Origin of the sequence: Burkholderia sp. Bp9090 (assembly GCF_003857985.1) — a bacterium.
Classification (GTDB): Bacteria; Pseudomonadota; Gammaproteobacteria; order Burkholderiales; family Burkholderiaceae; genus Burkholderia.
In genome coordinates this window covers 1-94,580 of record NZ_QTPV01000028.1, presented here as the reverse complement: position 1 = coordinate 94,580, position 94,580 = coordinate 1, and the positions used below count along the sequence as shown (strand labels likewise).

Below are 94,580 nucleotides of genomic sequence, written 5' to 3'. Positions count from 1 at the left end.
GCGCGTCCGACCACATCACCAATGTCGGCACGTTGAACCTCACCGGCATCGAAACCGGCGCCACCGTGCAGTACAGCGTCGATAACGGTGCGCACTGGAGCACCAGCTTCGGTGCCCTGGAAGGCGCGAACAACGTGCAGGTCCGGCAGATCGACGTCGCGGGCAACACCTCGGCGGCGACGTCGTTCGGCTTCACGCTCGACACGTCGGCCGCCGCGCCGGGCGTTGCCCTCACCACCGATTCCGGCAGCAGCGCGTCCGATCACGTCACCAATGTCGGCACGTTGAACCTGACCGGTGTCGAGACCGGTGCCACCGTCGAATATTCGACCGATGGCGGCCATACCTGGAACACCAGCTTCAATGCCGTCGAAGGCCTGAACGATGTGCAGGTCCGCCAAATCGACGTGGCGGGCAATACGTCGGCCGCGACGTCGTTCGGCTTCACGCTCGACACGTCGGCCGCCGCGCCGGGCGTTGCCCTGACCACCGATTCCGGCAGCAGCGCGTCCGACCACATCACCAATGTCGGCACACTGAACCTGACCGGCATCGAAACCGGGGCCACCGTGCAGTACAGCGTCGACAACGGGGCGCACTGGAGCACCAGTTTCGGTGCCCTGGAAGGCACGAACAACGTGCAGGTTCGCCAGATTGACGTCGCAGGCAATACGTCGGCCGCGACGTCGTTCAGCTTCACGCTCGACACGTCGGCGGCTGCACCCGGTGTTGCCCTGACCACCGACTCCGGCAGCAGCGCGTCCGACCACATCACCAATGTCGGCACGTTGAACCTCACCGGCATCGAAACCGGCGCCACCGTGCAGTACAGCGTCGACAACGGCGCGCACTGGAACACCAGCTTCAACGCCATCGAAGGCACGAATAACGTGCAGGTCCGGCAGGTCGACGTCGCGGGCAATACTTCGTCGGCGACGTCGTTCGGCTTCACGCTCGACACGTCGGCTGCCGCGCCGGGCGTGGCCCTCACCACCGACTCGGGCAGCAGCGCCTCCGACCACATCACCAACGTCGGCACGTTGAACCTGTCCGGTGTCGAATCCGGCGCCACCGTGCAATACAGCGTCGACAACGGTGCGCACTGGAACACCAGCTTCAACGCCATCGAAGGCACGAACAACGTGCAGGTCCGCCAGATCGACGTCGCGGGCAACACCTCGTCGGCGACGTCCTTCAGCTTCACGCTCGACACATCGGCCGCAGCGCCCGGCGTGGCCCTGACCACCGATTCCGGCAGCAGCCCATCCGACCACATCACCAACGTCGGCACGCTGAACCTCACCGGCATCGAAACCGGTGCCACCGTGCAGTACAGCATCGACAACGGCGCGCACTGGAACACCAGCTTCAGCGCCGTCGAAGGCACGAACAACGTGCAGGTCCGCCAGATCGACGTGGCAGGCAACATCTCGAACGCGACCAGCTTCAATTTCACGCTCGACACCACCGCCCCGTCCACGCTGTCGTGGCAATACAGCGGGAACACGCTCACAGCCAACACCGACACGTCGAACGTCTGGAAAGTGACGGTCCACGACAACACCACCAACGCCGACTACAGCGCAACGCAACAAAGCGCCGGTACCTGGGCCTTCACGCAACAGAGCCTCAACCTCAACAAGGACTCCCTCACCGTGACCGAGTGGGACACGGCAGGCAACACGCGATCCTCGACGCACACGGCGCCCGCCGGCGTCGCCGGATCCGAGATCAATCTGGCGCTGGCCGATCCGTCCGGCCATGCGTCCGACCTCGCGGTGACGATCGCCGGCATCCCGTCCGGCTGGACGCTGAACGCCGGCACCAACCTCGGCAACGGCGCATGGCTCGTCCCGACGAACGATCTCGGCGCACTCACCGTCACGCCGCCCGCGTCCTTCACGGGCGCCACGGTGCTCACCGTGACCGAAACCTGGACCGCCGCGGACGGCAGCCACCAGGCCGTCACGGTCGCCGACAACGTCGAAGCGTTCGCGGCCAACGCGCCGATCTTCGCGTGGTCCGGCGACGATCAGCTCACGGGATCCGCCGGCCACGACCTGTTCGTGTTCGCGCAGCCGATCGGCAACGACACGCTGCACAATCTCGACCTCGCCGCCGACAAGATCGACCTCGTCGGATTCACCGGCATCACGAGCTTCAGCGACGTCCAGGCCCACATGACGGACGACGCCAACGGCAACGCGGTGATTGCACTGGGCGACGGCGCGACCATCACGGTGGCGGGCGTTCACGCCACCGACCTCACCAGCGACAATTTCGTGTTCGACCAAGAGGCGGTCACGACCAACGCCGGCGTCATGACGGTCAACGACGGCGCGATGCTTCCCGTCGGCGGCACGATCGACAACACGGGCACGATCGCGCTCGGATCGACGGGCGACCTGACCCGGTTCGAGGTGCTGGTCAGGAGCGCGACGCTGGAAGGCGGCGGTCACGTGACGCTGTCGGACGACAGCCACAACGTCATCTTCGGCAGCACGCCGGACGCGACGCTCGTCAACGTCGACAACACGATCGCCGGGGCCGGCCAGCTCGGCGCCGGCCAGCTGACGCTCGTCAACGAAGGGACGATCGTCGCCAGCGGCGCCAACGCGCTCGTGATCGACACGGGCGCCCACGCCGTCGTCAATACGGGCACGCTCGAGGCAACCGGCAGCGGCGGCCTCGTGCTCGACAGCGCCGTAGCGAACACGGGCAACCTGTGGGCCAACAACGGCAACCTGACGATCCACGGCGACGTGACGGGCGCCGGCAGCGCGACGATCAGCGGCACCGCGACCCTGGAGTTCGGCGGCGCGTCCGCGGAAAACACGACGTTCGCCGACGGCGCCGCCGGTACGCTCAAGCTGGACCAGTCCGCCGGCTTCACCGGCACGGTCAGCGGCTTCGGCGCGGCCGATACGCTCGATCTCGCGGATGTCCTGTTCAACGACCACACGACGCTCAGCTTCACGGCCAACGACACCGGAACGGGCGGCACGCTGACCGTCAGCGACGGCGCCCACACGGCGCAGGTTGCGCTGCAGGGCAACCTGTCGGCCGGCGGCTTCCAGCTTTCGCACGATCAAGGCAGCGGCACCGTCGTCACTTACACCCCGCCGCCGCTGCCCCACGTCCAGGAGGTCTAGCCGGCCGGAACGCCCCGCGAGCGACGCGTGCACGCGCGATCGAATGCAGCACGCCGTCGCTCGCGGCGGCAGGTCCGACGCATCCTGCGCAGCGCACCGACGCGAATATCCTCACGGGAATTCCGTCGAATGGACTAAGCTGCCAGAAGGCGCAACGTGATTCCGGCGAGCTGCGCCGGCCGCATGATTCCGAGCATCGCGAAATATCCGATCGTGCCTGAGCCGTGCTGCTTGCTGGCAGCCGTCAGGCGACAGGCGACAGGAAACCGAGTCGATGAACCGAAACTACCCGCTGCTAGCCGTGCTCGCACTCGCGTCGGCGCTTGCCGCCGCCTCGTCGCTCGCCGCCGCGCAAAGTCTCCAGGAAGCAGTCGAGCAAGCGATCAGAACCAACCCCGAAGTCCGCGCCACCACGTATAACCGCGAAGCGGCCGATCAGGGCCTGAAGCAGGCGCGGGCCGGCTACTGGCCGCGCGTGGACGTCGACGCGTCGATCGGCAAGGAGCAGCGCGACGATGTGGAGACCCGCCTGCTCGGCCTGAACCGGACCACGTTCACGCATCGCAATGCCAACGTGACGTTGTCGCAGATGCTGTTCGACGGCTTCGCGGTCAGGAGCGAAGTGGCGCGTCAGCAGGCGCGCATCGACTCGTCCGCCAATCGCGTCGCCTCCACGTCCGAGGACGTGGCGCTGCGCGTGGTGGGCGCCTATCTCGAGGTGCTGCGCCGCCGGGAGACGACGGCCGCCGCTGAGGACAACCTCGAATCCCATCGCCGGATCCACGACCAGATCAAGCTGCGCAGCGACCGCGGCGTCGGGCGCCGCGCCGACCTTTACCAGGCGGAAAGCCGGCTGGCGCTGGCCCAGGACAACTTGCGCACCGAGCAAAGCAGCCTGAAGGATGCAGAAGTGGCTTACGCCCGTCTCGTAGGCTCGGCCCCGGATGCGCTCGTCAAGCCGGTGGCGCCGGAAGGCGCGCTGCCGCCGACCGAACGCCTCGCGCTGGACGCGGCGCTGGCGAACCACCCGTCGCTCGCCGGCGCCGAGGCGGACGTGGCCCAGGCACGCGCCCGGTACGACGGCGCCAAGGCCGCGCTGTGGCCGCGCCTCGACCTGGAGCTCAGCGCGAGCCACGACCGCGACGGCGTGCTCGGCCCGACCAACGACCGCCGCGTGATGCTGCGTCTTCGCTACAACCTGTTCCAAGGGGGCGCCGACAAGGCGCGCATCGGCGAAGCGCACGCGCAGATCCGCGAAGCGGAAGAGGAACGCAATCGCACGCGCCTCGAGATCCAGGAAAGCGTTTCGCATGCGTACAACGCGTACCTCACCGCGCGCGACCGGATGGTCGTGCTCAAGCAGTACGTCGATTCCAGTGCGGCGACGCGCGAAGCGTACATGCTGCAGTTCGGCATCGGACAGCGCTCGCTGCTCGATCTGCTCAATGCCGAGAACGAGTATTACAGCGCGCGCATCGATTACATCGGCGGCCAGTATGCGGAAGCCGCGAGCGCCTACCGGGTGTTCGCCGGCATGGGACAGTTGCTCGAGACGCTGCACGTCGGGCGGCCGGCCGAGGCGTGGGGAGCCGGCAGCGCGCGGCCGGCGGTCGCCTTCAATCGCGGCGCCCAGGACACCGGGAAATGACACTCGCCCGGGCGGCGCGGCTGACTGGACCCGGCGCGCTCATGGGGGATGAACACGGGAAGCGCAATTTTCTATCATAAGCCTTGAAGTTATGAAATCTATTGTGCTTATGCTTAAGGTGCCATAAGCAGACCTACTGCTTGAAATCCCGAGAACGAAACGCCTGATCGAATTGCCGGGCTCGCTGCACCTCGTCGCTGTGCAGGTAGGTGGACGTCGTCGAGATCGAGGCGTGCCGCAGGTTGTCGCGCACCATGATCAGCTCAGCACCACGCGCCAGCGCGTGCGACGCGTGGGTGTGCCGCATCCAGTGCGGGCTCGCGCGGCGCAGCTTTTCGGCGGTCGCCGGCCGATCGTCCTGGATTGCATCGGCCACCAGCATGAAGAACCGTCGCAGCACGCGCCAGAGCCGTCTGGGTTCGATGCCCGCGCCATCCTCGTCAAGGCTCGCAACGAGCGGCGTCGCCGGGTCCCAGCGTGCGAGCGTGATCGGCAGCCCGCGCTGCACGAGATATTGATCCAGCGCGGTTCGAGCGAGTGACGGTAGCGCCATCTTGCCGAGCTTGCCATCCTTGCCAAGCACGTGCAGCCAGTGATCGCCGTGCTCGTCCCGGCGGATGTCGCCGAGCGTCGCGCCGACCAGCTCGCTCGCGCGCAGGCCGGTCGCATAGCCGAAGTCCAGCAGGAAGCGGAGGCGCTGCACGGCCGGCAGGCTCCAGCCGTACGACCATTCGAGGCCCTCGGCAAGTGCGCGGATCAACAACCACTCGCCCTCGGAGAATCCCCGTGACCACGATGACGATGCGCGAGCTGGACCGATTCAAGGTGATTCAGGATGTATCCCATCGCCATAGACTATTTGAAATTTTTATTCAAATTAATGCAATTGCACCTCCGAATATAATTGACTCCATAAGCGATAAAAGCGTGACTGCGCCAGATATGCCGGCATCTCCGAATAGACGAAGAACGGAGTCAGCCCATAGCGTACGCCCTGTCGATCACATTGCCGCAGAAAAGTCGGCCCCACCTGTGTCGCCGCCTCCAGCAAGCTGCGTAGCGGCATGCCCGCGGTCTCATTGAGCACGACGTGAAGAATCGGATAGAGTGCGTCACGCTCACGGCACTCGGTTTGGCGACATGCTTCGCAATACGCCTCCCAGCCTTCGTCGGTGCGGTCGATCGGTGCTGGGACGGCCGCGCGGACGTGCGCGGAGACGACGTCATCGAGACATTTCCGATTGCCCTCCAGCACCGCGAGATTCTTACGCCGAAACGCATCTTCGATCAGCGCGCGTTCGGCGTCGTCGATTGTCCGGAAGCCCGCGTAATCTTTATCGCCCCAGGCTTCAGCGTAGTCCCAGTCATACAGTGACCGGATATCGTTCAGTCTCTGCCCTTCGACGACATAGCGCACGAGCGTCGGACACATGTCCATGACGAACAGCCTCTGATTCAACGCGTCCATGGTCCTTGCCGGCATTCTGTCGACGAGGTACTCCAGCGACTCCGCGTTTGCGCGCCGGTGGACGCGCACCGCCCGGCTCGCCACGTCCGGTGCGGCGGCCCGGTCATTTAACGGTCCTGCCACGGTCAACAGTTTGTCCAGTGACCAGGTCGTCACGGCGGCATAACCCGGATGAAAAGCCACGATTGAAGCGCGATCGCCATAGCCAAATCGCGCGAGCACGTCGAGGTACTGTTCGAGCCGCTCCAGGTGCGCACGCACGCATCAAGCGATTGATTCAATACTGGTTTATCCGGTGTTCAAGCGAAAGGCGATCCCGTTCGCGCGCCCGGGCATGCTTATTTCCGTCGACCCAAGTTGTCGGATTTGATCAAGAATCCGGCGCAGATTGCGCTTCCGGTTTCCACTAGACTTACTCGCATATAGGTAACGATCGGTAATACAGCAGCGAGACATGCGAACCCATGGGAAGCGCACGTCTGAATGAAACGATTGCCCGCGGACGTGTACCGCACGGCGTCGGCCCGATCGCCGGACGCATGAGCATGGGGTGAAAGTCGGTCTAATTATAAGTTATACGAATGAAATGATATTGACGACACCCGGTGCCGATTGCGGTCGCCGGGCTTGATTGCGCGAGCGAGTCGCTTCGGGGAACGGTCCACGCGGCAGGACGCGGTGGGCGCGCCAAATCGCTAACGGGCGCGCGATGTTGGGGGGGGCGTTGCCATGTGTCGATCACGGTGCCATGTGTCGATCACGGTCCCATGTGATCGGCGCGCGACAGCGATCGGAGTTATGCATACCGGTGCGTCGCGGGTGATGCGGGCACTTCGCCGTTCCGCGGGACGGGGTTGGGTAGAGGATCGAGAGGGATCTTCGATCGCATCGTCGCCGCATGAGCGTTCACGGCCACGAGCGATGCCAGTGCCGCGGCGGTGCATGTCGACGTTCGGCGATGTCGGATGCCACACACGATACGAACAACCAAGTACACGACCGATGACGATCAAGCTACGTGCGAACGCGACCACGAACAAGCCGGCGGCCATTGCCCTGGGGGCAGCGGTGGCATTTTCCCTGCCGGCTGGTGCGGCGGGCACGCCCGTGCTGACATCGCTGGGGCAGTCCGGCGGGCTATTGATTCCATACGGATTCACGCTGCCTGAAGGAACATTCGAGGGGCAATACAACAACTACATCGATCCACGGTTCGGGAAGCAGACGACGAGTTCGGACATCGTCTGGGGCGCGATCGGCCTGTTTCCGCACGTGGAGATATCCGGCGGTCTGGCGAACTACCCAGGCGACGTACGCACGACGGTGCCGGGCTACGACCACATCGTGCTTCGACATCTGATGGCGAACGCAAAGGTCTCGATTCCGAAGTTCTTCACATACCAGCCGGACATCGCGATCGGCATCAATGACGTTGGCGGGCAAACGCATTACTTCCGGTCCACCTACGGTGTCGTATCGCAAGTGCTTGGGCCCGCGACGCTGACGGTCGGCTACGGGCACGGCGACCGGCTCGACGGGGTGTTCGGCGGCGCCGAGCTTCGGCTGTGGCACACGGGCCTGTCGCTGCTGGCGGAGCACGATTCGAAAACGCCCTATGCGGGCATCCGCTTCCAATCGCCGCCGATCAAGTGGCTGGCCGACGCGAGCCTCGTGGGCACCGTGATGCGCTCGCTCAGGCATACGGACGGGATCGCGCCGCGCACGTCGTTCTCGATCGGCGTGCAGATTCCGCTCGGCAGGCGGTTCGATGCCGCGCGCTGCGGCGACGGCTTGTGTAGCGACGCGCCGGTTGTCGCGGCAGGCACATCGGCGCCGGACGACACGCTGCGCCCTGCGGCCGCGCTCGCGCCGCTCAGCGCATTCACGCGAATCGAGCCTGCCACGCCTGCGGCGGCGGATGCTTCACGCGACGATCGAGTCATGCCGTCGCTTCACACGCCGCCGGATCTCGTTCGGACCGCCGCGCCGGCAGTCGACGCGGCGCCGGACCCGGCGGCGCTCGACAGGATCGTGCGCGCGCTGACGGACGCCGGACTCGAGCGCGTGCGCGCCGGCATGGCGGGCGCGGATCTCGTCGTCGAATATGAAAACCACCGCTACAACCAGAACGAGGCGGACGCGCTGGGCATCGCGCTCGGCGCGGCGGCGGAGTACGCGCCGAAGGGCGTCGAGACCGTGCGCATCGTAATCAAGAAAGCGAACGAGCCGGTGGGCGAGTTGAGCGTCGATCGGGCGGACTACGCGCGCTTCGTCGCGGGTGGCGCGTCGACCGCCGCCGGCGCGTCGCTGTCGATGCGCACGCGGCCGACGCACGATGCTGATTCGATTGCGTGGGTAGGCAACGCCCGCGCGCACGGGCTCGTACGGATCCAGATCGCGCCGGTCACGCACTACCTCTACGGCACTGAGTACGGCAACTTCGACTACTCCGTGGGCGCGAAAATCCAGGGCTTCGTGCCGCTGTGGCGCGGCGCGGAACTGTATTCGAGCGTGATCGTGCCAATTGCGAACAGCAAGAACATGGACAACGGCCGCGTCTACGACCAATACCGCTTGCGCGGCGGGCTGTCGACCGTTGCGCTCGTGCAGAGCTTCTGGATTGCGCCGCGCGTTTTCAACGTGACCGCGCTCGGCAAGTTCGACCTCCAGTACCTGGGCGTCGAGAACGAGACGACCGCGTTCGTACCGGGCCGTCCCGACGTGGTGCGGCTGAAGCTCGCCTATCTGCATCACGAGCCGGGCAAGGATGCGCTGCCGGCGGAGAAGAACGCGCTGCTCACGTACCGGTGGGTCGAGCCCGCATGGAAGATGTGGATCGAGGCAGGCGTCGCGCGCTATGTCGGTGGCGACAAGGGCCCGCTGATCACGTTGACGCGCTGGTTCGACGACGTGTCGTTCAGCGTGCAGGGATGGCATAGCGGCCACGGCTCGTTCGTCGGCGCGTCGGTCAGTTTCCCGTTGACGCCGCGCCAGGGCATGAAGCCGGGGATCGTGCAGATCAACGGGCCCGAGCAGTTCTCGCTCAATTTCCGCACGCGTGTCGGATCGTCGAACTATCTCGCGCAAGACGGCGCCGAGAATCTCGACTTTGCCTACAACGCGCAACAGTTCCTGCTCAATCAGGGGCGCTTCAGCGCCGAGTACTTCGCGACGCAGCTTTACCGGATGCGCGATGCCTACAAGCGCTACGCGCATTCCGCCGGCGTGGCGCCGCCCGCGACGGAGGCGGCGCTGCCGGCTGACGGCGTGCAGCCGTCGACCGCGCGCGAGGCAAGCATTCAATGATCGAGGGACCGGAGAGTCCTCGGGAAAATCGGGTTGATCTAACGGAGAAAATCAATGAAGACCATGAAGAAAGCGGCACTGAGGGCATTGCAAGTCGGCACGTTTGCGCTCGCGGGTACGCTCGCGGCCTGTGGCGGAGGTGACGACAGTCCGAGCACGACGCCTTCGAATGCGTCGTCGGCCACGATCAACGGCACGGCCGCGACCGGCGCAGCGATGGCGAACGCGGCGATCACGATCGTGTGCGCGACCGGCAACGGTTCGGGCACGGCCGACGCGAACGGCGCTTTCTCGGTCACGTTTGTGCTCGCGGGGCCGTGCGCGATCACCGGCACGAACGGGACGACCACGCTGCACTCGTTCGCGAGCGGCGGCGGCACGTTCAACGTGACGCCGTTGACCGAACTGCTGCTGACCTATCTGGCGGGGCAACTGGGCACGGACCTGAACGGGCTGCTGTCGGGCCTCGCGTCCAATCCGACGTATCAAAGCGCGTTGACGAACCCCGCTGTCGTTGCGGCTGCGGCGAATGGGGTTGCCCAGACCATCAAGAACGAAACCGGCGTCACGCTGTCGACGTCCGCGTTCCTGACGACGCCGTTCAAGCCAGGCCAGGCCGGCCAGGATTCGGACCTCGAAGCGCTGAAATCCAAGGGCGCGCTCGGAGGAAACGGCCAGCCGTCTGAGACGTTGCTCGGCAAGGTGGGTAACGCCGGCAAGGCAGCTGGCAAGCCCACCGGCGGCACCGGCGGCAGCGGCAACCCGGCGTAACGGCGAGCGAAGCCGCGCGCGGCGCCGTGCGCGCGGATTCACACCCGGCGCGTTGCCCGCCACGCGGTTCGATCTCGAACGCGCGCGCCCGGGCAACCGTGCCTTGGCGGCTGATATGACGCCCCGTGTCAATCGGGTTCGTTTTTTCAGTTTTCGAAGGCACGTTGCCTGAATTTCCCGAGGGCGACGTAGCAGCAAATCTCGCCGGGCATGCCACCTGCCGACTTGTTCCGGCCAGCGAAGTGAGTTCGAGGGTGAAAGACGAAATTGCCTCAGCGCTCAAGAAAGGGCCTGAGCTTGTCTGCACGGCTGGGATGCATCAGCTTGCGCATCGCCTTGCTCTCAATCTGACGGATCCGCTCGCGGGTCACGTCGAACTGCTTGCCGACTTCTTCAAGCGTGTGATCGGAGTTTGTGTCGAGCCCGAATCGCATCCGCAGAACCTTGGCCTCGCGCGGCGACAACCCGGCGAGTGCTTCGTCGATCGCCGCGCGCATGTTCGCGTGAATCGCCGCCTCGGCCGGTGAACTCGCCGAGACATCCTCGATCATGTCGCCGAGCGTTGCATCGGCGTCGTCACCCACCGGGGTTTCGAGCGAGACAGGTTGCTTGGCGATCTTGAGGATACCGAGCACTTTCTCCTCGGACATCTCCATGCGCTTTGCCAGCACTGCGGGATGCGCTTCCTGCCCTGTCTGTTGCAAGATTTCGCGCGATATCCGATTCAGCTTGTTGATCGTCTCGATCATGTGGACCGGCACGCGAATGGTCCGCGCCTGATCGGCGAGCGCACGCGTGACAGCCTGCCGGACCCACCAGGTCGCGTAGGTCGAGAACTTCCAGCCGCGCCGGTATTCGAACTTGTCCACGGCCTTCATCAGGCCGATATTGCCCTCCTGGATCAAATCCAGGAACTGCATGCCGCGGTTCACGTATTTCTTGGCGATTGAAATGACAAGACGAAGGTTCGCCTCGATCATCTCGCGCTTGGCCTGCCGCATTTTCAGTTCCGCGGCACTCATCTGGCGGTTGATCTGCTTGAGCTGCTGGAGCGGCAACGAGACCCGGGACTCGATGTCGACGAGTTTCTGCTGCGCCGCCTGAATCGCCGGCTGATGCCGCTCGAGCGCCGCGCCAAACTGCTGCGAGGTCGCCGCCGCTCGGGTCGTCCATTCAAGATCGGTCTCGTGGCCCGGGAACGAGTCGACAAACGCGTCGCGCGGCATGCCGCAACGGTCGACAGCAATCGCCAGGATACTGCGCTCGATCGCGCGAACCTCAGTCACTTGCCCATGGACAATTGCGCACAGGCGGTCGATGGTCTTGGCGGTAAAGCGGATCGGCGCAAGCTCACACTGGATCGCCATGCGCACTTGCGCAGCGGCTGCGGAACAGGCACCGCCAGTGACAGGCACATCCGGCAACTGCTCGAACAGTGCACGCACGCGTGCGAAAATCGCAAGACTGTCGTTCGTGAGTTCTTCGAGGCGCGCCGCGTTCGCCTTCTCCGAATCCCCGGCATCCGTTTCGACGTCGTCTTCGTCCGAATCATCGTCGGCGGCGAGTGCTTCCGCATCCTCTTCTTGGGACTCCGGCGTCATTTCGCTTTCATCGGCGTCGACACTGATGCCATCGACCAGTTCGTCGATGCGGAGTTCGCCTGCCACGATGCGGTCGACATCGGCAAGAATCGTGGACACGATCGACGGACACGCGGCAATCGCTTGAATCATGTCCTGTAGACCATCTTCGATCCGTTTCGCGACCTCGATTTCACCGGCGCGGGTCAGCAGTTCGCTGGCCCCCATCTCACGCATGTACATCCGAACCGGATCCGTGGTGCGGCCGAATTCGGAATCGACGGTCGATAGCGCAGCTTCCGCCTCCTCGTCCGCCTGATCGTCGGATGCCACGGCCGGCGCAGCGTCGGTGAGCAGGAGCGCTTCGGCGTCCGGCGCTTGTTCGTATACGGCCACGCCCATGTCGCTGAACGTGCTGACGATGGTGTCCATCGCCGCCGTTTGAGCAAAGTTGTCGGGCAGGTGATCGTTGATGTCCGCGTGGGTGAGATAGCCGCGCTCGCGACCGAGCGCGATCAACGCGCGCATCTGGTGCTGGCGCTCCTCATTCTGGCGTGCCAGTGACGCGATGTCCGTCGGCGTCAGGGCCTGGGGCTTTCCCTTTGACACACGGCGGCCGGCTTTTGCCGTGGCCGTGATTTCAGGGGATGTGGAATCGTTCCGATCAGAAATTGCCAATACATGCTCCTCGACAGATGAGCCGACGATCGTCGCGAGCATGACGCCAGAATGGGTTGCCTGCCGGGATGCGAACGGAATCGTGATACGCAAAGATGGTCGAGGCCGGGACGCCTCGCTCGAAATCCGTATGCGCAGCTTGTGGGGGGCGTGAATGATACCGGAAAGTATTGTGCGGCACAAGCACTTATGATTGGCCAACTGGCGGTATGGCAAAAAGTCGCTCGTCCCACACGACCGGTTGTGGATCCGTCACGATGATCCGCGCGGTGTCAGGATGCGCCAGATTCACGAGCACGTTGGACTCTGCACGGACGACGACGGAAGGGACGATCAGGAGTGCTGTACGCGATTCTGCCATCCATTCGTCGCCGAACTGCCGTGCTGCCTGCAGTGCCGCCGCATCCCATCCTCTCGGCAACGTTTCTGCCGTATGGCGTTCGACGCTGACGTCGTCGGGAACGATTGCTTCGACCCATCCGTGGGTTTTCGGCACCTTGCCGATGCGTGCATGCACGAGCACCTCAAGCATCGCGCCCGCGAAGGTCGACGCCGCGTAGATGACAGGCCGGCCCGGACTATTAAAGCGGCCACCGACCAGCATCGCGCCGGTGCCGCTCCAGATCGTGTGTCGCGTGTCACCGATGCGAAACAACTTCATGCCGGTAGCCCGTAGAACAGTTTCCAGAGCAACTCTTCAACCCTGCGCGCACCGAGCTCGGTCAGCGCGACGTCGAGCGGCGCCCGTCCCTCAAGTTCAGGATGTGGCGTCGACAAAAATTCCCGCGCGTCCTCTTCGTCGTTCCAGACGTAGGTGGTCGTTGCAACGATCCGGGCCAGACGCTCCGTCTTCTCCGATTCGTCTTGCGTTAGTCGATCGCGGCGGCGCTTGTAGGTCGCTTCGGGGATGATGCGGGCGAGCAGCGCGCGCCGAGCATCGGCGCCTTGCGTCGCGTGTTCGACGCCCGCGCGCAGCGCGGACTTCGGCAGACCGCCGCGCACAAGCGCTTCCAGCTCCGCCAGCGTATGCGGGAGCGGCCGCAGCCCCATGACCGCAGCCACGGCCTCAGGGGTAACGAGTAACATGGCGACCCCCATTCAGTATCATTTGATACTTCATTGTAGCGCAAATGATACCGCCCGCAAGGCGTTCTTGAAAGTTGAGACGCGGAGACGCCTCGCAAGCCGACTGTCGATGTTTGGTAGATCTTGCGCAGCGTTAGAATAGCGCCCCTTCTCATGGGAGACGACAATGTCCTGGTTCGTTTATGAAGTGCCCGAATACCACGAAGACGCTGCGCGCATCGAACCCTTCAGCGAGCTGCGTAGCCGTGTGCTGAAAGTCGGTGGCCCGGCCATGGCTGACGACCTGGAAAGCGTTCGCGAGAACGCCGCAGCGACAGCGGACACGCCCGAGCGGCCCCTGCGGACGCCGGAGAATCCGCAGGTCTTTCCGATTCCCTACGCCGACTCCATGATCCTGGTCGGGTTCATCTTCGATCTGAAGCGAGAATTCCGGCAACTGGTTGTGTCACCGGTGGAAATGCCCTGGTTGAACGACGCGTAAACGGTGGTGCGACCGGAAGTCGACGGGAGAGTGACTGCTGTTCCGGGGCCGGGTCCGACTATTCACTGCACGCTTTCGGATACACATGCGTGGAGTGGGACCCGCGCCAACGCTTATGCGCCCTCCTTCACCGCTGCTTACCACACAGGCTTCGCGAAGCCGCCGAAGAACGATTTCAATGCGCATCGGCCGTTGCGGGATGACGAGCATCTGGACACAGTGTTGACCTGGCGTGAAATACGCCGGGTATCAAAATCGCCGGCAGTGCTGCGCGATCGAGTGCTTTACTTGCTGGATGGCACACCGGTAAACCGGAAGCTGATTCACCGCACCGGCTGCCGTCGCTCTTCCTCGCGCGCGTCGGATGCATGATGAAACTCCCGGGAAAGACTCGATGAGGGCGCACCGAAGGTGCGCCGCCGGCACGCCCGTGCGTGCGATGTACTGCCCGACACGTTCATTCTCACGATCGCGGCGCGCACGGCGCCGACCGGTAGATGACGCATTCGAAATCCGCGGCCGCTTCCTTCGGGCCGCGGATGGCAGTTGAAAATCGGGCTCAGTGATGCTCGTACGGCTGCTCCGTATCGAGCGACGCGAGCGATTGCGCGGTCGTCTCTGCGGCGACGCTCGGCCGTGCAGCCACCGATTGCGATGGCTGCGCGGCGATCTTCGCTTCCGCGGCCTGGATGTCGGCGGGATAGTAAGGATCGCTACCGACCGGCTTATAGCCGGCCTTCTCGACCCGCACGAGATCGGCGCGCACGTCGGCCCGCGTGACCGCATGGTCGGTGGTTTGCGCAAATGCGAAGACCGGCGCGCTCAGCGCACAGGACAGCAGGACCGCACGAATCAGGTTGTTCATGATGTTCACCTCTCAAGATGGCATGTTCGCGTCCGCAGATCAGGCCGGACATCCGCTCCGCATCGATCTGATGAAGAGTTGTGTCCATTCTGCGATTCGCGCGCTTTCCGGAAGGTGAGGCTTCGATTACGGTCTTGTCATCTGGTCGCGACCGCATGTCGGTCACGGGCCGGCCCGTCCGGTCGGACACTGCGCACCTGCGCGCCAGCACAGATAACGGTTTCGTAATCCTCGGGTCAGGGTCGGGTCAACGCCGCGCCGGCAGACTGCACGCTCGCCGCATCGCACGCGGCATCCATGCCCTGCTTCGAGGAGCACCATCATGTGGATCGTCCGGCTGGCGTTACGCAGGCCCTACACGTTCGTCGTACTCGCACTGCTGATCTTCATCGCGGGACCGCTTGCGCTGCTGCGCACGCCAACCGACATCTTCCCGAGCATCGACATTCCGGTCGTCAGCATCGTCTGGTCATACAACGGCTTCTCCGCGGAGGACATGGCCAAGCGGATCACGTCGAACTACGAGCGCGCGCTCACGTCCGACGTCGACGACATCGAGCACATCGAGTCGCAGTCGCTGAACGGCGTGTCGGTCGTGAAGATCTTCTTCCACCCGGGCGCCGACATCAATCGCGCGATCGCGGAAGCCGCGAGCAATGCCGCGTCGATCCTGCGCATCCTGCCGCCCGGCACGTTGCCGCCGAACATCATCACGTACAACGCGTCGACGGTGCCGATCCTGCAGCTCGGGCTGTCGAGCGACACGCTCGCCGAGCAGCAGCTGTACGACCTCGGCAACAGCTTCATCCGCACGCAGCTCGCGACCGTCCAGGGCGCGGCGGTGCCGCTGCCGTTCGGCGGCAAGATCCGCCAGATCGTCGTCGACCTCGATACGCGCGCGCTGCAGGCGAAGGGGCTCGCGCCGATCGACGTCGTGAACGCGATCAACGCGCAGAACCTGATCCTGCCCGGCGGCACCGCGAAGATCGGCACGCACGAATACAACGTGCAGATGAACGGCAGCACGCAGACGGTCGCCGCGCTGAACGATCTGCCGGTGAAGACGATCGGCGGCAATGTCGTGTACGTGCGCGACGTCGCGCACGTTCGCGACGGCTACGCACCGCAGACCAACATCGTGCGGGTGGACGGCAAGCGCGCGGCGCTGCTGACGGTCGAGAAGACCGGCAGCGCGTCGACGCTGACGATCATCGACCAGGTGAAGGCGATGTTGCCGAAGATCGCGGCCGGGCTGCCGAAGGCGCTGCACATTTCGCCGCTCGACGATCAGTCGGTGTTCGTGAAGGCGGCGGTCCAGGGCGTCGTGCGCGAGGCGCTGATCGCCGCGTGCCTGACCGCGCTGATGATCCTGCTGTTCCTCGGCAGCTGGCGCGCGACGCTGATCATCGCGATCACGATCCCGCTCGCGGTGCTCACGTCGCTGCTCGCGCTGTCCGCGCTCGGCCAGACCATCAACATCATGACGCTCGGCGGGCTCGCGCTCGCGGTCGGGATCCTCGTGGACGACGCGACCGTCGCGATCGAGAACATCACGCATCATCTCGAGCTCGGCGCGCCGCTCGAGGACGCGATCCTGACCGGTTCGGGAGAAATCGCGGTGCCGACCTTCGTGTCGACGCTGTCGATCTGCATCGTGTTCGTGCCGATGTTCCTGCTCACGGGCGTCGCGCGCTATCTGTTCGTGCCGCTGGCCGAGGCCGTGATCTTCGCGATGATCGCGTCGTACTTCTTCTCGCGCACGCTGGTGCCGACCCTCGCGATGGCGCTGATGCGCGCAAAAGGAAACGGCCGGCCGCCGCGCGGCGTATTCGCGCCGCTCGTGCATTTGGCGCGTTTCCAGGCTGCGTTCGAGCATCGCTTCGAGGCCGTGCGGCTGCGCTATCGCGCGCTGCTCGCGGCGGCGATCGCGCGGCGCCGCCGCTTCGCGGCCGCGTTCCTGCTCGCATGCGTCGCGTCGACGGGCCTCTACGCGTTCGCCGGGCAGGACTTCTTCCCGTCGGTCGACACGGGCGAGATCCGCCTGCACCTGCGCGCGCCGACCGGCACGCGGATCGAGGAAACCGCGCGGCTGACCGACGAGGTCGAAGCGAAGATCCGCAGCGTGATTCCGGCGGGCGAACTCGCCGGCGTGCTCGACAACATCGGCGTGCCGGTGAGCGGGATCAACCTCACGTACGATTCATCGGATCCGATCGGCACCGAGGATGCCGACGTGCTGGTGACGCTGAAGCCGAACCACGCGTCGACCGCCGCATACGTCGCCAGGCTGCGCAACGTGCTCGCTCAGTCGTTCCCCGGCGTGACGTTCGCGTTCCTGCCGGCCGACATCGTCAGCCAGATCCTCAACTTCGGGCTGCCCGCACCAATCGACATCCAGATCGTCGGCAACAAGCTCGACCAGAACCGCGCGGTCGCGAATACGCTGCTCGCGAAGCTGCGCGGCGTGCGCGGGCTCGTCGACGCGCGTATCCAGCAACCCGGCGACGAACCGGCGATCGACGTAAACGTCGACCGCACGAAGGCGATCCAGGCCGGCCTCGAACAGCGTGACGTCGCGCAAAATCTGCTGATCGCGCTGTCCGGCAGTTCGCAGACGACGCCGAACTTCTGGCTCGATCCGCGCAACGGCGTCAGCTACCCGGTGCTCGTGCAGACGCCGCAATACACGGTGAATTCGCTGCAGTCGCTCGCGAACGTGCCGCTGCCCGCCGGCACCGCGCGCCCGCCGCAGACGCCGGCCGGCGGCCCGGCCGCGGGCACGCCCGCGCAGAACCTGCTCGGCGCGCTCGGCACGTTCTCGCGCTCGACGCAGCAGGCCGTGGTGTCGCACTACAACGTGCAGCCGGTGCTCGACATCTTCGCGTCGGTGCAGGGGCGCGATCTCGGCGGCGTCACGGCCGACGTGACGAAGCTCGTCGACGCCGCGCGCGCGCAGCTGCCGCCCGGCTCGTCGATCGTGCTGCGCGGCCAGGTGCAGGCGATGCACGAGTCGTTCGCGGGCCTGCTCGGCGGCCTGGTGCTCGCGATCTCGCTGGTCTACCTGCTGATGGTCGTCAATTTCCAATCGTGGCTCGATCCGCTCGTGATCGTCGGCGGGCTGCCGGCATCGCTCGCCGGCATCGCGTGGATGCTGTTCGTCACGCGCACCACGCTGTCGGTGCCCGCGCTGACCGGCACGATCCTGTGCATCGGCATCGCGACCGCGAACAGCATTCTCGTCGTGAACGCGGCGCGCGAGCTGCTCGCGGGCGGCGCGTCGCCGTGGCAGGCGGCGCTCGACGCCGGCTTCAGCCGCTTCCGGCCCGTCGTGATGACCGCGCTCGCGATGCTGATCGGCATGTTGCCGATGGCGCTCGGCCTCGGCGACGGCGGCGAGCAGAACGCGCCGCTCGGCCGCGCGGTGATCGGCGGCCTCGCGTTCGGCACGTGCTCGACGCTGCTGTTCGTCCCGGTGCTGTTCGGCTTCGTCCACGCATGGCTCGCGCGGCGCCGCGACGCCTCGGCCACGCGGCGCACGCAGCACGCGCCCGACACGCCGGCGCTGCGTTGAGCTCGGACGGCCGCCCCTTCTCATCATCCTTCGATTCGCCCGACCCCGGACCCATCATGAACGACTCGATCGAACCCGTCGCCCCGCCGCCCGCCGCCGAGGCGGCCACAGCAGCCACCGCCGTGACGTCCGCCGCGCGCGGCGCCGCGCCCGACACCCCGCCGGCCCGCCGCGGCCGCAAGCTGGCCGTGCCCGTCGCGGCCGTCGCGCTGGCCGCCGCGCTGCTCGCGCTCGGCATCGTGCCGCGTATCGATGCACGCGCCGCGCAGCGTGCACAGGTTGCCGCGCAACAGGCGCTGCCGGTGTCGGTCATCGTGCCCGGCACGGCGCCGGCCGACCAGACGCTGACGTTGCCCGGTTCGGTGGCGCCCTATGCGGACGCATCGATCTACGCGCGCACGAGCGGCTACATCGCGCACTGGAGCGTCGATCTCGGCACGCACGTGAAGGCCGGCCAGACGCTCGCGCAGATCTCGGCGCCCGATCTCGACGCGCAATTGCGCCAGGCGCGCGCCGACGAAGCGAGCGCGCAGGCGAACTACGACTACGCGAAATCGACCGCGCAGCGCTGGCAGGACATGCTGAAAACGCAGTCGGTCTCGCAGCAGGACACCGACACGAAGGTCGCGGACATGAACGCGAAGCGCGCGATGCTCGCGTCCGCGCAGGCGAACGTCGCGCACCTTGCCGAACTCGTGTCGTACGAGTCCGTCACCGCGCCGTTCGACGGCGTGATCACCGCGCGCAGCGTCGACGTCGGCACGCTGGTCACCGCGGGCGGCACGCCGGGCAGCCCGGGCCTGTCCGGGGAACTGTTCCATCTCGAACAGACGGACACGCTGCGCGTGTTCGTCGACGTGCCGCAGGACAGCGCGACCGGCGTATCGACCGGCACCTCCGTCTACCTGACGACGCAGCAGTATCCGGGGCGACGCTTTGCCGCGCGTGTCGCGCGCACCGCGGGCGCGATCGATCCCGTCACGCGCACGCTGCGCGTCGAGATCGACGTCGACAACCGCGACGGCGCGCTGATGCCCGGTGCGTATGCGCAGGCGCATCTCGTCGTGCCGAGCGCGGCGCCGGCGCTCGACCTGCCGGTCAGTGCGCTGTTGTTCCGCCCGAACGGCGTGACGGTCGCCACCGTCGGTACGAACGGGCGAACCGTGCTGAAGACCGTGCAGATCGGGCGCGATTTCGGCACGCGCGTGGAGATCGTCGCGGGGCTCGCGGCGACCGATCGCGTGATCGACAACCCGGGCGATGCGATCACGGCCGGCGAAGCCGTGAAGATCGTGTCGACCGTGCGCGCCGCGGCTCCGGTGGCCGCTTCGTCCGCTTCGTCCGCTTCGTCCGCTTCGTCCGCTTCGTCCGCTTCGTCCACTTCGTCCGCGCAGGCCGCGCAGGCCGCGCAGGTCGCGCAAACAGGGGTGGCGGCCATTGCCAGCGACGCGCCGCCGCTGCGCGCGGCCGGCACCGCGCCGGCCGCGTCGACGCCCGCTCCGGCGCCCGCCCGCGGCTGACCCATCGATGACGACTCACGAGATACCTGCCATGCGCCTTCCTCACCCGCTCCCGTTCGCCCGCCACGCCGTCGCGCTCGGCGCCGTCGCGGCATTGGCCACGTTGACCGCGTGCTCGACGTTGCCACCCTATTCACCGCCCGCCGTCGCGGTCCCCGCGCACTACGCGGGCGCACCGGCCGCGCAGGCCGGCTGGCACGTCGCGATGCCGGCCGATGCGGCCGCGCGCGGTGCGTGGTGGACCGTGTTCGGCGACGCCGACCTGAACGCGCTCGAAGCGCGCGTCGACGTGTCGAACCAGACAGTGAAAAAAGCCGTCGCCGATCTGCAACAGGCACGCGCGATGGTCGACTACCAGCACGCCGGGTTTCTGCCGACGATCACGGCGGGCGCCGCGCAGAGCCGCGCGCGCGTGTCGCAGAACCGGCTCGGCTCGTCGCTCGCCGGCAAGACGACGCCCGACTATCAGGCCGGCGTGGCCGCGAGCTGGGAACCCGACGTGTTCGGCCGCGTGCGCGATGCGGTGACGGGCGCGCAGGCGAACGCCGCCGCGAGCACGGCCGACCTGCAGGCCGTGAAGCTGTCGGTCACGGCCGAACTCGCGACCGATTATTTCGCGCTGCGCTCGCTCGATACGCAGAAGCAGTTGCTCGATGACACGGTGCGTGCATACGAGAACGCGCTGACGCTGCTCAGGCAGCAGCTCGCGGCCGGCGCGATCGATGCGTCGGCGGTCGCACAAGCCGAGACGCAACTCGAATCGACGCGCACGCAGGACACCGACATCGACTCGTCGCGCTCGCAGTTGCAGCACGCGATCGCGACGCTCGTCGGCGAAAGCGCGTCGACGTTCGCGCTGCCGCCGCGCGTGCAGGCGTTCCGTGTGCCGGCCATTCCGGCCGGCGTGCCGTCGGAACTGCTCGAACGGCGGCCCGACATCGCGGCCGCCGAGCGCCGTGTGGCGGCCGCGAACGCGCAGATCGGCGAGGCGCGCGCCGCGTTCTTTCCCGATCTCGTGCTGTCGGCGAGCGCAGGGCTCGAGAGTTCGTTCTTCGCGCCGTGGCTCGCCGCGCCGAGCCTGTTCTGGTCGCTCGGCCCGCAACTCGCCGGCACGCTGTTCGACGGCGGTCGCCGCAGCGCGTCGCTGCGTGGCGCGCATGCGCAGTACGACGGCGCGGTCGCAGATTACCGGCAGACCGTACTCGTCGCGTTCCAGCAGGTCGAGGATCAGTTGTCGACGATCGATGCGCTCGCGTCCGAAGCCGGCAGCCAGCAGCGCGCGACCGACGCGGCCGACCTGTCGCTGCGGCTGACGACGAATCGCTTCAACGCCGGCGCCGTCAGCTATCTGGACGTGGTGACCGCGCAGACGATCGCGCTGACGAACCGGCGCACGGCCGATCAGATCGACGCGCGCCGGATGGAGGCCGCGGTCGGGTTGTTGAAGGCGCTGGGCGGCGGCTGGCAAGCGAGCGCGGATGAGGAATCGAACACCGGCACGCACAAACGCCCGGTCGCCGCGTTACCCGACTCCGCGGTCACGCAGCCGACGGCCGGTTGAACGTGAGCACGAAGCGCGTGCCGCGCGCGTCGCTTTCGACCTGCGCGGTGCCGCCATGCAGCTCCATCACCGAGCGCACGATCGCGAGGCCGAGCCCGGCGGTGCCGCCCGGCACCCCGCCGCTGCGGGCGGGATCGCCGCGCACGAACCGGTCGAAGATCCGCGGCAGCAGCGCGGAATCGATCGGCTCCCCCGGATTCGCGACGACGACGCGCACCGCGTCGGCGGCGTCATCGACACTCAGCGTAATGACGCCGCCGGCGGGCGTGTAACGCAGCGCGTTCGCGAGCAGGTTGCCGACGGCGCGACGAAACAGCTCGACGTCGGCGATCAGATGCCCCCGCCCTTCGACGCGCAACGTCGAGCCCGCTTCGTCGGCGAGCCCCTCGAAATACTCCGCGATGCGCTCGAGTTCGTCGTGCACGTCGAACGCGCGCTGCCGCGTGACGAAGCTCGGATGCTCGGCGCGCGCGAGAAACAGCACGTTCTCGATCATCCGCGCGAGACGATCGTATTCCTCGAGATTCGATTCGAGCAGTGCCTGATACTCGTCGGCCGCACGCGGCCGCGCGAGCGCGACTTCAGTGGCGCCGCGCATGTTGTTCAACGGCGTGCGCAGGTCGTGCGCGAGATCGGCGCTGAATTGCGACAGATGCGCGAACGCTTGCTGCAGGCGGCCGAGCATCGCGTTCTGCGCATCGACGAGCGCGCGCAGCTCGCTCGGTGCACGCGACGCGTCGAGCCGCGTGTCGAGCTTGTCGACGGTGATCCGGCCGGTGTTGTCGACGATCTCGCGCAGCGGCGCGAGCGCCGTGCGGATCAGCCAGTAGCCGAGCAGCAGCGCGAACAGCGCGCCGAGCCCGCCGGCGATCTCGAGCCGGTCGCGGTAGCCGTCGAGCAGGTCGGCGCGGTCGTGCATGTTGCGCGCGATCGCGATGCGGATCGGCGTGCGGTCGCCGAGCGCGGCCTCGATCACGACGCCGCGCATCGGCGTGCCGTTGTCGGCCGTCCACGTGACCAGCCGGTCGGCCGTGATCCGCTCGTCCGCCGGAACCGGCGCCGCATGCGGCGCGAACAGCTGTGCGTCGGCCACCGGAACCGACGCGGCGGCAGGCGCATCGTCGAGCGCGGCGAGCCGCACGTTGTGGCGCGCGAGCACGTCGCCGCGCGCATCGACGGCGGCCATCGACAGCGCCTCGTTGCCGAGCACCTGGCTCGTCAAGCGCTCGGCATGCGTGCGGACTGCATCGAGCGACTCGAGCTCGCCCGCGAGCCGGCGCGTGTGGCGCGCGGCCAGCACGATGTCGAGGTCGTCCTGCGTGTTCACCTGCCGTTCGAGGCCGGCATACACGTATGCGCCGACCAGCGCGAACGCGGCAAGCGTGGTCGCGGCGAACGCGAGCGCGAGCGTCGCGGCGAGCGAGCGTGGCCGCGTCATGCGTCGTCCTTCGGTTCGAGCACGTAGCCGACGCCGCGCACGGTATGGATCAGCTTGACCGGAAACGCGTCGTCGATCTTCGCGCGCAGGCGCCGGATCGCGACCTCGACGACGTTGGTGTCGCTGTCGAAATTCATGTCCCATACGTACGATGCGATCTGCGTGCGGCTCAGCACCTCGCCCTGCCGGCGCGCGAGCAGCTGCAGCAGCGAGAATTCGCGCGGGGTGAGGTCGATGCGCGTGGCGCCGCGCTTCACGCGGCGGCGCACCACGTCGATTTCCAGATCGCCGACCGCCAGGTGTTCGGTCTCGCGCGGCGGCCCGCGACGCGCGAGCGTCCGGATGCGGGCAAGCAGCTCGACGAACGCGAACGGCTTCACGAGGTAGTCGTCGGCGCCGAGTTCGAGGCCGTGCACGCGATCCTGCACGTCGTCGCGCGCGGTCAGGAACAGCACCGGCGTCGTATGCGTGTCGCGCAGCCGCTTGAGCACACCCCAACCGTCGAGCACGGGCAGCATCACGTCGAGCACGATCACGTCGTAACGCTCTTCTTGCGCGAGCGTCAGCCCTTCGCCGCCGTCCTTCGCGAGATCGACGCTGAAGCCCGATTCCTCGAGCCCCTTCTTCAGGTACGCACCCGTCTTCGGTTCGTCTTCGACTATCAGGATACGCATGGCCGGCTCCGTCGCTTTCGTGATGACATCCGGCGATGTTACCGGCAAACGGCGACAAGGGATCGCTGCGTGCGGGCGCAAACGCCTTTGATTACAAAACGGTAATCGGGCGGTCAGCGTAGCGTGCGGTTGCGAAGCCGTGCGCGGCGGAGTGGGTAACCTGCATAAACCCTCCTCCACATCGCCATTCCAGCCGCCAGAGCGTCGCCTTCCTCTGCGTAAATCTAAGGACCAGATAACGGTATGAGAATTTCTTGGTTCTTGGATGCGTTCCACATCCCGAAAATACCAGCTCCCGACAACCGGGCGCGCGATGCGCCGCCCCGCGTCGCTCAAACAACGTTCCTCTTTCCCATGTTCAGCAGATCGTTTCGCACTACGTCGGGCCACGCGCTGTGCGTCGCCGCCCTCCTTTCCGTTTTTTCCGGCGTCGCCCGCGCGGACAGCACGCTCGATCGCATCCATCAACGTCACACGATCACGATCGGCGTGATCCTGTCGGGCCCGCCGTTCGGCTCGCTCGATCCCGCGACGCAAAAGCCGGTCGGCTTCAACGTCGATCTGGCGAACGACGTCGCGAAACGACTCGGTGTCGACGTCGAGCTGACACCGGTTCAGCCGTCGAACCGCGTGCAGTTCCTGCAGCAGGGCAAGGTCGACGCGCTGATCGCCAACATGGAGCTGACGACGGAGCGCGCGGAGATACTGTCGTATGCGCCGACGCCGTTCGAATCCATCGGCGGCGCGCTGATCGCGCGCAAGGACAGCGGTATCAAGTCCTGGGCCGACTTGCGCGGCAAGCCGGTCTGCGTGTCGCAAGGCAGCAACTACACGAAGCCGCTCGCGACGGAATACGGCGCGCAGGTGAAGGCCTTCCGCGGCCAGCCGGAATCGCTGCTCGCACTTCGCGGCAACAACTGCGTGGCCGCCGTGCACGTCGCGCCGACGTTGCGCATGCTCGTCGCGCGCAACCCCGACTGGAAGGACTACACGACGCCGCTGTCGACCGACCTGATTCCGTCGCCGGCGGTGATCTGGGTCCGCAAGGGCGAGACCGACACGCAGGGCGCGCTCGACCGGATCGTTCAGGATTGGCACCGCAGCGGCTGGTTGCTCGACGTCGAGCGCAAGAACGGCATGACGCCGTCGCAAGCCGTGCTCGACCTGCACACGAAGCTCAAGGCGCAGCGCACATGACGGTGGCCGCCGCCGTCGATGCGCTCCGCAAGTTCGGCCTCGATTACAGCTTCGTGCTCGCCGCGGACGAACGCGAGTCGTTCGTGCACGGGATGGGCGTGACGCTCGAACTGTCGATCGCGACCGCGGTCGGCAGCCTCGCCTGCGGCGTCGTGCTCGCCGCGCTGCTGGTGTCGCCGCGCGGGGCGCTCGCGCGCCCCGCGCGCGCATTCGTCGAGGTCACCCGCAACACACCGACGCTCGTGCAATTGTTCTGCGCATTCCTCGTCGTCAACATGCTGATCAGCGCCGCACTGCGCAATCTGGGCGGCAATCCGCTGACGCCGTTCATCTGGAGCGTCATCGTGATCTCGCTGCACAAGGGCGCGTTCCATGCGGAAGCGCTGCGCGCCGGCCTCGAAGCGGTACCGCGCGCAACGCTCGAGGCCGCGCAATCGCTCGGCTACAGCCGCCGCCAGCGGCTCTGGCACGTGCAGCTGCCGCTCGCGATACGCTTCGCGCTGCCCGCGCTCGTCAACAACCTGGTCGACCTCGTGAAGATGACGACGGTCGCCTCGGCGATCGCCGTCGGCGACGTCACCTATGCGTCGATCATGATCTGGACGCAACGCGACAATGTGCTCGAGTTGATGATCCTGATCCTGCTCTTCTTCGGCGCGCTCACGTTCACGGTCAACCTCGCGGGACGTTGGCTGGAACACCGCCTGAGGATACCCGGCTATGGCCATTGACATGCGCGCGCAGCCCGCGCGCCTCGTACGATGGCGCGCCGTCGCGGCAACCCTGGCCGCGCTGGCCGTCGTCGCGCTGGCCGTCGCGGGCCGCCGTCATCCGACCCTCGTCGCGCTCGCCACATGGCTGCCGGCGCTCGGCAAGGCGATGCTGGTCAACATCGGCATCAGCGCGATCGCGATCGCGATCGGCACGCTCGCCGGCCTCGTACTCGGCCCGCTGACGCTGTCGCGGCTCGGCATCGCGCGCGTGCTGGCGCGCGCGTACGTGCAGTTGTTCCGCAACGCGCCGCTGCTCGTGCTGATCTATTTTTCGACCTACGTGTTCCCGTTCGAAATCAGGTTCGGCCATGCGTCGCTGCCGTTTCCGGACTGGTTCAAGGTAACGCTCGGCCTCGCGCTGCCCGCGAGCGCGAACTTCGCGGAAATCTTCCGCGGCGCGATCCAGTCGATTCCGCATGCGCAGTGGGACGCCGCACGCTCGCTCGCGTTCAGCCGCGCGCAAGTGTTCCGCTGGATCATCCTGCCGCAATGCGTACGCCGCATGCTGCCGCCGTGGATGAACCTGTATGCGAGCATCGCGATGGCCACCGCGCTCGCGTCGCTGGTCGGCGTGCACGACCTGCTCGACACCGCGCAGGTCGCGAGCAACACCGTCGCGCGAGCCGACTTCACCGTCGTCGTCTATTTCACGGTACTCGGCCTGTTTTTCGCGTACTGCTACCCGATCGCCCGTTTCACCCGCCTTCTCGAAAGACGTCATGCATTCCACTGAAACTCCGCGCGGCGCGGACGAGCCGCTCGTCCGCCTGCGCGACGTGCACCTGTCCTACGGCACGACGCCCGTGCTGCGCGGCATCGATCTCGACGTGCACCGCGGCCAGGCCGTGTCCATCATCGGCCCGTCCGGCTCCGGCAAATCGACGATCCTGCGTTGCATCACCGGGCTGTTGCGGCCGCAGCGCGGCCTGATCGAGGTCGACGGCACGCGCGTCGACCTGCTCGCATCGGAGCGCGACGAAATCGCGCTGCGCAAGCGGGTCGGCTTCGTGTTCCAGCAATACAACCTGTTTCCGCACCTTAGCGTGCTCGACAACCTCGTCGTCGCCCCGGTCCGGATTCTCGGCCGCGATCGCAACGATGCGGTGCGCACCGCACACGCGCTGCTCGAACGCGTGCGTCTCGCGGACAAGGCGCACGCCTACCCCGGCGAGCTGTCGGGCGGCCAGCAGCAGCGCGTCGCGATCGCCCGCGCGCTCGCGATGCAGCCCGACCTGATCCTGTTCGACGAAGTGACGTCCGCGCTCGATCCGGAAACCGTCGGCGACGTGCTGTCGGTGATTCGCGATCTCGTGCGCGACGGCATGACCTGCGTGCTCGTCACGCACGAGATGCGCTTCGCCGAGGAAATCAGCGACGTCGTCTATTTCACCGAGGCGGGCGTGATCGTCGAGCACGGGTCGGCCACGCAGCTGTTCCGCGCGCCGCAAAGCCCGCGCACGCGGGCCTTCCTCGCGCATACGCTCGGTCCGGCCGGCAGCCCGCACGCAAGCCGCGACAGCGCGCCGGTCGCACTCGACCTGACGCGCTTCGCGGTCTGACTCAACGCGCTGCGTAGCGGCTCGGCGGGCGCGCGAGCCCGAGACGGTCGCGCAGCGTCGTGCCCTCGTATTCGGTGCGGAACAGGCCGCGCCGTTGCAGTTCCGGCACGACATGCGCGACGAAATCGTCGAGTCCGCCCGGGAAATACGGCGGCATGATGTTGAAGCCGTCCGCGGCGCCGCCGTCGAACCATTCCTCGAGCGCGTCGGCGACCTGCGTCGGCGTGCCCCACACGATCCGGTGCCCACGCGCGCCGGCGACGAGATAGTAGAGTTCGCGCAGCGTGAGGTTCTCGCGGCGCGCGAGATCGGTGAGCAGCTTCGCGCGGCTCTTCAGCTGATCGGATTCGGGCAGGTCGGGCAGCGGGCCGTCGAGCGGATACTTCGACACGTCGTGGCCGAGACGGTCGGACAGCAGCGTCAGCGCGCCCGACGTATCCGTCCATTGCTGGAGCTGCGCATACTTGTCCTTGGCCTCCTGCTCGGTGCGGCCGATCACCGGAAATACGCCCGGCATCACGGCAAGCGCGTCCTCGGCACGGCCGTATGCCGCGAGCCGACCCTTCAGGTCGCGATAGAAGGCCTGCGCTTCCTCGAGCGTCTGCTGCGCGGTGAACACGACTTCCGCGGTGCGCGCGGCAAGCTCCTGGCCGGGGCCCGACGAGCCGGCCTGAATCACGACCGGATGGCCCTGCGGCGGGCGCGACGCGTTGAGCGGCCCCCTCACGTTGAAGAAGCGTCCGGCGTGATCGAGCGTGTGCACCTTCGCCGGGTCGAAATACACGCCGCGCGCCTTGTCCCTGACGAGCGCGTCGTCGTCCCAGCTGTCCCACAGCCCCTTCACGACATCGACGAATTCGCCGGCCATCTCGTAGCGCTGCGCGTGATCCGGATGATTGCCGCGCGTGAAATTCGCGGCGGTGCGGTCATACGAAGTCGTCACGACGTTCCAGGCCGCGCGCCCGCCGCTCAGGTGGTCGAGCGATGCGAACACGCGCGCGATATGGTAAGGCTCGCTGTACGTCGTGGACGCGGTCGCCGCAAGGCCGATGTGCCGCGTATGCATCGCGAGCGCCGACAGCAGGCTCAGCGGCTCGAAGCGCATCGCCATCGACGGATGCGCGTCGGGGCCGCTCGTCAAGCCGTCGGCCAGGAAGACCATGTCGAACTTCGCGCGCTCGGCGGTCTGCACGACGCGGCGCAGCAGATCGAAGTTCTCGCTGCCGGATTCGGCATCGGGATGGCGCCAGCCGGCGACGTGGTGTCCTGCGCCCTGGAGGAACAACCCGAGGCGCATCTGGCGGCGGGAAGGTGTGCTGCGTTCGGTGCTCATGATTGAAGCGACGTAAAGGTGTGGAAAAGTCGGGCAAGATCGGCCGTGCTTCGCATCGTATCGATCAGTTCCGGGACGAACGCGAGTGCGGGATCGTGGGCGGTCGCGTCCGCGAACTTCGCGGCAAGGTCGTCGGCACCGACGAGGCGTTCGGTGCGTTGCCGCAGCGTGTCGCCGTTGCGCAGCGCAATCTCGACGACCGAGAAACGCGTCGCGGGATCGGTCGACGCGCGCGGCGCCGCGGCATCGTGGCGCCGCGTCACGCGTGCGGCGAGCGCGATCAGGTCGTCGCGCACGGGCACGTCGGCGAACGTCGCGACGCCGGGCGGCCCGTCCGTCAGTGCGGCGGCCACCGCGTATTCCACGCTGAAGCGCGCTTCGAGGCCGGTGGCCGGCAGTCGGTCCGACAGCGGCGTGTCGCCGCCCGGCGGGAACGTGACCACGATGCCCTCGATGTCCGCCGGCGCGATGCGATGGCGGGTGCGCAGATCGAGCGCGGCCTGCACGGCGTAATGGGTTGCCGTGCAGCACGGCCACGGCTTGAAGTACAGGCCGGGCGACACGATCTGCCACGGCGCGCCCCAGTCGGCCAGCACGCGCGCCGGCTGCGACGCGCCGCCGCCGAACACGGCGAAGAATCCTTCCGGGCCGTCGAGTGCGCCCGGTGCGCCGGTCAATCCGGCCTCGGCGAGCGCCACGGCGAACAGCCCCGCGCGCGCGGCAAGGCCCGCGTGCAACGGCTTGATCTCGCTGCCGAACTGCAGGCGCAGCCCGGCCGATTGCGTCGCGGCGATGCCGAGCGCGTTTTCGGTGGCCGCCGCATCGAGCCCGGCCAGACGCGCCGCGGCGGCGGCCGCGCCGAGCGTGCCGAGCGTCGCCGTGTTGTGGAAACCGAGTTCGTAGTGGCGGCTGCCGAGCGCGAGACCGATCCGCGCCATCGTCTCGACGCCGACGACGTAGGCGTCGAGCAGTTCGAGCGCGCTGCGTGCGCGCACCTGCGCAAGCGCGAGCAACGCCGGCAGCAGCACGGTGCCGGGATGGCCGCGCACGCTGCTGTGCACATCGTCGTAATCGAGCGCATGGCCTGCATAGCCATTGAGCAGCGCGGCATGTTGCGGCGACGCCGGTATCGCGCTGCCGATCACCGCTGCGGCGCCGGCCGAATCCCGTCCGCACGCCGCCAGCAGCTTGCGGTAACCGTTGTCGCGAGCGCCGGCGAACGCGGCGGCAAGGAAGTCGAGCAGGCCGCGCCGCGCGGCAGCGATGGCGGGCGGATTGCGCGCGGGCTCGGCGCACGCGATCGCTGCGGCCAGCCGGCGCGTGACGTCGCCCGCCGTGCCGTCGGGATTCAAGTGGGGAGACATGTCAGCCGTTGGAAAATCGCGAAATGCCGCAACGGGCGGCGCAACCGGGAACCTTCCGGTTCCTGCTCGCATGGGAGCGTTGGATACTAGCGAAGCATCCTTGCGTGCCCAACCAAGTATTCGAGCTTTCGATATCGCGCATTCAGCGTTGCTTGAACGGAGATCGGTGAGTTCGCTCCCATGAGCGGTTCCCGGTAAACACTGCCGTCGTGTGAGCGAGTTTTCGGCGGACTGACCCGGGCCCGGGCCCACAAAACTGCCGCGGTTGAAAGTGAAAAATTCTGGCATGGCGTTTTTATCAACGACTGGACCGCTGCCGAATTGATGCTAAAATTGATGCATAAAGGCATCAACGGAGTCATCATGCGTACTACTGTTACCGTCGACGACGCGCTCTATGCGCGCGCACTCGAACTCGCCGAGCCGGGCACGTCGCCGGCCGACCTGTTCCGGGCTGCACTCGAAACGTTCGTGCGTGTCCAGGCCGGACAACGCCTAGCCGCGCTTGGCGGTCGCGCCCCGGACATGCCGGATGTGCCACGCCGTAACCCGGAGGCGGCTACCCGATGAGCGTTCTGATCGACACATCGGTCTGGGTCGCGCATTTCCGGCGACCGCTACCAGCGCTTATCCAGCTGCTGCGTGTCGATGACGTCTTGACGCATCCATTGGTGATACTCGAGCTGACGTGCGGGACGCCCCCCGAACCGCGGGCCCGAACGCTGGGAGATCTCGCGTTATTGCGCCAAACGCGGCTCGCGACGCCAGCCGAAGTAGCGGACTGGATCGAGCGGGAACGGCTGTATGGGCGCGGATGCGGCGCAGTGGATTGCACGCTGCTGGCGTCGGTGCTGTTGACCCCGAGCACGTGGCTCTGGACGCGCGATCGGCGGCTCGCCCAACTGGCGGAGCAATTCGGGGTTCATTACTTACCGCCTGACCTGCATTGAGCGAAGCCAGTGCCTATGGCTTCCAGTTCGATGTCTCCCACGTCAGGCTCTATTGCCGCTTCTTGAGTCGCTCCTTCGCATCGCCGAATGATGCCTGTGTCTTGCCGACGATCTGTTCGGCCTTGCCCGTCAATCTGTCTGTTGGATTTCCCACGACCTTGCCAACCAGCTCCTTCAGTTTGCCCTTTGCTTCCCTGAGGCGGCCCTTTACCTGATCTTTGTTCATGAGTTGCTCCTTGAGGCTGACGGGTGCGCGAACTGCGAATACCGGTCCGGCACGCTGAGCGAATCGCGATGAAAACGTCGGTGCAGGCACGGCGCTTGCATCGCCTGAAGCGTTCGCGCTTGTGACCAGCGAGTTGACGGTCGAAGGCTGGACGCTCGCCAGGCTCGCGCGTCTGTAACGGGTGCCGGAGGAAAGGCAGGCTGTGGCCACTCGTTGCCAATCTTGCGGAGGAAGCATGAATATCGTCACTAGCGCCGGCCCGCTGGTTTCGCTGATCGCCGGCATTCTCATCCTCGTGGTACCGCGCCTGCTGAATTACATCGTTGCGCTCTACCTGATCATCATCGGGCTGCTCGGTCTGTTCGGCGGACGTATCCATTGAATTGACATGAGCACGAGATAGCCGGTTACGGACGCGCATCAGTCCATCGTGACGCCATGCTTGCGTTCACGGCGGCGGACACCGCCAGCGAAATGAGCAACGCCTATGCCGTCTGCACGTGGATGCGTAACCGAGAAAGACGACGACATGGCGCGTCTTTCCTTGACGCAATGACTCGCCGCCTCTGCGCCGGGCGGCCTGATGCGGAGAACCGTGATCCCGACGAGTGCGCGCCTTGTCGCAACGCGGCGCAGGGCTTTCCCTTCGGATAGAAGCGATATTCGACCCGACATCGGCATGGCAGAAACGGGGGATTTTCACGCCCTCGATCGCAAATTCGATTCCCCCTGGTCAGACTTTTCCCCGTTTCCCTCCATTTCGTTTCAATTCGATGTAAGTGTTCCTTTGTCGGATCGGAACCGAAATGACGAGTGCGTCGTATACCTCGTCCGCAAGGGGTTTCGCTTCGCATCATCATGCTCTGCACTCCTTCCCTTTACGCGTCGCACTGTGCCTCGAAGCGATTGCATGTCAAATCCGCAGCGACGATGACGTCGTGCGTGCGGCCACCGGATCGGTGCTGGCTACGAAGCAACGCGGGGGGCGTGGTTGAAATGGCAACGAAGCGCCGCCGCTCCGTATGGGAACGAATCGTGCGCGTTCTCGGGTATCGAATGGAGGACAGCGCTATGAAGCCCATGACAATTGCAAACCGCCGAATTCTGGCGACACTCGTGGCAGGCGGCGCACTCGTCGCGGCCGGCACGGCCTTCGCGCAAACCTACGTCGTACCGCCACCGAGGTACGAGGAGGCCGCCCCGGCGCCGGGTGTGTCGGTCACGATTGGCATGCACGGCGACCGCTACTGGGACGGCCATCGTTACTGGGAGCACGAGGCGTGGATGCATCGTCATCCGCGTGAACGTGATCCGTGGCGCGAACACGAACACGAGCATGAACACATGCACGAACACGAGTATCGTGAATAGCGACGACGAGCCACCGGAAACTGCGGAGACCTCTCCGGCTTGACACGCTCGTTGCTTGCGCACGGACTTGCCTGATCGCTTCGGACCATTTCAGTCCTGGCTCGTGCGCACGGCGATTCGCCGTCCATCGCGTTCGCTGAACGACCTGCCGAAGGTCGAGCAAGTGGCGCGCGTGGTCGGCATGCACGAAAGCGCCTGTCTCGCGCGTTTCGCGGGCAACCTCGGACCGACAATATTCGAGTGTCCGCGGTACGAGCGCCCGCGAATCGCGCGGTATCAGCCGGATTGGATTCGACGTCGCCCGCCGTTGCGGCACGCACTCACGACAATCGCGTGAAGTAACGCTGTGCCAGGGCGACCCAGTAGCGAACGCCGGCCGGAATGATGTCGTCGTTGAAATCGTACGTCGGGTGATGCAGCGCCGGCGCGGCCGCTCCCGCCGGCGCGTTGCCGATCAGCACGTACGCGCCCGGGCGCTCCTCCAGCATGAAGCCGAAGTCTTCGGACGTCATGTTCGGCGGCACGTCGGGGTGAAGCCGCTCGTCGCCGAACGTGTCGCGAATCACAGCTTCGCAGAGTGCGGTCTCGGCCGGCGTGTTGACCGTCGCCGGATAGTACTGAAAGAACTCGATGTCGACGTGCGCACCATAAGCCGCGGCCAGCCCTTCGCACACGAGCCGGACGTCGCGCTGCAACTGTTGCTGCAGTGCCGACGACAGCGTGCGGATCGTCCCGCGCAACTCGGCGCTGTCCGGAATGACGTTGTCCGTCGTGCCCGCATGGAACATGCAGACGGAAATGACGGCGGGGTCCACCGGATCCTTGTGCCGCGCGGCAATGGTCTGACACTGCAGCACCATCGAACACGCGAGCGGCACGGGGTCGATGCCCAGGTGCGGCTGCGCCGCATGCGCGCCCTTGCCCGTCACCGTGATCCTGAATCGGCAGCCGGCCGCCATGATGGCGCCGGTGCGCAACCCGAACTGCCCGGCCGGCAAACCGGGCCAGTTGTGCATGCCGAACACGGCTTCCGTCGGACATTGCTCGAACAGCCCGTCGTCGATCATCTTGCGCGCGCCCGCGCCGCCCTCTTCCCCGGGCTGAAACACGAAATGCACGGTGCCCGGCAACTGCGGCAGGTCTTTCAGGATGCGCGCGGCGCCGAGCAGCATGACGGTATGCCCGTCATGCCCGCACGCATGCATGATGCCTTGCGCGCCCGATGCGTGCGCGAAGTCGTTGGCCTCCTGGATCGGCAACGCATCCAGATCCGCGCGGAGCACGATTCCGCGGCCCGGGTCCACACCCGGCAGGCTCGCGACGACGCCCGTGCCGCCCAGCCCGCGCGACACCTCATAGCCGAGATCTTCAAGCTCGCGGGCGACGACGTCGGCCGTCCTGTGTTCCTCGAACCGCAACTCGGGATGCGCATGCAGGTCGCGACGCAAGGTCGCCCAGTGTGCGCAATGGGCTTTCAGGGACGTCTCGGGGAAATCGGGATTATCCAATGTCGGCACCTTCGGAAAGTAGACGGCTTCCATTCTGTACTGCCGCCGCGCTCGCGCGCAGCGGCTGCGTCAATCGCCAAAACCCACGATCGACTTGACCTCCATGTACTCCTCCATCCCTTCGATCCCGTACTCGCGGCCGTTGCCCGACTGCTTGTACCCGCCGAACGGTGCCTGAGGATCCCACGCCGGGTAGTTCAGATGGACCTGACCCGAGCGCAGGCGCGCGGCCACCGCGCGCACGCGTTCCTTGTCGGTGCCCTGCACATGTGCGCCGAGCCCATAGACCGTGTCGTTCGCGATGGCGACGGCCTCGTCGACGGTATCGTAAGGCAGGATCGCGAGGACCGGACCGAAGATCTCCTGCTGCGCGATCGTCATGTCGGTGCGGACGTCGGAAAACACGGTCGGCCGCGCATAAAAGCCGCGGTCGAATCCCGCCGGCCGCCCGGGGCCGCCGGCGATCAGTTTCGCCCGTTCGTCGAGGCCCGCGTCGATCATCTGCGCGACCCGGCCGAACTGCGCGCGATTGGCCAGCGGACCATGCGTCGTCGTGTCGGCGAACGGATCGCCGACGACCAGCTGCTGCGTTGCCGCGACGGCCAGCGCCTCGACGCGGCCCAGCACGCTGCGCGGCACGATCATCCGGGTCGGCGCGCTGCACGACTGGCCCATGTTGCGGAACGCGGCGGCGACGCCCGGCGCGATGGCGCGCGACAGGTCCGCATCGGGCAATACGATGTTCGGCGACTTTCCGCCGAGTTCCTGCGCGACGCGCTTGACGGTCGGCGCCGCGGCCTGCGCGACCAGCACGCCGGCACGCGTCGAGCCGGTGATCGACACCATGTCGACCTCCGGGTGCGACGCGAGCGCCGCGCCCACTTCGGCTCCGCTGCCGCTCACCAGGTTGAACACGCCGGCGGGCACGCCCGCATCGGCGATCACTTCGGCAAACAGCAACGCGCTGAGCGGCGACAGCTCGCTGGGTTTCAACACCACCGTGCAGCCTGCCGCGAGCGCCGGGCCGACCTTCGCCGTGATTTGATAGATCGGCCAGTTCCACGGTGTGATCAGCGCGCACACGCCGATCGGCTCGCGCACGATCGCGGTCGTCCCGCGCCGCGTCAGGAACGGGTAACTGGCCAGATTGTCGCGCGCGACGCGGATATGTTCGGCCGCGAGCGGCACATGGGCGCCGCGTGCGTAATTGATCGGCGCGCCCATTTCCATCGCGAGTGCGAGCGCGAAACGTTCGGCACGCTCCAGCATCAACGCGTGAACGCGGTCGAGCAGTGCGGCGCGTTGCTGCGGCGAAGTCGCGGCCCAGCGCTCGAAAGCATTGCGCGCGGCCTGCACCGCGCGGTCGGCGTCGCGTGCATTGCCGAGCGGGATCTCGCACAGCGTGTCTTCGGTGGACGGGCTGACGACCGCGAACCGGTCGCCGCCGTCAGGCAAGACCCAGTCGCCGTCGATGAAGAAGCGCTCCAGCCTGCCGGCTTCCATCAGGTGACGAACCGGTGAATCGATGGGTGAATGCATTGCGGGGTGTCCTTGAATCGATACCATGCGCCGGCGAACGGCGGAAGCCCGGAGGCCGCCATCGTCGTCCGCGAGACGGCCTCACACTAGAAATCGGCAACCTTGCCCCAGGCGGAATCGGCGAACCGGCCCGGCTGATACGGTACCGGGTCCACGATCGGCGGCGCGCCCGTGGCGAGATCCGCGATCAGGTGACCGGCGCCGGGGCCGATGCCGAAACCGTGTCCGGAAAAGCCCGCCGCCAGGATCAATCCCGGCACGCCCGGCACTTCGCCGATACCCGGGACGCCGTCCGGCGTGCTGTCGACGTACCCGGCCCATGCGTGCGTGATCGTGGCTTCGCGCAGTTCGGGCAGCAGTTCGACGGCACGACGATAGGTTTCGGTGACGGTCGGCATGTCGGGCTTCGGATCGAGGATGCGCACCGCCTCCATCGGGGTCGGCGCATCGAGCCGCCACCGCTTGAGCGTTTCGTGGCCGCCGCGCATGCCCTCGAGGCCGCCCGGCAGCAGATTGCGCCAGCGCTTCGCGAACATCGGCACGAACTGCGGGGCGAACCGCAGGAACTGCGGCGTCACGTCCACGCGCGCGCGGCCGCTGATGGCCAGTGCGTAGCGTCCGTCGTCGCGGCGCGTGACGGACACGCCGGAGGTGTACAGCGCATCCGGCAAGCGCTGTTCGACGGGCGACACGCTCAGGATCGACTGACGGATCGACGCCTGCGGAAAGCGGATGCCGAGCTGGCGGCAGAACGACGACGCCCACGCGCCGCCGGCGAGCACGACCGTCTTCGTCCTGATGACGCCGGCCTCGGTGACCACGCCGCCGACGCGCCCGCCCTCGAGTTCGATCCCGCGCGCAGCACAGTGCTGGTGGACGCTGCCGCCCAGCTTCATCAGTGCTGCCGCCACGGCCGGCGCGGCCTTGCCCGGGTCGGCCGTGCCGTCGGTCGGCGAGAACACGCCGCCCTTCCACTGCCGGCCCGTCACGCGCCCGCGCTCGCCGGCCTGCTTGCTGTCGAGCATGTACGTCGTCACGCCCGCGGTCTTCGCGAAGTCGCCCCAGCTGGCCCAGCGGGACAGCTCGGCCTCGTCATTGCTCAGATACAGCAGCCCGCAGCGATGAAAGCCCGTGTCTTCGCCGGATTCGGCGGCGAATCGTTCCCACAGGTCGATGCTCTTGCTCGCCATCGGCAATTCGCGCGCGTCGCGGTTCTGCTGCCGGCACCAGCCCCAGTTGCGGCTCGACTGCTCGGCGCCGATGCGGCCCTTCTCGACCAGCGCGACCGACATGCCGCGCCGGGCGAGGTAGTACGCGGTAAAGACGCCGATGATGCCGCCGCCGATCACGACGACGTCGGCCGAGGCCGGCAGCGTGGGCGAGGTTTCGATAAGGCGCAGCGGAGGGGACATGGTCAGTCTCGTTCGGTGGATACGTGGACGTTCTGCACGACGTAGAATTTCGCCACGCGCTCGCTGCTTTCCCACCCGATCGACGCGCCGCGCGGCACGAACAGCGCGTCGCCGGCGCCGAGCGACAGCACGCTGCCGTCGGGCGCCGCGAACCGGACGCTGCCGGCCAGCAGGAGCATGAACTCGTTCACGCGATGCGGGCGAACGATCCGGTGATACGGCGTCGAATCCCACGTGCCCGCGCAGTACGCGGCGCCGTCGTCGACGAACACGTTGTCGCTGCGGCATTGCGGCGCGGGGCCGATCAGGACCTCCGGCGGCAGCGTCGCGGACGGCTTGAAGTCGGCGTCGGCACGCAGCGCGAACACGCCGCGCTTCGTCGGTGTCGCGCACGCGGCCGCGCAGAACGTGAACAGCACGCGCGATGCCGCGGTGACGCGCAGCGCCGTGCCGCCGCCGATCACGGCCCCTTCTCCCGGGCCCAGCACGAGCGGTGCGGCACCGGCCGCTTCGAGCGTCAGCTCGCCTTCGATGATCGCGATGGTTTCGATGTGCGGAAAGCTCGCCACGTCGAGTTCGCCGGCGAAGGCGATACGTCCGGCGGCCATCGCGTCGGGCCCTTCCCAGGCGATCTCCCGATGGCGCGCGAACGGATCGTTCGCGCCGAACGCCTGCTGGCGAAACGCGGTTGACGAAGGTGCGCCGTTGGCACGGTGCAACACGAAAGCTGCGGTCATTTCTGCTCCTGTGCAATGCGCGGCGGCCGGGTTGAAAACCGTCGCGCGATATCGGAAATGGTCGTTCGCCGGCGCGCTCGCCGGCCATCCGTCAGGCGTGCCCGTCGCCGTTGCGCCTACGCGGCGTGACACGACGCTGCGCGGCGCTCGGTGTGCGTGCGCATCGAAGACGGTCGCGCAGGCGTGCCCGGCCGCGCGACCACGTAATCGCGCGGCGTGATCCCTAGTACCCGCCGGAAATGCCGGCACAGGTGGCTCTGATCGAAGAAGCCGACCTCGGTCGCGACGACCGAAGGCGCGAGGCCGGCGCGCAGCAAGTCCTGCGCACGCCGCACGCGCACGAGGCACAGATACCGGTGCGGCGACAACCCGACTTCGCCGCGAAAGCGTGCGGTGAAACGCGATACGCTCAATCCGGCCACCGCCGCGAGCGTGTCGAGGTTCAGCGGCTGCGCGAACGACGCATCGATCGTGCGCAGCACGTCGCCGATCGCCGGCGATACGGGCTGCGGAACACGCGGTGCGCGAGGCGTCGCGCCTTCGTCCGCGTCGTGGAACAGGGTGACCATGCTCGCCGTCCTCATGCGGCCGCCTGCGCGTCAGCGCGCGGCGCGGCGCCGGGCGCGCCCGGCCCGGCCATCGTGTCGCCGCCGCTCCCGTCGCGGCGGCCGTTGCCGGCGGCGAGCGGGCAAACGAATCGTGCGGTCATATCCAATCCTCCGGGGGCAGTCGCTTCAGTGCAGGAAATCCTGGATCCGGTAATACGCGCCGACGATCGGCAGAAACCACGCGTGCCCGAAATGGCCGGGCATCGCCGGCCACTCGAGGTCGCGCCACGGATTCGACGCGGCGGCGCCGTACAGCACGTCGGCCATCACGCGGCCCATGTGCACCGACATCTGCACGCCGTGGCCGCTGTAGCCCATCGAGTAATAGAGCCCGTCGTGCTGGCCCGCGCGCGGCAGCCGGTCGGCGGTGATGTCCACCAGCCCGCCCCAGCAGTAATCGAGCCGCACCTTGGCCAGTTCCGGGAAATACCCGGCCATGCCGGCGCGCAGGATGTCGCCGCTTTTCGCGTCGGAGCGCGGGCTCGACATCGCGAAGCGCGCGCGGCCGCCGAACAGCAGCCGGTTGTCGGGCGTCACGCGGAAGTAGTTGCCGATCTGGCGCGACGTCACGTAGGCGCGGCGCTGCGGGAACAGCCGGTTCAACTGTGCGTCGGGCAGCGGCTCGGTCACGACGATGAAGCTGCCGACCGGCGCGATACGCCGCCGGAACCAGCCGAACGGGCCGTGCTGCGATGCGCCGGTCGCGACCAGCACGCGATCGGCGACGATCCTGCCGCGCGTGCAGGTGATCGCGTGGCGCTCGCCGTCGAGCCGCTCGAGCTGCGTGACGGCCGCACGCTCGTACACGCGTGCGCCGGCGCGCACGGCCGCCTGCGCAAGCCCGACGCCGAACTTGCCCATGTGCATCTGCGCGCCGTTGCGCTGCAGGAGTCCGCCGTAGAAACCGTCGGAAGCGACTTCGTCGCGAATCCGCGCCGGCTCGATCAGTTCGATGTCCGGATCGACATCGCGGCGCAACACGTCGAAGGTCTTTTCGAGCCCCGCGAAATGCTGCGGCTTCGCGGCGAGCTTCAGCTTGCCCGCCCGCCGGAAATCGCAGTCGATCGCGTGCTCGGCGACGATCGTCTCGACGCTCTTCACCGCGCTTTCGTACGCGCGATAGAACTGCTTCGCCGGCTCCGCGCCGATGCGCGCGGCCAGCGACGCGTAATCCTGTGCGACGCCCGTGTTGCACTGGCCGCCGTTGCGGCCGGACGCTTCGCCCGCGACCTGCGCGGCTTCGAGCACGACCACCGATACGCCGCGCTGCGCGAGCGCCAGCGCCGCCGACAGGCCGGTGAAGCCGCCGCCGATCACGACCACGTCGGCCCGCCCTTCGACGGGTCCTTCGCAGCCGGCGCGAAACGCGGGGCGGGTATCCAGCCAGTACGATTCGAATTTCATCGGATTCTTCTCGAGCATGTCGGCGACGACGATCGGCGGCCGTTCATGGGAAATCATTTAATCACCATCAAAAACCGCAGTTGCCGCGTATTCGCGCGCGGCACGCGCACAAAGCGCCGTTTTGCGCGACCGCCGCAGCAGACTATGCGGTGCGCCGTTCGCCGCTTCACTTGCCACGTCGCGCGCGGCGAACTTCCGGCGTGTCGCGCGCTACAGCTGCACCGGCTGCTCGGGCGCGGCACCCTCCGGCGCCGGTTCCGCCTGGAAGCGCGCGAGGTCTTCCTCGCTGCGATGGCACAGCACCTGCGCGCCGTTGCCGAGCGTGCGCAGCGCCGGTGCCGTCCGGTTGCAGACGCCGTCCACGCGCATCGCGCAGCGCGACAGGAACGGACACAGCTCGGCCTCGTTCTCGCGTTCGCCGATCGGCACCAGCGGCCGGTGGCAACGCTCGGCCGCATCGTCGAGCCAGCCCGCGCGCAGCTCCGGCGCGGACGACACCAGCAGATGCGAATACGGGTGATAAGGCGGCGCGCACAGCGCGTCGCGGCTACCGGTTTCGACACGGCGGCCCGCGTACAGCACGACGATGTCGTCGCTGATCGCGCGCACCTTCGCGATGTCGTGCGTGATGAACACGTACGACACGCCGAGCTTCGCCTGCAGGTCGCGCAGCAGATCCATGATCGCGGCGCCGACGACCGTATCGAGCGCCGACGTGACTTCGTCGCACAGGATCAGGTCGGGCTCGGCCGCGAGCGCGCGCGCGAGGTTCACGCGCTGCTTCTGCCCGCCGGACAGCTCGCCGGTACGCCGCGAGGCCACCGCGGGCGGCAGCCGCACGAGTTCGAGCAGCTCGGCGACGCGCTGCCGCGCACGCGCGCCCTTGATCCCGTGATAGAACGCGAGCGGCCGCGCGAGCGTGCGCTCGACGGTATGCACCGGGTTGAGCGCGGTATCGGCGTTCTGGAACACGATCTGCACGCGGCGGTGCTGCTCCTTCGTGCGCTTGGCGATATCGAGCGCGAGCGGCTCGCCGTCGAGCAGAATCTTCCCGGCCGCCGCCGGGACCAGGCCCGCGATCACCTTGGCGAGCGTCGTCTTGCCCGAGCCCGATTCGCCGATCACGCCGACCGTCTGCCCGCGCCCGATGCGCAGGTCGACTTCGTGCAGGATCAGCTTCGCGGGCCAGCCCTTTGCCGTCCGGCCGCCGTAACCGGCGACCGCACCGCGCACGTCGAGCAGCGGCGCCGGTTCGGCCGGCGCCGGTTTCTCGTCGCGTTGCGCATCGTTCGGCGTGACGGCCGCGATCAGGCTCTGCGTGTACGGGTGCACCGGCGCATGCAGGATCTGCGCGGTCGCGCCCGCCTCGCGGATCACGCCGTCGCTCAGCACGACGATCCGGTCGGCCATCTGCGCGACCACCGCCAGATCGTGCGATACGTACACCGCGCTCATCCCGCAGCGCCGGATCACGCTCTTGAACGCCTGCAGCACGTCGATCTGCGTGGTCACGTCGAGCGCGGTGGTCGGCTCGTCGAGGATCACGAGCTCCGGATCGGTGATCAGCGCCATCGCGGCCATCAGCCGCTGCAGCTGGCCGCCCGACACCTGGTGCGGATAACGCTTGCCGATCGTCTCGGGCTCCGGCAGCGCGAGTGCGCGGAACAGTTCGACCGCCTTCGCCTGCGCGTCGCGCTTCGTCATCGTCTTGTGGATCAGCGCACTCTCGATCACCTGGTCGAGAATCGTGCGCGACGGGTTGAACGCGGCGGCCGCGCTCTGTGCGATATAGGCGACCCGGCGGCCGCGCAGCGCGGTCAGCGCCTGGGCCGACAGCGTGCAGACGTCCGTGCCGCCGATCTTCACCGAGCCGCCGGCGATCCGGCAGCCGGTGCGCGCATGGCCCATTAGCGACAGCGCGATCGTCGTCTTGCCGGAGCCCGATTCGCCGATCAGCGCGAGCACCTCGCCCCGCCCGATCTCGAAGTCGACGCCGTGGACGATCGTCGTTTCCTCGCCGCCCGGCCGGCCGCCGACCACGCGCAGCCCGCGCACCTCGACGAGCGGAGTCGATTCATCTCGCATCAGTGTTCTCCCGCGGCCGCGGCCGCGCCCTTGCGGCGGCCGCGATGCGGCAGGCCGTCGATCAACAGGTTGACGCCCACCGTCAGGATCGCGATCGCGACCGCGGGCATGATCGCGACGGCCGAGCCGTCGCCGAGGCTCGCGATGTTCTCGCGCACGAGCGAGCCGAGGTCCGCGTACGGCGGCTGCACGCCGAGCCCGAGAAAGCTCAGGCCGCTCAGCAGCAGCACGACGAAAGTGAAGCGCAGCCCGGTATCGGCGAGCATCGGATGGATCATGTTCGGCAGCATCTCGACGCACGCGATGTACAGCGCGCTCTCGCCGCGCGCCCGCGCCACCTGCACGAATTCGAGCGTGCTGATGTTGACCGCCAGCGCGCGCGCGATCCGGTACGAGCCCGGCATGTAGCTGACCGCGGCGGTCAGGACCAGCAGCGGCAGCGACGAGCCGAAGGCAGCGACGAACATCAGCGCGAACATCTTCGACGGAATCGACGTGAGCGCGTCGAGCAGCCGGCTCATCGTCTCGTCGACCGCGCGGCCCGACACGGTCGCGAGCAGCCCGAGCGTCGTGCCGGTCAGCGCGGCGAGCAGCACGGCCGCGAGCGCGAGCAGCACGGTCAGCCGCGTGCCGTACAGGATCCGGCTCAGCATGTCGCGGCCGAGGAAGTCGGCGCCGAACGGCAGCTTCGCGCTGAACGGCGCGAACACGTCCGGCGTGACGATCGCGCCGACGTCGTGCGGCGCGAGCAGCGGCGCGAACACCGCGATGAACAGCATCAGGCCGACCATCGACAGGCCGATGCGGCCGCCGGTCGTCAGTCTGATGCGCGCGGCGCGGCGCTTGCGCGGCTGGTCGGGGGACGGCGCGGCGGGCGGCGTCGCGCCTCCCGACGGCGAGCGCGGTTCGCCTGACGGCGGCAGCGCGGTGCTGCGATGAACGGGTTCGGTCGGGTGCATGGTCGGCATCTCGGAAGGTGGGCGGGACGCTCAGGTCCGCAGTCTCGGGTTCGACACGATCGAGCAGAGGTCGGCGAACAGCACGAGCGTCAGGTAGGCGACGCAGAAGATCAGCGTGCAGGCCTGGACCAGCGGGAAATCGCGATTGCCGACCGCATCGACCATCAGGCTCGCGAGGCCCGGATAGTTGAAGATCGTCTCGACGACGATCACGCCGCCGAGCAGGTACGACAGGCTCAGCGCGATCGCATTGGCGATCGGCCCGATCGCGTTCGGCAGCGCATGGCGCAGCACGACGCGCGCGGGACTCGCGCCCTTCAGCACGGCCATCTCGACATACGACGCGCTCAACTGCTCGATCACCGCGGCGCGCGTCATCCGCGCCATCTGCGCGACCACGACCGCGCACAGCGTCAGCACCGGCATCGCGTACGCACGCAGGAAATCGTGCAGGCTCTCGATCGGGCCGCTGTACGACAGCGCGGACAGCCAGTGCAGCTTCACGGCGAGCACGAGCACGGCGACCGTCGCGATCAGGAACTCCGGCGTCGCGACGAGCGCCAGCGTGCCGAGGCTGATCACGCGGTCGACCACCGACTCGCGCTTGACCGCCGCGAGGATGCCGAGCAGCAGCGCGATCGGCACCGACACGGCGGTCGTGATCGCCGCGAGCGCGAGCGACTTCGGCAGGCGCCCGCCGATCATCGCCGACACCGGCATGTCACCGGACAGCGAACGGCCGAAATCGCCGTGCAGCAGCCCGGTGAGCCAGTTCAGGTAGCGCACGTGGGCCGGCATGTCGAGGCCGAACTGCTGGCGCAGCGCGGCGACCGTCTCGGGCGTCGCCGACTGGCCGAGCGCGGCCTGCGCGGCATCGCCCGGCAGCAGGTTCGTGATCGTGAAGATGATCGCGGACACGATCAGCAGCGTCAGCGCGGTGACCGCGATGCGCCGGCCGATCAGTCCAAGCAGGATTCGATTCATGAAACTTCACTCCCGTAGAGGCCGCGTGCGGCCGGCGCGGCAATCCGCACCGGCCGCACGGCGGCGGCACGCGCCGGCGTCAGGCGTTCCACCACACGTGCTCGGCGAACATGAAGCCCATCATCCCGCCGGTCGGGATCGAGCCGAGGCCCGCGATCCGCTTGTCGTAGCCGTCGAGGAAGCTGATGAAGGCCGGGATGCCGACCCTGCACTGCTGCGCGACGAGCACCTGCATGTCGCCGTACATCTGCTTGCGCTTCGCGTCGTCGGTTTCCGAGCGCGCGGCGAGCAGCAGCTGGTCGAACTTCGGGTTCTTCCAGCCCGACTCGTTCCACGGCGCGTCCGACTTGAAGAACTGCGTGAACAGCACGTCGGCGCTCGAACGCGGGTTGATGTTGCCGAAGCCGAGCGGATGCTTCATCCAGTGATTCGACCAGTAGCCGTCCGCCGACACGCGGTTCACCTGCAGGTTCAGCCCGATCTTCTGGCCGGCCTGCTGCAGCAGCACGGCCATCTCGATCGACCCGTTCGCGTCGGAGGTCGCATAGATCGGCGGCAGCGCGGCGCCCAGCGCGCCCGCCTTCTGGAACAGGAACTTCGCCTTGTCCGGATCGTACGGCCGCTGCGGCAGCGACGCGTTGAAGTAGCGATGCCCCGGCGGGATCGGCTGGTCGTTGCCGATCACCGCGTAGCCGCGGAACACCGCCGAGCGGATCTGCTCGCGATTGAACAGGTACTTCATCCCTTCGACGAAATCGGGGTTCGCGACGATCGGGTTGTCGCTGCGCATGATCAGGTCGGTATAGAGCCCCGACTTGGTTTCCTGCAGCGCATAGCCCGGCGTCGACGCGACCCGCTGCGTCGAGCGCGGATCGATCGCGTTGATCAGGTGCACGTCGCCCGACAGCAGCGCGTTCAGGCGCGCGGCGCTGTCGCTGATGCCGATCAGCTCGATCTCGTCGAGGTACGGCATCCCCGGCTTGAAGTAGCTGTCGTTGCGCACGCCGACGGTCGACACGCCCGGCTTGAACGACTTCAGCTTGTACGGGCCGCAACCGATGCCGGTGCTGAAATCGGTCGTGCCGTCCTTGACGATCACGAGTTGCGGCGTCGCGAGGATCACCGGCAGATCGGCATTCGCGCTCGCGAGCACGAGCGTGACCTCGTCCGGGCCGCTCGCCTTCGCGTCGGCGAACTGATCGGCGAGCGGCTTGACCTTCGACGCGGTGGCCGCGTTCTTGTGGCGCATCAGCGAGTACACCACGTCGGCCGGCGTGACCGGTTTCCCGTCGTGGAACGTGACGCCCTTGCGCAGCTTGATGATCCACGTCTTCGCGTCGGTCGTCTGCAACGACTGGGCGAGATTCATCTGCGGCGTCAGGCTCGCATCGAGCTGCGTGAGGCCGCTGTAGAACATGAAGAAACGGATGTAGTCGGCGCCCGTCGAGCCCTTGGCCGGGTCGAGCGTATCGGCCGTCGAGCCCGATTCGTTCGCAACCCGAATCTTGCCGCCGCGCTTGGGCGCGGGTGCCGCAAACGCCGTCCCGGGTTGCATCAGCAGCCCGCCGGCGCCGGCGGCCATCATGCCGCTCGCCGCCATGACCCGCATCATGTCGCGGCGCGTGAAGCCGCCCTTGCTGCCGTTGTCGATATCGTCGCTCATCCGAACTGCTCCTGACTGTGGAAAGTGGGTCCTGGGGTCCAGCGTGGTTCGAGAATTCCGTCGTGCCCGTGTGCTGGTCGCGGGCGCGACGTCGTGCGCATTGAGTTCATTTAAGCATCGCCAAAATGCGGGTTATCGCGATTCGGGGCGGCTGCACGATACGATTCGACCGTTTTGGACCGCCCGCGCAGCATGATTTGCTGCGTGACCACGCGTACCGCCATCGGCTCGATGCCGCGTCGCGACCACTGCGCGATACGTGCGCGACGAAGGAAATCGTAAAGTGATACGCGCGGCAGATTGCGCCGACAAAATTGGCCGCGCGGCATCCGAAACGCGTTCGACACTCGCAAACCGCATGTTTGTGTGGAATGCGCGCTCGCGGCCCGCGGCGCCCGGTGCGACCGGAACGTCGCGCGCGCACCGGACGGCGGGCGCCGGCCGCGAGGACGCCCGGCGCATGAAAGGTCAGGAGATTGCCGCGACGTCGAAGCGGCTTTGCCGGACGACGGGCGGACAACAGGGAGCGGCCGGATGATCCGACGCCGGGCGCGAACCCGTGACGGGCCGTCAAGCCGCGACTCCCCGCTGCGACGCGGTCGGAGCCGGCAGGTTGGTGAGCACCACGCCGAACACTTGCCGGCGTGGCGTCAGGAAAACGAGGTGATGGCGTTGCCGGCGGGTGCGCACGCGGCGGCCAGCAGTCGGGCGGTCAGGCGGTCAGGCAGTCAGACGTCGAGCAATCAGGCAGCCGGGCAGTCAGGCAGTCAGGCAGTCGGGCAGTCGGGCAGTCGGGCGGTCACGCAGTCACGCAGTCACGCAGTCACGCAGTCACGCAGTCACGCAGTCGCGCAGTCGCGCAGTCACGCAGTCACGCAGTCACGCAGTGACGCAGTCAGACAGTCGAGCAATCAAGCCGTCAGCCTGAACACCGACACTGCGGCCCTCAACCGTGCCGCCTGTTCATCCAGCGAGGACGCGGCCGCGGCGGCCTGCTCCACCAGCGCGGCATTCTGCTGGGTCACTTCGTCCATCTGCGCGACCGCCAGGCCGATCTGTTCGATGCCGGTACTTTGCTCGGCGGATGCCGCGGTAATCTCGCCCATGATGTCGGCGACCCGGTCGATCGACCGGACGATCTCCGTCATGCGCGCGCCGGCCGTCTCGACGAGCCGGCTGCCGCTGCCGACCCGCTCGACCGACGCCTCGATCAATCCCTTGATGTCTTTCGCGGCCGCCGCGCTGCGTTGCGCGAGCGAGCGGACCTCCGCGGCCACGACCGCGAACCCGCGCCCTTCCTCGCCGGCCCGCGCGGCTTCGACCGCGGCATTGAGCGCGAGAATGTTGGTCTGGAACGCGATGCTCTCGATCACGACGGTAATGTCGGCGATTCGCACCGATCCGTCCGAAATCTGCCGCATCGTTTCGACGACTTCCCGCACGGCGGCGCCGCCGAGTTCGGTCGCCTCCTTCGCGTGGGTCACGAGCGCGTTCGCCTGACGCGCATTGTCGGCATTCTGTTTGACCGTCGACGTGATCTGTTCCATGCTGGCGGCCGTTTGCTGCAGCGACGCGGCCTGTTCCTCCGTGCGCTGCGACAGGTCCAGGTTGCCTTGCGCGATCTCGCCGGTGCCGACGGCGATCGAGCGGGTCGTGGTCTGGATGTCGGCGATGGTTTCGGTCAGTCGCGCCTTCATGTCGCCGAGCGCGACGAGCAGGCTGCCCGGCGCGGCGTGCGCCGTATCGAACTGCACGTCCAGTTCGCCAGCGGCGATGCGGGCCGCGATCCCGGCCGCCTGCGCGGGCTCGCCGCCCAGCGTCCGCCGGACGCTGCGCAACACCCCCCACGCGATCGCCGCGAGCGCCGCGGCGATGACGAGCGTGATGGCGCCGAGCACCTGCGCGAGCCGCGCAAACGCCGCGTTGATGTCGTCGTAGAAGAATCCGGTGCCGATCCACCAGTCCCAGTCCGGAACGGCGACCACGCCCTGCAGTTTCGGCTCCACGTCCGCGTCCGGGCTGCGCTTGATCAGCACGTCGACGAGCGCGAAATGCGCCTGGGCCATTCCGGCGCGGTACGCCTCGCTGTCGGTCAGGCCGCTGGTCGTGCGGTTGCCCTTCGCGCGGGTGCCGATGAACTTCGCGTTCGGATGCACGAGGTTGACGCCGTCGGACGTCGTCACCCAGTAGTAGCTCTTCGAATTCGCATTGAGCGCGGACAACGCGGCCTTGGCCTGCTGCTGGGCCTGCTCCCGGGTGAGCGTTCCGCTCGCCTGCATCGCGCGATACGAGTCGACCAGATGCTCGGCTTTGGTGAGCAGAATGACGATCTCGTCACGACGGCTGTCGATCAGCGCGTCGCGCAGCGTGTGCAGCGACATCGCGGCGAGCAATGCAACGCCGAGCAGCGCCGCGACGACGAGCATCAGCAGTTTCGTGGACAACTTCATGCGGGGGGCCTCGCGATATTAACCGTTCGGTACATATATCGGCTCGGACGGCCCCGCCTTGAATGGCGCCGTATCGGTAATTACCCTCGGTTCGTGCGGTGAGCGGACGCGTAAAGCGGCAAGGCCGTCGCGCCCCTCTTGGCCGGTCCTGACAGGCCTGCCGGCACGGCCACGCGCACAGGGCGCGCAGCCGCCCGCCGGCGCGGCGGCGCTTACAGCCCGAGCTGCGTCGCGAGGTGACCGATGTCCGACACCTCGTAATAGTTGTAGAACGGCGTGCCCGGCTCGTGCCCGCGATTGACGAACGCCTTGTGCTTGATGCCGAGATCCTCGGCCGTCATCAGGTCGTAGCGCAGGCTCGACGACACGTGCAGCACGTCCTCGGGCTTGCAGCCGAGCTTGCCGAACATGTATTCGAAGCCCTGCATGCGCGGCTTGTACGACTGCGCCTGCTGCGCGGTGAACACCGCATGGAACGGCGCGCCGAGCTTGTCCACGTTGCTCATGATCTGCTCGTCCATGGCGTTCGACAGGATCACGAGCTTGTACTTCTGCGCGAGCCGCGACAGGCCGGCCGGCACGTCCGGATGCGGGCCCCACGTCGGCACCGCATGATAGAAGCGCTCGGCCTCGGCTTCGTCGAACGGCGTGCCGATGCGCGCGCAGGTGCGCCGGATCGCGTTGACGACGACGTCGCGGTACGGCTTCCACGCCCCGAGCACCTCGTCGAGCCGATAGGCGGCGAACGCGCGCACGAAATCCTCCATCGCGACCGGCGACAGCCGGTCCGCGTAGATCTCGCGCGCCAGGTCCGCCATCTGGAAGCGGGTCAGCGTGCCGTAGCAGTCGAACGTGATGAACTTCGGTTCAAATTGGATCATGGTGAGGTCCTGTCGGTATGAAACCCCGGCAGGGCCGGGGACGGGCTGGGTTCAACGCAATTGAATCAGGGCAAAAAGTCCGTCGCGCATCGTTCGACGCCGGTCGAAACGCAGATTCGCCGCGTGTTGCAGGCCGCGGGCAGCACGATCTGCGGCACGGCCGCGCGCGGCGCCGCGGGCCACCCCGGCAGGCTTCGCGCAACCGCGGCGCGCCAACTACCCGGCGGGCCCGGCGCGGCTCGCCCGGGCGGCGCCGCTGCAGTTCCATCGTAGTGTCATTCCCACAGCAGAAGCTGTCGGATTGGCGTGCCGCGCCGGCATGAAGCGCGCGTTCGCGCGCGCCGATCGCGCCGGTTTGCGTCGATCTCGCCCGGCCGCCCGCCGTCGCCGGAAAACAGGCGAATCGTCCTATCCGCGCCGCGGTGTCGCTGGCAGAGTCGATATGTCATTCCTACCCATCCGGAGTCCGGCGTGTCCGATCTCAACCCTTCCAGCACGCTCATCTATCGTCCGTTCACCGACACCGACCTGCCCGCCGCGCATCGTCTGTCGGAAGCGGTCAAGTGGCCGCACCGTCTCGACGACTGGCGCTTCGCGCTCCAGCTCGGCCACGGCTTCGTCGCCGAAGACGAAGGCGGCATCGTCGGCACCGCGCTCGGCTGGCGATTCGGCGACGCGCACGCATCGCTCGGCATGGTGATCGTGTCGCCCGAGCGCCAGAGCCGCGGCATCGGCCGCGAACTGCTCGCGCGCGTCGTCGACAGCCTCGGCGCACGCACGATCTTCCTGCATGCGACGCCGTCCGGCGAACCGCTCTACGTGAAATTCGGCTTCGAGGCGATCGGCACGATCGACCAGCACCAGGGCGCCGCGTTCCAGCCGCCGCTGATCTCGCTGCCGCCGGGCGAGCGCCTGCGCCCGCTCGGCACCAACGACGGCCCGCGCCTCGCGGCGCTCGCCTCGCGCGCGGCAGGTTATCCGCGCGACGCGGTGATCGATGCGCTGCTCGGCGTCGCGAACGGGATCGCGCTCGATCGCGACGGCGAACTGCTCGGCTTCGCGCTGTTCCGCCGCTTCGGCCGCGGCCATGTGATCGGCCCGGTGGTCGCGCCCGACGCGCTGCGCGCGCAGGCGCTGATCAGCCACTGGCTCGCGCTGCACGAAGGGATGTTCGTGCGGCTCGACGTGCCGGGCGACAGCGGGCTGTCGGACTGGCTGCAGGGGCTCGGGCTGCCGCGCGTCGACACGGTCGTCGCGATGGCGCGCGGCGCGGCGCCCGCGCGCGACCCGGCGCTGCGCACGTTCGCGATCGTGAACCAGGCGCTCGGCTGAGCGGCACGCGCGATGAGCTTTCTCTACAAGGCCGACCCGGTGCGCGGCGCGCAATGGGCGCAGCGCTTCGCGCAACAGGCGCCCGCCCTCCCGTTCCGGATCTGGCCGGACCTCGGCGATCCTGAGACCGTCCGCTATCTCGCCGCCTGGCAGCCGCCCGACGATCCGGCCGCGCTGCTGCCGAATCTCGAGGTCGTGTTCTCCGTCGGCGCCGGCATCGACCAGTTCGACCTGTCGCGCGTGCCCGCGCACATCCCGGTCGTGCGGATGATCGAGCCGGGCATCGTCGAAGGGATGGTCGAGTACGTAACGCAGGCGGTGCTGACGATCCACCGCGACCTGTTCGACTACGCGACGCAGCAGCGCGCGCAGGTGTGGCGCGAGCGGCCGGTGCGCGCGGCCGCGTCGCGGCGCGTCGGCGTGCTCGGGCTCGGCACGCTCGGCCAGGCCGTGCTCGACACGCTGCGGCGCTTCGGCTTCCCGTGCGCCGGCTGGAGCCGCACGCCGCGCACGCTCGACGGCATCGACTGCTACGCGGGCGACGCGGCACTCGACGCGTTCCTCGCCCGCACCGACATCCTGATCTGCCTGCTCCCGCTCACCGACGGCACGCGCGGGCTGCTCGGCGCACGCGTGTTCGACGCGCTGCCGGCCGGCGCGTCGCTCGTGCAGGTCGGGCGCGGCCCGCAGCTCGACGAGGCCGCGTTGCTCGCGGCGCTCGCGAGCGGCCGGCTCGACAGCGCGATCCTCGACGTGACGGACCCCGAGCCGTTGCCGGCCGGCCACCCGTTCTGGACCCACGCGCGTATCCGGATCACGCCGCACATCGCGAGCGCGACGCGGCCCGATACCGCGGTCGACGCCGTGCTCGCGAACCTCGCGCGCCACCGCGCGGGCCAGCCGATGATCGGCGTCGTCGATCGCGCGCGCGGCTACTGACGCGCGCGCCCGGCCCGGCGGGGCGCGCAGCAGAAAATGCCGAAGCGTCCCGTGCAAACACCGTTTTCATACGTTTCAGGGCGCAAATTGAAGACACGTGCGGATTTCTCGCCCGGTAGCATGAACTCACGCTGACACCCGACGAGAGTCCCTCCCCGCCATGAACCAAGCCGCGCTGATCGAAGCCGATCGTCAACACCTGATCCACCCCGTCGTCAATTACCGCGTGCACGAGGCGCGCGGCGTCACCGTGCTCGACTCCGCGAGCGGCGTGTTCCTGCGCGACGCCGACGGCCATACGCTGCTCGATGCGTTCTCGGGCCTGTGGTGCGTGAACGTCGGCTACGGCCGCGACAGCATCGTGAAGGCCGCCGCCGACCAGATGGCGAAGCTGCCCTACGCGACCGGCTATTTCCATTTCGGCTCGCAACCGGCGATCGAGCTGGCCGAGCGGCTCGCCGCGCTCGCGCCGCCTTCGCTGAACCGCGTGTACTTCACGCTCGGCGGCTCGGACGCGGTCGACTCCGCGGTGCGCTTCATCACGCACTATTTCAACGCGACCGGCCGCCCGTCGAAGAAGCACATGATCGCGCTCGAACGCGGCTATCACGGCTCGTCGTCGATCGGCGCCGGCCTGACCGCGCTGCCGGCGTTCCACCGTCATTTCGACCTGCCGCGCGCGGACCAGCACCACATCCCGTCGCCCTACCCGTACCGCCATCCGCTCGGCGACGATCCGCAGGCGCTGATCGCCGCGTCGGTCGCCGCGCTGGAAGCGAAAGTCGCCGAACTCGGCGCGGACAACGTCGCCGCGTTCTTCTGCGAACCGGTGCAGGGTTCCGGCGGCGTGATCGTGCCGCCGGCCGGTTGGCTGAAGGCAATGCGCGACGCGTGCCGGCGCCTCGGCATCCTGTTCGTCGCCGACGAGGTGATCACCGGCTTCGGCCGCACGGGGCCGCTGTTCGCGTGCGAGACCGAACAGGTCGACCCGGACCTGATGACCGTCGCGAAGGGCCTGACCGCCGGCTACGCGCCGATGGGCGCGGTGCTGATGTCCGACGAAATCTACGAAGGCATCGCGGGCAGCCGCGCGGAGTCTGCCGCGGTCGGTCACGGGCATACGTATTCCGCGCATCCGGTCAGCGCGGCGATCGGCCTCGAGGTGCTGAAGCTCTATCACGAAGGCGGGCTGCTCGCGAACGGCCAGGCGCTGGCGCCGCGCTTCGCGGCGGGGCTCGATGCGCTGCGCGCGCATCCGCTCGTCGGCGACGCGCGTTCGGCCGGCCTGCTCGGCGCGCTCGAGCTGGTGGCCGACAAGGCGCACAAGACGCGCTTCGACCCGGCGCTGAACGTGCCGGACAAGATCGCGGCGGCCGCGTACGCGAACGGCGTGGTGTTTCGCGCGTTCGGCGACGGCGTGCTCGGTTTCGCGCCGGCGCTGAGCTTCACCGCAGGCGAGTTCGACCTGATGTTCGAACGCGTGCGCAAGACGCTCGACGACGTACTGGCCGACCCGGGCGTACAGCGCGCGCTCGACGTCGCGCACGCGCAGCCGGCCTGACGGGCCGAGGGAAAGCCGGGCTTGTGGCGGCCATCGTTCGACTCTAAAGTAACCGGACATTCCATTATTTCCCCTCTCACGTAACCATGACGGACAGCAAGCTGGATCGCATCGACCTGCGCATCCTCTCCCAGTTGCAGAAGCGCGGCCGCATGACCAACGTCGAGCTGGCCGATGCGGTCGGGCTGTCGCCGAGCCCGTGCCTGATCCGCGTGAAGCGGCTCGAGAAGGCCGGCTACATCGGCGGCTACGGCGCGCACATCCAGCTCGAGAAGCTCGGCGACGTGCAGGTCGTGTTCACCGAGGTCACGCTGGCCGACCACCGGCGCGAGGACTTCGACCGCTTCGTCGCGGCGATCCGCAACGTCGACGAGATCGTCGAATGCCACCTCGCGAGCGGCGGCTACGACTATCTGCTGAAGTTCATCACGCGCAGCGTGAGCCATTACCAGACGATCGTCGAAGGGCTGCTCGAGCAGAACATCGGCATCGAGAAGTATTTCAGTTACGTGATCATCAAGTCGCCGTTCGTCAAACGGCACTACCCGCTCGAATCGCTGTTCGGCGAACGGCACTGACCGCGGCACGCGGCACCCTTGAACGCGGCAGCCCGCTGTCCGCGCGGGGTCGTCGCGCGCCGGCGTCGCCGCCGAACCGCCTCACCCAAGGACCTGTCATGCCGCTTACGCTGTCCCGCACCGAACTCGTTCGCACCGCCAACCTGATCGACGGCACCTGGCGCGACGCGCTCGACGGCCGTCGCTTCGACGTCACCGATCCGGCGACGCTCGACCTCGTCGCCCACGCACCCGACAGCGGCGCCGCCGACGCGCGCGCCGCGACCGACGCGGCCGCGCGCGCGCTGCCCGGCTGGCGTGCGACGCCCGCGCGCGAACGCGCCGCGATCCTGCGCGCGTGGCACGCGGCGATCGTCGCGCACACCGACGATCTCGCGAAGCTGATGTCGCGCGAACAGGGCAAGCCGCTCGCCGAAGCGCGCGGCGAAGTCGCCTATGGCGCGTCGTACGTGCAGTGGTTCGCCGAGGAAGCGACGCGCACGTATGGCGACCTGATTCCGCAGCAGCAGCGCGGCAAGCGGTTGAGTGCGGTGAAGGAGCCGATCGGCATCGTCGCCGCGATCACGCCGTGGAATTTCCCGCTCGCGATGATCGCGCGCAAGATCGCGCCCGCGCTCGCGGCCGGCTGCACGGTCGTCGCGAAGCCGGCGGAGGACACGCCGCTCACCGCGCTCGCGCTGGCCTTCCTCGCGCAGGAAGCCGGCGTGCCGCCCGGCGTGCTGAACCTGATCGCCGCGTCGCGCGAACGCGGCATCGACGCGGTGGCCGACTGGCTCGCCGACGGCCGCGTGCGCAAGATCACGTTCACCGGCTCGACGCCCGTCGGCAAGCTGCTCGCGCGCGAGTCGGCCGCGACGCTGAAGAAGCTGTCGCTGGAGCTCGGCGGCAATGCGCCGTTCATCGTGTTCGACGATGCCGAGCTCGACGCCGCGGTCGACGGCCTGATGGCCGCCAAGTTCCGCAACGGCGGCCAGACCTGCGTGTCGCCGAACCGCGTGTACGTGCAGGCCGGCGTCTACGAGGCTTTCGCCGCGAAGCTCGCCGCGCGCGTTGCCGCGCTGAAGGTTGCGCCTGCAACCGACCCGGCCGCGCAGATCGGCCCGATGATCAACGCGCGCGCGGTCGACAAGATCGCGCGCCACGTCGGCAACGCGATCGAGCGTGGCGCGCGCGTGCTGACGGGCGGCACGCGCCTGACCGAACTCGGGCCGCACTACTACGCGCCGACGGTGCTCGCCGACGCCACCGCCGACATGCAGCTGACCTGCGAGGAAACCTTCGGCCCGGTCGCCGCGCTGTTCCGGTTCGATACCGAGGACGAAGCCGTCGATGCCGCGAACGACACGCCGTTCGGGCTTGCCGCGTATTTCTACACGCAGGACGTGCGGCGCATCGCGCGCGTGTCGGCGCGGCTCGAAACCGGCATCGTCGGGATCAACGAAGGCGCGCTCGCGAGCGAGGCCGCACCGTTCGGCGGCGTGAAGGAATCGGGCTACGGCCGCGAAGGTTCACGCTACGGCCTCGACGACTACCTGTCGATCAAGTACCTGTGCCAGGGCGGGCTCGACTGATCCCGCTCCGGCGAGTGCAGCCGCCCGGCGCCGCGGCGGCTGCATGCCCGTTGTGCGGTGCGCCGCTGCCGCACACGTTTGCGGCGCCGGGTGCGGCGATCGCGGCGCGAATCGGCCTCGATTTCCGGGCATACTTGCCGTTAACCCGGATTTGACCCGCGCCGCTGCAGACGCAGCGAGCTTCCCGCACGAGCGCCAGCCATGCCTGCACCCACTTCGATCGAGAAAATTGCCGACTGGGCCGGCCGCAATTACTTGATCGTCGGCGTGCTGGGCACGCTGATGTCGCTCGCGGCGCTCGGCATCAGCGCGGCAACGCTGTGGGCCGCACGCAGCGAAGTGGTCGAGCATGCGCACGAGACGTCTCGCAACGTCGCCGCCGTCCTGGTCAGCGAGATCGGGCGCACCGTCGAAACGTCCAACAATGCGCTCGTCGCACTCGCCGCCAACCTCCGCAACCCCGCGGTCGCGCGCATCGACACCGGGCTGCGTCACGACGTGCTGTTCGAGCGCACGACCGCGCAATACATGACCGGCATGGGCGTGACGAACCGCGACGGCCGGCAGATCGACGGATGCTGCGGCCCGCACCACAACTGGGATTTCAGCGATCGCGACTACTTCAAGGTCCATCGCGATGCACACAACGTCGGCCTCTACGTGTCCGAGGCGTATAGCGCGCGTTCGCGCGGCGGCACGAGATCCATCGCGCTGTCGCGGCGCATCGAACGGCCGGATCACTCGTTCGACGGAATCGTGGTGGTCGCGATCGACCTGGCCTACTTCGATCACCTGCTGTCGCGCCTGAACGTCGGACCGCATGGCGTCAGCGCGATCCTGCGCGCGGACGGCACGATCCTCGCGAGAAATCCGCCGTTGAGCGATCAGCAGATCAGCCGGCTGCGCCGCACGAAGTCGTTCGTGCAGATGCTGAGCCGCGACTCGGGCTTCTATGCGGCGCGCTCGAGCATCGACGGCGTCGCGCGGCTTTATACGTACCAGCACGTGCCCGGCACGCCGTTGATCGCGGTCGTCGCCCCGGCCGAGGGCGACGTGCTGGCCGGCATCACGCGCCTGACGTGGACGGTCGGCGTGTCGGCGTCCGTCATCGGCGCGCTGTTCTGCGCGGTGGTGTGGCTGCTCGCGTTCGCGCTGCGCGACAACCTGCGCAAGCAGACGCTGCTCACGGACCAGACGCGCACCGATCCGCTGACGGGCCTGCACAACCGCCGCGCGCTCGATGCGGCGCTCGCCGACGAATGGGAGCGGCTGCAGCGCGGCAGCGGCGGCAGCCTGTCGGTGCTGTTCATCGACGCCGACCACTTCAAGCAGTACAACGATCGCTACGGCCATGCGCAAGGCGACACGGCGCTGCGCTTTCTCGCCGAATGCATCCGCGCGAACGTGCGGCGGCGCGGCGACATCGCTGCACGCTACGGCGGCGAGGAATTCGTCGCGGTGCTGCCCGATACGGACGAAAGCGGCGCCGCGGAAGTCGCGGAAGCGATCCGGCGCGCCGTCGAACACAGTCGGCTCGACGGCTTCGATGCAACGATTCCGCCGTTCACGGTCAGCATCGGCTGCGCGACCGGCCATCGCGCGCACCCGCGGACCGTGCATGCGCTGTCGCATCAGGCGGACCTCGCGCTCTACGCGGCCAAGCGGCATGGCAGAAACCGCGTGTGCCGCGCCGACGCGGATTCGGCCGCCGAGGCGGCGTGATCGCGCCGGTTGCGGTCGCCGTTCCGGGGAACACCAGTCCGGCCGGACGCACGCATGGCCGGCGCGTTGCGATGCGCCGCCGATGGCCCGCTCGCCTCGTCCATCACGTTCAGTATCACGAATTCACCAAATAGTGAGCATTCGCGCGCTGCGACCGCGCCCCGCAACAAATCCTTAACGGCTGCGTCACGATCGCCCACGACAATCCGCCATCTTCAACACACCGGATGGAGTTTTGCATGTTTGCGTCACGAAGCCGTTTCCCGCTGCACGTCGCAGCGCTGTCGAGTGCGATCGTTCTCGCCGCGTGCGGCGGCGGCGACGATGTCGCGTCGACCACCCCGACCAGCGCGGCCATGCCGGCGCCGCCGGTCGACCCCGGCTTCGTCGACAGCGCACCCGTGCCGAGCGTGCCGGCCTTCGTCGACAACATCGCGACCAACCAGCGCGGCGACGCGCGCTATGCGACGCTGTCGACCAACGCCGCGGTACGCGTGGTGAGCCGCTTCCTCGACCTGTGGCAGCCGTCGACGATGCTCGTCGACGCGGGCGTGACCGCGGCCGCGAACGGCGCGTTCCCGGCGATCTCGCCGTCGACCTGCTCGGGCCTGCCCGGCAGCGGCACGCCGTGCGGCACGATCCTGAACGACACGGTGCTGGCGGCCAATGTTCAATACGTGATCAACGCAACGACCGCGCGCACGCAACAGCAGGCCGATGCCGCCTACTTCGACGACCGGCGCGGCAAGGGCTACAGCGTGACCGACGGCATGGGCCCGCTCACCGACGCGTGGCGCACGGCCGCACAGCAGACGACCAGCATCACCAGCGTGCCCGCCGACGCCACCACGGTGCTGTACAACGACAGCGGCAACAACGTCGGCGTCGGCAGCAGCGCCAACGCGAACTTCGGGAAAGTCGTCGACCTGCTCAACGAAATGGGCAACAACGCGTCGACCGAACCGTCGAAGCGCTTCTACAAGTACGCACGGCCGTACCGCTGGAGCGCGAGCGTGGTCGTCGCGCCGACGCTCGTGCCGGCGGAAAGCACGACGCCCGCGACCGACGGCGGCTTCATCAGCGGCCACACGGCCGAAGCGATGCGCGACGCGATGACGATGGCGTGGCTCGTGCCGGAGCGCTTCCAGGAGATGGTCAGCCGCGGCCTCGAACTGGGCGAGAACCGGATCCTCGCCGGCATGCACTCGCCGCTCGACGTGATCGGCGGCCGCATGCTCGCGCTGGCCATCAGCGCGGCGAACCTCACCGCGTACGCGAGCGACGCGCAGGCCGCGTACGGTCAGGCTCACCAGGCGCTTCAGCAGCTCACGGGGACGACCGGCGCGACCTTCGCCGCGTTCGCGCATTCGGGCACGACGGCCACCGACCGGTTCGCCGATTACGCGACCAACAAGGCCGCTTTCACGCGCCGCATGACGTTCGGCTTCGGCGCGATCGAATCGACCGACGCGCCGTCCGTCGTGCCGAAGGGCGCGGAGGTGCTGCTGCAGACGCGCTTTCCGTACCTGAGCGCCGACCAGCGGCGCGTCGTGCTGAAGACCACCGAAGTGCAGTCCGGCTATCCGGTGATGGACGATGCGGAAGGCTGGGGCCGCCTGAACCTGTTCGCCGCGGGCGACGGCTACGGCGCGTTCAACGGCAACGTGATCGTGTCGATGGATGCGTCGCAGGGCGGGCTCAATGCGGCCGACCAGTGGCGCAACGACATCGCGGGCGCGGGCAAGCTGACGCTGCAAGGCACCGGCACGCTGACGCTGGCGGGCGACAACCGCTATACGGGCGGCACGCAGGTCAGCGGCGGCACGCTCGCCGCGGCATCGGCAAGCGCCTTCGGCACCGGCGACGTGTACGTCGGCGCCGGCGGCAGCGTGAAGATCGCGGCAAGCGCACCCGTCACGATCGCGACGCGCTACACCCAGCTCGACAACACGACGCTCGAACTCGACATCGACGGCAACGGCGGCGGACGCCTGCGCGTGGGCGGCCCGCTCACCATCGCCGGCGGCACGCTGCACGTGAAGTTCGTGAACGGCTATGCGCCGAAGGCCGGCGACACGATCGCGCTGATCGACGGCGCGGCGGCTTCCGCGAAGTTCTCGACGGTGACGGTCGACGGGTTCAAGGCGACGCCGGTTTATACGGCGACGGGGGTGTCGGTCAGGTTGTCGGCATCGTAACCGGCATCGGCCATCGATCCTTGCGACGGCGCCGCCCGTGGGCGGCGTCGGCGGCTACCGCTTCGTCGCGATGACCGGGAACAACGGCAGCGTCCGCGATACGGTGCCGGGCAAACGCGATCCGTTCGCACCGTCGTTCACGTCGGACATCGGTGCGGACGCGACGCTTCATTACCCATTCGAGCGCGCGCGCTGAACGACCTGTTCGATCGCGCCACCTCCGTCAGTTCCTGCGACAGCCCGTGGGTCACGCCGGGCGCACCGCGTAGCCTGCTTGCGTCGATCGCCTACGCGTTCCAGTTCGATTCGGTTTCCCGTCGGCGGCCAACCGCCGTTCTGCTTCGAAGGTCTCGTTTCTCGGTCGTCATGGTCCGAGTGCATGTGTCCAACCGGACACTCAGCATGAGCTTTCGCACAGATAATGACAAATTTCACATACTTTTCGCGCAGCAGATTCGCTAGGATCATTTCCCTGCTTTTCCGATTCATATTTTCTCGCAGGGAATGGCGAAAAATGAAGAAACCTGTCCGACACGCAATCATGGCATTTGCGCTTTTGATAAATGCGCAGTTTTCGAACGCGCAAGCCATTGCGGCTGACACGCCGCAATCCAATGGCGCTCTGCCCGTGACGCTACCTCAACCGGATTACGCTTCGCAGCGCGTGAAGGTCGGTTTGTCGAGCGCAGAAACGACGCTCGTCCTTCCGTGGTTCGTGGAGGAACTGATCGCGACAATCAACGCCAGCCATTCACTGAATGAAGCAGCCAGTGATTATGCAGGGCGTTTAAAGCGTGGTCTTTAATCAATAGTCCGTTACCAAACCCGACGGTAACCGGACGCCAGAACGCCCGCTGCGCCGCATCGGGCATTTTCTGTTTCAGCGCGTACGACGGACATCCGTCATATTTTGAATTGTCGACGGAGCCTATAAGCCATTAACCGTCGGCATGATTGCCCGGCGTTGATGCCGGCACCTTTTCATCAGGAGGTAGCGCATGAACCGCATACCGGACGAATCGACCGCGTTCCGGATCGGTGGTCGTCGCGTTCGAACGATGCAGCTGGACGGCGGCATCCTGGCCGCACAGGTGGGTGGCGAACCGCCCGCGGTCATCGTGCTGAACGGCGGACAAGCCTTCGTCTCGAAGACGACCAAGCGCCGGCTGCGGCGCGACCTGCTCCGCGTCGCCGGTATCTTGCCGCCCGACACGCCATTCGTCCTGCTCGGGTATCCTGACAAGCCCGGTGCGCAATACCGGATCGCCGACATCGTCGAGCATCTCGCGCGCGGCATCGCCGCGCATTGGCAGTGCACGACGCTCATCGGCATCTCGTTCGGCGGCGTCGTGGCGGCGCGCCTCGCGGCCGCCCACCCGGAACGCGTCTCGCGACTCGGGCTGGTGTCGAGCGCGCATCGCCTCGCCCCGAAAGGCTACCGGCTCATCGAGCAGCAAATCGTGCATACGACCCGCTCCGATTTCGTCCGTCTGCTCGAAACGATGTCCGGATGCTTCCGCGCCAGCTGGCGCAACATGCTCCTGCGCGCGGCGTTGTTCAGTCGACGCCGCCACGTCGCGTCATCGGTCAACGAACGACACGTCATTGTCCGCACCCTGCGCGCCTTGCGTGACGATGCACGCGACGATTCGCCGTGGCCGCAGCGAATCCGCGCGGATACGTTGATCGTCGGCGGCGCCGACGACCCGATCTTCGCCGACGCGGCGCTCGAAACTTCCGCGTGGGTGCCGTCGGTGACCCACCATGCGCTGCCCGGCGAAGGGCACATGGTGATGATCGAGCGCCGGAAGCAGGTTGCGCGACTCGTTCGGAACTGGCTCGCCGCGCGATCCTGATGTTCGTGTCCGACGTAGACGCCTGCGCACGATCGATCCGGTGAGATCCACGACGCTATGCCACTGCCTCGGGGATAGCGTGTTCGAAAATTGCCGTTGCCCCCTCACCGGATTTTCAAAAAAGGCGTCTGGACTTCCCGTTTCGTCGCCTTCCATGTCCGGCGCGCGGGCCAGAACGACGTCGAGGATCGCATGCGTAAGCGCCCAACCGGGCTGGCGCCGGCCGACGTCACGGCAGCGTCGTAACGCGCTTCGACCACTACGCAGGCAGCCTCGCCCGCGGCCCGGGCACGACGCGGCCGCACCGGGTACGAAATATGCGCACATCCCGGATTGCCGGTTGCCCGGCAAATGTTGCAACGCAGGCAACCGGCGTCATGACCCACAATTACAGGAGAAAAGTGATGACCCTGCTTATCTACCTGCTCGGATGGATCGTTTTCATCGCCGGCGTGGCATGGGGCCTGATGACGCTGCATGTGTCGCAGCACATCATCGAGATCGTCGCCGTCATTCTGTTCGGCATCGCGGTGATCACGGGCGCGACGCGCGCGCGCCATCGCGACCGCACGTAGTCGCGGAACGGGCGCCGGATTTCGCTGCATTCAGGCGTCGCGCACGTCAACGGCCCGTCGCCGGACGCCCGCGCGGGGTTATCCGTATTACCCGCGGCGGCGCGTCGTGCCGGCGCCGCCGCGGGCGTGCGTCGATTTCATCGAGGCGCAGGCGCGGTAGAACGCCGCCTCAGCGCCGGTTCGAGCGCGACACCACGTCGATCCACACGGCCAGCACCAGCACCGCGCCCTTGACGATCATCTGCCAGTACGCGTCGACGTCGAGCATCGACATCCCGTTGTCGAGGCTCGCCATCACGAGCGCGCCGATCAGCGCGCCGTAGACGGTGCCCGACCCGCCGCGCATCGACGTGCCGCCGATGAAGCACGCGGCGATCGCGTCGAGCTCGCCCATCGTGCCGGCCGACGGCGAGCCGGCCGCGAGCCGCGCGGTGTTGACTATGCCCGCGAACGCGCACATCAGCCCCATCAGCGCGAAGATCGCGAGCTTCACGCGATCGGTGTCGACGCCCGACAACCGCGTCGCCTCCAGGTTCGAACCCACTGCATAGATGCGCCGGCCGAACACGGTCTGCGTCGCGATCCACGAGAACGCGCCGAGCAGCGCGAGCAGCAACAGCACCGGCACCGGGATGCCGCCGTAGCGGTCGAGCGTCGCGACGAACGCGAACAGCACGGCCCCGGCGCCGACGACCTTCGCGACGTCCTGCCACAGCGGCGCGACGGCGAGCCGGTAGCGGTGCCGCGTGGCGCGCTGCCGCAGCACCAGCAGCGCGACGAGCGCGAACAGCAGCACCGCGAGGCCGTCGCCGGCCGCGCGCGGCAGATAGCCCTGGCCGATGAACACGAAGCCGTCGGACACCGGCGCGATCGTCGAGCCGCCCGTCACGCCGAGCAGGATCCCGCGGAACGCGAGCATCCCGCCCAGCCCGACGATGAACGACGGCACGCGCCGGTAGGTCGACCACCACCCGTTGAACAGCCCGACCAGCACGCCGAGCGCGAGCACCGCCGGCACCGTCACGGCGACCGGCCAGTGCCGATTGACGTCGAGGATCGCCGCGACACCGCCGAGCAGCCCGAGCAGCGAGCCGACCGACAGGTCGATCTCGCCCGCGATGATCACGAACACCATGCCGCACGCGAGCATCCCGGTGATCGACATCTGCCGCAGCAGGTTCGACACGTTGCGCGGCGTGACGAACGCGCCGTCGGTCAGCACCGAGAAGAACACCCAGATCGCCGCGACCGCGAACAGCAGCGCGAGGACCTTGTAGCGCACGAACACCTGGCGCAGCGGATGGCCGTGCGTGCGACGCGCGTCGGCGCCCGGCGGCACGGCGGGGGAAGAAGACAGTTCGGTATTCATGACGCACTCGCTGCAATGGGTTCGGACGGCTGCCGCGCGGGCTTCAGCGCGGCGCCGAGGATCTGTTCCTGCGTGAGACCGTCGTTGACGAAATCGCCGCGCAGCTCGCCTTCGCCGATCACCAGCACACGATCGGCGAGCCCGAGTACTTCCGGCAGCTCCGACGACACGACGATCAGCGCGACGCCGCGTTTCGCGAGCGCGAAGATCAGCCGGTAGATCTCGGCCTTCGCGCCGACGTCGACGCCGCGCGTCGGTTCGTCGAGGATCAGCACCTGCGGGTCGGCCAGCAGCATCCGCGCAAGCACGGCCTTCTGCTGGTTGCCGCCGGACAGGCTCGCGATCGGCAGGAACGGGTGTGCCGCGCGCACCGACAGCCGCTGCATCTCGGTGCGGATCGCATCGAGTTCGGCGGCCGCGTCGATCCGCCCGCGCGCGGCGAAACGGCGCAGCACCGACAGCGTGATGTTGTGGCCGACACCGAGTTGCGGCACGATCCCGTGGCGCTTGCGATCCTCCGGCACCATCGCGATGCCCGCGCGGATCGCATCGGCCGGCGAGCGGATCGCGAGCGGCTGGCCGTTCATCCGCACGGTCGCCGTGCTCGCCCCCGGATACGCGCCGAAGATCGCCTGCATCAACTCGGTGCGGCCCGCGCCGACGAGCCCGGCGACGCCGAGGATCTCGCCGCGCCGCACGCTGAACGACACGTCGTCCACGCGCTTGCGGCGCGGGTTCGCCACGTCGTGACAGGTCACGTTGCGTGCCTCCAGCACGACGTCGCCGATCTCGTGCGGCTCGCGCGGATACAGGTTGCGGATCTCGCGGCCGACCATCATCGCGATGATCCGGTCGGTGGTCAGCGCACGCATCGGCTCGGTCGCGACATGGCGGCCGTCGCGGATCACGGTCACCGTGTCGCACACTGCGTCGACTTCGTCGAGCTTGTGCGAGATGTATACGCACGCGACGCCGCGGCGCTTCAGGTCGCGCACGATGTCGAGCAGGATGCGCGTCTCGGCGGCACTCAGCGACGACGACGGCTCGTCGAGGATCAGCAGCTTCGCGCGCTTGTTCAGCGCCTTCGCGATCTCGATCAGCTGCTGATGGCCGCCGCCGTAGTTCATCACCGGCTGCGCGACGTTGATCGCGTCGATCCGCAGCTCGCGCAGCAGCGCTTCCGAACGCCGCACCATCTCCGCATAGTGCATGCGCCCGCCGGGCAGCGTGATCTCGTTGCCGAGGAAGATGTTCTCGGCGACCGACAGCTCGGGCACCAGCATCAGTTCCTGGTGGATGATCACGATGCCCGCGCGTTCGGTGTCACGCACGCCGGACGCCGCGAGCGGCGCGCCTTCCCAGCGGATCTCGCCGTCCCACGTGCCGTGCGGGTAGACGCCCGACAGCACTTTCATCAGCGTCGACTTGCCGGCGCCGTTCTCGCCGCACAGGCCGACGCACTCGCCGGGGCGCACGGTCAGGTCGATGCCGTCGAGCGCCTTCACGCCGTCAAATGCCTTGACGATGCCGCGCATCGTCAGCAAGGGTTCGGTCATACGTTCATTGCCTCGCAGTGCGCACGCGGCCAGACCATGTGCGGCCGCACCTCGCCGGCCGCGTGCATCATGCCCATCGAGCGGTTACTGGCTCGCGAGCTGGGCCTGGGTGTAGAAGCCGTCCTTCACGACGACGTCGACGTTGCGCTTCGTCAGGAGCGTCGGCTGCAGCAGCACCGTGTCGACCTTCATCTTGCCGTTGTCGTATTGCGCGTTGAACGCGGGCTTCGTACCCTTCGCGAGATCGACCGCGAGCTTCGCGGCTTCGCTCGCGATCAGCTTCAGCGGCTTGTAGACGGTCATCGTCTGCGTGCCGGCGATCACGCGCTTGACGGCCGCGAGGTCCGCATCCTGCCCGGACACGGGCACCTTGCCGGCCAGATGCTGCGCGGCGAGCGCCTGGATCGCGCCACCCGCGGTGCCGTCGTTCGACGCGACGATCGCGTCGATCTTGTTGTTGTTCGCGGTCAGCGCATCCTCGACGATCCGCAGCGCGGTCGATGCACTCCACTCCGGCACCCACTGCTGGCCGACGACCTTGATGTCGCCGCGGTCGATCGCCGGCTTCAGCACCTTCAGCTGGCCCTCACGCAGCATCTTCGCGTTGTTGTCGGTCGGCGCGCCGCCGAGCAGGAAATAATTGCCCTTCGGCTTCGCGTCGAACACGCCCTGCGCCTGCAGTTCGCCGACCTTCTGGTTGTCGAACGAGATGTACGCGTCGACGTCCGCGTCGAGGATCAGGCGGTCGTACGACACGACCTTGATGCCGGCCTTGCGCGCTTCGGCGACGACGTTGCCGAGCGTCTTCGAATTGAACGGCACGATCACGATCACGTCGACGCCGCGCGAGATCAGGTTCTCGATCTGCGAGATCTGCCGCGCCTCGCTCGCGTCGGCCGACTGTACGGATACCTTGGCGCCGAGCTTCGTCGCGGCCGCGACGAAATAGTCGCGATCGCGCGACCAGCGCTCGACGCGCAGGTCGTCGATGCAGAAGCCGATCTCGGGCTTGTCCTTGCTCGCATGCGCGAGCGGCGCGCCCAGCGCGAACATCGCCAGCGCAGCGGCGCCAGCAAGCGAACTCAATACGGTACGACGCGTCACGGATTTCATTGTCTCCACTCCTTGTTATCGAACTTGTCGAACTACCTCACGAACATCGGGCGGGCGCATGAGTGCGCCGCCCGCATCGAGTCCTCGCAACGCGCGGCATCGTGCGATGCGAACCGCGCGCGCCATCCGCGCGTCACGCACCCGTCGCGAACACCGGTTCGAGCGCGCGATAAAGCGCACGAAACGTCGGCCGCCGCATGTTGCGATACCACGCGTGCCGCGCGAGATCGGGCTCGCGCACCGCGATGACCGGCGGTTGCGGGCACACGTCGCCGAGCGGCGTATCCGGTTCGAGCGCGAGGCGAGCAAGGCGCGCGGCACCGAGCGCCGGACCGACCTCGCCACCCGCGCGCAGCGTCAGCGCGCGTCCGCTCAGGTCGGCGAGCATCTGCGTCCAGTAAGCGCTGCGCGAGCCGCCGCCGATCACCGTGATGCCGGCGGGCTCGAGCCCGGCCGCATGCAGCGCGTCGATGCCGTCGAGCAGCGCGAAGCCGACGCCTTCGAGCGTCGCGTTCGCGAGATCCGCACGCTGCGTATCGGGCGTCATCCCATAAAAGACGCCCTTCGCATTCACGTCGTTGTGCGGCGTGCGCTCGCCGCTCAGGTAAGGCAGGAACCACGGGCGGCTCGCGCGCGCGTTCGCCTCGGCATCGGCGAGCAGCGCCGCGACGCCGTCGTAACCGGTCAGTTGCGCGGTGAAGTCGATGCAGCCGGCCGCGTTCAGCATCACCGACATCAGGTGCCACGTATCGGGCAGCGCATGACAGAAGCTGTGCACCGCCGATTCGGGGTTGGCGCGAAACCCGTCCGACACCGCGAAATACACGCCCGAGGTGCCGAGCGACAGCAGTGCATCGCCGGGCCGCACGATCCCCACGCCGACCGCGCCGGCCGCGTTGTCGCCGCCGCCGGCCACCACCGGGATCTCGCGCAGCCCGAGTGCGCGCGCGACGGCCGGCAGCAGCGTGCCCGTCACGCGGTTGCCCTCGAACACCGCCGGCATCTGCGCGCGCGACAGCCCGCACGCGGCGAGCAGCGTGTCGTCGTAGTCGCGCTTCGCGACGTCGAGCCACAGCGTGCCGGCGGCATCCGACGGATCGGTTGCGAACGCACCGGTCAGCCGGTAGCGCAGATAATCCTTCGGCAGCAGCACGTGCGCGATGCGTGCGAACACATCGGGCTCGTGCCGGCGCACCCACAGCAGCTTCGGTGCGGTGAAGCCCGGCATCGCGACGTTGCCTGCCACCGTGCGCAGCGCGGGCGCGAGCCGCTCGAGTTCCGCGCACTCCACATCCGCGCGGCCGTCGTTCCACAGGATCGCGGGGCGCAGTACGTCGCCATGCGCGTCGAGCAGCGTCGCGCCGTGCATCTGGCCGGTGAGCCCGAGTGCGGCGATGTCGCGAGGATCGATGCCGCTCGCGCGGGCGTCGGTGACGACCGCGGCGAGCGCGCCGCAGGCGGCGTCCCACCAGTCGTGCGGCGCCTGTTCCGACCAGCGCGGCCGCGGCCGGCTCACCGCCAACGGGTGGCTCGCGCTCGCCCGCACCGCACCGTCGCGGTCGAGCAGCACCGCCTTCACGCCCGACGTGCCGAGATCGAGTCCGAGATACATGGCGTCAGCGCAGCCCGTAGATGGCCTGGTTCACGATGTTCTCGAGCCGCTCCTGCGCGCCGCTCGCGTGCCGCGGGTCCACGCCGCGCGCGAGCGCGTCGTCCGCGAGCGACTGCAGCGTGTAACCGCCCGACAGGATCTTGCGGCCGAACGCGTCGTCCCACTGCGCGTAGCGCTGCCGGCGCAGCGCGTCGAGCCGGTCGTTCTCGACCAGGACCGCCGCGCGCTCGAGCGCGAGCGCGAGCACGTCGATCGCGCCGACATGGCCGTAGAACAGGTCTTCGGGATCGACGCTCTGGCGCCGCACCTTCGCGTCGAAGTTCATCCCGCCGGTCGTGAAGCCGCCGTGGCGCAGGATCTCGTAGAACGCGAGCGTCAGCTCCTCGACGCTGTTCGGGAACTGGTCGGTGTCCCAGCCGTTCTGCGGATCGCCGCGGTTCGCGTCGACGCTGCCGAACACGCCGAGCGCGAACGCATTCGCGATCTCGTGATGGAACGAATGACCGGCGAGCGTCGCGTGGTTCGCCTCGATGTTCACGCGGATCTCGTTCTGCAGTCCATACTGCACGAGAAAGCCGTGCACGGTCGCGACGTCGTAGTCGTACTGGTGCTTGGTCGGCTCCTGCGGCTTAGGCTCGATCAGCAGCGCGCCCGTGAAGCCGATCCGGTGCTTGTGCTCGACCACCATCGACAGGAAGCGCGCGAACTGCTCGCGCTCGCGCTTCAGGTCGGTATTGAGCAGCGTCTCGTAGCCTTCCCGGCCGCCCCACAGCACGTAGTTCTCGCCGCCGAGCCGGTGCGTCGCGTCGAGCGCATGGCACACCTGGGTCGCGGCCCACGCGAATACGTCCGGGTTCGGGTTCGTCGCGGCGCCCGCCGCGAAGCGCGGGTGCGAGAACAGGTTCGCGGTGCCCCACAGCAGCCGCACGCCGCTCGCCTGCTGGCGCTCGCCGAGATAGTCGACCATCCGCGCGAAGTTGGCCGCGTATTCGCGCAGGGTGTCGCCTTCCGGCGCGACGTCGGTGTCGTGGAACGTATAGAAAGGCGTGCCGAGCTTCGTGAAGAACTCGAATGCCGCGTCCGCCTTCATGCGCGCACGTTCGAGCGCGTCGCCCGGCTGCTGCCATGGCCGCCGGAACGCGCCCTGCCCGAAGATGTCGTGCCCCGGCCATACGAACGTATGCCAGTAGCAGACGGCAATCCGCAGATGCTCGGCGAGCGTCTTGCCGAGCACGCGCTTCTCGGGGTCGTAATGGTGGTAAGCCAGCGGGTTGTCCGACTGCGGGCCTTCGTAGCGAATCGCGGGAATGTGTTCGAAATACGACATGGCGTCTCCGTGCAGGGTCTTGTTGCGGCGCAACGCGCGTCGTGACGACGACGGACGCGGCCGAATCCGGTTGGCTGGATCGTGCCCGCGCGCCTGCCGGCCGGCAATTGCGAAATTGCGCAGCATGCTTAACGTTTCTTGCCAGCCGCTGCGCGCGGTGCGCGTTCCGGCCTACAATCGCCGGACACCAGAGCATCGCGCGGCATCGTCCGCGCGCCCCGGAGACAACGGCAAGACGCCCGAGCGGCGCCCGCCCCGAGACCGACATGACCCGCGCCTCTTCCGCCCAGACACCGCACCGCATCGCGCTGCTGTTCAACGCGAACAAGGTCTACGACCGCGAGATCATCAGCGGCATCGGCCAGTACCTGCACACGACGCGCGTCGTGTGGGACCTGTTCCTCGAGGACGACTTCCGCTGCCGGCTCGCCGGCATCGAACGCTTCGACGGCGACGGCATCATCGCGGACTTCGACGATCCGGCCGTCGCCGACGCGCTCGCCGGCTCGCCGCTGCCGATCGTCGCGGTCGGCTCGTCGTACGAGGATCCCGCGCAGTATCCGCACGGCGTCCCATATATTGCGACGGACAACCCGAAGCTCGTGTCGCTCGCCTATACGCACCTGATCGGCGCGGGGCTCGCGCATTTCGCGATGTACAGCCTGCCGGTCGCGCAGGAGAACCGCTGGGCGCAGCAGCGCGAGCTCGCGTTCGATCGCCTCGCGCGCGCCGACGGGCTCGACGCGCCGATCTACCGCGGCCTGTCGACGAGCGCGTCGGGCTGGAATCACGCGATCGAGCAGCTGATCGGCTGGCTGCGTGCGCTGCCAAAGCCCGTCGGCGTGATCGCGGTCACCGATGCGCGCGCGCGGCATCTGCTGCAGGCGTGCCTGCTCGCCGGCATCGCGGTGCCGGAACAGGTCGCGATCATCGGCATCGACAACGATCCGCTCACGCGCACGCTGACGCGCATTCCGCTGTCGTCGGTGATCCAGGGCACCGAGGAAATGGGCCGCACCGCCGCGCACCTGCTGCACCGGATGCTGCGCGGCGCGCGTTTTCCCGGGCAGCGCATCCTCGTGCCGCCGGTCGGCATCAACGTGCTGGAATCGACGCGCCACCAGCCGCTCGCGAGCCCGCACGTGATGCGCGCGCGGCATTTCATCCGGCAGTACGCGTGCCAGGGGATCAAGACCGAACAGGTCGCCGACTATGTCGGCGTGTCGCGCTCGCTGCTCGAAGAGCACTTCCGGCGCGAACTGCAGCGCACCGTGCACCAGGAAATCCTGCGTCACAAGCTCGAGGCCGCGCAGGCGCTGCTCGCGAGCCGCAACGCGTCGAGCGCGGAAGTCGCGATCCGCTGCGGCTTCACGTCGTTGCAATACATGTACGCGGTATTCCGCCGCGAACTCGGCTGCACCCCGCGCGAATACCAGGAGCGCACCGCGCCCGCCCACTGAATTCACCGCTCACGAGCGAACCCACTCATGCATATCGACACCGACTCTCCCCGCCCGGCATCCGACGCGGGCCGCATTCCGTCCGAACCGTGGGGCACGCTGCCCGGCGGCGATCCGGTGCGGCGCTACACGCTGCGCAACGCGCACGGGATGCGCGTCGTCGTCAGCGATCTCGGCGCGACCGTCGTGTCGTGGCTCGCCCCCGACCGCACCGGGCGCTTCGCCGATATCGTGCTGGCGCACGACACGCCGGCCGACTACGTCGAGTCGGGCGCCTACCTCGGCGCGACGGTCGGCCGCTGGGCGAACCGGATCGCGAATGCGCGCTTCGCGCTCGACGGCGTCGACCACACACTCGACCGCAACGAAAACGGCAACCTGCTGCACGGCGGTGCGAGCGGCTTTCACCGCGCGCGCTGGGACGTGGTCGACGACCGTGGCGGGCTGACACTGCGGCTCGATTCGCCGGAAGGCGATGCGGGATTTCCGGGCAACGTGACGGTGCAGGTGCGTTATACGCTCGACGACGACGGCACGCTGACGATCGACTACGCGGGCGTGACCGATGCGCCGACGCCGCTGAACCTGACCAATCACAGCTACTTCAACCTGAGCGGGCGCGCGGGCAGCGACGTGCGCGGCCATCTGCTGCAGATCGACGCCGACGCGTTCGTCGAAGTGGACGATGCGCTGATCCCGACCGGCACCGCCGACGTGACGGGTAGCGCGTTCGATTTCCGGCAGAGCGCGCCGATCGGCGCGCGCCTCGACTGGCCGCATGCGCAGCTCACGCGCGGGCGCGGCTTCGACCATTGTTATGTGCTGCGCGAGCCTGGGCGCGGCGTGCGGCCCGTCGCATCGATCTACGATCCGGAAAGCGGCCGGGAGCTTGCCGTATCGACGGACCAGCGCGGGCTGCAGCTCTATACGGGCAACTATCTGGACGGCGCGCGCGTGAGCGGCGGCGTGGCGTGCCGGCGGCACGCGGCGCTGTGCGTCGAAGCCGGGTGCTTTCCGAACCAGGTCAACATGGACGCGTTGCGCGACGAAACCATCCTTCGTCCGGGCCGGACCTATCGCCAGACGACGCGGTATCGGGTCGGCGTTCGCGGGTAGCGGTAGCGGACACGTCGGGCCGGGTCGGGTCGCATGCGAACGCGCCAGTCCGCAAACTGCCATGTACACCGGTCGGCATGCCCGCTCCGAAACCACTGGGTCAATCACGTCAACCGGGATACCGAATCCGTCCAGGCAGCGGCCGCCTGAGGTTTATCGCTTATCCGCCGCGATGCGGTCCCAGAGGATCTGGATCCGTCGCTGAACATGGCGCGAGACGCGCCGGGCTGGCGCGTCTCGCGAAAGCATCGCCAGCACGCAAACCTGTGTCAGACTCCCATGTGCGATCGAGCGTCCGTGCGCAGTCGGCCGGCGCCGGATTTCATTCAACTCTTGCAGGTTCCTTACGGATGTCTGAAGAATACGAAGTTCATGGCCCTCACGACCATGCGGTGGAACATCATGCGGCTCACGGCGGCGATCAAGGTACGTCGCGCATCGCCGTGCTGACGGCCGTGCTTGCCTGCTTCGGTGCGATATCGGCCTACCAGAGCGGTGCCGACGAAAGCCTCGCGCTGCTCTACAAGAATGACGCCGCGATCCGGAAAACCGAGGCTGCGAACCAGTGGGCCTACTATCAGGCGAAGGGCAACAAGCAGAACCTCGCCGAACTCGGCGCGGCGTTGAGCCCGGAATCGTCGCCGCAGCGAAAGCGGTTCGAGGCGGACGCCGCACGATACCGCGCCGACAAGGAACCGATCCGGGCGCAAGCCGAGGCGCTCGAAAAGGAAGTCGAGAAGAACAACGCGGCCAGCGAGGCGCGGATGCACCGACATCATCGGTGGTCGCAGGCGACGACCGTCATCCAGATCTCGATCGCGCTGGCCGCGATCACGATCCTCACGCGCCGTTCATGGATGCAGGGCCTGTCGATTGGCGTGGCCGCAATCGGCATCGTGATCGCGGGGTTGGCGTTCTTCGGGGTTTGATTGACGGCGAGGCCGTCGCAGCCCGGTCATATCTCGACAGATTCGCCACGAACGACACCTGAGAAAAAGCACGGCTCTGCACCGGGCGCAACATCGATCCGCCTGTCTCTCCTCTCCGTCCCCACGCCTGTCGCCAGATAGTAGGCAACCCACGCGTTCTTTGCGTTGGCATCGGCGGCTGCGCTACGCTCGATCCGGCCTCGTATCGAGGCTGGAATTTAAGCGCTTAAACCGACGAAGCCCGCGATCCTGCGATCGATCGACCGGGCCCGATACTGGAGGATGACGATGAACAGACGATCGATGTTGCGCTGGAGTGTCTCGACCGCGGCGCTCGCGTGCGTCGACCTGGCCGGCGCGTTGCCGGCCGTCGCGCAAGGCGTCGCGCGCGCCGCAGGCAGCGCGGGTATCCCGTTCGCGATGGGCGCCGACGTGTCGACGCTGCCGGAACTCGAGGCGCACGGTGCACGGTACTTCGACCGCGGGCACCCGCGCGACTGCCTGAAGATCCTGCATGCGCATGGCGTCGATTCGATCCGCATCAAGGTATGGAACGATCCCGGCAATCCGGATTTCTTCCCCGCGAACCAGAGCGATGCGGCCGGCTACAACGACGCGGCCCATGTCGTGGCGCTCGCGAAGCGCGCGGCCGCGCTCGGCATGCGCATCCTGATCGACTTCCACTACAGCGACTGGTGGGCCGACCCCGGCAAGCAATATCCGCCGCATGCATGGGCCGGCAAGAATCTGGCCGATACGTGCGCGCTGCTGTCCGCCTATACGACCGACGTGCTGCGCCAGCTTCAGCGCGCCGGCGTGCGGCCCGAGTGGGTGCAGATCGGCAACGAGATCACGGGCGGCATGCTGTGGCCGCTCGGCCGCTACGACCAGTGGGATAACCTCGCGCAACTGCTGAAGACGGGCCACGATGCGGTGAAGGCCGTCGATCCGCGCATCAAGGTGATGCTGCACATCGACAGCGGCGGCGACAACGCGAAAAGCCGCTGGTGGTTCGACAGCGCGACGCAACGCGGTGTCGCGTTCGACGTGATCGGCCTGTCGTATTACCCGCAGTGGCAAGGCGCGCTCGACGACTTGCGCACCAACGCGAACGATCTCGCCGTGCGCTACGACAAGGAGCTGATCGTCGTCGAGACCGCGTATCCGTGGACCACCAGCGACGGCGACTCGGAGCCGAATGCGATGACGAACACCGGCTCGACCGCGTTCCCGCCGTCGCCGGCCGGCCAGGCGCAGTTCCTCGCGGCGGTCGTCGATATCGTGAAGGGCGTGCCGGGCAATCGCGGCAAGGGCGTGTTCTGGTGGGAACCGGAATGGATCCCGACGCCGGGTGTCGGCTGGAAGCTGGGCGCGGGCGATCAGTGGGACAACAATACGCTGTTCGACTTCCACGGCAATGCGCTGGCGTCGCTCGACGCGTATCGCAAGCGGTGACGCTTCACGGCATCGCCGATTCACCGCACCGGCGCATCGTGCGTCAGTGCGGTGGGTTGAAGCGGTGTCGTGCGGGCGGTGTGGTGTCGCTTGTGTCGCTCATACCGCTCGCTGCGCCGTTCCGCTCACACCGCCCCGCTCGCCGCGCGCATCCAGCGCGAGCAGCACGCACGCCACGAGTGCGAGCCCGCAGCACCCCGCGAACGTCGCGCGATAGCCGAACAGGTCGACGCACGCCCCCGACAGCACACCCGACGCGATCGAGCCGACGCGCGCGGTGCTGAAGAACATCGCGGTCGCGGTGCCGGGGCGCATCGGCATCAGGTCGCATACGCGCGTCATCCCGAGGCACGACGTGATCGCGACCACGCAAGCGCTCAACAACTGCAGCGGCAGGATCAGGTCGACTCGCGTCACTGTCGCGAGCCCGATGAAATACGCAGCATGCACGACCGCGCATGCGGTCAGCCAGCGTGCCTTGTCGAGCCGCGTCGAGCGGATGCCGAGCCACAGCATCATCGGAATCTCGAGCAACGCGGCCAGGCCCAGCGCAGCCGACACGTTCGCCGGCGTGCCGCCAAGGCCGCGCACGATGTACAGCGGCAGCACGATCATCGTCGCGTTCGCGGCGAGCCCCATTAGCGTCAGCGCGACGAGGGTCCGCAGCACGCGTGCGCGCGGCGCGACGACGATCGACGCAGCATCGCCCGACGGCGCCGGAGCGTGGTCGACCGCGCGCACGTGAACGGCGGCCGGACGCCGCGCAGGCTCCGGAATCCGAGCGACGATCGCCGCGCACGCGACAAAGCCCGCCGAAGCCGCGAGAAAGAGCCCGGTGAAACCCGTCTGCGCGAGGATCAGTGCGCCGAGCGCGGGCCCGAACACCCACGCGACCGACAGCATCGTGCGCAGCGCGGCCGACGCGAGCTCGCGCTGTGCGTCGTCATCGACCGGCAGCACCGCGCGCGCGAACGAGAAGATCTGCGACAACGACACGGCCCCCGCGCCGAGCAGGATCGTGCCGGCCGCGATCACCGGCCCGTGCGCGCGCAGCACGCACAGCAGCGCGAAGCCGAGCGCGGCAGCGGCGAGCGATACGACGAGCAACAGCCGGTGGCGGTCGCGGCGATCGGACCAGCGTCCGGCCCACGTGCTGGCGACGACACCGCTCGCCGCGATCAGCGTCATGAATACGCCGGCCAGTGACGGCGACATTGCTGCCGCCTGCACGCCGAACAGCGACAGGTACGGCGCCGTAAACGACATCGCGACGCCGAGCATCAGCGCCGCCGCGGACAGCGGCACGAAATGCGCGATCCCGGCGAGGCGCGCGAACTGCAATCGCAGCGGCCGCAACGACTGCATCGTGTCAGTCCGGCTCGACCCATGCGGCGACGTCGACCGCGCCGAGTTCGCGGCCGCCGAGCACGAAACGCGCACCGTCCGGCGCGGGCAGCGTGCACGTTGCGTCGCCGTAGTTGAACGCGAATACGACGCGCCCGCGCCGGCGCAAGCGCACGCCGTCCGGCAATGCACGCACCGGCAGTCCGGCGTCGCGCGCGCAGCGGCCGACGATCGCACGCAACAGCGTGCGATCGAAGCAGGCGGTCGCCATCGTCACGTGGCCGCGCCGCACGAGTGCGGGCACGCCGTCGTCGCAGGCCGCGAGCACGTCGACACCGGTGATCGATTCCATATCGACGTGATCGCGCCATTTCAGCGCGTGGCCGCCGATACCGTCGAACGCGACGCGCGGGGCGAGCGACGGCCGCAGCGATTCGACCTGGCCGATCCGCACCGGCAGCACGTCACGCAGCTTGCCGGGTGCGAGGCCCGGCGCGATGGCGAATGCCGCCGTACGCGAACCCGTGCGCGGCCCGAACAGCCAGTGCGCGGTCCCACGCGCGGCCTGCTCGACGATGCGATCCGTGACGACCGGCAGCGTCGGCGCGACGACAAACGCATAACGCGACACGTCCGCACCGGCCGCGACGATATCGACGTCGATCCCGAGTTCGCGCAGCGCGCGATACCAGTCGAACGCATGTTGCTGATAGTCGAAGTCGGCGCCATGCGGCTGAATCCGGATCATCCAGTCCGCCTCGTAGTCGAACAGCAGCGCGACGCGCGCCGGAGGTTCCGAACCCGCGAAGCACCCGGGATCCAGCGCAGCCAGTTCACGCGCGACGCGCGCCACTTCATGACCGCCCGGCGACAGCCGGTCGTCCGGCGCGTTGAGCCCCGAATGCAGTTGCTCCTGCGCATGCGGATACTGCCGCCAGCGGAAATACGATACGAGCTCCGCGCCATGCGCGAACGCTTCCCACGTCCATAGCCGCACGGCGCCGGCGTGCGGCACCGGGTTGTACGGCCCCCAGTTGACGGGCCCCGCCTGCTGCTCCATCACCCACATCCGGCCGTTGCCGACGCCGCGATACAGGTCGTGCGAGAACGCCGACACGTCCGGGTGCCCGGTGCGGGCCCAGCGCCGCTTGTCGGATTCGTCGAGCGGCAGCACTTCGGTGCGCGGCACCGGGTAGCTGTCCCACGCGGCCACGTCGAGGCCGCCGCGCGCGAACGCGTAGTGATCGAACTCGGTGAAAAAGCCCATGAAGTTGTGCAGCACGTCGCGGCCCGGTGCGTGCGGGCGGATCGCATCGACCTGCACGGCATGGAACCGCGCGACCTCATCCGACTGATAGCGGCGGAAGTCGAGCAGATGGGCGGGATTCGCATCGGTCGGCGTATGGCGCGGCAGTTCGATCTCGTCGAAACCGCGATACTCCATGCTCCAGAACACGTTGCCCCACGCGCGGTTCAGCGCGCCGATATCGCCGTAGCGCACCGCGAGCCACGCGCGAAAACCTTCGAGCGCCGCACGCGTATAGCTCGGCAGCGTGTTGTGGCAGCCGATCTCGTTGTCGGTCTGCCATGCGATCACCGCCGGATGCGCGCCGTAGCGCCGCGCCATCGCGTCCACGATGCGCACGCAGTGCTCGCGATACACGGGGCTCGCGATATCGTAGTGGCGACGCGAGCCGAACTGCCACACCGCGCCGTCCGCGCCGATCGGCAGGATCTCCGGATGGCGATCGACGAGCCATTTCGGCGGCGCGGCGGTCGGCGTGCCGAGCACGATCTTCAGCTGCTGGCCGGCGAGCGTGTCGATCGCCTCGTCGAGCCACGCCCAGTCGTAGCGGCCGGGTTCCGGCTCCATCCGGCTCCACGCGAATTCGGCGATCCGCACGCGGGTCAGGCCCAGTTCGGCCATCCGCCGCGCATCGCGCTCCCATTGTTCGCGCGGCCAGTGTTCGGGGTAATAGCAAACGCCGAGATGCATCGTGGATTCCTTGCAGATGAAAGAGGATGGGACGGGTCAGCCCTTGGTCGCGCCGAACGTGAGCCCGGTGACGAAGTGCTTCTGCATCGCGAAGAACATCAGGACCGACGGCAGCGCCGCGAGCACCGAGCCGGCCGACACGATGTTCCAGGCGGTCGTCCACTGCCCCTTGAGCGCGGCGACGCCGACGGTGATCGGCGCCGCGTCGTCGCCTTGCGTGAGGCACAGCGCCCAGAAGTAGTCGTTCCACACGAACGTAAATACGAGGATCGCGAGCGCCGCGAGCGCCGGCCGCACGAGCGGCAGCACGACGCGCCAGTAGATCGCCCATTCGGACGCGCCTTCGACGCGCGCGGCCTCGATCAGCTCGAACGGCAACTCGCGGATGAAGTTGCGCAGGAACAGCGTGCAGAAGCCGGTCTGGAACGCGGTATGGAACAGCACGAGCGCCCACACGGTGTTGTACAGGCCGACGCCGAGCATGATCTGCCGCACCGGGATCATCAGGATCTGGATCGGCACGAAGTTGCCGGCCACGAACAGCCCGAGCAGCACGAGATTGCCGCGGAACCGGTAGTTCGCGAGCGCGTGCCCCGCGAGCGACGCGAGCAGGATCGATGCCGCGACCGACGGCACCGTGATCAGGATGCTGTTCGCGAAGTAATGCAGCATCGGCGTCTGCGTGAGCGCGGTGCCGTAGTTGTCGAGCAGCGCGAACTGCTTCGGCCAGTCCCAGTAATGGCCGGCCGTGATCTCGTCGGTCGAACGGATCGACGTGACGAGCACCGCGAGCAGCGGCACGAGCCACAGCGCGAGCGCGCACGGCAGCGACAGGCGGTACAGCAGGCGAGCGGGACGTCCCCAGCGGGACACGGGCATCGGATACATGTTGGTGATCCTTAGGATTCGACGCGCACCAGCTTGCGCAGCTGCCACACGATATAGACGAGCATGATCGCGAACAGCACGACCGCGATCGCGGCCGAATAGCCTTCGCGGTAGTACTTGATCGCCTGGTCGACCATGAAGTACGCGAGCACGGTCGAGCTGTCGAACGGGCCGCCTCCCGTCATCACGGAGATCAGGTCGAAGCTGCGCAGCGCGCCGATCACGGTCAGCACCACCGCCATGAAGGTCGCCGGCCGCAATTGCGGCAGGATCACGTGCCACAGCAGCGTGAAGCCGCGCGCCCCTTCCATCCGCGCCGCTTCGACGATCTCGCCGTTGATGCCGGTGAGCCCGGTCAGGTAGAGGATCATGCAGAACGGAATCTGCGGCCAGAGCGCGGCGACGATCACGCCGTAGGTCGCATAGCGCGGATCGCCGAGCACCGGGATCCCGTGTCCGACGATCAGCTTCAGCAGCCCGAACGTCGGATCGTAGAACCACGAGAACACCAGGCCGACGACGACGCCCGGCAACACGAACGGCGCGAAGAACAGCGACTTCACGAGCCGGATGCCGAACACGTTCTGGTTCAGGTACAGCGCGAGCGCGAGGCCGAGCGGCGGCGCGGCAAGGAACAGCGCGAGCCACATCACGTTGTTCTTCAGCGCGACGTAGAACGTATCGGACTGCAGCAGCTCGCGATAATTGTCGAGCCCGGCATACGTCATCGGCGTCATCCCGTCCCAGTGATGGAAGCTCAGCCAGATGCTGCTGACGATCGGATACAGCACGAACACGGTGAAAAGCGCGAATCCCGGCAGCACGAACCACAGGGCCGCGCGGTTGCGCCGGCGCGCGAGCGACGCGCGCGCATGCCGCTGCGGGCCGGCTTCGCGGCGCGCGGCGCTTTCGGACAGGCTGGTTGACATGAGGTGACCTTCTGCGAACGGTGGCAACGAAGGACCGGACCGGCATGCGCCGGCCCGGCCGCATGGCGCTCTACTTCCGGTAGATCCGCTTGCGGGCCTGATCGAGGCGCTGCAGGATCGCGTCGAGCTGCGTCGGGTCCGACAGGAACTGCTGCATCGCCTTCATCCCCTCGTCCGCCATTTCCTTCGTCATGTCGCGGTCGTAGAACTGCGCGATGCCGCCGGGCGTCGTCGCGAGCGTGCGAAAGCCGATCTTCGAGATCGGGTCCTGCGGCTCGGGCGCCTTGTTGTTCGACGGCAGTTGCCCCATTCCCTTCGCGAACTCGCCGCTGACGGCCGGTTGCCCCATGAACGCGAGGAAGCGGCGCGCGTCCGTCTTGTTGTGCGCCTTCGCCGGCACGATCAGCACGTTGACCGGGCCATCTTCCGCAAGCGGCACCGACGCATCGATCACCGGGAAGCGGAAGAAGCCAATCGGATTGCGCGCCGCACTCAGCAGGCCCGCCGAATACCAGGTGCCCATCAGCGTCATCGCGGCCTGGCCGTTGACGATCAGCGGGCTCAGCGAATCGACGTCGTAGGACAGCGCGTTGTCGATGAAATACTTGTCGTCGATCAGCTTCTTCCAGGCCGCGTATACGGCGCGCACGCGCGGATCGGTATACGCGACGTCGCCGGCCATCAGTTTCTGGTGAAATGCGTAGCCGTTGATCCGCAGGTCGAGGTAGTCGAACCACGCGGCCAGCGTCCACGCATCGCGCGCGGCCACCGCGACCGGCGCGATGCCCGCCGCCTTCAGCTTGCGGCACGCGTCGAGAAACTGCGCCCAGTCGGCCGGCTCGCCGTGAATGCCGGCCTTCTCGAACAGGTCCTTGCGGTAGAACAACCCATACGCGTCGTAGCCGAGCGGCAAACTATAGAGCTTGCCGCCGTAGGTCGACGACTGCTTCACGGCCGCATAAGTGTCGTTCCAGCCGTTCTTCTGCCAGTCCGCGCTCAGGTCCTCGATCAGCCCGCGCTTCGCGAAGTACGCGAGCCGTTCGCCGTTGTTCCAGCTCAGCACGTCGGGCGGATCGGTCGCGAGCCAGCCCGACATCTGCACCTTGTACGCCTCCTCGCCGACGTAGCTGACCTTCAGGTCGATATCCCGATTCGCCTTGTGGAACTGGTCGAACGCCGCCTGCCACGTCGCACGCTGGTTGCCGCGCGCGGCGACGTTCACCTTCAGCGTGCCCGCATCGGCCGTCCCCGCGGCGCATGCCGCGGCAGTCGTCAGGGCAAGCAGCAATCGGCTCGCACGAAGTCTCATCGTTGTCTCCTGGTATTGGTGTGATGGGTGCCGCGTCGCGCGCGGCGGGTCGGGTCGGCAGTGCGCCGCTACGCGAACGCCGCTTCGGCGTGGACGGCCGGCAACGCGATGCCGGCCTCGTCGAACAGGTGGCAGCACGACGGCGACACGCGGAATGCATGCCGCTCGCCGCGCCGCAACGCGGCCTGGCCCGGCAGTTTCGCGAGCAGCGGCACGCCGCCGGGCTGGTCGAGATGCACGTACGCGGCTTCGCCGAGCTGCTCGACGAGTACGACGTCACGCACGATCGCCGGCGAGTCGGCATCGCCCGCCGTGGCGACCGTCAGATGCTCGGGACGAATCCCGAGCGTCACGCGCGCGCCGCTGCCGACGTGGCGCGGCAACGGCCGATCGCGCAGCGTCAGCGTTTCGCCGGTTCCGTCCAGGCGCAGCCGGCAGCCATGCGCATCGCCCGCTTCGACGACCGCGGGCAGGAAGTTCATCCGCGGCGAGCCGATGAAGCCCGCGACGAAGCGGTTGGCCGGCCGGTGATACAGCTCGAGCGGCGCACCGGCCTGTGCGATGCTGCCGAAGCGCGCGACGTCGTCGCCCGCGTGCAGCAGCACGATCCGGTCGGCCAGCGTCATCGCCTCGATCTGGTCGTGCGTCACGTAGACGGAGCTCGATTGCGTGAAGCGTGCGTGCAGGCGGGCAATCTCGACGCGTGTCTGGCCGCGCAGCGTCGCGTCGAGATTCGACAGCGGCTCGTCGAACAGGAACACGCGCGGCTCGCGCACGATCGCGCGGCCGATCGCGACGCGCTGCCGCTGGCCGCCCGACAACGCCTTCGGCTTGCGATCGAGCAGCGCGTCGAGCTGCAGCACGCGCGCGGCTTCGGTCACGCGGCGGCGGATCTCGTCCTTCGGCGTGCCGGCGATCCGCAACCCGAAACCGATGTTGTCGAACACGGTCATGTGCGGAAACAGCGCATAGCTCTGGAACACCATCGCGACGCCGCGCTCGGCGGGCGGCGTGTCGTTCATCCGCGCACCGCCGATCCGCAGTTCGCCTTCGGTCACGTCCTCGAGCCCGGCGATCATTCGCAACAGCGTGGACTTGCCGCACCCCGACGGACCGAGAAACACGCAGAACTCGTGCGACGCGATCTCGAGGTTCACGTCGCGCAGCACCGGCGCATGGTCGCCGTAGCGCTTCGAGACGTCCTTCAATGAAATGGCGGTCATCGCGCTCTCCTCTTCCGGTCAGGCGCTACGGATCGAGAAATTTAATCGCTTAAATTTCAGTGGTGCAGTTCGCCCGGTTCGCCGTACCATGTCGTCTCCTTGATCTGATGTGCCGAGAAATTAGCGTATCGCCTGTCCTTGTGCAACTAGTGGGACGCACTCCCAGAATATGAGCAGACACTCCCCCGCTTCGCTTCCGTCGCGCATCTTCTCCCGACCACCTGCAGGCCGCGCATGGTGACGCTCGCGCAAGTCGCGCAGCGCGCGAACGTCACTGCTGCGACCGTCTCAAACGTGCTGCGCAATCCGCAGAAGGTGAAGCCGGCAACCGTCGAACGCGTGATGGCCGCGATCCGCGAACTCGGCTATCGGCCGAACCTGACCGCGCGCGCGCTGGCCGAGGGCCGCACGTCGACGCTCGCGCTGATGCTGTCGAACATCACGAACCCGTTCTATCCGGAGTTCGTGCTGGCCGCGGAGCGCGAGGCGCGCAAGCGCGGCCATTACCTGCTGGTGTCGAATACCGACGACGATCCGGCCATCACGCGCAACTACCTCGAGCGGATCGCGGGGACGCTCGCCGCCGGCGCGATCGTGATGAACACCGACCTCGCCGAAGCCGAGCTGGCCGACATCGCACGCCACGGTGCGTCGATCGTGCTGTGCATGTGGGAGCACGTGCATGCGTCGCGCACGCTGCCGTGCGTGACGGTCGATTTCGCGGCGGCGGGGGCGCTGGCGGCCACGCACCTGTCCGGGCTGCGGCATCGCGCGTTCGGCGCGCTCGTCGGCAGGGGATCGGGCGGCCCGCAGTCGGTGCGGCTGCGCGGCTTCGCCGACGAACTCGCGGCACGCGGCCATCCGGCGGACGCGTTGACGACCGTGTCGGCGCACGACTCGATCGAAGGCGGCTACGAAGCGGCTGCTGCGTTACTGAGGGCGCAGCCCGGCCTCACCGCGCTGTTCGCGACCAACGACCTGATGGCGATCGGCGCGATGCAGGCGGCCGCCGATCTCGGCCTGCGCGTGCCGGCCGATCTGTCGGTGATCGGCATGACCGATATCCAGCTCGCGCACCAGTTCCGCCCCGCGCTGACGACGGTGCGGTTTCCGACGTCGCAGATCGCCGCGCGGGCGATCGCGCTGACGCTCGACATGATCGACGGGATCGAACCGGCCGCGGCCATACATACGATCGGGGCGCCTGAGCTTGTCGTGCGGGAGTCGACGGGGGTGGCGCGGGGGTGATGGGCCGAAGCCGGCGCGGTGAAGCAAATGCTTGTGTCACTCGGACGCGGGTCAACTATCGGCGGTCCGCGTCGGCGTCGTCTCCTGACGCAGCAGAGCGAGTAGCGGATCACGCTCTCTTTTTCAGAACTGCGCCGTGACCTGAAAACCGATCGTCACGCATGCCGCAGGAAACCCGGACGGCTTGCAGATCGGCGTGCCGGCAGACAGGTCGTAACCGTAGGCGCCCAGTCGGGTCGCGATGCTGTCCTTCACGCCGATTACCGCGCTCGCCAGTTGCGTGCCGACGAGCGTGACTGGCTGGGGGCCCCACACGCGGCCGTAGTCGATGCCCGCATACACCGCCTGCCCGGTCTGGCCGATCGGCGCATGCAGCTCGTTGCGCCAGTAGAAGCCACGGGAGGTGGCCAGCATCGTCTCCCCGTCGAATCCGCGTACGGTGTAACGGCTGCCGATCGTCAGGTCGTCGATGTAGTACAGCGTGTTGCCCGTGTACTGCCCGTGGAACGTCGTCACGTAGCGGAGCGGTCCGTACGCCGAAGGCGGCGTCACCGCGCCGCCCCGCGTCGCGATTCCGTCAGAACTTATGCCGGATCCCCGCATGCACCATCAACTGCTTCGACGTCGACGACAGATCGGCCGCCCCCGGGATAAGCGCCTGGTCGAGCGACGACCCCGTCGCGTCGCCGGCAACCCGCTGGTACGCGCCCATCAGGTAGACGTCGGTGCGCTTCGACAGGTTGTAGTCGGCCATCAGCCCGATCGAATGGATCTTCGGTTTCGCGCTGCCGGTGGTCGCTTCATAACGCACGGTCGTATACACATACTGCGCGCCCACGAAGAACGCCGGCGTGACCTGGTATTTACCGTTCACTTCGAAGTTCTGGTACTTGATCGCCGTGACCGTGCCGCCCGCGAGCGGCCCGGTGACGGGTTCGATCGTCTCGTCGCCGAACAGGTAGCCGACGTTCGCGGTCGGCCGCGTGACGTTGCTGTTGGTATACGCGAACCCGATCGTCGCGGGCCCTGCCGTGTAATTGACGCCCGCCCCGAAAATCCGCAGCCGCGCCGACGCGAAGTTCGCATCAGCGCCGACCGACCCCGAGCCCGCGATCGCACCGCCGGCCGTCGCGCCCGGGTTGTCCGCGTTCAGGAACGCCGCGCCGACGAGCAGGCCGCCCTGCTCGTACTGCGCACCGACACTCCACTGCCGGTTGTTCGCGAACCCGGTGTCGTTGCTGAAGCTGTACGTGCCGCCGAACGAGAAGCCGGCAAAATCCGGGCTCGCATACTTGACCGTGTTGTTCACGCGGAACGTGTTGCCGGTGTTGTCGTTGTCGAGCGGATGCGAGAACGGATAAGTGCCCCAGCTGCCGTTCGCGGTCGTCGGCGCGAGATAGTCGACGACCGAGTCGTATTGCCGGCCGAGCGTGAGCGTGCCGAAGCGCGTGCTGCCGAGCCCGACGTACGCCTGCCGCCCGAACATGCGGCCGCCCTGCGCGAGCGTGCCGCTGTTCACGTTGAAGCCGCTCTCGATCTGGAACAGCGCGCTGTAGCCGCCGCCGAGATCCTCGGTGCCCTTCAGCCCCCAGCGGCTGCCCTGCGCGAAGCCGCTCGCCATCTGCCAATCACCGTGGCCGCCGACGTTGTTCGTATAGTCGATGCCCGCATCGATCAACCCGTACAACGTGACGCTGCTTTGCGCGAACGCCGGTGCCGCGCACAGTGCCGGCATCGCGATGAAAAACAATCTCCAGTTCATTCGTTTTCCTTATTGATATCGTTATCCCAACCCTTGCGATACGGGTCGGCGCTGCTTACTTCGTGCCGTAGATGTCGAAGTCGAAGTACTTGCGGTTGATCCGCTGATACGTACCGTTCGCGAGAATCGTCGCCAGCGCACGGTTGAATGCATCGCGCAGCTCATTGTCCTGCTTGCGCAGCCCGAGGCCGTCGCCCTGTCCGAAGTACTTCGCATCGTCGATCGCCGCACCGACGAACATGAAATCCTTGCCCTGCGGCTTCTTCAGGAAGCCGTCGCTCGCCGCGATCGACGCCTGGAACGCCGCGTCGAGCCGCCCGCTCACGAGATCGGCATAGACCTGGTCCTGGTTCTGGTACGACTCGATCTGCACGCCGGCCGGCTGCCAGTTCGCGATCGCATAGTCGGCCTGCGCGGAACCCTGCTCGACGCCGACCCGCTTGCCCTTCAGCGACGCGGCCGTCGGCAGCAGCGGCGAACCCTTGCGCGCGACCAGCCGCGCCGGCGCGTTCGAGATCCGGTTCGTGAACGCGATCTGCTGCATGCGCTTCGGCGTGATCGTCATCGACGACGCGATCACGTCGAACTTGCGCGCGAGCAGCCCCGGAATCATCCCGTCGAAACTCGACTCGACCCACACGCAGCGCGCGCGCAGCTCCGCGCACAACGCATTCGTGATGTCGATCCCGAAGCCGGTCAGCGTGCCGTCGGGCTGCTTGTATTCGAGCGGCGGATAGGTGGGATCGACCGCGAGGCGGATCTCCTTGCCCGTCCAGTCGCCCGCATGCGCGGCGCCTGCCACCGTCGTTGCCGTCAGCGCCACCGCGAGCGCCGCCATCCATTGTTTCATTGCCAGTCTCCTTGTTGCCGTCGTTGAAGGTAAATCGGATCGGTCCGGCCGCGCGTCACGCGAGGTAGCGCTCGGCGAGCGCGATCCAGTAGCTCGCGCCCGTCGCGAGGCACGCATCGTTGAAATCGTAGCCGGGGTTGTGCAGCCCGCAGCCTGCCGCGCCGTCGCCGTTGCCGATCGACAGGTAGCTGCCCGGGCACGCGTCGAGCATGAACGCGAAATCCTCGCTCGCCGCGATCGGCCGCAGATGCGGAATCAGCGCATCGTCGCCGCCCCATTCGCGCGCGACATCGCGCGCGAACGCCGTTTCCGCCGCGTGATTCACGAGCACCGGATAACCGTGGCGATAGTCGATCTCGGCCGTCGCGCCATAGCTGTCGGCCTGGCCGTGCACGATCGCGCGAATGCGCCGTTCGAGCAGCGCGCGCACGTCCGGCGACAGCGCCCGCACGCTCAGTTCGAGATCCGCATGCGGCGGAATCACGTTCGATGCGGTGCCCGCGTGGATCGAGCCGGTCGTGACGATCGCCAGTTCCTGCGGATTGACGTTTCGCGACGCGACCGTCTGCAGCGCCATCACGATCGACGCGCAGACGACCACCGGATCGATCGTCGTGTGCGGCGCCGCGCCGTGGCCGCCGCGCCCGGTCACGCGAACACGCACCTCGTCGGCCGACGCCATCGCCGGGCCGTCGCAGAAGCCGAGCACGCCGGCCGGCAGGCCCGGCACGTTGTGCATCGCGAACACGGCATCGCACGGGAACTGCGTAAACAGCCCGTCGTCGAGCATTCGTTTCGCGCCGCCCAGCCCTTCCTCCGCCGGCTGGAAAATCAGGTTCAGCGTGCCGCTGAAGCGCCCGCGCTGCGCGATGCAACGGGCGGCGGCGAGCAGCATCGCCGTATGGCCGTCGTGGCCGCACGCGTGCATCACGCCGTCGTGCCGGCTCGCATGCGGCAGCCCGGTCGTCTCGCGGATCGGCAGCGCATCCATGTCCGCGCGCAGCCCGAGCCGCTTCCCTGCGCCGCGCGTGAGCGTGCCGACCACGCCGGTGCCGCCGAGGCCGCGCGTGACCCGATAACCCCATGTTGTCAGGCAATCGGCGACGAGCCCGCTCGTCGCGTGTTCGTCGAAACCGAGTTCCGGATGGGCATGCAGCCGGCGGCGCAGCGCGATCATCTCCGTCTCGATGGCCGCCATTTCAGGCGGAATGCGTACTCTATCCAACCCCGTTACTCCTTTCCAGGTGCCGCGTGGCGACTGCCGGAGTGGCAGGTCGTGGGCGAGATCGTAGGCAGCGAAAAAGCCGGCGAACAGCCGCAGTTTCGTTATGATGACAACCTTTCGTTGTCGGCTATCACACCCTTTCGCACCCTTTCACACCATGAGCACGATCAAGCTGCATCAGTTGCAGGCGCTCGTCGCGAGCGCGGAGGCCGGGAGCATCCGCGGCGCGGCGCGCACGCTCGGGCTGTCGCAGGCGGCCGTCACGCGTGCGCTGCGCGAGCTGGAGGCCAGCGAGCGCCTGCCGCTGCTGGTGCGCGCGCCGGAAGGCATCGGCTTCACCGAATACGGGAAGACCCTGCTCACGCACGCGAAACTCGTGCTCAAGCAGCTCGAGCATGCGCAAAGCGATCTCGAACGGATGCGCGGGCGCGTCGAGGGGCGGCTGAGCGTCGGCGTCACGCCGTGGCTGACGATGACCTTCCTCGCGGAAACCGTGCTGCAGTTTCGCGAGCGGATGCCCGACGTGCGCCTCGAACTGTACGAAGCGCTGATGGCCGTCGCGCAACCGCTGCTGCGCGACGGCAGCATGGATTTCGCGCTCGGCCACGTGCAGGCCGGCAGCGGCGCGCAGGAGTTCGCGTTCGAGCCGCTGCTGCGCTACGAGACGTCGGTGATGGTGCGCGCCGGGCATCCGCGCGAACGCGCGACGTCGGTGCACGACTTGCTCGATTGCGACTGGGTGCTGAATTCGTCGGCCGACGGCCAGGCCGCGCTCGTCGACTACCTGTTCACGCGGCACGGCGCGCAGATCGACGAGCGGCGCATCGTGCGCGCGCAGTCGGTCGCGATGCTGCAGACGATGCTCGAGCAGGCCGGCATGTGCACGTGGTGCCCGACGATCCTCGCGGCGGTGCCGCCATTCGGCGAGCGGATGCGCGTGCTGTCGCTGAAGGAGACCTTCGAGCCGAGCGAACTCGGCGTCGTCACGCGCCGCAGCAGCACGCTGAGCGACGCCGCGCGCTGCTTCATCGATTGCCTGCTGCAGGTGATCCGGCGGCATGCGCGCTCGGCGCGCAAGGACGATCTCGCGCTGTTCCGCACGCTCTCGCTGCTGATCTGACGCCGATCGCGCGCCGGCATCGGGCACCCCGCCGGCGGCGGCCCTGCGGCATCCGGGCACGACCGGGTATACCTCCGGCACCGCATTGTTCTATACTGCCCCCCAGTATCCGGAAACCACGATCCCATGCCGCATTCCCCCGCAGAGAAAAAACGCGTCCTGACCCGCGTGCGCCGTGTCCGCGGGCAGCTGAATGCGCTCGAGCAGGCGCTCGAGGAAGGCGCCGACTGTGGTCCGGTACTGCAGCAGCTGGCGGCGATCCGCGGCGCGATCAACGGCGTGATGGCCGGCGTGCTCGAAAGCCATCTGCGCGAGGAATTCACCCAGCTCGCGGATGCCCCGCGGCCTGCTTCCGAATCGATCGACGATATCGTGACCCTCGTCCGGTCCTACCTGCGTTGACCGGCGCAGGATCGTCGACGCTCCGCTCCATTCGATGATTTTTTCAACAGGATTGTCATGAAATCACGTGCCGCAGTTGCGTTTGAAGCGGGTAAGCCGCTCCAGATCGTCGAAATCGACGTCGAACCGCCCCGCAAGGGCGAAGTGCTCGTCAAGATCACCCATACCGGTGTCTGTCACACCGACGCCTTCACGCTGTCGGGCGACGATCCCGAAGGCCTCTTCCCGGCCGTGCTGGGTCATGAAGGCGCCGGCATCGTGGTGGAAGTCGGCGAAGGCGTGACCAGCGTCAAACCCGGCGACCACGTCATTCCGCTCTACACCGCCGAATGCGGCGAGTGCCTGTTCTGCAAGAGCGGCAAGACCAACCTGTGCGTGTCGGTGCGCGCCACCCAGGGCAAGGGCGTGATGCCCGACGGCACCACGCGGTTCAGCTACAACGGCCAGCCGGTCTATCACTACATGGGCTGCTCGACGTTCAGCGAATACACCGTCGTCGCCGAAGTGTCGCTCGCGAAGATCAACCCGGACGCGAACCCCGAGCAGGTCTGCCTGCTGGGCTGCGGCGTCACGACGGGCCTCGGCGCGGTGAAGAACACGGCGAAGGTGCAGGAAGGCGATACCGTGGCCGTGTTCGGCCTCGGCGGCATCGGCCTCGCGGTGATCCAGGGCGCGAAGCTCGCGAAGGCCGGCCGCATCATCGCGATCGACACCAACCCCGGCAAGTTCGACCTCGCACGCGTGTTCGGCGCGACCGACTGCGTGAACCCGAAGGATCACGAAAAGCCCATCCAGCAGGTGATCGTCGAAATGACCGGCTGGGGCGTCGACCACAGCTTCGAGTGCATCGGCAACGTCAACGTGATGCGCGCCGCGCTCGAATGCGCGCACCGCGGCTGGGGCCAGTCGGTGGTCATCGGCGTCGCCGGCGCCGGCCAGGAAATCTCGACGCGCCCGTTCCAGCTCGTCACCGGTCGCCGCTGGCTGGGCACGGCATTCGGCGGCGTCAAGGGCCGCTCCGAACTGCCGGGCATGGTCGAGGAAGCGATGGCCGGCACGATCCAGCTGGCACCGTTCGTCACGCACACGAAGCCGCTCACCGGCATCAACGAAGCGTTCGACCTGATGCACGAAGGCAAGTCCATCCGGACCGTCGTGCATTTCTGAACCACACGCGAGGGAGCCGGTTGCCGCAACCGGCCCATTGCGCGAGTGCGCCGGCAAGCCGCGACGCTTAGCCGGCGCGACGCATGCTCCGAACCCCGTCCTCTATCCAGCCGATAACGATCGCCGTTGCGCGATCCGTCGCCCGGCTGTTGTCTCTCAGAAAAGAAGTCCGCAGTCTCAATAAGTTGTCTTTGAATAATTGACTGCAATTCCGTGCGCAAAGGCTGAGACCAGACTCAATTCGCGAAAAGTCATAGTGAATATTTTCCTGAATTGTATTTTGGCGCAATTTTTAATCAAGCCAGCTGTATCATTGTTGCCACGCTGGGGGCGCTTACCGCCCGTTCACGTTTGAGACTCATCCGCGCGAACGCGCCTGGAAAGTCGTTCTCTAACGTCCGCGGAAGAGTGAGGAGGCGTGAACGGTGACTGCGATGTAGGGCCTCGCGAACAAGTTGAAAATGAAGAGGGATGCAGTCCCTGGCCTTTGCCATGGTGCTGGTTGCCTCGGAACCGCAGTCTCAGATGACTCGACTGACGACGAGCGAATGGGCCTGAACAACGGCCTCCAATGAGCGCTTACGCGTTGTGCGTGTAGCCAAAGGTCGACATCGGTTCATTGCGATACCAAAACAGCGTGCTCCGTACGTCTCGGGAGATATCGGTTGCAGCTCGGATGACCCGGAGAGCGTCTCGAAGGTGCTTTTGCACGCTTTCGGAGCCAGCCAAGCTGGCTTACCGTATTGCGGTATACATGGGCCAGCCGTGCGAGTGTTTGCATATCGATATGCAGGGCGGCCGCGAAGCGTCGCGCCGAGACGATCGGGGCGATGTGTTGATGTCCACGCATCCCCCACCGGTCAGTTCTGCGTGGACATCAACAGGCGAGGGGGCAATGGGCATCCGGTTGCGATATGCCGAAAACCAAATGGGAGCGTAAAGCTCCCATTCTTTTGCTCATGCCGGAGCGCCGTTCACTGTCGCGATCGCGAGGGACTTCGACCCGAACCGGACCACGATCCGTGATGACCGTCTTGCCGCTGGCACCGTTGCGTTCGTTGGCTTGCCCGGCTGGCCTGGACTGGCCCGACGGGTAGCCCAGATGCAGATTCATCTCGGCGCCCATCGCCCGTTCGATGATCGCTTTGTTGAACGCCAGCATCAGGTCCTGGACCTCGGTCGGAGTCATCGGCCCCTTGACCAGTTGGTCCAGCAGTTCCTTAGGCAACTCAGGCAGCGGCCCGCGGGCCGCTGCCTGACGCGCTACGGTTTGCCTTTTCCTCTTCATCGACATATCCATGGTTTTTACACCTCATGATATGCCTCGCCCACGAAATCACGGATAGGTCCGACCGCTGCGTTTGACCGAACTACATGTCGATGACCGAAGCTCCACTCACCTTTCCGTCGATGATGTCCTTTCCCTGCTGCCGGGCGGCACGCCTTGCCATACCAAAGTCGGAGTATGTATGCGGTTGGTCCAGCCTGAAAATACGGCTCGCGGCGGAGGTTGCTATCGCGCCCGGGCGGCATATCCGTACCGCGATGTCATACCCTTCGGCGTAACGGGAATGTCCGTCAAAGCGACTGAATGTACGGGCGAAGACGAGGGGATGAAGTTCGTACCCCTTGTAGAGAAGAAGCAGGTGTGTCGACATGTTGGCCCCTCCACAGGGGGCGACTCGCTATACGCTCGAACGAGCTTTTCATTTCCGCCGCCGCAGCCGGCTTAGCAGGTCAAGCGCCACCGTGTCAGCGTCGTTGTTGATCATTTCCGCTCGCAACAGCAGGCCGCCAACACGGACGGCTGCATCCCAACTATCTTCTGTCATTGCCTGATGGTTGCGTGCAAGCTGCTCGGCAAGAGCCAGGAGCGCCGCCATCCTTGCTGACTCGCCAGAAGTCCGGCGCTCCTCCCTCCCGGCAATGAGCCGGAACAGGCCCAGGACGGACTCGGCGGTAACGGAGGGGATAGTCATTCGGACTTTATACGCCCTTTCGGTCCGCCCCGCCCATATATTCACGCTGGCCCCCGAGCCTGCCTAGTACCGCCTCGCATACCCCTCGCGATACAGCGAGGCGCCGATCGACGTCAGAACTGCGATCTCATCCTCACTCAATCGAGTCCATGCCTCCGCCAACCAGCCAGCGAATCCGGCACAAGCATGGTCCAGATCGGCGGCCGCCTTTCCCTCTGCGTTCATCCGCTCGAAGATCATCATCACGTCATGTGGCGTCATAGTCGGCTCCTCGTGAGCTTCCAGCATAGGCGATCGGTGGCGTCCGCCCCTACTCCTTCGCACGCTCGATGTTCGCTCTCCGGCGTGCCCGCAGCCACAAGCCGAAGCCGGCCAGTAGCGGTTCGACCTGTTGTCCTGTTCCGTTGACGTCAACATGCTACGCACATATGGATCGGTTAAGGCGCTACGTGCGCATGTCATTGCCCGCAGCGTCGATGCATCCCCTGAACCGCATCGGTCAGTTGCAGCCATGAGCCGTCGCTGGTCAGCTTCGCTCCAATATCGTCTGAGTGCATGGTCATATCAATTCGCATTCCTACATGATCAGTCGGTCATGAACGGACGGAATGTCCTTTGACTGAGGTGGATTCGGCCGATCGAATGTCATGGTGACGCAGGCAGCCAACGACAGCCGATGGCCGGCTGTTGTCTGCCGCAGCGACGCACGGCATTTGATTCGACGAATGAGCGCTTCAGTCACGACTTTCATGGCCGCAATGGGACTACACTGAAGACGCTATAGCAGGAGGAGACAGCGATGACAGATTCTGACCCCCAAAGCACCTTCCAGGGGCTGCCGCTAACCGCGGAGCAGGACGCGGAAGTGAAACACTACATCAAGGTCCGAACCAGGCGTGGCCTGCCATGGGACACGCCGGAGCTGAGCGCGATGCTCAAGGACATGCTGCTACCCCCGGGTGACGGCAACAGCGATGTCGACTCCCCGGAAGACGAAACTAACGCGGCCGCCGAGCGCGCAACGGCGTCGGTTGACGAAGCGATGGACCCTATCGAGGCGAGCGAGGAGCGGAATGCGGCCATGGAGTCGGAAAGCATGAAAGGACCCAGACGATAAAACCGCAGGCGATGACGCTTGCTTTCCGGTAGCGCCGTATGTGGGGGACCGTGAGGTATTCCGCATGAGTTCGACGTGCATGATTTCAACGCTCGAACGCGTGCCGTCGGCCCCGTGACAAAGAGCAGCGCGACATCTCCGCTGAACACGAGGGGGCCGGATATGCGGCTGATCGAACCGGATGAACACAGAGACTTTCTGGCGACCTTGGAGCGCCGTGGCTTGGCAGAGGGTGATTTCGATCTTCAGGAAACGGATACGACCGACCCGAAGGGTGATGAGAACCTCGGTCTACAGGGCTATGTCACCATCATCAGGCTCTCGACGCGGATTACGAAGGAATACGTGATCGGCGACGAAAGCGACTGGCTACAGCATTTCAGGAAAGATCTCGAAGCAGGTGCCTTCGACCGACTGGAATGATATCCCGACGCGACGCGCCGCACTTGGGAGGAAGTTCGGCTCACGAGAGTCGCGGACTTCGAGGATGCGGAACGCATGCGGCCCGATCTGGCGGTGATGAGCCCGTTGGAGGGCGTGCTTGCTGCCTTGGTCCGTGGCCCTCCAAGGATGGCCATCCTCTCGACCGACCTTCGACACCGCGTCAGCCTGCTTTGGCAGCAGCATGTATTGCCGTCGGCCTCGATCCCGGCGACGCCCCGATTGCTCGGGCGGCTGGCGTGCCACCCGAATTTCAATTCATCGACGCGGGGAGATCGTCGACCAAATGCGCGTCGAGCCATTCGTGCGCCCAGTTTTTCGCAAAGGCAATCGCACCCTCGCGCACGTCGAAGCCAGCCAGATCTCCGCTCAGTTGAACGTCGCACTCACTGCCGTCTGCACGATCGATGCTGATCCGCGCGTGTGCCATGTATTCCCCGTCGGCCCTGCGCGGTGTCGGGTCGATATGGAATCGGTTTGAGTCGAGTTGCATTTTCCTTCCTCCTTCAGTTGCTGCGGGGCCCGTGGCCACCGCGAAGCGTATCGTCGCGACCAGAACAGTCAAAGCTTGAGGAGTGCCATGATCCGGCCTGCTTCCTGGTCCGATTCGCAGCTCGCCATTCCGCCTTTGCACAACAGCGCGCGGATCGAGAAAAACATCAGGAAGGCATCCTCATCGATTTCATGACGACGATCGAGAATGACGCCGTCCATCTCGGCACGAGCGTCATACGGCAGGAACTGTTCGATGACACCAGAACCATCGCGTCGAATCCATTTCAACAGGTCTTTCCTGTTCATATCCAGCCTCCCGACGTTACCGGCGCGCCATGCGCCAGGCGTGTTTGAGTCTGGGGCGGCGCCGCGGACGCAGAAACAGGATGGACCGAGGAAGAGATCAGGACGCGTTATCCAACACGCTCGTGTCCTGTAGACATGCATCGATCAGGCGCTTCGCATACGCAGCCGATACGCGGCGCGCTCGTCCGCATTGCGCGGTTTCGATGAGAGGCCCGATCACGTTCGGAGGGGGGCGCCTTGAGTGGCGCGGGAATCGGTAGCGAGTCAGTCAGCAAATCCATCCTACGCCCATTGGCGAACTTGTACAGCGAAAGTTCTGCGCGAACCGCCGCATGGCATGCCGCCCCGATTGGGCGCGGGACGGACCGGCTCAGCCGCGTGTGAACAATCGCCGATACGCGGGGAAATGGTGCCCTGACGGTATCGTCGAAATTTCAATTAGACATTCGAAGCAAATCAAAAACACGGAGCCAAGGGTATACAACCGGGGCGAGCCTCGCCGATCGTGGCGTGTTCTTGCGCTGCCACCCGAAATGCTCCGACCGAAACAGCTTGACAGGGTGTTTGGCCCCGCGTAGGGTGGGTGTCTGAAGCCTTCAAGAAGCGCGATTGCTGCTCATCACTGACCGCGGAACGCGGTATTCGTTGTCCTCTCCCTCCTTGATCCTTTTTCGTGCCCCCCTATCGGGGCGCATACATTTGTCCAATATCAGGAGAATTTCCATGGATACCGGTACCGTCAAGTGGTTCAACGACAACAAGGGTTTTGGCTTCATCACGCCTGACAGCGGCGGCGATGATCTGTTCGCGCACTTCTCGGAGATTCGCGGCGATGGCTTCAAGACGCTGGCCGAAGGTCAAAAGGTCAGCTACGAGACGAAGCACGGGCCCAAGGGTCTGCAGGCCTCGAACATCGTTCCTCAGTAATCCACATCATTCGTCGGTCCTGCGTGCAAGATCGGCCCCGCAGTCATCGTCGGGGATCTTTCGCATCCGCCGCAGGCGCCGACAGTCCTGCTTCGGCTACCGTTTCGCCTCAAGACGTACACCCCAAGGAAGAAAGTGGGGGATGCCGCGCATCCGGTGGCGAACGATCGGACGGCTCATTCATCGTGGGCTCGCGATCGACGCATACAGAGGTAACTTTGACCAAGAGTCAATTGCGCAACAAAAGATCACTCGCGAGACCACGGCGCGCCACGGATTTGCCGGTGCTCGGCGCGGCGCTGAACTGGGTGCCACCGAAGGCACCCTCTGCGCCCGCCAAATCGAGCGAGACGAAGCGCTCCACCGAGACGCGATAACGAGACACGTTAACGCCCGGACGAGGTGCGGCCCGCATGTCGCGTTGGTACGCGCCCCCACGCATACGCGTTTTCGATATTTGCACTGAAACCGCTCACTGTCGGGGACCGGATCTCCGCACGCCGCTGCGATTGCGGCGCGTCACATTGATTGGAGAAATTGATTTGGCAAAGGAAGAGTTACTGGAATTGGACGGCGTCGTGGATGAGGTGCTCCCGGACAGCAGGTTTCGCGTTACCCTGGAAAACGGCGCGGTCGTTGCGGCGTACGCATCGGGCCGCATGCGCAAACACCGCATTCGTATTCTCGCCGGCGACCGGGTCACGCTGGAATTGTCGGTCTATGACCTCACCAAAGGGCGTATCAATTTCCGGCACAAAGACGAACGGGCTTCGCCCGGTGT

The 94,580-nt window shown here is 67.2% G+C and carries 82 protein-coding genes and 5 pseudogenes; 40 read left to right on the top strand and 47 right to left on the bottom strand.

The features are described 5' to 3' along the window. Positions 1 to 3,152, top strand: a 3,152-nt coding sequence (locus tag DIE16_RS23620) for an Ig-like domain-containing protein (RefSeq protein WP_260434438.1), incomplete at its 5' end; no start/stop codon positions are given. Between the two features lie 274 nt (positions 3,153 to 3,426). Then, positions 3,427 to 4,800 carry a TolC family outer membrane protein gene (locus tag DIE16_RS23615; protein WP_124893519.1) on the top strand — a complete coding sequence of 458 codons (1,374 nt, stop codon included), beginning with the start codon at positions 3,427 to 3,429 and terminating at the stop codon, positions 4,798 to 4,800. A 133-nt stretch (positions 4,801 to 4,933) separates the two neighbouring features. On the opposite strand, the pseudogene DIE16_RS23610 reads toward DIE16_RS23615, so the two are convergent. Next, positions 4,934 to 5,590 (bottom strand): annotated as a pseudogene (locus DIE16_RS23610) (tyrosine-type recombinase/integrase); the annotation flags it as partial. An 87-nt stretch (positions 5,591 to 5,677) separates the two neighbouring features. Further along, positions 5,678 to 6,529 carry a hypothetical protein gene (locus DIE16_RS23605; RefSeq protein ID WP_124893518.1) on the bottom strand — a complete coding sequence of 284 codons (852 nt, stop codon included), beginning with the start codon at positions 6,527 to 6,529 and terminating at the stop codon, positions 5,678 to 5,680. A 489-nt stretch (positions 6,530 to 7,018) separates the two neighbouring features. Between DIE16_RS23605 and DIE16_RS23600 the strand changes: the two genes are divergently transcribed. Both DIE16_RS23600 and DIE16_RS23595 read left to right on the top strand, forming a co-directional pair. Next, entirely contained in the window at positions 7,019 to 9,574 is a 2,556-nt protein-coding gene (locus DIE16_RS23600; RefSeq protein WP_409364466.1) for a YjbH domain-containing protein, read from the top strand. 54 nt (positions 9,575 to 9,628) lie between these two features. Next, entirely contained in the window at positions 9,629 to 10,345 is a 717-nt protein-coding gene (locus DIE16_RS23595) for a carboxypeptidase regulatory-like domain-containing protein (RefSeq protein WP_124487252.1), read from the top strand. Positions 10,346 to 10,617: 272 nt separating this feature from the next. Here the strand turns inward: DIE16_RS23595 and rpoD are convergent, their stop codons facing one another. From rpoD to DIE16_RS23580, 3 genes are all read right to left on the bottom strand, one after another. Continuing rightward, the gene (gene rpoD / locus DIE16_RS23590; RefSeq protein WP_260434437.1) at positions 10,618 to 12,645 is read right to left on the bottom strand and encodes an RNA polymerase sigma factor RpoD; all 2,028 of its coding nucleotides are present in this window, start codon (positions 12,643 to 12,645) and stop codon (positions 10,618 to 10,620) included. Positions 12,646 to 12,790: 145 nt separating this feature from the next. Next, positions 12,791 to 13,264: an RES family NAD+ phosphorylase gene (locus DIE16_RS23585; protein ID WP_124893517.1), complete on the bottom strand. Its 474-nt coding sequence runs from the start codon at positions 13,262 to 13,264 to the stop codon at positions 12,791 to 12,793. Next, positions 13,261 to 13,689 (bottom strand): antitoxin Xre/MbcA/ParS toxin-binding domain-containing protein, encoded by a 429-nt coding sequence (locus tag DIE16_RS23580; protein WP_124519844.1) that lies wholly within the window; start codon positions 13,687 to 13,689, stop codon positions 13,261 to 13,263. Before DIE16_RS23580 ends, DIE16_RS23585 begins: the two co-directional genes overlap by 4 nt. Positions 13,690 to 13,855: 166 nt before the next feature. On the opposite strand from DIE16_RS23580, the gene DIE16_RS23575 reads away from it, so the two are divergent. Together DIE16_RS23575 and DIE16_RS37245 are read left to right on the top strand one after the other, a co-directional pair. Then, positions 13,856 to 14,170, top strand: a complete 315-nt coding sequence (locus DIE16_RS23575; protein WP_124529501.1) for a helicase — start codon at positions 13,856 to 13,858, stop codon at positions 14,168 to 14,170. Between the two features lie 105 nt (positions 14,171 to 14,275). Next, a pseudogene (locus DIE16_RS37245) lies at positions 14,276 to 14,500 on the top strand (ISNCY family transposase); the annotation flags it as partial. 229 nt (positions 14,501 to 14,729) lie between these two features. Here DIE16_RS37245 and DIE16_RS23565 read toward each other — a convergent pair. Further along, the gene (locus DIE16_RS23565; protein WP_124519845.1) at positions 14,730 to 15,035 is read right to left on the bottom strand and encodes a DUF4148 domain-containing protein; all 306 of its coding nucleotides are present in this window, start codon (positions 15,033 to 15,035) and stop codon (positions 14,730 to 14,732) included. Between the two features lie 322 nt (positions 15,036 to 15,357). Here DIE16_RS23565 and DIE16_RS23560 point away from each other — a divergent pair, with 322 nt between their 5' ends. The 3 genes from DIE16_RS23560 to DIE16_RS23550 are packed head-to-tail and all read left to right on the top strand — an operon-like array spanning position 15,358 to position 21,687. Beyond that, complete coding sequence (locus DIE16_RS23560; RefSeq protein WP_124893516.1) at positions 15,358 to 18,606, top strand: efflux RND transporter permease subunit; 3,249 nt, start codon at positions 15,358 to 15,360, stop codon at positions 18,604 to 18,606. Positions 18,607 to 18,662: 56 nt separating this feature from the next. Then, positions 18,663 to 20,126 (top strand): efflux RND transporter periplasmic adaptor subunit, encoded by a 1,464-nt coding sequence (locus DIE16_RS23555; RefSeq protein WP_124893515.1) that lies wholly within the window; start codon positions 18,663 to 18,665, stop codon positions 20,124 to 20,126. A gap of 31 nt (positions 20,127 to 20,157) precedes the next feature. After that, positions 20,158 to 21,687: an efflux transporter outer membrane subunit gene (locus tag DIE16_RS23550; RefSeq protein WP_124893514.1), complete on the top strand. Its 1,530-nt coding sequence runs from the start codon at positions 20,158 to 20,160 to the stop codon at positions 21,685 to 21,687. On the opposite strand, the gene DIE16_RS23545 is transcribed toward DIE16_RS23550, so the two are convergent. Both DIE16_RS23545 and DIE16_RS23540 read right to left on the bottom strand, forming a co-directional pair. Continuing rightward, the gene (locus tag DIE16_RS23545) at positions 21,665 to 23,125 is read right to left on the bottom strand and encodes a heavy metal sensor histidine kinase (protein ID WP_124893513.1); all 1,461 of its coding nucleotides are present in this window, start codon (positions 23,123 to 23,125) and stop codon (positions 21,665 to 21,667) included. The two genes, DIE16_RS23550 and DIE16_RS23545, sit on opposite strands and share 23 nt — an antisense overlap. After that, positions 23,122 to 23,799 carry a heavy metal response regulator transcription factor gene (locus tag DIE16_RS23540; RefSeq protein WP_027786146.1) on the bottom strand — a complete coding sequence of 226 codons (678 nt, stop codon included), beginning with the start codon at positions 23,797 to 23,799 and terminating at the stop codon, positions 23,122 to 23,124. The genes DIE16_RS23545 and DIE16_RS23540 overlap by 4 nt, the downstream gene beginning before the upstream one ends. A 354-nt stretch (positions 23,800 to 24,153) precedes the next feature. On the opposite strand from DIE16_RS23540, the gene DIE16_RS23535 reads away from it, so the two are divergent. Genes DIE16_RS23535 through DIE16_RS23520 form a run of 4 tightly spaced genes read left to right on the top strand, consistent with a single transcriptional unit; the run spans position 24,154 to position 27,328 of the window. Then, on the top strand, positions 24,154 to 24,996 hold the full coding sequence (locus DIE16_RS23535; RefSeq protein WP_124529515.1) for a transporter substrate-binding domain-containing protein: 843 nt from the start codon (positions 24,154 to 24,156) through the stop codon (positions 24,994 to 24,996). After that, a complete protein-coding gene (locus DIE16_RS23530) occupies positions 24,993 to 25,727 on the top strand; it encodes an amino acid ABC transporter permease (RefSeq protein ID WP_124893512.1) in 735 nt (244 codons plus the stop codon). The genes DIE16_RS23535 and DIE16_RS23530 overlap by 4 nt, the downstream gene beginning before the upstream one ends. Further along, a complete protein-coding gene (locus tag DIE16_RS23525) occupies positions 25,717 to 26,502 on the top strand; it encodes an amino acid ABC transporter permease (protein ID WP_124893511.1) in 786 nt (261 codons plus the stop codon). The genes DIE16_RS23530 and DIE16_RS23525 overlap by 11 nt, the downstream gene beginning before the upstream one ends. Further along, complete coding sequence (locus tag DIE16_RS23520; RefSeq protein WP_124487262.1) at positions 26,489 to 27,328, top strand: amino acid ABC transporter ATP-binding protein; 840 nt, start codon at positions 26,489 to 26,491, stop codon at positions 27,326 to 27,328. The genes DIE16_RS23525 and DIE16_RS23520 overlap by 14 nt, the downstream gene beginning before the upstream one ends. Before the next feature lies 1 nt (position 27,329). On the opposite strand, the gene DIE16_RS23515 is transcribed toward DIE16_RS23520, so the two are convergent. Together DIE16_RS23515 and DIE16_RS23510 are read right to left on the bottom strand one after the other, a co-directional pair. Next, complete coding sequence (locus DIE16_RS23515; protein WP_124893510.1) at positions 27,330 to 28,661, bottom strand: LLM class flavin-dependent oxidoreductase; 1,332 nt, start codon at positions 28,659 to 28,661, stop codon at positions 27,330 to 27,332. Further along, a complete protein-coding gene (locus DIE16_RS23510) occupies positions 28,658 to 30,313 on the bottom strand; it encodes an MmgE/PrpD family protein (RefSeq protein ID WP_260434436.1) in 1,656 nt (551 codons plus the stop codon). The genes DIE16_RS23515 and DIE16_RS23510 overlap by 4 nt, the downstream gene beginning before the upstream one ends. A gap of 75 nt (positions 30,314 to 30,388) precedes the next feature. On the opposite strand from DIE16_RS23510, the gene DIE16_RS23505 reads away from it, so the two are divergent. Together DIE16_RS23505 and DIE16_RS23500 are read left to right on the top strand one after the other, a co-directional pair. After that, a complete protein-coding gene (locus tag DIE16_RS23505) occupies positions 30,389 to 30,595 on the top strand; it encodes a type II toxin-antitoxin system VapB family antitoxin (RefSeq protein WP_044844336.1) in 207 nt (68 codons plus the stop codon). Then, on the top strand, positions 30,592 to 30,975 hold the full coding sequence (locus DIE16_RS23500) for a type II toxin-antitoxin system VapC family toxin (RefSeq protein WP_124893509.1): 384 nt from the start codon (positions 30,592 to 30,594) through the stop codon (positions 30,973 to 30,975). The genes DIE16_RS23505 and DIE16_RS23500 overlap by 4 nt, the downstream gene beginning before the upstream one ends. A gap of 49 nt (positions 30,976 to 31,024) precedes the next feature. On the opposite strand, the gene DIE16_RS23495 is transcribed toward DIE16_RS23500, so the two are convergent. Further along, positions 31,025 to 31,201, bottom strand: coding sequence for a CsbD family protein (locus tag DIE16_RS23495; protein ID WP_124519856.1), 177 nt, complete (start codon positions 31,199 to 31,201; stop codon positions 31,025 to 31,027). Positions 31,202 to 31,436: 235 nt separating this feature from the next. On the opposite strand from DIE16_RS23495, the gene DIE16_RS23490 reads away from it, so the two are divergent. After that, positions 31,437 to 31,583, top strand: coding sequence for a DUF3096 domain-containing protein (locus DIE16_RS23490; RefSeq protein WP_082088472.1), 147 nt, complete (start codon positions 31,437 to 31,439; stop codon positions 31,581 to 31,583). A gap of 614 nt (positions 31,584 to 32,197) precedes the next feature. Beyond that, positions 32,198 to 32,572 carry a hypothetical protein gene (locus DIE16_RS23485; protein ID WP_409364465.1) on the top strand — a complete coding sequence of 125 codons (375 nt, stop codon included), beginning with the start codon at positions 32,198 to 32,200 and terminating at the stop codon, positions 32,570 to 32,572. Positions 32,573 to 32,892: 320 nt separating this feature from the next. Here the strand turns inward: DIE16_RS23485 and DIE16_RS23480 are convergent, their stop codons facing one another. From DIE16_RS23480 to DIE16_RS23420, 13 genes are all read right to left on the bottom strand, one after another. Further along, complete coding sequence (locus DIE16_RS23480; RefSeq protein WP_409364464.1) at positions 32,893 to 34,113, bottom strand: M20 aminoacylase family protein; 1,221 nt, start codon at positions 34,111 to 34,113, stop codon at positions 32,893 to 32,895. Positions 34,114 to 34,149: 36 nt separating this feature from the next. Then, positions 34,150 to 35,619 (bottom strand): aldehyde dehydrogenase family protein, encoded by a 1,470-nt coding sequence (locus tag DIE16_RS23475; protein WP_124893508.1) that lies wholly within the window; start codon positions 35,617 to 35,619, stop codon positions 34,150 to 34,152. Between the two features lie 86 nt (positions 35,620 to 35,705). Next, positions 35,706 to 37,031, bottom strand: a complete 1,326-nt coding sequence (locus tag DIE16_RS23470) for an FAD-binding oxidoreductase (RefSeq protein WP_124487269.1) — start codon at positions 37,029 to 37,031, stop codon at positions 35,706 to 35,708. Between the two features lie 2 nt (positions 37,032 to 37,033). Continuing rightward, complete coding sequence (locus DIE16_RS23465; protein ID WP_124893507.1) at positions 37,034 to 37,768, bottom strand: cupin domain-containing protein; 735 nt, start codon at positions 37,766 to 37,768, stop codon at positions 37,034 to 37,036. A 116-nt stretch (positions 37,769 to 37,884) separates the two neighbouring features. Beyond that, entirely contained in the window at positions 37,885 to 38,337 is a 453-nt protein-coding gene (locus DIE16_RS23460; protein ID WP_124893506.1) for a helix-turn-helix domain-containing protein, read from the bottom strand. 11 nt (positions 38,338 to 38,348) lie between these two features. After that, a complete protein-coding gene (locus DIE16_RS37240) occupies positions 38,349 to 38,477 on the bottom strand; it encodes a hypothetical protein (RefSeq protein WP_260434435.1) in 129 nt (42 codons plus the stop codon). Between the two features lie 25 nt (positions 38,478 to 38,502). Beyond that, positions 38,503 to 39,837 (bottom strand): FAD-binding oxidoreductase, encoded by a 1,335-nt coding sequence (locus DIE16_RS23455; RefSeq protein ID WP_185735508.1) that lies wholly within the window; start codon positions 39,835 to 39,837, stop codon positions 38,503 to 38,505. 153 nt (positions 39,838 to 39,990) lie between these two features. Beyond that, the gene (locus DIE16_RS23450; RefSeq protein WP_124893505.1) at positions 39,991 to 41,865 is read right to left on the bottom strand and encodes an ABC transporter ATP-binding protein; all 1,875 of its coding nucleotides are present in this window, start codon (positions 41,863 to 41,865) and stop codon (positions 39,991 to 39,993) included. Next, the gene (locus DIE16_RS23445; RefSeq protein ID WP_124519861.1) at positions 41,865 to 42,824 is read right to left on the bottom strand and encodes an ABC transporter permease; all 960 of its coding nucleotides are present in this window, start codon (positions 42,822 to 42,824) and stop codon (positions 41,865 to 41,867) included. The genes DIE16_RS23450 and DIE16_RS23445 overlap by 1 nt, the downstream gene beginning before the upstream one ends. Positions 42,825 to 42,854: 30 nt before the next feature. Further along, positions 42,855 to 43,808 (bottom strand): ABC transporter permease, encoded by a 954-nt coding sequence (locus DIE16_RS23440; RefSeq protein ID WP_124893504.1) that lies wholly within the window; start codon positions 43,806 to 43,808, stop codon positions 42,855 to 42,857. A gap of 79 nt (positions 43,809 to 43,887) precedes the next feature. Further along, entirely contained in the window at positions 43,888 to 45,471 is a 1,584-nt protein-coding gene (locus DIE16_RS23435; RefSeq protein WP_044844270.1) for an ABC transporter substrate-binding protein, read from the bottom strand. 911 nt (positions 45,472 to 46,382) lie between these two features. Beyond that, entirely contained in the window at positions 46,383 to 47,921 is a 1,539-nt protein-coding gene (locus tag DIE16_RS23425; protein ID WP_124487277.1) for a methyl-accepting chemotaxis protein, read from the bottom strand. A gap of 212 nt (positions 47,922 to 48,133) precedes the next feature. Then, entirely contained in the window at positions 48,134 to 48,802 is a 669-nt protein-coding gene (locus tag DIE16_RS23420; protein ID WP_044844272.1) for a haloacid dehalogenase type II, read from the bottom strand. A 471-nt stretch (positions 48,803 to 49,273) separates the two neighbouring features. On the opposite strand from DIE16_RS23420, the gene DIE16_RS23415 reads away from it, so the two are divergent. The 11 genes from DIE16_RS23415 (at position 49,274) to DIE16_RS36710 (ending at position 61,134) form a co-directional block, all read left to right on the top strand. Beyond that, positions 49,274 to 50,134 carry a GNAT family N-acetyltransferase gene (locus tag DIE16_RS23415; protein ID WP_044844273.1) on the top strand — a complete coding sequence of 287 codons (861 nt, stop codon included), beginning with the start codon at positions 49,274 to 49,276 and terminating at the stop codon, positions 50,132 to 50,134. Positions 50,135 to 50,146: 12 nt separating this feature from the next. After that, positions 50,147 to 51,073, top strand: a complete 927-nt coding sequence (locus DIE16_RS23410) for a glyoxylate/hydroxypyruvate reductase A (protein ID WP_124893503.1) — start codon at positions 50,147 to 50,149, stop codon at positions 51,071 to 51,073. 160 nt (positions 51,074 to 51,233) lie between these two features. Further along, positions 51,234 to 52,634, top strand: coding sequence for an aspartate aminotransferase family protein (locus tag DIE16_RS23405; RefSeq protein WP_044844275.1), 1,401 nt, complete (start codon positions 51,234 to 51,236; stop codon positions 52,632 to 52,634). Positions 52,635 to 52,720: 86 nt separating this feature from the next. Continuing rightward, the gene (locus DIE16_RS23400; RefSeq protein WP_006749694.1) at positions 52,721 to 53,212 is read left to right on the top strand and encodes an Lrp/AsnC family transcriptional regulator; all 492 of its coding nucleotides are present in this window, start codon (positions 52,721 to 52,723) and stop codon (positions 53,210 to 53,212) included. A 98-nt stretch (positions 53,213 to 53,310) separates the two neighbouring features. Then, complete coding sequence (locus DIE16_RS23395) at positions 53,311 to 54,783, top strand: NAD-dependent succinate-semialdehyde dehydrogenase (RefSeq protein ID WP_124893502.1); 1,473 nt, start codon at positions 53,311 to 53,313, stop codon at positions 54,781 to 54,783. Positions 54,784 to 54,984: 201 nt separating this feature from the next. Beyond that, a complete protein-coding gene (locus tag DIE16_RS23390) occupies positions 54,985 to 56,505 on the top strand; it encodes a GGDEF domain-containing protein (RefSeq protein ID WP_124893501.1) in 1,521 nt (506 codons plus the stop codon). Positions 56,506 to 56,744: 239 nt separating this feature from the next. Further along, positions 56,745 to 58,703, top strand: coding sequence for a phosphatase PAP2 family protein (locus DIE16_RS23385; RefSeq protein WP_124893500.1), 1,959 nt, complete (start codon positions 56,745 to 56,747; stop codon positions 58,701 to 58,703). 37 nt (positions 58,704 to 58,740) lie between these two features. Continuing rightward, positions 58,741 to 58,899, top strand: a complete 159-nt coding sequence (locus tag DIE16_RS36715; RefSeq protein WP_185640944.1) for a hypothetical protein — start codon at positions 58,741 to 58,743, stop codon at positions 58,897 to 58,899. 318 nt (positions 58,900 to 59,217) lie between these two features. Then, positions 59,218 to 59,508: a hypothetical protein gene (locus DIE16_RS23375; protein WP_124893499.1), complete on the top strand. Its 291-nt coding sequence runs from the start codon at positions 59,218 to 59,220 to the stop codon at positions 59,506 to 59,508. A 253-nt stretch (positions 59,509 to 59,761) separates the two neighbouring features. Next, positions 59,762 to 60,559, top strand: coding sequence for an alpha/beta fold hydrolase (locus DIE16_RS23370; protein ID WP_185735507.1), 798 nt, complete (start codon positions 59,762 to 59,764; stop codon positions 60,557 to 60,559). A gap of 404 nt (positions 60,560 to 60,963) precedes the next feature. Continuing rightward, on the top strand, positions 60,964 to 61,134 hold the full coding sequence (locus DIE16_RS36710) for a hypothetical protein (protein WP_185640854.1): 171 nt from the start codon (positions 60,964 to 60,966) through the stop codon (positions 61,132 to 61,134). A gap of 169 nt (positions 61,135 to 61,303) precedes the next feature. Here DIE16_RS36710 and DIE16_RS23365 read toward each other — a convergent pair whose 3' ends face one another. The 5 genes from DIE16_RS23365 to xylA form a co-directional block, all read right to left on the bottom strand. Beyond that, the gene (locus DIE16_RS23365; protein WP_044844279.1) at positions 61,304 to 62,503 is read right to left on the bottom strand and encodes a sugar ABC transporter permease; all 1,200 of its coding nucleotides are present in this window, start codon (positions 62,501 to 62,503) and stop codon (positions 61,304 to 61,306) included. Next, the gene (gene xylG / locus DIE16_RS23360; protein ID WP_124893497.1) at positions 62,500 to 64,059 is read right to left on the bottom strand and encodes a D-xylose ABC transporter ATP-binding protein; all 1,560 of its coding nucleotides are present in this window, start codon (positions 64,057 to 64,059) and stop codon (positions 62,500 to 62,502) included. The genes DIE16_RS23365 and xylG overlap by 4 nt, the downstream gene beginning before the upstream one ends. 84 nt (positions 64,060 to 64,143) lie before the next feature. Next, positions 64,144 to 65,172 (bottom strand): D-xylose ABC transporter substrate-binding protein, encoded by a 1,029-nt coding sequence (gene xylF / locus DIE16_RS23355; protein WP_124487285.1) that lies wholly within the window; start codon positions 65,170 to 65,172, stop codon positions 64,144 to 64,146. Positions 65,173 to 65,305: 133 nt separating this feature from the next. Continuing rightward, a complete protein-coding gene (gene xylB / locus DIE16_RS23350) occupies positions 65,306 to 66,784 on the bottom strand; it encodes a xylulokinase (protein WP_124893496.1) in 1,479 nt (492 codons plus the stop codon). 4 nt (positions 66,785 to 66,788) lie between these two features. Next, positions 66,789 to 68,111: a xylose isomerase gene (gene xylA, locus DIE16_RS23345; RefSeq protein WP_124522715.1), complete on the bottom strand. Its 1,323-nt coding sequence runs from the start codon at positions 68,109 to 68,111 to the stop codon at positions 66,789 to 66,791. 266 nt (positions 68,112 to 68,377) lie between these two features. Between xylA and DIE16_RS23340 the strand changes: the two genes are divergently transcribed. The 4 genes from DIE16_RS23340 (at position 68,378) to DIE16_RS23325 (ending at position 73,071) form a co-directional block, all read left to right on the top strand. Continuing rightward, positions 68,378 to 69,571: a DNA-binding transcriptional regulator gene (locus DIE16_RS23340; protein WP_124893495.1), complete on the top strand. Its 1,194-nt coding sequence runs from the start codon at positions 68,378 to 68,380 to the stop codon at positions 69,569 to 69,571. A gap of 27 nt (positions 69,572 to 69,598) precedes the next feature. Next, positions 69,599 to 70,687 carry an aldose epimerase family protein gene (locus tag DIE16_RS23335; protein ID WP_124893494.1) on the top strand — a complete coding sequence of 363 codons (1,089 nt, stop codon included), beginning with the start codon at positions 69,599 to 69,601 and terminating at the stop codon, positions 70,685 to 70,687. A 350-nt stretch (positions 70,688 to 71,037) separates the two neighbouring features. Further along, complete coding sequence (locus DIE16_RS23330; protein ID WP_124487374.1) at positions 71,038 to 71,616, top strand: DUF4337 domain-containing protein; 579 nt, start codon at positions 71,038 to 71,040, stop codon at positions 71,614 to 71,616. A 288-nt stretch (positions 71,617 to 71,904) separates the two neighbouring features. After that, positions 71,905 to 73,071 (top strand): arabinogalactan endo-1,4-beta-galactosidase, encoded by a 1,167-nt coding sequence (locus DIE16_RS23325; protein ID WP_124893493.1) that lies wholly within the window; start codon positions 71,905 to 71,907, stop codon positions 73,069 to 73,071. Between the two features lie 99 nt (positions 73,072 to 73,170). Here DIE16_RS23325 and DIE16_RS23320 read toward each other — a convergent pair whose 3' ends face one another. The 6 genes from DIE16_RS23320 to DIE16_RS23295 form a co-directional block, all read right to left on the bottom strand. After that, positions 73,171 to 74,436: a sugar efflux transporter gene (locus tag DIE16_RS23320; RefSeq protein ID WP_124893492.1), complete on the bottom strand. Its 1,266-nt coding sequence runs from the start codon at positions 74,434 to 74,436 to the stop codon at positions 73,171 to 73,173. A gap of 4 nt (positions 74,437 to 74,440) precedes the next feature. After that, positions 74,441 to 76,411 (bottom strand): beta-galactosidase, encoded by a 1,971-nt coding sequence (locus tag DIE16_RS23315; protein ID WP_124893491.1) that lies wholly within the window; start codon positions 76,409 to 76,411, stop codon positions 74,441 to 74,443. Positions 76,412 to 76,447: 36 nt separating this feature from the next. Further along, positions 76,448 to 77,299: a carbohydrate ABC transporter permease gene (locus tag DIE16_RS23310; RefSeq protein WP_124893490.1), complete on the bottom strand. Its 852-nt coding sequence runs from the start codon at positions 77,297 to 77,299 to the stop codon at positions 76,448 to 76,450. A gap of 11 nt (positions 77,300 to 77,310) precedes the next feature. Beyond that, on the bottom strand, positions 77,311 to 78,228 hold the full coding sequence (locus DIE16_RS23305) for a carbohydrate ABC transporter permease (RefSeq protein WP_124893489.1): 918 nt from the start codon (positions 78,226 to 78,228) through the stop codon (positions 77,311 to 77,313). 70 nt (positions 78,229 to 78,298) lie between these two features. Continuing rightward, positions 78,299 to 79,537, bottom strand: coding sequence for an ABC transporter substrate-binding protein (locus tag DIE16_RS23300; protein ID WP_124893488.1), 1,239 nt, complete (start codon positions 79,535 to 79,537; stop codon positions 78,299 to 78,301). A gap of 68 nt (positions 79,538 to 79,605) precedes the next feature. After that, positions 79,606 to 80,760: an ABC transporter ATP-binding protein gene (locus tag DIE16_RS23295; protein WP_124893487.1), complete on the bottom strand. Its 1,155-nt coding sequence runs from the start codon at positions 80,758 to 80,760 to the stop codon at positions 79,606 to 79,608. A 234-nt stretch (positions 80,761 to 80,994) separates the two neighbouring features. Here DIE16_RS23295 and DIE16_RS23290 point away from each other — a divergent pair, with 234 nt between their 5' ends. Then, entirely contained in the window at positions 80,995 to 82,008 is a 1,014-nt protein-coding gene (locus DIE16_RS23290) for a LacI family DNA-binding transcriptional regulator (protein WP_124893486.1), read from the top strand. Positions 82,009 to 82,131: 123 nt separating this feature from the next. Here the strand turns inward: DIE16_RS23290 and DIE16_RS23285 are convergent. The 4 genes and pseudogenes from DIE16_RS23285 to DIE16_RS23270 form a co-directional block, all read right to left on the bottom strand. Next, positions 82,132 to 82,545, bottom strand: a pseudogene (locus DIE16_RS23285) (ShlB/FhaC/HecB family hemolysin secretion/activation protein); the annotation flags it as partial. Between the two features lie 40 nt (positions 82,546 to 82,585). Further along, on the bottom strand, positions 82,586 to 83,770 hold the full coding sequence (locus DIE16_RS23280; protein ID WP_124893485.1) for a porin: 1,185 nt from the start codon (positions 83,768 to 83,770) through the stop codon (positions 82,586 to 82,588). Positions 83,771 to 83,825: 55 nt separating this feature from the next. Next, complete coding sequence (locus DIE16_RS23275) at positions 83,826 to 84,620, bottom strand: ABC transporter substrate-binding protein (RefSeq protein WP_124893484.1); 795 nt, start codon at positions 84,618 to 84,620, stop codon at positions 83,826 to 83,828. A 55-nt stretch (positions 84,621 to 84,675) separates the two neighbouring features. Continuing rightward, on the bottom strand, positions 84,676 to 85,845 hold the full coding sequence (locus DIE16_RS23270; protein ID WP_124893483.1) for a M20 aminoacylase family protein: 1,170 nt from the start codon (positions 85,843 to 85,845) through the stop codon (positions 84,676 to 84,678). A gap of 157 nt (positions 85,846 to 86,002) precedes the next feature. Between DIE16_RS23270 and DIE16_RS23265 the strand changes: the two genes are divergently transcribed. From DIE16_RS23265 to DIE16_RS23255, 3 genes are all read left to right on the top strand, one after another. After that, on the top strand, positions 86,003 to 86,965 hold the full coding sequence (locus DIE16_RS23265) for a LysR substrate-binding domain-containing protein (RefSeq protein WP_124487303.1): 963 nt from the start codon (positions 86,003 to 86,005) through the stop codon (positions 86,963 to 86,965). A gap of 126 nt (positions 86,966 to 87,091) precedes the next feature. Continuing rightward, the gene (gene frmR / locus DIE16_RS23260; RefSeq protein ID WP_124519886.1) at positions 87,092 to 87,367 is read left to right on the top strand and encodes a formaldehyde-responsive transcriptional repressor FrmR; all 276 of its coding nucleotides are present in this window, start codon (positions 87,092 to 87,094) and stop codon (positions 87,365 to 87,367) included. Positions 87,368 to 87,424: 57 nt separating this feature from the next. Continuing rightward, positions 87,425 to 88,534: an S-(hydroxymethyl)glutathione dehydrogenase/class III alcohol dehydrogenase gene (locus DIE16_RS23255; RefSeq protein WP_124487304.1), complete on the top strand. Its 1,110-nt coding sequence runs from the start codon at positions 87,425 to 87,427 to the stop codon at positions 88,532 to 88,534. 594 nt (positions 88,535 to 89,128) lie between these two features. Here DIE16_RS23255 and DIE16_RS37235 read toward each other — a convergent pair. The 5 genes and pseudogenes from DIE16_RS37235 to DIE16_RS23230 form a co-directional block, all read right to left on the bottom strand. Continuing rightward, positions 89,129 to 89,366 (bottom strand): annotated as a pseudogene (locus DIE16_RS37235) (DUF2384 domain-containing protein); the annotation flags it as partial. A 147-nt stretch (positions 89,367 to 89,513) separates the two neighbouring features. Continuing rightward, a pseudogene (locus DIE16_RS23245) lies at positions 89,514 to 89,822 on the bottom strand (transposase); the annotation flags it as partial. A gap of 82 nt (positions 89,823 to 89,904) precedes the next feature. Next, positions 89,905 to 90,192, bottom strand: a complete 288-nt coding sequence (locus DIE16_RS23240; protein WP_124893482.1) for a hypothetical protein — start codon at positions 90,190 to 90,192, stop codon at positions 89,905 to 89,907. A 48-nt stretch (positions 90,193 to 90,240) separates the two neighbouring features. Beyond that, complete coding sequence (locus DIE16_RS23235; RefSeq protein ID WP_059684828.1) at positions 90,241 to 90,513, bottom strand: hypothetical protein; 273 nt, start codon at positions 90,511 to 90,513, stop codon at positions 90,241 to 90,243. A 63-nt stretch (positions 90,514 to 90,576) separates the two neighbouring features. Next, a complete protein-coding gene (locus DIE16_RS23230; RefSeq protein WP_124666629.1) occupies positions 90,577 to 90,774 on the bottom strand; it encodes a hypothetical protein in 198 nt (65 codons plus the stop codon). A gap of 538 nt (positions 90,775 to 91,312) precedes the next feature. On the opposite strand from DIE16_RS23230, the gene DIE16_RS23220 reads away from it, so the two are divergent. Together DIE16_RS23220 and DIE16_RS23215 are read left to right on the top strand one after the other, a co-directional pair. Continuing rightward, a complete protein-coding gene (locus DIE16_RS23220) occupies positions 91,313 to 91,630 on the top strand; it encodes a hypothetical protein (protein ID WP_124666628.1) in 318 nt (105 codons plus the stop codon). Positions 91,631 to 91,792: 162 nt separating this feature from the next. Then, complete coding sequence (locus DIE16_RS23215; protein ID WP_124666670.1) at positions 91,793 to 92,053, top strand: transcriptional regulator; 261 nt, start codon at positions 91,793 to 91,795, stop codon at positions 92,051 to 92,053. 271 nt (positions 92,054 to 92,324) lie between these two features. Here the strand turns inward: DIE16_RS23215 and DIE16_RS23205 are convergent, their stop codons facing one another. After that, positions 92,325 to 92,564, bottom strand: coding sequence for a hypothetical protein (locus DIE16_RS23205; protein WP_124893480.1), 240 nt, complete (start codon positions 92,562 to 92,564; stop codon positions 92,325 to 92,327). Between the two features lie 68 nt (positions 92,565 to 92,632). After that, positions 92,633 to 92,872 (bottom strand): hypothetical protein, encoded by a 240-nt coding sequence (locus tag DIE16_RS23200; RefSeq protein WP_124893479.1) that lies wholly within the window; start codon positions 92,870 to 92,872, stop codon positions 92,633 to 92,635. Positions 92,873 to 93,595: 723 nt separating this feature from the next. Between DIE16_RS23200 and DIE16_RS23195 the strand changes: the two genes are divergently transcribed. Beyond that, positions 93,596 to 93,799, top strand: a complete 204-nt coding sequence (locus DIE16_RS23195; RefSeq protein WP_012339004.1) for a cold-shock protein — start codon at positions 93,596 to 93,598, stop codon at positions 93,797 to 93,799. 229 nt (positions 93,800 to 94,028) lie between these two features. Here DIE16_RS23195 and DIE16_RS36705 read toward each other — a convergent pair whose 3' ends face one another. After that, a complete protein-coding gene (locus DIE16_RS36705; protein WP_185733755.1) occupies positions 94,029 to 94,184 on the bottom strand; it encodes a hypothetical protein in 156 nt (51 codons plus the stop codon). A 157-nt stretch (positions 94,185 to 94,341) separates the two neighbouring features. Between DIE16_RS36705 and infA the strand changes: the two genes are divergently transcribed. Further along, on the top strand, positions 94,342 to 94,580 hold a 239-nt coding region (gene infA / locus DIE16_RS23190; RefSeq protein ID WP_124893478.1), incomplete at its 3' end, for a translation initiation factor IF-1.

Coding starts and splice junctions, on each gene's coding strand:
- DIE16_RS23435 (WP_044844270.1), bottom strand. CDS start 45,471: ATGAGCGACGATATCGACAACGGCAGCAAGGGCGGCTTCACGCGCCGC.
- DIE16_RS23425 (WP_124487277.1), bottom strand. CDS start 47,921: ATGAAGTTGTCCACGAAACTGCTGATGCTCGTCGTCGCGGCGCTGCTC.
- DIE16_RS23220 (WP_124666628.1), top strand. CDS start 91,313: ATGACAGATTCTGACCCCCAAAGCACCTTCCAGGGGCTGCCGCTAACC.
- DIE16_RS23525 (WP_124893511.1), top strand. CDS start 25,717: ATGGCCATTGACATGCGCGCGCAGCCCGCGCGCCTCGTACGATGGCGC.
- DIE16_RS23450 (WP_124893505.1), bottom strand. CDS start 41,865: ATGCGAGATGAATCGACTCCGCTCGTCGAGGTGCGCGGGCTGCGCGTG.
- DIE16_RS23440 (WP_124893504.1), bottom strand. CDS start 43,808: ATGAATCGAATCCTGCTTGGACTGATCGGCCGGCGCATCGCGGTCACC.
- DIE16_RS23290 (WP_124893486.1), top strand. CDS start 80,995: ATGGTGACGCTCGCGCAAGTCGCGCAGCGCGCGAACGTCACTGCTGCG.
- DIE16_RS23335 (WP_124893494.1), top strand. CDS start 69,599: ATGCATATCGACACCGACTCTCCCCGCCCGGCATCCGACGCGGGCCGC.
- DIE16_RS23475 (WP_124893508.1), bottom strand. CDS start 35,619: ATGCATTCACCCATCGATTCACCGGTTCGTCACCTGATGGAAGCCGGC.
- DIE16_RS23595 (WP_124487252.1), top strand. CDS start 9,629: ATGAAGACCATGAAGAAAGCGGCACTGAGGGCATTGCAAGTCGGCACG.
- frmR (WP_124519886.1), top strand. CDS start 87,092: ATGCCGCATTCCCCCGCAGAGAAAAAACGCGTCCTGACCCGCGTGCGC.
- DIE16_RS23325 (WP_124893493.1), top strand. CDS start 71,905: ATGAACAGACGATCGATGTTGCGCTGGAGTGTCTCGACCGCGGCGCTC.
- DIE16_RS23455 (WP_185735508.1), bottom strand. CDS start 39,837: ATGATTTCCCATGAACGGCCGCCGATCGTCGTCGCCGACATGCTCGAG.
- DIE16_RS23230 (WP_124666629.1), bottom strand. CDS start 90,774: ATGACGCCACATGACGTGATGATGATCTTCGAGCGGATGAACGCAGAG.
- DIE16_RS23565 (WP_124519845.1), bottom strand. CDS start 15,035: ATGAACAACCTGATTCGTGCGGTCCTGCTGTCCTGTGCGCTGAGCGCG.
- DIE16_RS23395 (WP_124893502.1), top strand. CDS start 53,311: ATGCCGCTTACGCTGTCCCGCACCGAACTCGTTCGCACCGCCAACCTG.
- DIE16_RS23235 (WP_059684828.1), bottom strand. CDS start 90,513: ATGACTATCCCCTCCGTTACCGCCGAGTCCGTCCTGGGCCTGTTCCGG.
- DIE16_RS37240 (WP_260434435.1), bottom strand. CDS start 38,477: ATGACCGCACGATTCGTTTGCCCGCTCGCCGCCGGCAACGGCCGCCGC.
- DIE16_RS23550 (WP_124893514.1), top strand. CDS start 20,158: ATGCGCCTTCCTCACCCGCTCCCGTTCGCCCGCCACGCCGTCGCGCTC.
- DIE16_RS23280 (WP_124893485.1), bottom strand. CDS start 83,770: ATGAACTGGAGATTGTTTTTCATCGCGATGCCGGCACTGTGCGCGGCA.
- DIE16_RS23480 (WP_409364464.1), bottom strand. CDS start 34,113: ATGGAAGCCGTCTACTTTCCGAAGGTGCCGACATTGGATAATCCCGAT.
- DIE16_RS23465 (WP_124893507.1), bottom strand. CDS start 37,768: ATGACCGCAGCTTTCGTGTTGCACCGTGCCAACGGCGCACCTTCGTCA.
- DIE16_RS23320 (WP_124893492.1), bottom strand. CDS start 74,436: ATGCAGTCGTTGCGGCCGCTGCGATTGCAGTTCGCGCGCCTCGCCGGG.
- xylA (WP_124522715.1), bottom strand. CDS start 68,111: ATGTCGTATTTCGAACACATTCCCGCGATTCGCTACGAAGGCCCGCAG.
- DIE16_RS23400 (WP_006749694.1), top strand. CDS start 52,721: ATGACGGACAGCAAGCTGGATCGCATCGACCTGCGCATCCTCTCCCAG.
- DIE16_RS23470 (WP_124487269.1), bottom strand. CDS start 37,031: ATGTCCCCTCCGCTGCGCCTTATCGAAACCTCGCCCACGCTGCCGGCC.
- DIE16_RS23575 (WP_124529501.1), top strand. CDS start 13,856: ATGTCCTGGTTCGTTTATGAAGTGCCCGAATACCACGAAGACGCTGCG.
- xylG (WP_124893497.1), bottom strand. CDS start 64,059: ATGACCGAACCCTTGCTGACGATGCGCGGCATCGTCAAGGCATTTGAC.
- DIE16_RS23585 (WP_124893517.1), bottom strand. CDS start 13,264: ATGAAGTTGTTTCGCATCGGTGACACGCGACACACGATCTGGAGCGGC.
- DIE16_RS23515 (WP_124893510.1), bottom strand. CDS start 28,661: ATGAGCACCGAACGCAGCACACCTTCCCGCCGCCAGATGCGCCTCGGG.
- DIE16_RS23390 (WP_124893501.1), top strand. CDS start 54,985: ATGCCTGCACCCACTTCGATCGAGAAAATTGCCGACTGGGCCGGCCGC.
- DIE16_RS23490 (WP_082088472.1), top strand. CDS start 31,437: ATGAATATCGTCACTAGCGCCGGCCCGCTGGTTTCGCTGATCGCCGGC.
- DIE16_RS23420 (WP_044844272.1), bottom strand. CDS start 48,802: ATGATCCAATTTGAACCGAAGTTCATCACGTTCGACTGCTACGGCACG.
- DIE16_RS23540 (WP_027786146.1), bottom strand. CDS start 23,799: ATGCGTATCCTGATAGTCGAAGACGAACCGAAGACGGGTGCGTACCTG.
- DIE16_RS23615 (WP_124893519.1), top strand. CDS start 3,427: ATGAACCGAAACTACCCGCTGCTAGCCGTGCTCGCACTCGCGTCGGCG.
- DIE16_RS23195 (WP_012339004.1), top strand. CDS start 93,596: ATGGATACCGGTACCGTCAAGTGGTTCAACGACAACAAGGGTTTTGGC.
- DIE16_RS23300 (WP_124893488.1), bottom strand. CDS start 79,537: ATGAGACTTCGTGCGAGCCGATTGCTGCTTGCCCTGACGACTGCCGCG.
- DIE16_RS23500 (WP_124893509.1), top strand. CDS start 30,592: ATGAGCGTTCTGATCGACACATCGGTCTGGGTCGCGCATTTCCGGCGA.
- DIE16_RS23240 (WP_124893482.1), bottom strand. CDS start 90,192: ATGTCGACACACCTGCTTCTTCTCTACAAGGGGTACGAACTTCATCCC.
- xylF (WP_124487285.1), bottom strand. CDS start 65,172: ATGAAATCCGTGACGCGTCGTACCGTATTGAGTTCGCTTGCTGGCGCC.
- DIE16_RS23365 (WP_044844279.1), bottom strand. CDS start 62,503: ATGAATACCGAACTGTCTTCTTCCCCCGCCGTGCCGCCGGGCGCCGAC.
- DIE16_RS23555 (WP_124893515.1), top strand. CDS start 18,663: ATGAACGACTCGATCGAACCCGTCGCCCCGCCGCCCGCCGCCGAGGCG.
- DIE16_RS23215 (WP_124666670.1), top strand. CDS start 91,793: ATGCGGCTGATCGAACCGGATGAACACAGAGACTTTCTGGCGACCTTG.
- DIE16_RS23580 (WP_124519844.1), bottom strand. CDS start 13,689: ATGTTACTCGTTACCCCTGAGGCCGTGGCTGCGGTCATGGGGCTGCGG.
- DIE16_RS23310 (WP_124893490.1), bottom strand. CDS start 77,299: ATGTATCCGATGCCCGTGTCCCGCTGGGGACGTCCCGCTCGCCTGCTG.
- DIE16_RS23330 (WP_124487374.1), top strand. CDS start 71,038: ATGTCTGAAGAATACGAAGTTCATGGCCCTCACGACCATGCGGTGGAA.
- DIE16_RS23385 (WP_124893500.1), top strand. CDS start 56,745: ATGTTTGCGTCACGAAGCCGTTTCCCGCTGCACGTCGCAGCGCTGTCG.
- DIE16_RS23535 (WP_124529515.1), top strand. CDS start 24,154: ATGTTCAGCAGATCGTTTCGCACTACGTCGGGCCACGCGCTGTGCGTC.
- xylB (WP_124893496.1), bottom strand. CDS start 66,784: ATGTATCTCGGACTCGATCTCGGCACGTCGGGCGTGAAGGCGGTGCTG.
- DIE16_RS23495 (WP_124519856.1), bottom strand. CDS start 31,201: ATGAACAAAGATCAGGTAAAGGGCCGCCTCAGGGAAGCAAAGGGCAAA.
- DIE16_RS23530 (WP_124893512.1), top strand. CDS start 24,993: ATGACGGTGGCCGCCGCCGTCGATGCGCTCCGCAAGTTCGGCCTCGAT.
- DIE16_RS23545 (WP_124893513.1), bottom strand. CDS start 23,125: ATGACGCGGCCACGCTCGCTCGCCGCGACGCTCGCGCTCGCGTTCGCC.
- DIE16_RS23295 (WP_124893487.1), bottom strand. CDS start 80,760: ATGACCGCCATTTCATTGAAGGACGTCTCGAAGCGCTACGGCGACCAT.
- DIE16_RS23340 (WP_124893495.1), top strand. CDS start 68,378: ATGACCCGCGCCTCTTCCGCCCAGACACCGCACCGCATCGCGCTGCTG.
- DIE16_RS23510 (WP_260434436.1), bottom strand. CDS start 30,313: ATGCCAGAATTTTTCACTTTCAACCGCGGCAGTTTTGTGGGCCCGGGC.
- DIE16_RS23205 (WP_124893480.1), bottom strand. CDS start 92,564: ATGCAACTCGACTCAAACCGATTCCATATCGACCCGACACCGCGCAGG.
- DIE16_RS23200 (WP_124893479.1), bottom strand. CDS start 92,872: ATGAACAGGAAAGACCTGTTGAAATGGATTCGACGCGATGGTTCTGGT.
- DIE16_RS23560 (WP_124893516.1), top strand. CDS start 15,358: ATGTGGATCGTCCGGCTGGCGTTACGCAGGCCCTACACGTTCGTCGTA.
- DIE16_RS23505 (WP_044844336.1), top strand. CDS start 30,389: ATGCGTACTACTGTTACCGTCGACGACGCGCTCTATGCGCGCGCACTC.
- DIE16_RS23460 (WP_124893506.1), bottom strand. CDS start 38,337: ATGGTCACCCTGTTCCACGACGCGGACGAAGGCGCGACGCCTCGCGCA.
- DIE16_RS23370 (WP_185735507.1), top strand. CDS start 59,762: ATGCAGCTGGACGGCGGCATCCTGGCCGCACAGGTGGGTGGCGAACCG.
- DIE16_RS23375 (WP_124893499.1), top strand. CDS start 59,218: ATGAAGAAACCTGTCCGACACGCAATCATGGCATTTGCGCTTTTGATA.
- DIE16_RS23265 (WP_124487303.1), top strand. CDS start 86,003: ATGAGCACGATCAAGCTGCATCAGTTGCAGGCGCTCGTCGCGAGCGCG.
- rpoD (WP_260434437.1), bottom strand. CDS start 12,645: ATGCTCGCGACGATCGTCGGCTCATCTGTCGAGGAGCATGTATTGGCA.
- DIE16_RS23410 (WP_124893503.1), top strand. CDS start 50,147: ATGAGCTTTCTCTACAAGGCCGACCCGGTGCGCGGCGCGCAATGGGCG.
- DIE16_RS23275 (WP_124893484.1), bottom strand. CDS start 84,620: ATGAAACAATGGATGGCGGCGCTCGCGGTGGCGCTGACGGCAACGACG.
- DIE16_RS23315 (WP_124893491.1), bottom strand. CDS start 76,411: ATGCATCTCGGCGTTTGCTATTACCCCGAACACTGGCCGCGCGAACAA.
- DIE16_RS23520 (WP_124487262.1), top strand. CDS start 26,489: ATGCATTCCACTGAAACTCCGCGCGGCGCGGACGAGCCGCTCGTCCGC.
- DIE16_RS23305 (WP_124893489.1), bottom strand. CDS start 78,228: ATGTCAACCAGCCTGTCCGAAAGCGCCGCGCGCCGCGAAGCCGGCCCG.
- DIE16_RS23485 (WP_409364465.1), top strand. CDS start 32,198: ATGGCAACGAAGCGCCGCCGCTCCGTATGGGAACGAATCGTGCGCGTT.
- DIE16_RS23445 (WP_124519861.1), bottom strand. CDS start 42,824: ATGCACCCGACCGAACCCGTTCATCGCAGCACCGCGCTGCCGCCGTCA.
- DIE16_RS23255 (WP_124487304.1), top strand. CDS start 87,425: ATGAAATCACGTGCCGCAGTTGCGTTTGAAGCGGGTAAGCCGCTCCAG.
- DIE16_RS36710 (WP_185640854.1), top strand. CDS start 60,964: ATGACCCTGCTTATCTACCTGCTCGGATGGATCGTTTTCATCGCCGGC.
- DIE16_RS23405 (WP_044844275.1), top strand. CDS start 51,234: ATGAACCAAGCCGCGCTGATCGAAGCCGATCGTCAACACCTGATCCAC.